This window comes from Dactylosporangium cerinum, from assembly GCF_042653625.1.
GTDB lineage: Bacteria > Actinomycetota > Actinomycetes > Mycobacteriales > Micromonosporaceae > Dactylosporangium > Dactylosporangium cerinum.
In genome coordinates this window covers 1-104,319 of the sequence record NZ_JBHSIU010000012.1, presented here as the reverse complement: position 1 = coordinate 104,319, position 104,319 = coordinate 1, and the positions used below count along the sequence as shown (strand labels likewise).

Sequence of the window (104,319 nt, the reverse complement as noted above, 5' to 3'; positions counted from 1 at the left end):
CCTTCAGCTTCGGCAGCGACGCGCCCCGAACCGGCCAAACAACCAAGATCACCAACAGCATCTATTTCGTGAAGCCAGGCCGTAGGACGCCAACGGCTACCTGAGGGCTGAGCGTCGCACTGCACGAACAGCGCCGGCCTCGACGGCGCCCGCATGGCCGCAGTGATCATTCACGGAGATTGCGCCAGAGCCGAGAACGAGCGCCACTTGTTGACCACAAGGGAGGCACAGTCCGACCTGACACAAGGACGCCACGTTACTCTCCGTAGACGCCGACCGTCATAGCGAACCCTGGCTCCCCGCACACTTCTGCCGATGAGCGCGCACAGGCTGCGGCGGAAACTGTGGTCTCGTCCGTCCGGGGTCGGCTACGATCCGTTGCGTGGCTTGGCGTGGTGATGCGGCCGTGATGCGTGACGGTGTGTGGCGTAGCTATGGATCCAAGGCGCTCGGGTTCGCATTCGAGGCGTATCTGGTGTTCGGGCCGGACGTGGCCGCGACCGTATTCGAGGCTCATCCGGCTCGACAGCCCGACCGCTGGAATGACGAGACGAAGTGCGAGGCCGCCGCGCTGGTCGATTTCGACCACAACGAGTTGTTGTTCTTCATCGACGCCGGCTACGGCTACGCGCGCCGAGAGGCGATCCTCCGAGCTGTCCAGCACAGCTGGGAGTCGTGGACCATCCGCTGGGCCTACAAAGGACTTCCCGACATCACCGAGGCACTCGGCGTGGCGCAGCCACACCGCGATCCCTGGTCTGCCGGGCCACCGCCGCAGGACTGGTGGAGCCCGCCGTCACTTATCTCTATCCGCGACATCGGCGGCGTCCGGCTGCATACGTCGGCCTCCGCCCAGCCGTGGCGACGTGGACCGCAGCTGCTGAACGATCCGATGGACGCACCGCCCAACGATATCCCCGACTGGATGCCACGGTCGGGCATGCACATCGACGTGGATGACAGGTTCGTCGGCGTGTGGTCGACCGCGCCGATCCTGGACCTGCTGGAGGGGTTCGGCCAGGCGTGGCCGGAATGGCGGCTGGAGTTCTGGCAGCACCACTACACCGAACAGGTCCGCCGCTGCGACGACGCCCCGGCGTTACCCGATTCGGCACCGCGTATACACGCTGACCGCTACGCCGTCGTACAGAGCACCATCCTGCAATGGGCCGACTGGACCGTTGAGCGGAGCGAAACCACGCTCGCCGGCCGCCGGGGCAGACGCAACCGACCGCCCCGGCTGGACCCGCACGAGCGGGGAATGCTTCAGGCGGGCGTGAGCTTCGAACGGCTCGATCAAGCCTGCCGACGGATCCTGGGACCCGAAGACCCACCCGGCACGGAGCTCGATGACCACTACGACTGGCTGCGTCCACTCGACGTGCGGAAACGGCCACCGATGCAATGGGTGCAATGGGCAACGCTGAGCTGATCACCCACACCAGCGCCCGAGCTGTAACGGGTCGAACGTCACCCTCAGCGGGGGCAATGAGTGTCGCTGACAGCAGCGGACCGACCATCCGCTCATCAGCGTAAGACGTTCTTGTCAAACGTTCGGTCGGGTGCCTCGTCCGTCGTCTGTCCCTGCATAGCCGTAATGGGGTTGGTCCCGGCAGCGTGTAATCGGGTTGGTGAGACGACGGGCGGGGCTGCCCATGATGAGCGTCGAGGTAACCGTGGTTCCTCAATGCCGCGTGGGGCTCGCCCCGACCCAGCTTGACGGGCCGCCTGCTGATGTCAGGCGGCGGTAGGCATCACCATGCGACGTTTAGCGCCGTGGGTGGCGATGGCCGGGTCCCAGGCCCGGCCGGTGGTGACGACGGCGTGCAGCTGCCGCAGGATCGCGGCGGCGATCACGGCCTGGGCCTGGGTGACGGTGAGCTTGTTCTGCTCCCGGGTGGTCAGGTGGGTGAACCGGGCGGCGTAGACCGGGTTGGCGCGTTGCGCGCCCCACACGGCTCGCCACGCTGCCAGCCGCAGTCCGGGGCGTCCCTGCCCGGTCAGTTTGGTGCGGCCCTTGAAGGTGCCGGACAGCTTCTCCCGCGGGGCCAGGCCGGCGTGCTTGACCAACGCCCGGGCACTGGCGAACCGGTTCGGGTCACCGGTCTCGGCCAGGATCGCCGCAGCACCGACCGCCGAGAGGCCGGTGATCGAGGTGACCAGTTCGGTCAGCCGCAGTTCATCCAGGACCGCGGTCATCCGCGTCTCGGTGTCCAGCAGCCGGCGGTGAGTCTCGAGCCAGTCGCTGAGCAGCAGCGCAACCCGCTCCAGGGCACCCGCACGGTGGGCGATCACCCCGGCCGGATCCGTCAGCGCCGCGAACAGCAGCCGCACGATCCGCAGGCACGGTCTCTGCCGGCCCCGCCGAACGACCTCGCGGCGCACCGCGGTCTCGAACCGCACCAACCCCAGCCGGCGCGTCCGGGCCAGGTCTGCGCCATCGCGGTCCACCACGATGGACATCGCGGCGGTCCACGTCGAGGAACGAAACGGCTGCCGCGCAGTCTGCAACGCCGCCGGCCAGACACACTCCAACAGGGCTCGGATCTGCTGCACCTGACTGCCAGCTTCCACCAGCAACTGCTCACGACGCGCGCCCAGATGCCGCAGCCGGCCCCACGTCTCATCAACCGGTTCGGGAACGTAGCAGCGCAGCTGCGCCGTCAGCCGGGCAATGATCACGGCGTCTTTCTCATCGGTCTTGTCGAAGGTCAGATCCTCACTGCGCCGCGCCCACGACGACAGCATCGGCTGGACACACACGAACGGCATCCCGCGTTCCCCGGCCAGCTGACCCAGCACCCGCCAGCGGTGACCGGTCGGCTCACACGCCACCGTCACCCCGGCGAAGCCGTTCGCCGCAGCCTGCGGACCGGCCCAGTCCAACGCCGCGCCCAGATCCCAGGCATGACACCGGAAAGTCTTGCGTGCCAACACTTTCGAGTCATGGTCGGTGACCACGACCATCTGCTTCCGGTCTGCCAGATCAATACCGACGATCGCATTCGCGGCCGGGACCAGGGCCCGCAAGCGGGCGAGCCGCGCGTTGCGGTTGCGATCGCCGCGGGACACACCGCTACCGTTACCCATGAACGTCCTCCTCCTGCGATGGGACACCAAGCCCGACAAGCGCATCAGGAGGACGTTCCTACGTCCTGCATCGACACGCAGAACGTCTTTCTATGCCGCAGATCGTGCGCAAGTTCGACGAAGCCCGTCACGCCGTGTGACGGGCATCCGCGCCGGCCGGTGCGTGACTCTGCCGATGTGCGAGCACCCGATCACGGCAACGGTGAAGAGGACCGAGAGATCACCTTGTGGATGCAGCGGCCGCCACGGGCTCGTCGATGCTGTGTAATCATGCTGCCGTGGCTGAGGAGGAGGCTGACCTACGCAGGATTGTCAACGACATCATGCGGGCCTGTCAGGCGGACGAGTACTGGTGGCCAGATCCCGATATGCGGCCTTCGCTGCACGGCCTCGCCGCTGACGACCCGCAGTCCATGACGATAGGCCTGTCGTATCTGTGGGCCTCGTTCATCGAGTATCCGAACGTATTCGAGCCGGCGGTGCCCGCTGTCCGGTACGTGCTGGCGCTGCTGGACCGCAAGGTGGGTGGCGATACGGTGATCCGGAGCCCGGACGGCAGACTCCGGCCGTTGCGAGGCCATCTGCTGACCTGGTTGTCTTTCGTTGCGGACGAAGTCGGTGACGTTCGCGTCCGTCAGTTTGTCGAGCTGGCTGGACATTCGCCGCTGGAGTATCCGGCGTGGCGCGCTGTCCGGCAGCTCCGTCCCCAGATTTACGATGCTGTCGCCGCGTTTCTGGACGACCCGGACCCGGGTGTTCGGCAGGAGGCGATAACTGCGGCGGTGGTGCTCGTACGAGTTCCGGAGCTGGCCGTCCACCGTGAGCACATCGCCGCTGCGGCACGAGCATTTCTGGACGCCTGCACGGACCCGGTGGGCAGGCGATGGGCGGAAGAAGCATCGTCCGAGTTGAGCCCGAAGCACGTCGCCGACGAGCCGGTACAGACACAGCCGCACCTCGATCAGATGAACTGAATTGCCGCAGACAACGCGCGTCGAGTCCCGGAACTCATCACGGTGCGTGAGCGGAACGCCGGTTCGGCGACAGGCCTAGCCTTTGCCGCTGTCGGTGGCGCCCGGACTCGCGAACATCGACCTCGGTGAGATCTAGCTGGTTCCGAAACTCAGCGACATCCGGTGCCCGAACTCGGCTCTGGCGCAATCTCCGTGAATGATCACTGCGACCGTGCGGCGCCGTCGAGGCCGGGGCTGTTCGTGCAGTTCGACGCTCAGCCCTCAGACTGATCACGACGGCGCGACTGTCGCCCCACCTGAACGACTTCACTCTGATCGCGCTTCTCGGCCAGCTCGAAATGCTGCCCGAGGACCTCCTTGTCCGTCAGGCAGCAGGGAGGTCATCGGCGAGTCGGGGGGTGGTCTGATGGCGGGGACGGGGTGGCGCTGGACGACGCTGGATTCGAGTTGCCGGTTGGTCGAGGTGTGGGTGGGTCGGCATCGGTGTGTTGGCGCCGGCAGACGTGTGTCGCTGTTGGGGGATGCGCCGGCCCGGTATGCGAGTCGAGACTCATGGTCCTGTTCGACGGATCGTTCACCGGGAAGGACCCGCGCCGGCAGGAGTTGGTCAAGGAGATCGAGCAGCAACGCCGGGGTGATGGCGGTTGTGGCATCCGGAACAGACCCGAGGCGAGGACCGCCGAGATTGGCCACGTCGGCCCTACACGATCGTCTGGCTCGACGAGGCTCAGCGCCATCTGCAATCGACCAATGCGCACCTGGGCGAGGTCGCCCCAGCATTGCGCGCTCTGATCCAGTACCGGCGAGCAGGCCCGTGCTGATCGGGGCCACCCTGTGGCCGCACTTCTAGTCGGAGCTGTTTCAGGCTTTGAGCCAACGGGCTTGTTTCGCTATTTGCCACTCGCACTCGCTGGGAGGACCTATGCCACGCAAGCGGTGGCCGTCGGCCATTGTGGTAGCACTACTGGTGCTGGCCTTGCCGGGCTGCAGCGTGACGGGCTGCGGTACGGGCAAGACTGACAGCCAGGCTATCGATGCCAATGGCGGCAGCATTTCGGCGCTCGGAGGCGCGGTGGGGCTGACGGTCCCGCCGAACGCCGTCACGGGCAAGACCAAGGTTGACTTCGTGCCGGCCAAGGAGCTGCCGGACGAAGCATTCCAGACCATATCGATGGCCAACGCCGCCCAGCTCACGATGCCGGTGGACATCCACACCGAGGGCGGCGCCACGCTGCCCGGTGGGCGGATCAAGGTGAGCTTCAAGCTCCCGGCCGACGTTCCGACGGACAAATATCCTTCGATCTTTGTCTACGTCTACGACGATCACCTGGGCCAGGCCTTCCCCCTGGTCGACTCGGTGGCCGATCCCAAGACACACACAGTCGCGGCCACCGCGCCGCACTTCAGCCTCTTCGGCGCGGCCACCCGGCTGGTTCGGAACGTCGGACACGGGCTGATCAAAGCCTCTCTCTACGGCCAGATGGCCGTATTCCCGTTCATGGCTCTCCCACCGGTGCGAGATTTCATCGAAGAGCTCGAAACCAAAACCTTCGACAAGCTGCTCAACATCGGCCCGGACCTGAACTGCGACCCCAAATCCACCAAGGTACGGGTGACGGTGAAAGGCTCGCTCAAGCCGCAGTTCTTCGAGGGCTGCGCCGAGCCGGTCAAGGACAAGGATGGCGTGACGCGGCTGCGGCTGAAGAACTACCTCCCATACCCCATGCTGGCCTGGACCCACTCCGGGGTGACCGTCGGCATGGACGACCTGCCTGAGGACACGGACCTCTTCGAGTTCCTTCGCTACTGGATCTGGTCGGGTACAGACAAGGTCGCTATCCCGATGGGCAACATCGGCGTGGGCAAGCTCATGCCGTCGGCACCGCTGCCGATGGAGTTCAACGCCTACATCGATCAGGGCGGCATCCTGGTCGACAGCGTTTGGGTGGCCATCACTACGCTCATCGGCCCGCTCAAGATTGCCACGACCGAGTTGCGGGCATTCTTGACGGAACTCACCAAGGTGGCTCCCGAGCTGGTGGGCGTAGTGGAAGGTCTGGACAAGGCCATCGACGGCTTCAAGGCTGCCCATCCGGAGGCAAACGAGCAGACCCTCGACCAGCTCAAGCTCACCACCGACATCCTCGGATGTGTCACGGGCGACTTGCGCAAGCCCTCGACTGAGGGGGCCAAGGCGCCTACCGAGGCGGAACGTGAGTCCATGGCGGACCGGTTCCGGACGTGCTTCACGACCGAGACCGTCAAGAAGCTGCTGGAAAAGATCGTGAAGCAGGCGGCCGGTGACCTGGCCGGCACCATCGCGGGGCTCACCAGCGACATCAAGGTGATCCCAATGGCGCTCGGAACCCAAGCCGATCGCGTCCTGACGACGCTCAGTCTGGGGCACGCGGATCTCGACGTGATCACCATTCGCGTAGAGGCTCTGGGTCCGGGTGGCCAGCCGCTGCCGGCGCCCAGCAGCGACCTCTCGGGAACGGGACAGCAATACGGCTACGTAACGAACATCGATCCAGGCAGCCGCAAGGTCCAGATCGACCTCGTGGAATACATCACCGGCACGCGCGAGCACATCCAGCAGGCATGCCGCGAGGATGGCATCCCAGAGTCCAAGTGGGTCGGCGAGGAGTGCAACGACTACCACATCCGCAACGACAACCCGAAGTTGCGGGAACTCACCGTGGCCCCGAACGCGACGGTGACCAAGTGGGACCAGCGCCCCAACAGCGACTACGGCAACGTGCCGTCGACGCTGCAGGAGCTCTCTCAGCGTTACACGCAAGGCCGCACGTTCTACCGCTTCACCGTGGAGAACAACGTCATCACCAACATTGGGGAGGAATTCAAGCCCTAGAGAGTGGCTCACGCGCGGGGCGTCCGGCCATCCCGAGCGTGGCCTGGAGGGGCCAGCGGTAGGTTGGCCGATCGGCTTTGATAGCAGCGCACTCTCGCTCCCACGGTGGGATAAGGCGATGCTCAGGTGGCCGTCGTGTTCCAGTAGCGGTACACGGTACGTTTCGACCGGCCGATTCGGGTGGCAACGTCGGCGAGACTCAGGTTCGGCTCGCGCTGCCGCCAGAATGCGACGGCCGCCGCAGTGTCGTCAGGGACGGCATCTGGTCTTTCGGGGCCGTTGCCGTCGTCGTTCAGATCGCCTTTGTCGACGTCTGCCGCCGTTTTGGGATGGCCGGTGTGCGCCGACGGTCTCGGACCGGTTGTCTGGCGGTCGGCTGGCTTGATCGCGGCCGAGGCCGCCGCCTCAGCTGCCACGTCGGTGGTAACCGTCATGGAGACATCCAGGTCGGCAACGGCATCTGTGAGGTCCAACGGCAACGCCACCTTCGGGAGGGAATCGGGCCGAACAGTTTCGTCGCCGTCTCGTCGTCGGCGCCGCTGATCGCCTACGCCGCCGTGCGGGAGCAGTTCCAGGTCCCCTGTCGAGACCGCGGACTGTGCTGACGCGGCTGTGGATTGGAGCAATGCTGCACCGTCGCCCAGGTGCTGATGCGTCGCCAACGTAGGTGAGACGACCAGCTGGCGGCTGCGTGTACCCAACGATGCCGATCCGAATGTCCGACCGGTGAAGGTGGGTGCCTGGGCGGTAGTCGGTTGGTGGGTTTGCGTCGGAGACGATGCGAGTCGGGTCGGTGCGAGGTCCTCGGCGATGAGGTCGGTCAGTTCGTCGTAGTCGGCTCGGTTCGCGAGCCGGACAGCGATCTCGTCGAGGTCGTATACGGCAACGGCGATGTCGGCGGTGGTCGGGTCGACTGCGGCTCGGATCTTGCGGTGCAGGACGGCGGCGATCGCCTTTCGTCGCCGTTCGGTGTCGAGTTCAGCGCGTGCTGCGTCGAGCGATTCGTACAGGCCCAGGTTGGGGTGCGCCTTGGCGAGGGACTTGGCTCGGTGGGTGAGCCACGGGTGGCGGATCCAGTGGCCGACCGGTTCGTATGCGGGCGTGGTAGGGGGTAGGGCTTCAAGCGCGCGGAGCCGGTCGCGGCGGGAGTTCTCGGTATGGGTCAGCCACACGAGGTATCCGAGCGCGGACATGCCAGCGAAGAACCCACCGAGCAGCGGGTCCGGGTGCGCGGTCCAGTTGAACGCGACGGCCCCGGCCGCGACGGCCGCGGACAGGAGTCGTGACCCGGTCGCGCCTTCCCCGAGCCGGCGTCGCACGTCGGCGTTGGCCATCACCACGACGCCACCGAGCTCCAGCGCACCGACTGCCGGGACCGCCGCGAGCAGCGGAATGTCCAGCGCGTGTACCGCGCCGGATACCTGCCCGGCGAGGGCGACGACGAGCACCACCGAGTAGAAGCCGCGCCGTAGCAGCGCCGCGTGCCGCACCGCCGTGTGCAGTTCGGCGTCGAGGCCGTGGCGACGCGCGGACGATTTCCGGACGTCGGTACGAGGTACCTGGACCGTGTCGACGTGTGGGCCGCTGCTGGCGAAGGTTCGTGGCCGGACGTCGGGGACTGACCCGGTGCCCGTCGAATTGCTCATGCGGCTGTGCCCTTGCCCGTGTCGGTGTCGCCGGCCAGTCGTGGGGTCGGCGGGTCGGGTGCGTGGTCGGCGGCCTGGCCGGTTCGGGATGTGGGCTGTTGATCGGCGGGCGGGATCGTCGGCGCGTCGGCCTGGTTCGGCTGCTGGTTCCGGCGGTTGTGGTGTGGTGTGGCCGGTGGGGCCGTCAGCAGTTGATCGGCGAGGGTGGTGGTCTTCTCGCTCGGTTCGGCGTCGATGTCGGCCAGCTGCCGTGCCAGGGTGTGCCGGAGTGCCCGGACCGTGTCGAGACGGCCGGCGGAGGCGTTTGCGCGCATCGCGGCCTGGTACAGCGCTTCGGTGTACGGGCTGTGCGTGATCGCGCGGTCGAGGATCGAGATCACGGTCTCGGGCTGGTCTGCGAGGGCGTCGGCGAGGGCGAGTGCCGCGTCGACGGCCTGCCGGCGGGCCGCTTCCCGGTGCGGTTCGATCCATTCGTAGTCCACGCCGTCGGCGAGGTGCCCCTGGTATGCCTGCAGTGCCTGCTGCCAGGCGGCGTTCCGGTCGGCGGGGTCGTCGGCGAGTTCGGCCTGGTGCAGTGCCGTGCGCATCCTCCACAGGTCGACGTCGAACGCGTCGCGGTTGAGCTGGTACCGCTGTCCGGTTCGGGTGATATAGGTGTCGTGGCCGCCGGTGCGGCGCAGGATCTGGCGCAGGTCGGAGATGTAGGTGTGCAGGCGGTGGACTGCTTTTCGGGCTGGGGCGTCGGGGAGCAGGTCGTCGAGGATCGATTCGTAGTGCACGGCGCCGTCGTGGACGGCCAGGTACGCCAGGAGCTCGAGCGATTTGGCCCGCAGTGTTCCTCTGCTGGTGTCGGCGTCCACGACTTGCGGTGTGCCGAGGAGCTCCACCGCCACACGGCGGATCGGACGGTCTGTTGTACCGCTGTTCGTGCGGCTGGCCGTCGCCCCGGCGGCAGCGTCGGCGTCGGCGTCCGGTTCGGTGGTGTCCGCCGCTGGCGGCGGGTCACCGGCGTCGGTGGAGCGTGGCGATTGGGCTTCCAGAGTCGTGCTGGGTTGTGAGGCGTCGGCTTCTGCTGTGGCGCCCTGGGTGTCGCCGGCGACTGGATCGCTCGTCTCGTCGGGTGCGGGGGATATGACGGCGATGGTGGAGAACTGGCCGGTCTGCGACTCGGCGAGCACGTTGAGCAGATCGACTGTTTCGCCGGCGGTCAGGACGGTCAGCCGTCCAAGGTCGACGGGGTGCCGAGTGCCGCCGTCGATCGGGGTCGCGGTCGAAGCCTCCTCGTGCTGGCTGGTCTGGCTGGTGGTGCCGTCACCGGCGACGGTGACGGTGTCGCCGGGTGGCCAGGTGCCGAGCAGGACGCCGTGGACGTCGAGCCGGTGCCCTTGCTGCAGCAGCGCGGTGACCCGACCGCGGTCCTCGTCGAGGATGTCGGTGCCGGCGAGCAGGATCGTCGGCGGCAGCGGTTCCTCGAGCGGATCGACGCGGCGTAGCTCGGCGACGGTGTCCACGGCGTGCTGGTGCAGGATGCGGCTGCGGTGCAGCGTGATGGCCTCCAGCCGGTCCAGGGCTTCCGGCAGCCCGTTCGTGATCACGATTCGGGGCGTGCCGGGCAGGGCGTGTGGCGTCCCGAACAGTTGGGCTGCGGTCGGCGTCGGGATCAGCACGACGCTGCGGTCGGCGGGGTTGTCCGGGCCGTCGGCGACAGCAGCGACCAGCAGCCCGCGGGCTGCTGCCTCCGAACCGGGACCGGTCAGGCCCAGGCCGACTGACCTGCCCCACCCCGGCACGAAACGGCTCTGCTCCGCTGCCGCCTCGCCTCGGTCCTCGTCGGTTGCAGCATCGTGGTGCAGGTCCGTGCCGGACGCTGCGTCGGAACCGACGCTGCCGCTATCGTGCTGGCCGCCGGTGGCGCGGCCGTCGGTTGTCCCGTTGACGGCGGTTGCGTCGACGGCGACGTCTGTGGTGGACGTGGCGGTGGCCCGGCGGAGCTTCCGGACGACTGCGGGCAGGTCGGTGATGTCGGTGTCGTCGGGTCGGGTCGACGCTGACGGTGTTCTCGGCGTGTAGCGGCGGCGGCGATGCGCCCAGACCAGCGCGGCTGCCGCGATGATCGCGCCGGCGAGGCCGGCGTCGACCCAGCTACCGGTGAACAGCCCGACCCCGGGAGCCCCGCCCCGACTGGTCCGATCCCCGGAATCTGCCGGTCCTGCGTGCCCGGGCTGACCTGCAGTGGGATTTACCGTCCTCGGCGTGACGGGGACGGACGCGATGCCGGACGGGGTTTGGCCGGTGATCCCGTCGTCGCGGGCCTGCTCGGTGGTCGTGGTCGTGGTCGTGGTCGTGGTCGACGGGCCCGGGCTGCTCGACTGGCCCGGTGCGGTAGCGGGTGGCGGTGTCCCGGCCCCTCCGCTGGGATCGGTGTGTCCGGTCGAGGCACGCGGTTCGGCGTCATCGGGCAGGGTCAGCACCCAGCTCGGCTCGATGTGATGACCACCGCGCATCCGGCCCGCACGGTCGTAGCGTCCGGCGTTGAGCCGGTAGATCTCCTGCCAGCGATGCGGATCACCCAGACACCGCTCGGAGATGCTCCACAACGTGTCCCCTCGCCGCACGGTCACCGTCATCGGCCGTCCCTGCGTTGCGTGCACCAGTTGTGGCGTGGCACTGCGCGGGCCGACGATCGGCGACAGCTGCAGCGTCGTATCCGCGGACACCGGCATCAGGTCCGGCACCGCGGCGACCATCTCCGTAGCGGACGCCGGCAGCGCGGCGGTCGGTGGGCCGGCGGTGTGTGTGGCCGTACCGGCCGGCGGTGTGGCGCCGGCGGCGGAAGCTGCCGCGGTGACCGAGGTGATCGCCATCAGCAACGACCCGGCGAGGGTGGTGACGGTGGTCTGCAATGGCGCGGGCAGCAGCCGGAGGGTCCGGGCAGTGCGGGTGAACACGGCGGCGGCGTCCAGGACCGTGCCGACGACGAGCCACACCCACAGCAGGCATCCCGTGCCCACCGCGGCGAGCAGCAGTACCGGCGGGCTCAGCGGTTGCGCGACCAGGGCCGCGACGTCCAGTTCGGACCACCACGCCTGGCGGGTCGGGATCAGCGCGGCCGGCAGACCGAACAGGGCGCACAGCAGCGTCAACGCGCCGCAGACCCGCCGCAGCGCCGCCGCCATCCGGCGACGCCGCCGATAGCGGGCCCATCGACGCAGCCATCGGCTGCGCGGCGCGACCGGCGGTGCGGTGCCGAGGTGGGATTCCGGGCGTCCGACAAACATCGTGACCGCGCTCCATGTACGCCGACGTCGATTGATGTCTGGGACGCTAAACCGCGATTGGCGACGATGACCCGTTCACGCGGTCACACGGGCAAACACGTGATCACATACCATCACACGAGGTAACACCGCAGCTCACAGTGGTTGCGATGCGCGCAGCCGTGATCTGCCGGCCGCCGACCTCGGGACTGCTGAAACGACCAGATCGAGAACCGGTCATTACATGACCTGCTGCGCTGCGGGCGCGGGCCACGGGTGCTGGGCACGTGTGTGCCCGCCCTGGCGGCGTCGCGGGCATGAACGCGCGTCGAATGTCCGTGCCCGGGGCCGGCCACCGCGACGCTGCGGTCAGGTCGGGGCCCAGGTCGGGGTGCCGTTGTCGGCGGTGACCCGACCGTTGACCTTGAATTCCTCGACGGCGTCCACCTCGTACCAGGTCCGGGGTTCCGCGAGGTACATCGTCCACCGGTAGTGGATCGCGGCGCGGCCCACAGTGGTGGTGGTGACGATGATCGTGCCGTCGGGGGCGGGTTCGAGCCGCACCTGCGGGTATTGCAGGACGGTCCACTGCGGCTTGTCGGTGATGGAGTATCGGGTTGAGTGCCGCATCGGGCACGTGTTGATGGTGCCCAGGGTCGGGTCGGTGTCCGGGTCGAACGTCCGCTGTGCCGCGCAGGCGTCGATCCCGGCACGGACCTGGGCGATCACCTGCTCGTCCACGCCCGCCTTGATCGTGTCAGGCAGCGTGACGGTCGTGGGCCTTTCGTCGCCGTCGGTGCCGCCGGGTCCGTTGGTGTCGCCCGCGCCGTCTGCGCCGATGGTGACGGTGACCTGGCTGGGTTCCAGCAGTGCGGTGCCTGCCTTGCTGGCGGTGTACACGCCGGGCGGCGCCCAGGCCGTGACGGGGACGTCCGCGGTGATGGGTGGAAGGTCGACACCCGCGAAGTCGATCAGAAAGTGGGTGGGGCCGGGGATGGTGATGACCGACCCGGGAGGTTCGGTGATCGACCAGGACCCACCGAAGAAGTTCTGCTTCCGGTAGGTCAGACCTACCTCGTTGGTCACCCGTCGTCCGTTGAGGTCGTAGGACACGGTGACGTTCCGCCGTTTCGTCCCCGGCAGCTTTGTGTCGGCGGGCAGCTCCCGTTCGCTGTCGATGTGGATGTTGGTGGGGGGCTGGTAGCCGGTTTTCAGTGCGACAGTCGTGCACAGGGGGTTGTCGGAACACTCCCCGGCCAGGGAGAACGCGTCGTCGTCCCGGTCGGCTATCGCGTCGAACAGCCGCTGGACGAGTTCCCGCGGCGGCGGCCCGTACGAACTGCGGACGATCATGACGGCGGTGACCACGATCAGCACGGCAAGGACACCGGCGACGATCTGCGTCGTCCGACGTCGCCGTGGCCGAGGCATCCGCGGAGCCGCAGCGATGCCTGCCGCCAGTGGACCGGCGTGCGGAGGCAGGGGTGGCAGGGGGACGCGGACCCCGATCGGGAACCGCGACGCCCGCCGGTCGGTGTATCGGGTCAGCACGGCGGGCAGCTCGGCGACGGCGCGGTTCGGGTCCGGGCCGCTCACGCGAGGACGCTCGTCATCCGCGGCACCGTCTGTGCCGGTGTTGGATGCCGTCGGCTGTCCGGTTCCAGCCGGGTCCGGCAGCGTTGACGTGGACCTGCCGGGGTGGGCAGGTTCAGACGATCCGGGTGCGGCACTCATTGATGGCTCCGTTCGACGGTGCCCCGTGCGGCGGGACTGCTACCGGTGGACATCGGTGCGGACGCCGCCGCCGAGAGATGCACGGCGTCTGGGGCGTCGGCGAGGACGGCGGCGATGACCTGGGTTGTGTCGGGTTCGGGTTCATTGCCGGCGGCGGTGAGGTGTTCGATCAGCGTCGCCGCCGCTCGGCGCAGCCCGTCGGCGTCGCCGGCGGCGGAGTGCCGCAGCAGCAGCCGACGGTGGACCGCCTCGTTGCCGGGCGCGTCCCGCAGCGCCCGTCGTAGCAGTCGCACGGCGGTGTCATGGTCCGGTTCGAGGTCGGCGAGATGGACCCGCAGATCGAGAGCGTGCCGGGCCAACCGTTCCCGTTCGACGGTCAGCCACTCCTCGGCGCTGCCTTCGGCGAGGTCGCCGTGGCACAGGTCGGCGGCGTGCCGCAGCAGCCGTAGCCGCCGAGCCGTCTCGACCGTGCTGTCGGCGGCGTCGAGCAGGTCATGCAACCGCCACAGGTCGACGTCGACGGTGTCCGGGTCGAGCCAGTACCGGGTGTCGCCCGGCCGGGCGGTGTTCGTGGACTGCAGCAGGACCGGCTGCCCGGCTGCATCGGCCAAGGCCAGGCGCAGCTCCGACATGGTGGTGAGGAACCGGCGGTGCACCGCGGTACCTGGCTCGTCCGGCCATACCGCCCGCTTGACCATCTCGGCGCTGACCGGGTCGCGATGTACGGCGAGCAGGAGCAGGACCTGCCGACCGGCGCTGCGCCGGATCACGACGGGGGCAGTGCTGCCGTCCGGGTACGGCCGCAACACGACCGGCCGGCCGAGCACCCGAACCTGCAGCCGCCTCGGCATGTGCGCGACGGCCGGTGGAGTCCGCGGCCACGCCTCGGCGATGTCGCCGACGGCACCGGTCTGGTTGACGGCGGCCGTCGGCCCGGCGGCCCGGAGCACACCAGGCGCCGTAGCCGCCGGTGGGGGAGTCGTCGGTGTGGTGATGAGCCCGAGACCGATCAGCACCGAGCGCGCTGTCGGCGAGCTGAGGACCGCCACCCGGCGCGGGCCGGACGCGGCGCCGTCCATCACGCGCACGGCCCCGTCGCCGGCGACGAACCACGTGGTGGCGGTCGGCCAGGCGCCGAGCCGGATGACTCGTGTCCCGGCCACCTGGTCGTTCCTGCCGGTCTCCGCCGCTGCCGAGGTGTGCGGCGGCCATGGCCACTGGGCTGATCCGCCGTCCGCGGGTCGCTGGTCCGGCGCTTCCGGCCTGTCGGGAGGCGCACCGACGAGCAGGACTGCGCCATCCATGCCCCGGACCGGTGCATCGTTGGTGACGTGCAATCGCGGCGAGTTCGTGCCTGCGCAATGAGGTCCGAGCAGCATCTGCAGGACGTCGGCCGGCACCGTAACTGGTGCTGCGCGGCGGCGCGGGTCAGTGCTCAACGCGACCAGCAGACCGCGGGCGGCGTCATGCGCGCCGGGTCCGATCAGTCCCACACCGGGCGCCGGCACCGCGTCGGCCAGGATCGCGCCAGATTTGGGCAGGTCCTGGAAGCCGGTGCCGTCGGTGGGCAGGTCGGCCAGTGAGTCGGTCGGAGACCCGCCGCGGCCCAGGTGTCCGGCCGTCCTCGACGCTGGAACCAGGTCGGTGTCCACGTCGGTCCGGGCAAGCGCATCGGCGGCACCGGAGACGCTGCGGGCGAGCCGAGTCATCCGCTGCAGGGTCTCAGACGGTGGGGCCAGGTCAGCGTCGGTGCGGTGCGCCCGGACCGGTGGTCGAGGCCGGTAGGTCCGGCGCCGCTGCACCCACAGCGCGCCCGCCGCAGCACCGACCGCCATGAGCACGGGCAGCGGCAGCCAACCCCCAGGTACCGCCACTCCGCCCAAGTGCGGGCCGGACGCCGCAGGCCCGACAGCGTCCGCTGGCGGGTCGGCGCGGATCGGTGGTGTACCGGCGGGGACAGCCACGGATCGGGTTCGAGGTGCGTCCGTCGCGGCAGGCGGCGTCGTGCTGCCCGGATCGCGGGCCGCGGATTCGGCGACGGTCGACGAAGCTGGCGGGTGCAGTGCTTGCGTGCCACCGCGGAGCGCGTCAACCGCCAGCATGAGTCCACTTGCGGCGGCGGTGACAGCGGTATGCACCGGTACCGGCAGCCGCGGCGCGCGTGCGGCGCGCCGAGCCACATCGACCGCGTCCAGCACTGCCGACCGCAGCAGGAGCAGCCAGAACAGCCACCCGACCCCGACCCCCGCTGCCGCCAACCCACCCGGCGACAGCGGCTGCGCCACGATCAGCGGCCAGTCCCACTCCACCGCCCGCTGGAACACCACGAGCGTGGCCGGCAGCCCCACCAGGGCCGCCAACGCGGCCACCGCCGCACCCACGGCGCGGATCAACCGACCCATCGCGACCCGTCCACGTCCCGGTGCTGCGGCACAACCGACGGCGACGACCAGCCCGGCCCGCCGCCGACCGCCGCGGCAGGCCCCGCCCCGAACGGCACCGACGCACCAGCCGGCGGGACCAGCAACAGGCGCCGCAGCAACAGCCACACCGCCTGCGCGGCCCACCACCCCGCAGCGGCGAACGCGAACCCGACCGCCACCATCCCGGTCGTATGCCAGCCCAAGGACCCGGCGATCAGCCCAGCCAACGGCACCGCCAGCAACAGCCGATGCAACGCACGCCGCACCAACAACAACCCCACGCCCACACCGACGCACAACCCGCCGAGCCGCCCGACCGGCCCGATGATGTCGGTCGGCGACTCGGCCACCCACTGCCGCAACACCGCCGCCAGCACGTTCAACGCCACCGGGCTGCCCTGCTCGTCCCAGCTGATCAGCCACGCGCCGAACCCGACCAGCGCCGCGACCAACGGAGGGAACCGCAGCGAGCCCAACCACGAACCCCGCGGCGGGTCCGGACGCCGCCACACCACCACCGCAAGCCCCACCACGGCGACCACACCCGGCAGAACCGGCAGCACCGACCACCGCAGCAGCGGCCCGGACTCCAGATCGAAGTACCCTGCCGCGACCGTCGCATAGACCGCCGCGACCACCAAGCCACCCACACCGCCACCGGCCAGCGCCACCGCCAGCAACCGATGCCGCACCCAGGCCGGCGCCGCACTCTCCTCATGCCGAAGAGACGTGACCAACACCAACCCACCAACCACCGCGATCAAGCCGAACACCGCAGCGAACGCCAGCCCGCCCCACGCCGCCAGCAACATCGCACGGTCAATGCTCTGCCGTGGCCCGTACCGCTCCGACCCCGCCATGAACTGCCAGAACAACACCACCGACCACATCGCCGGGACCGCTGCCGCCGCCACATCCCGCCACCCAGCCTCAACCACAGGCGCGTCCCGCGTACCGGATGTCGAAGACACCACCGACCCACTCACCGGCCGGGTCACCGCCCGGCTTGTCGGCCGGCTTGTCGGCCGGGGAGACCGCAACGCACCGAGCGCCACCGCGAGGTCCGCCTCCGCCACGAGAAACGGCTCAACATCGACTGCACCATGCAGCTCCGTACCGACCGACACGTCGGACGCGCCCGCACCGACGGCACAGACCAACGTCAGGTTGCTCGCAGCGGCACCCGAACCGTGCACCGCACGGCGCGCCACCTCACCGATCCAGGCCGCAGCGGGCGGGCTGTCACCGTCACGCCCGATCCGCGGCGATGCGCCATCAGCGACCTGTCCTGGACCTGGAACTGCGGCCAGTCCAGCAGGCCCTGACGGAACGTCGACCGAGCGGCCCGATGATCGGGTGGCCGCGTCGGGCGTGCCGAGGCCAGCGACGACCGTGGCGGTGTCCACACACGACAGCACGTCGAACCCGCTCACGGTGCGCCGCAGTGCCGTCGCCGTGCACGCGGTGTCGACCTCACACACCAGCAACGTCGACCCGTACGGCAACACCGCCGCACCACACAGCAGATGCCAAGCCACCGCGACCGGCGCGGTCACCACCTCTACCCCGCGAAGCCCCGCAGCCCGCGCCGCCACACGCAACGCCGTCAACCGCCGAGCAGGCCAACCGGCCGGTACCGCCACCGCCACCGACTCCGGCACCGCACCCGCCACCGCGGCCGCGCACGACCCAACCTCGCGCAGCAGCACCTCGACGAGATCGACGGCCTCGACCCGCCGACCTTCAACCAGCACCTCGCTGCCAAGCCGAGACCCAGGCTCCACCACCCACCCCGCCGACGCCACCCCGGCCGCCCGCTGCTCCGCAGCCACCCCGACCAGCAGCGAACCGTCCCCATCGACCAGCACGGCGTTGACCAACCAGCCGACTCCGTCCAACGGCAACGCCACCGCGGTTCCGTCCTGGAACCCGACCACCGCCCGCACCCGGGCCGATGCCAGGTCTATGCCCAGCCGAAGATCCACAACCATCGACATCGGTCCATTCTGCACCTTTCGATCAACCGAGGGTGAACAGCCCATCACTGGTCAATGTCATTGCGTGGACGCAGCATGGGTGGCGGGCGCCGGTCACTCGCTGGGTACTGCCGCAGGAAACCGCCGTTTTGGCTGCTTACCGGCGTCCTGCAGATGCGGGCGTCACCTCGAACCGAAGCCTCTCCCTGTACCTGAGCGCAACCGGTGGTTTGCGCCATCTGAAAATGTCTGCATCAAACACCTGCAACGAGACATTGCTCGTCACACCGTTTCCTGCATCCCTGTGCCGTCGCCGGTGCCTACTGTCGTTCCGCTATCTACTCGCCCCCGCTGTCGACATCGACAGCACCCGGGCGTGCTGCTGCCGGGGCGTCGCCAGCACTGCAGGGGCATGGCAACGTCCGCACGGCTGGGGCTTCAGTGCCCGGAGAATCCTCCCGCGATATCGGGGCGGCGACGAACAGCCGATCGGGAGGTGTGGTCCATCCGCACGATCTGGACCGGGCGACGATACTTGCTTGGGGCCGGCCGACATGTCGTTGTGCATGGCGACTCGAAGCAGGGCAAGTCCTGGTTGCGGGCCCGGCTGCCCGACGCTGACGACGTCATCGTCGTGCAGTGCCAGCTGGGCCCTGACCCAGAACAGATCATCCGTCAGGCGCTCGGCGCGCTGAACATCCGCTGCGAGATCAAGCGTAAGACGGTCGGCACATACGAGGGCACAACGGAGTTCTCGAGTTCCGGCGAACTCGGGGCCAAGATCCTGGCCAAACTCGGCATCGGCGCTAAGGTTGGCGGCAAAGCGGCCCGGTAGAACGAGGTCGAGTCGAAGCCGCTGGGCCAGACACCAGCCGTTCCCGGTTTCGGATCAGCTCGCCGGCCGCCCGGCGAGTCGCTCGAACTCCTTTACGTCGTGAGCGCAGAACACGCGCACCTCCGGATGGTTGGTCACCAGCTCGCGCAGGCGTTCCTGGGTATGGTGATGCTGTGCAGGTTCGATCGGTGTGCGCCGATTCATCGTGCGCGCGACGGCGCTTCGTTGCGGCGTGGTCGGGTCGATCTCGCTTCGGTGGTAGTAGGCATCACCGGCGTGCAGCAGCCACCCGTCCCGGGTCTCGATCGCCACGCCGACGTGGCCTCGGGTGTGCCCGAGTAGGGCTACCATGACGATCTCGGGAGGTAGGCTGACCGGCCGGGTCGCGTCGAAGCCGAACCAGTCGCCCCGAGGCGTGGACCCGTGCGGTGCCCACCGGACGTCATGGCCCCACAGCTGGTCATGGTAGCGAAACCGCTCGAGCCGGGAGTTGGGCTGGCTGGCGGCCTGCAGCTCCCGCTCGTTGACGTGCACGCGGGCCAAGGGAAAGTCGGCCAGCCCGCCCGCGTGGTCGGCATCGAGGTGTGTCAGCACGACGTGGCCCACGTCATCCGGGTGGTATCCGAGTTCACCAAGCTGGTTCACCGCCGATTCGGCTGGGTCCAGCCGGGGGCGCGAGAACCAGAGGTTGCAGCGACTGAACAGGGCTGAGGGTTCGCGCGCGAACGCCGAGCCCATGCCGGTGTCCACCAGCACCAGGTATGCCGTTCGGGCCGTTCCTGGCTGCCGGCGCCGTCCTCGCCGCACTCGTCGGATAAGCCGCGCACCGCATTCGCACTGACATCGCCGACCCGGCACCATCCCGCCGCGATGCTGCTGTACCGCCGGAAGATCCAGATGCACAGGCGCCACCCTCCAGCAGCGGCCGGGCCCGGCGGCTGACCGTCCTCGCCGAGCACGGCGAACGCGTCCGCGGCCTACGGCACCGCATCAGGTAGCAGCTCCGTTGCGGCGGTCACGCGCCGTGCGCGCCGTAGCGGTCGGCGGGGAACACTTCGACCGACCTGTCGGCGCGGGTCACCTCGAGCACAGGCACACCCGCCGCCAACTTCATCCGCCGCGCCTCCGGCGGGGTTGGCATCCGCGCCACCAGTTGCTCGGAGCCCGCGATGCCGAACATCGTCCGCGCGGGCTGCACTCGCACCTGAGCCTGGGTGCCGCGGCCGGTGACGATCAGGCCCTCGTGGACCAGTACCGCGATCGCCCGCCGCACTGACATCCTGCCGACCCCGTACAACCGGCCGATGCCGTCTTCCGGCGGCAGCGTAGTGCCTTGCGGGTAGCGGCCGGAGCTGATCTGTTCTCGTAATAGGTCGGCGAGCTGCACGTACACCGGAGTCGGCGAGCCACGATCGATAGCCACCAGCAAACTGTAGGCCGTAGGGCCACTAGGTGTCCATGAGGGAGAGGCCATAACCGCCGGTCCACGGCTCCGAGTCGCGCGCCTCGAACGCTGCCCAAAGCCAGCACCACTGCGCCCCGCCCACCCCCAGCCGGCCAGCAGCGCAGAAAGTTCGACCAGCCGTCGGTGGACAGCAGCGGCGGGGTGCCGGAGGCGACGACCGGGTAGCCGACCGCGGACAGCTGCCGGCCGCCGCCGGCGGCGCGGATGGCGTCCCACAGCTCGGCGGTGACCGCGACAGCTCGGCGGTCGAGCCCGGCGCAGATCACCGCCTCGCCGACGACCGGTCCGTCTGCCGGCGCGTTGGATGGGGCGGTGAAGTGCTGTACCCAGCCTGGCCCGTCGTCGTACACCTCGCTGCTCGGCACGCCGAGCACGGCCGCGCCGCCAGCGGCCCGGTACGCCGTCTCGAACGCCCGACGGCAGGCGGGCTGGCCCTGGCCGACCGTGAACCGACCGTCGGCGAGGGCGGCGTGAACGTCATCGAGTGTGCCGATCGCTCTGACCAGCACCTGGCCCGGCGTGACGAACTCGGCGAAGCGCCCCGCGACACCGGGGAAGGCGTCAAGGAACGCGGACAGCTTGTTGGCGTCCCACAGGTCCCAACCCTGCAGGCCGAGCCGGTCGGCGTTAAGCGCGATCACCGGCGTAGTCCGGGGCGTCGGACCGGGCGGTGTTGGCGCGGGCGCCGAGACCGATCGAGTCGTAGTCCTGGCGGCTGGTGGCCCGCAGGATCAGGGCCCAGACGATGCCGATGACCGCGACCGCGCCGTAGGCCGCCGGGAACGCCCAGACGGCGGCGTTCTCGGTGCCGGGCTGGAAGCCGAGCAGGCCGCCGAAGTTGTCGACGACGAGCCAGATGATGTAGCCGAGCGCCACCGTCGACAGGATCGGCGCGATGAGCCGGGCCCAGGCGCCTTCGCCGCGGGCGTCCTTCAGGAAGTAGAAGATCACCGACAGCGAGGTCGCGAAGACCAGGAACAGCACGCCGACGCCGCCGGAGGTGCCCAGCCAGAAGAACAGGTTGAGCATCGGGTCCCAGCCCTGGACCGCGAAGAGCACGAGCACGACGAGCGCGATCAGGGTCTGGAAGACCGAGCCCGCGGCCGGGGCGCCGGAGCGGGCCCGGGTGCGGTTGTAGAACGCCGGGAGGACCCGTTCGCGGCCGAGCGCGAACGCGTAGCGCGCGGTCGTGTTGTGGTAGCTCAGGGCCGCGGCGGCGATGCTGGTGGTGAGCAGGACGAGGCCGAGGTCGGCGGCCCAGGCACCGCCCTTCTCGGCGAGGGTCGGGAAGAACGGCCCACCGGCCTGAGCGATCTCCGGGGTCTGCGCCATCGGGACGGTGGCGTCCACGCCGATGCTGACCGCGGCGGCCCAGCTGGTGAAAGCAAAGAAGACAAGCATGGCGGTGAGGCCGAGGAACGTGGCGACCGGGACGGTCCGGTTCTTGCTTCGAGTCTCCTCGGCGTAGACCGGCGGGGCCTCGAAGCCGACGAACGCGGTGACGGCGACGGCGAATGCCGGGCCGGCCGCGTCCTTCAGCGAGCCCCAGGTCCACGGCTCGAGGCTGATGCCTCCCTCGGCGGGGTTGCTGAGGAAGATGAAGTCGAAGATCGTCACCGCGATGAGCTCGGCGCCGAGCAGGACCATGAGGACCTTGCTGTTGACGTCGACGCGCAGCAGGCCGACGACCGCGACGACGAGCCACAGCGCGAGGGCCAGGATCCACCAGTCGACCTTGAGGTTGGCCTTGGTCTCCAGGATGACCGAGGCGTAGAAGCCGAACGCGCCGTAGAGGCCGATCTGCAGCAGGTTGTAGGCGAGCAGCGCGACAAGTCCACCGGCGACGCCGAGCGGGCGGCCGAGGCCCTGGGAGATGTAGCTGTAGAAGACGCCGGCGTTGGTGATGTGCCGGGACATGGCGACGTAGCCGAAGCTGAACAGCGCCAGGACGACCGCGATGATCACGAAGGCGAGGGGGAAGCCGGTGACGCCGACCCACCCCCACGCCGAGGAGACGAGGGCGCCGACCACCATGAGGGGGGCGGCCGCCGTGAGGGCGAACATGATGACGGACGGCACGCCGAGACGGTCTCGGGCCAGTGCCTGGGATACCACGCTCGGTCGCGCAGGCGACGTTGCGGACCTGGGCCGCGAAATGCTGACGTTGGTAGGGTCTACGGCTATTCTGGCAGCTTTCACCGTCGAAGTGCCCGGATTTGCGTCGGTGCGATGCCATTCGTCTGCGTTCCCTTGCGACCAATCCCCAGCAATCGCATCAACGGCCCGACGCCAAAGGGCGGCGCTCGAGTCGCTTGCAAGTCGTGTTGTTGAAGGATGTGGCGAGTCGGACCATTTCCCGCTCAGGGCGTCGAGAAATCTGCTGCCAAAGCTTGAGCTGGACGGGTCTCTAGATGCCATCGCCGCCTCCGCCAGGGCCCGCGTATTCGCCAATGATGGCCTTTAGGCACGCTCGTCCTATTCGAGTTCCGTGCTGGATCAAACTGGGCGCGGAAATGCCAAGAACGAATAGTGCAAGGGGGCGGTCCGACCAGCCGTCAATCCCCTGCACGGCAATCACGGCGGACAGTGTGGCCGCGCATCCAATTCGCACGACGAGTGAAATGATGAATGGTAATCGTCCTTGCTTTGTTCTCCATGGCCATTTTTGAGAGGTCAGCATGACGCTCGCGATGCGTGACGCGTCGGCCACTGTGCCACCCAGTGCACCCCAAAGGAGCGCTTCTGGCCAGTTGATCATGATTGAGGGGGGACGGCGGTCATGGAGGCACGATGCCACGAGCCAGCGCTGTTGGTCGATGCGTCTGACGGCTTGGCGAAAATACCCCCAACGTGGATTGGTGGCAGCCGTTTAGGTGAGGCTATGTGCGCCCTGTGGCCGTATGCTAAGCCCGCAAGATCGTTTTACCCGGCCCGATTTGGCGCTGACCATGCAGGGGGCATTTGCCTGGAAGCGTGCGCGCACGCTGGGGAACGACGAAGCACCAGCACTCGGAGTGCGGTTACGCGGCTGAGGCAATGTTGGTGCGGGAAATCCGAGCGATCGCCGAGCATCCAGGTCGCGGAGTACCGGGGACAACCGGTCCTGCCGGCCACCGTGATGCCCCGGCCATGTCCAGCTCCGACACCATTCCCGCGGCGACCGCATGGATGTCGGGCCGGGAGCCGGGCGATGCTGGTTCCGCGCTGCGCGGGTGCAGCCCGACCGGTCAGGTACGCCTGCAGCTCCTCGACGATCGGTGCCGGCGGCGTGGCAGGAGGGCCGAAGCCGCCATGCAGTGGATCGAGCGTCGCTACGTATGTCATCGCCGACGCCAGCCGCGCCCCGACTATTCCTCGTCTTCGTCCGATTCGGACCGGACAGAAGGGAGCTTGTCCGCTGCAACCGGCGCTGGATTGGGCAGTGCCCCGAGGCCAACCTTGTCCAGCGCTTCGTGGAGACTGCCCCGAAGCTGCTGGGCGACGTCTTGCTGACCCTGCGCGTAGGCCAGTTGAGCGGCCGCGCCCCCAGCTGCGCCGGCGACCGTGTAGCCACCCCACACCTCGCTCCAACGGTAGTCGCCGTTGGACGGGTCAATGCGAACTACCCAGTACACCTTGCCGCGTTTGCGAACGGTCCAATATGTTCCATCGGCCGTATAGTCCCGGTATGCCATGCCGCATGATATTCGGCAGCGACGATGACAAGCCTCAATCGAAGCGCCATGATCGACCGTCATCCAGGCGGGAACGACCGCCGATCCGGCGACTCGGACGACGCACCCAGAGATGCGCATCATTGACAACGCGATGAGTACGTCGGCGCTGCTGTAACCGAACCGGTTGGCGTCGCCGCAGCGTTCACCGAACTCGCCGCCGCTATCTGAGCCGAGTGGGAGCACGGCCTCACCGCCCATCCGATCAAGTAATGCAACGGCCCCCGCCAGGTTGTCGCGCCGCGCGTCGGCGCAGCGCAGGCCCACGGCAGACCTCGTCAATGGGTCGGCGGGCCGGTGGTACCGCGCGGCGGCGCGTGGGCGCACCATAACGCCACCGGGACCACCCTTATGGTGTATCAGCAGGTCGATGCGGAGCGGTGGCACCTTCCTCGATGAAGGCGCCACCGCCGACCACTGCAAGGGAGGACCGGCCCGGCAGACTCCCGCCGGACCGGCCGTATCCGAGGTGGTCAGTCGTCCTTGGCCATGGCACGCGCGAAGTAGCTGTCCGGCCCAAATCCACTGTCGTCGTCGATCCCGTTGGCGTCGAAGTCGTCCTCCTCTGCTTCGTCGAGGACGGCGTCCCACATGTCCTGCCACGAATAGCCGGGGAACTCGCGTCGGTCGTAGCCGTACTCGGCTAGCTCATCGAGCAGGCGACCACGTCGCTCGGCGCGAAGCCCGGCTTCCGTGCTTGCCCACTCCTGTTGGTCGTCGCAGAGCAGCATCGGTTGGTCCGGAACGACGCGTTCCCGGTAGATCTTGTTCATTGCTTGTTGCTGCTCGTTGGAGGCCGGCGACATCCGGCTTTCGGTCTTCTTGCGATGGCAGGCGGTGCACAGAAGCTGGAGATTGGCTAGGTCGGGCGAGTCGTCTGCGATGTGGTCGATCTCTGAGCCGGGGGCGCCGCACGTCCGGCACCGGTTCTCATCGCGCCGCCAGACCTGCGCGCGTGTTTCGTCGGGCAGGTGGCGTGCTCGTCGGGCGTAGCCACCGGCAAGGAGATGCGCAATCCGGACGTTGAGCGCGACGCGGACGTCTGGGTTGTCGATGCGCCCGTCGCGGACGATGCGTCGCCAGTAGCGGACGGTGCTGGCGTACTGTCCGCACAGCTCGGAGCAGAACAGGCCTTCGATCTGCGGCGCGAGTCGCTGCATGCAGTTGGCGCATTGGTCCTCGTTGAAGCGGGCGGCCGTTGGCTGTGATGTGACGCGCCGGGACGCGACGTAGGAACCACCCGTTCGTTCTTGCAGCGCTCGCGCGTCCCGCTTGGCGCGGCTGTCTTTCGTCATGCGATGTCCCATCCGACCGGACCCCACGACCCCAGTCGAGGCATACGAGCACGACGGTGTCCTGTTAGCACGAGTCGGAGACCCTTGTCCGTCTTGCTGGCTCGTCGTGGGCGACGCCGGCTTGGAAGCGGGCAGGTGCTGCTGCCGTCGGCCAGCATAGATCGGGCGGCGAACATCTCGCCAGCCCTCGTTTGGTCCGGGCCAGCCGAGCGCCACGTCACGGCAGCCCTGTCGTCACTCGGTAGGGCTCATCACGGCGTCCCGGCACAGGCCGAGCGCTCATCCTGGTAGGACCCAGCCGGAAGGATTCCCAGACGGTGGACGAGCACAGGTTCCGGCTCCTCGCTGCCGACTGGCAGCACGTCGTTGATGCGGATCTAGGTGTGTCTGGTGTTAAGGGGGCTGCTTCGCAGCAGTTAGACCTGCTGGATCCGGTGTCCTGGTTCTGCGGCGAGACGTTGCCGGCGAACTCGATCTTCGCGTTCCTGCACGAACATCGCGACGTGATGTTCCCGGATGGCATATTCGCTGATCTGTTCGCGGCGGTGGGCCGCCGGTCGGTGCCGCCGTCGGTGGTCGCGACGGTGATGGTGCTGCAACGCCTGGAAGGCTTGTCGGATCGTGAGGCGGTGGACCGGTTCACGTTCGACGCCCGCTGGCGTTACGCCGCCGGGTTGGTGGCTGGGACGGCGCCGGGCGGGTCGGGTTCGCGCACACCGTGCTCGTCGACATGCGGGAACGGCTGCGCCGGTCGGACCGTCCGGACCGGCTTCGAAGTGGTCGATGCCGAGGCCGGTCTTCAGTTCGCGGTAGTCGTGTTCGACCCGCCACCGCAGTTTCGCGAGCCGGACCAGGGATTCCAGCGAGGTGCGGGTGTCCATGTTGGACAGCCAGTACTTGACCGGTTCAGTGGCGTCGGTGGGCCACTCAGCGATCAGCCACTCCTGCGGCAGGGAGCCGTCTCTGTTGCGGGGGATGTCGCGGTTGGCGAGACGGATCCGCAGGCGCAGGAACCGGGATCGCGTCGCCGCGGTCGGGTTGGCTTTCGTGTGTCGGCTGCCGTGTCGCCAGGTCACCTGCCGTGCGGTGTGCTGGCCGCGGCCAGGGCGAGGTCCTTGAACGTCACCGGCGGGCCGGGGTAGGCGGGCGCGGCGGGCGGCCTGTTCCGGCGTAGGGCGGGGTGACCGGGACCGCGTCTGCGGGCAGGGCGATGGCGTTCGGATCGACCTGGACCGCGTAGCGCAGGCCACGTTCAGCCAGCCCCTGCCGGAACAGGGTGCAGTCGCCGTAGCCGGAATCAGCGGCCACCGGCAGCTTCGGCAGCGGCCCCAACGCACTAGGTAGCGCGCGCTAGCTATGCGTCACCGAAGCCGAGGATCTGGAAGGATATCCGGCCGACCGTGGTGAAAGGTGTCGATGCCATGGTCGAGCACTATCAGGTCGACGCCGATCCTGCGTCTGGTCCGACAAGTGCTGGCCGTGACCACACCAACGCCGACGCGCCCCAGAGCGCGCCCAAGCGTCACACCGCCGAGCCGCCGTCACCGCCTGACCGCCCGGTGAACCCGGAATCCTCAGAGGGTGGATTAGGTTGGGTTGACTTCACATTTATGAAAGCTTTACCCTCTTTGCCAGAGGGTAAAGCGCCCTCCGGGATGGGGTGCGGCAATGTTGGACATCACCGTGAAAGTTCCCGAGGAGCGGGTGGCGGAGTTCTACGCGATGTACGGGCACTGGCTCGCCTCACCCGCCGGCGGGGTGCCTGGCCCGCCGGTGGCCGAGGCCGACCGCACGGACTGGACCAAGGACGACGCCGAGCTCGCCGCCAAGGTCTGGAAGAAGTTCAGCCCGCGGGCCAAGGCGCTGTTCTCGACGTTGATCGACAACCCAAACGAAGATTACGACGGCGACGAGCTGGCCGAGATGCACGACATCCCCAACGGCAACCGCGGAGTGGCTGGGGTGCTGGCCTGGCCCAGCCGGCATTGCTTCGCCGTCGGCCGCAACTGGTGCTGGCAGTGGCACTACCCCGACGGTGAGAACGTCAAGTACTCAATGGACGACGTACTCGCTAACCTGTTCAAGAAGGCCAGGGGATAATCCACGCGCACCAACGACATAGAGCCCGGCATCCGCCGGGGCTCTCCCTCTGGTCGTCGTGGTTCCACTTCTAAGGATGTGGAACGGTCCGCGTGTCCTGATCGGACATCGACGGCTCTGGACCTAACCTACGGCGGTGCGCGGCTTGCCCCTCCGCCGGCGCCCCGCGGTCTGGCCGAGCTGCCGGAGACTCCGCGGGCCGAAGCGCGGCGCCATGTCGATACCCACCAGCACCGCCGTGGCGGTGGGCAGGTCCGCGATCCGTTCCCTGATCGCGGTAGGAGCGGTAGCCGGCCACCACCGCGCAGACCGCCGCCGTGAGCACCACCCTTTCGATTCGCGTCGGGTATGCGGCACCTCGCAAATATCTGGCATCTGATGCAGCATTTCGTCCGGCTCGCGTGGATACGGTATAAATCGTCGAGCTCGGCTCCGACGAATCGCCGCGCGCGTGACCTGTGGCAACCTGCACTTCATGGGTCCTCGTTGACGTAAGAACCCTTATCGCACAGCACCTCGAGATCCCCGCCTTGGAACGTTCCACAGTCCAGCAGGTCACTCACCGTATCCGGCGAGTCGAGTTGGCGGCCTCGATCATGAGGTTGGTGCCACCTGGCGTCATGCGCCTACCGCTCGAGCGGACTTTGGATCGTCGCCGTCGTAGCCTATGAACCAGACCGCCGCGCGGCAGTCCGCATGCTCGGCGCCCGGTGACGCCACCGCTGCCGGTCACGGCGTTTCCGCCACGACCGCGCGGTGTCCTCTGTTCAGGCCTGTAGGCGCTCGCCGTCTCCGCAAGCGACGGCATCTTGGTGGCATCTGGCTGCATCTGCCAGGGATCTTGCGCTGGTGAATATCAGCAGCCCGCTGGCCGGTCTTGCAGGTTTTGAGGTTCACCCGGCAGGATTCGAACCTGCGACACACGGTTAGGAACGGACGAGCGGCCGTCAGATGGCCTACCACTGACCTGCGAGGTAGTTCATCGCATCGGGTCGGCTGTCAAGGTCATGACACGCATTTGCCGGCCGGGGGTATGGGTGGTGACCCACAGGAAACGTCCTAGCCAGCCGCTGGCTGCTTCGCTATGGTCCGCTGATGTCGAGTGCAACTCCTGAGAAGCGCCTTGCACTGATTTGCCCGGAGTGTGAGGCGCCGTCGTCCACTTACGTCCGCGGCACGATGTGGCAGCAGGCGGAACCGGACTCGGGATGGCCGTTTCCGACTCTTCTTTCGCTCGTTCACTGCGAGCACAACCACTGTGGCGAACCTAGCTTGGTCATGCAGCAAGATCTTGATGCCTTGGGCTTGGACGATCCATACGTCCTCTGGCCATCGAAGGAACGTTCGTTGAGTCTCGCTATTCCTGAAAAACTGCGTGCGGAGCATGCGGAGGCGAGGACATGCTTTAAGGCCAAGGCGTACACGGCCACTGCCGTGATGGTGCGTCGAACTCTTGAGGGCTTCTGTGCCGACCAGGGCTGCACGAAGAGAACTCTTCACGAGTCGCTGCGAGCGCTCCACGACTCTGGTGTGATCGACGCGCGGCTTCTTGAGTGGGCACAAGGATTGCGCAGCCTGGGTAACGCGGGCGCTCACTTCGGGACAGCGATCCAACCGCAAGATGCGCGAGACGCTCTGGAACTAGGGGAGGCCTTGCTGGACTACGTCTACGTCTTTTCGAAGAAGTACGCAGAGTTCCAGGCACGTCGCGCCAGTTCGACTGCTGCCAACTCTTCCACTCCCTAGCGTCTGAAGACGGCCTGTCGCGCCCCCTGCCGCCCGTGGCGAAGACCGCGTCTGACTCCATTTCCGGGGCCTGCGTACCGGTCCAGGTTGTATTTCCAGCGCTGCGGGCCCTCTCGGACGACGGTTGCGCTCGGTGCTTCTCCCGGGTACTGACGGAGCGTCTGCTCGCCGAGGCGCTGGCGTAGCGTGACACCGAGTGAGGTCGTTCGGGACCTAGTGGGGCGGGCCTCACGGCCTTCGAGCAGTTCCCGACGGTTCGGCTCGCTGACGTGCAGTGGGTGATTAACACGCTTGGCCCCCGGCGGCGGAGCAATTGTCAAGACCTGCGGATTGATCGTTCAGGGGACGTAGACCAGATGCACGCAGAAGCGGTATCCATGCCCGTTCTCGAAGACGTCGATGTCGAGAACCAGATCGCTCCTACCTTCCTCTTCGGTCCAGAGGTCCACCAGACAGTGCCAATGATCGCCGGACCACAATGCAACCGAGGTGTCCCACGATTCGTCCGGCAGCGAGATCAGCGTGACGTCCCCGTAGTCGTCAACCGCCTGGAGACACATCCGCGAGATTTCGGTGGGTACTGGATCCACTGACGGGAGACCCGCTCCAATGACGGTGTCTCGTCGCACCAGCGAGTCCACGACCGCCTCGAGCGTCGGCCGCCAGACCTCAGGAACGGGAACTTCGAGCGAGGCATCCTTCACTGGATCGCCCATGTCGCCTCCGTCCGAGCAGTGTCAAGACTTTGCGATGAGTGATCTTAGTGCAACGTTCCTCAAAGGTAGTACACGAACTTGCGGCGGAGTGTGCGGGTTGGTGGTGCCGGGCGTCCCTAGATCCAGGGTTTGGCGTGGGTGTTGAGCTGGGCGGTGGCCACGGCAACGGCGTGGGTGATCTCCTCGGTGTCGACAAAGGACTGTCCGGCGGACGCGGCCCGGCGCAGCAGCCGCCACCAGCCCTCCGCCATGTTCAACCAACAAGCCCGCTTCGGGATGAACACCTGCTGGATCCGCGGGTGACGGGCCAGCCACTGGCGGACCTTGCCGCTGGTGTGGCTGGAGAGGTTGTCGGTGACCACCCGGATCCGGCCACGGGGGTTGGCCCGGGCGATGCGGGTCAGCAACTGGATCCAGCCGTCGCTGTTGCGCGATGCGGCGCAGTAGGTGACCTCGCTGCCGTCGCGGATGCGCAGACCGCCGTACACCCAGGTCTTGTCACTGCCGCGAGAGTATTCCAGGGGCGCCTTGATCCGGTGGCCGCCGGGCGACCAGCCCGGTGCCGGCGCGAACGTGCGCGGAATCCCCGGCCCCAGCTCGTCGGCGCAGATCACCGTGGCCCGCTCCGGCGGATGGGTGTAGAGCTCGACGACCGCCGCCCTTTTGGGGCGAAGTCAGGATCCTCGCTGTGCACCCAGGAGCGGGTATGCCGCCAGCGCACCTTCTCCGCCAGCAGGATCCGCCGCACCTGGCTGCGGTGCACGTCGATGCCTTCGGCCTGGGCGGCCTCGGTGAGGCTGTTCAGCGTCCACTGCGGCGGGCCGTGCTCATCCGCGGCGGCCAACCCTCCGGCGTCATCACGGACCGGCCGGCCCGGAGGATCCGAACGAGCCAACGCGATGATGCGACCCCGCTCACGTTCGGTGATCCGGCGTTTGCGTCCGGCCCCGGGCAGATCACCGAGGCCATCGACACCCTCGGCGTTGAACCGGACCAGCCGTTCCCGCACCGTCTGCATATGACAACCGAGCTGGGCGGCAATGACGCTGGTCCGCTCCCCGTCCCAACTGGCCACGATCATCTTCGCCCGCATGATCCAGTCACCGGGAGCGTGCCGCGACCCAGCCAACTTCCGGATCTTCCGCTCCTCGTCCGTATCCGCGGGAGGGCGGGCAAACAGCAACTTTGGCATGACAGATCGCCTCCCCACCAGCATCCCACCAGCAGAGCCGATCTACACCTCCAAAGAGGAACGTTGCACTAGGCCGAGCCGTCCGATCGGTCGGAATATTTTCGGCAACGCGCGCGCCGAGTACCTACGCTGTGGCCTGGCGTGCCAGCGGCCAGCGGAAGGCGTGTTATGAGGGGATCGACATGGACGTAAGAGCGATCTTCGAGCTGCCGGTGCACATCTGGGTGATGCGCGACGCGCTCGATGCGACGTACCCGACCGGCTACGACAAACTCCAGTTCAACGTCGTGATGCCTGATGACCGGCCGCCCGTCGGCGGGGCCCCTCCTGTACCCGGCGTCGAGCCGCAGCCCAAGGTTGGCGAGCAGATCGTATGGGTCAAGGAGTACGGTGCCTTCATTCCGGATTCACTTCGGCCAGCCACCGCGCTTCACCGCGTGGTCGTTACCGACGTCGACGGCCCGAGCTACGACCACAGGTCGTGGTTCACCCCCGAGCATCAGCTCGCCGCATACATCAACAAGTGGTTCAACGACGTGCGTACCTGGGCTGAGATCATGACCGGCCAGGACCTCGATCCCAATCACCGCGTCTACGACGCAGAGTCGGTCGGCGCAGGGCTCACGTTTATCGAGCCGCCCCACGACGGCGCCTTGGGTTTCACGATCACGACACCCCGGGTCCTTCCACTCCGCAAGCAGGAATGGGCTGCCATTCTCCGGCTCGTCCGTGACGGCAAGGAACCGCCGCTCGAAGAGCTGCTCAGCCGCGACGCACGGGCCGCATACCGACGCGACGCTTACCGGCGCGCGATCATCGACGCAGCCACCGCCCTCGAGATCGCCCTTGGCCGGCATGTTCGCAACCACGCCGGCCAACTGCCGGAAAGTCAACGAGGACGCATCAACGAGCGGACAGCTCTTGGTGACTACATCGCCATCGCCGAGCAATCCGGCCTTCAACTCGCTGTTTCCGTCGATCAGCTGCGTCGACTGAAGAACCTTCGCAACGACGCCGCTCATCGCGGTGCGACACCAAGTCAGTTGGAAGCCAGCACCGCGGTGAAGGTGATGACCGACTTTCTCGGCGCTCACGGACTAATCCGTAGGGCAGGGGAACGCGAGCCTGACGGCGGCGAGTTGGTGCTGGCCAGCTCTGGAAGCGCCGAAGTCGACGACACTCAGCTTGGAGCAACCGGAAGCTGAAGGTGGCTTGTCGCCGGGCTGAGGGTGCGGCACGAACGACGAGACCAGACGGCTTGGCGCCGACGACAGCGGCTGGCGGCGGCGTCGTTGCTAGCGATCCGTGCGTCGGCACGAGGACGACCGTCCCGCATCTACCGAAGACAACGTTCGAGCGTGGGCCAACAACCGGCACAACCACAGAGAGTGATGGAGTGCAGCGTTCGCTCGACGCGGGTGGGGCCAACTACGAGCCCTGGTGGGGCCAACTACGAGCCCTGGTGGGGCCATCAATCATCTCCGTCACAGCCATGCCGAGCGCCCCCAGTGCTGTAGACCCCGCCCGATCCGTACGCCCATCCCGGGCACGGGGTGGATGCGCGGTCCAGCACGGCAACGCGTGCGTCGGCGAGGGCGGCTTGAGCCGCGGCGGCCGGAAGCAGGATGCACGATCGGTCGGCTGCGCGCGGCGTACCCGTCCGCGCTGTGGCCGGTGCGCCGGACGCTGCTGGTTGCGGGCTATGGTGACCCGATGGCCGTGACCACGACCGGGTCGGCGCGGATCGCGCCGGCGTTCCGCCCGCCGGTCATGCCCCAGCTGACCGAGGCGACCGTGACCGCCGCCGGGCTCCCGGCCGCGCCGTTCGCCGCGATGCACCTCGACATGGTCCGCGTCAGCCCGAAGGGCAAGTGGCACGCCCCGGGTTCCGACACCCACCGGTGCACCCACGTGACCCGGGTGTTCGGCTACCGCCCGGCCAGCCTGCCCGTGCAGCAGGTCAGTGTGCTGGGCGAGCACGACCTGTGCAGTTCTTGCGCGCACCAGCTGCGGGTCCCCGGCCCGGCCGGGGCGCTGCACGTCACGGCGGGCCTGATCGTCGCCGCCGCGCAATGGGTCGCGGAGTTGGAGCGCCTCGCCCCCGGGATGGGGTGGCTGGACGTGGCCCGCTGGTCGCGGCAGACCCCGTTCGGCCCGCCCGACCCCATCCCGGAGCTGCTCGCCGGGCTCAAGGCGCCCGGGGCTTCGCCGCGCATCGCGCCGCCGCCGTCACGGCCTGGGACCGGCTGCGCCGGTGGGCCGACGCCGCGGTGGCGGTGGCCCGGCAGGCCGCAGGTCCGCCCGGGCTGCGGGTCCTGGCCGCCCGCGCCCGGGACCTGCTGCTGCGCGACCGCACCACCCTCGACGAGGCCCACATCATCGAAGCGATCGCCGGCGGCGCCCGCCGCATGCTCTACGAACCGGAACTGTCCCGCCACGCCCTCGACGCGTGGCTGAAAGCGGTCGCCGCCGACGGTGACCTCACCGCCGGACACGCCGCCATGCTCGCCGCCGTCGAGACCCGCCTCGGCAGCGCCGAGGTCCGTGACGTGTCGCTGCTGCCCACCCAGGCGCTGACCGCGGCGACCGGACATGCCTCACCGGCGGCGTGGGCCGCCGCCGAGTTCCAGCTCGTGCGCCGCCACGTCGTCGACGCCTGGTGCACCCGGCTGGCCGCCGCCCTGCACGACGGTCACCTGCACAGCGGCGACGGCGATCAACTCCTGCTGGTCGCCGGGTGGCCGATCATCAACGAATCCGACCGGGAGGTCGCCTACCTCACCCAGTACCCGGTCCTGGCCAGCGCTGTGTTCACCACCCGATACCGCAATCCGATGCCCTCAGCGCAGACCGTGCCGTGGGCGGTCGTCCTGCGGGTACCGGCGTTCGCCCCAGGCCACGCCACCGCCCACCGCAGCAACTACCTGCACGCCGAACCCGGCACCGTCCTGCCCGCCGACACCCCGGTCGACGACCGCGAGGTGCGGGCCCTACTGCGCTCCGCCGCCGGGTACCTGCCCGAGGACAGCGCCAGTGACCCGGCCGGGCCGATACCCGCTGTCGCCGCCTGGCGCGCCGCGACCGGCCCGGCGACCGACCTACGCGACTGGGCCACCGACCACGGCGACTACCACTGGCACCTGCCCCAGCGGTGGCGATGGATCCCCGCCGAAAACCACCACACCAGCGGACCGGGCTCGGCACAGCTCCTGCAACAGCTGTGCCAGGCACTGCACCACTACACCGCCGTCCTCGTCGTCGCCGCAGGCGAACCAGACGCGCTCGACCGGATCGAACTCGTCGTCTCCCCGGACGCGGTCGACCCGGACACCGGCGCTCTGACATACCGGCCGTACGACCTGCCCGGCTGTCCCACCGTCACGGTCCCGTGGCGGCGCATCATCGCCGTACACGACGCCTGGTAACCCAGCCAGCAGCCGGGACAGCCGCCCGGTCGCCCGGTCGCCCGGTCGCCCGGTCGGTATGGACGTACGGCAGGCTGTGGAGCGCTGCAGCAGACCCACCGCCGCAGGCGCCGTTCGTGACGGCAGCGCTGCCCGCCCCTAGGGTCGTTCGTCGGCACGGGGCGCGCGGACCAGGTCTTTGTAGCGGGGCGTACTGGCACCGCAGATGCTGAAGTTGAGCCGAGCATCGGCGAGGCTCAGGTCGCCGTTGCGGCTGCCGGTCACCACATCATCGTCCACGTCGCTGCGGCCATCATCGGTCCAATAGCAGATCGGGCAGGTGGTGCATCCCGTTCGGAAACCACAACAAGCGCACCGGGGCAAAGTTGGCTGACCCACACCGGCAAGCCTTCCACATGCCCGGCAGCGCCGGGAATAGCACGAGGCCGTTCGGTGGCCGTCCGTGTCCAGTCCTGCTCGCCGACACCCCGCTGCGGTCATCAGCCGGTTTTCTCGCCGGCTGAACTCGACGCCAGCGTCGATCGACTCGACGTCCTCGCCGCGCCGCACCAGACCGCGTCAGGCGGTTGAACCGCATCCCACGCACCGATGCGCTGATCCCATTGGCCCGGACCTCCAGGTCGCGTAGCGCTGGACCAGACTCGTCGCCGTCGCGGTCGTGCCCTCAGCAGTCACCCGGTGACTATCACGGCACGTACTCGCCGATGATGTCTCGACGGCCGGCACTTCTGCTGCGGTGCGCACGTGTACCCGTCGCCGCCTCGCGGCGCGTGTACACCTCACGGTGTGCTGCCGAGCCAGGAGCGAGTGCTCCGGTCGGGGAGCACCGGTCGGTGTCATCGGTCAGTGCCCGGTCCGGTGATCGTGTCCACCGTCCCGCGGGTGGAGTTGGCACGCTGGCGGTCATGAACCGTCGGCGGGCCACCCAACTGGCTGAGCAGCTGCTGGGCGCCCTGCATGCCGGGCGTGAGGAGTGGCCGTTGTGCATCGTCTCCGAGGTCTCGGTGTTCGGGTCCACGCCCGCGGCGCCGTCGAACCGCACGACCTAGACATCGAGATCGAGCTGGACCAGACCGGCGAGCGGTGGATCGCGCACTTCACCAACTGCCTGTTCTACGGCCCCGATCCGTATCTGGTCATCCGCCGGGCATTGGTCGGTGGCTCCCGTAGTTGCCAGTTCCTGTTCGAGGCCCGCGACCGGGTCGACTTCCCGCTGACCCTGTTGTGGCGTGCCGGCGACACCCTCGATGTCGCGGTGGAGCGGCTGCACGCCATCGAGGTCGACCCCGGCGCGGGCAGGGCACCCCGGGACGCGATGCTGCCCGAGTTCGAGGGCCTGGACCGGTGGATCTCCCGCCCTGCCCGTGAACGCCTCAGCACGGCCGTCGCGGACGGCGCGATCACCTTGCACCGGCTCGAACTGCCTGGGATGCCGGTCGCTGATGCGGCCGCCCAGGAGCATCTGCACCGTCGGTGGGCGCCGACCAGCCCGCTGTTCCGGGCCGGGCATGCGGTGCTGGCCCACTTCGAGAAGCGTGGCGTCGACCTGGCCCAGGTTCACCTGCACGGCCGTGACCTCGCCGGTCCTGACACCCCGTACTTCGCCGGGTTTGCCCTGCGCTACTTCCCGCAGATCCCGGCCTGTTTGAGCCACCACCACGGCGTGGAGTGGCTCGACGTCATCCACCCCACCCGTGCCCAGCCGCTGATCGCGTTGCGGATCCGGCCGGTCAGACCGGACCTGCTCGCGGACACCATCTGGCCGTGACGTCTTGGCTGGACACCCCGGCACCGGTGAATACCGGTCCCGACGGACCGTGCTCCACTCCGGCCACGCCGGCACCGGCGGCGACTACCTCACCATGCTCGGCGAACCGGGCTGTCGTGACGGGCGCTGACACTTTCGAGGCATACCGCGCCGAACTGTACGAGCGGGCCACGCACGCCGGGGTGCTGTGCAGTCGGATCGTGCACCCTACTGGGCGTCGGCCGCTCAGGGGGTGGGGCGCACCTCGGGCGCCGAACCGGTCTGCGGGGGAAGGTCTGCTCCGACCCGTCGGCGCGTACCACCTGCAGCAGGGGCACGCCGACCTGCACTCCCAGGTGCTGGGCCTCCTGCCGGGTCGGCATCCGGGCGATCAGTTGGTCCGTGTCGGCCAGTTCGAGGAACATGCGTGGTGGCTGCAACCGCACCGAGACAGGGGTGCCGCGTTCGGTCACGATCAGGCCCTCATGCCGTAGCATCGCGAGAGCCCGCCGGACCGACATCCGGCCCACCCCCGTACCACCGGCCGATGCCGTCTTCCGGCGGCAGTGCACTACCCGGCGTGTATCGCCCTGCGCTGATCTGGTCCCGCAGGAGTTCGGCCAGCTGCACGTACACGGGAGTCGGCGATCCACGATCGATACCCATCCGTCAACATTAGGCCATACGGCCATTAGAAGTCATCATCGGCGAGGCCGCGGCACCGGCCCGTGCGGCGGCGCACTCGTCGATCTGGTCGTACCACCAAGCCGGTTGGGTGGATCTAGCCTTCGGGTGCTCCGTGCTGGCGGGCGTTGCCGGTCTGACCGCCGGCGAGGCGGTTCCGGAGCGTTTCAAGGCTGACGCCGTCGTCGGTGCAGAAGGCCGGCCAGTCCGCCGCGAGGTAGCCGGTACAGGCCGCGGCGGCGCTGTCCGGGGTGGCGCAGACGCTGCCGTCCTCGGTGATCAGGTTGCCGTCCGCGTCGACGGTGACCGTGTGCCGCTCGTCGAGTCGGGGGCGGGCCCAGGTCAGGCGTTGGCCGGGTTGCAGCAGGCCGGCGTGGACCAGCGTGCCGAGTCCGCGTTTGCCCGGCCGGTGGCGGCGCCGCCCGGACGGGTCCCGGCCGGGCAGTCGCAGGAGCTTGCGCAGGACGCCGTTGAAGGTGTCACCGGTCCGGCCCAGCTCGCGCAGCGGGGCATACACCTGATCATCAGCGTCGATCTTGTTCGCGTCCCGCTGACCGTCCTTCCGCATTCGCGCCGCGACCGCAACGTCCCGCGGTGGCAGGCCTCAGCCGGACGGCCGCGGACCGAGCTCCATCCACGCGCTGCGTGCACCACCAGTCAAGTCCGGAGGGCGAGCACATGCGTGCCCGGCCAAGCTGGTCACACGGCAGATGTCCACAACGGACGCGCCCTGCGCGCTGCTGCGGCACGCCGCGTTAGCAACACTCGCAACGGTCCCATGGTGCCGCCCGGTGCACCGCCCCGATACCGGGACCAGACGAGCCCCGACCGGGCCGTCGCCGCGCGGCGCATCGCACCGTGGCGGTAGCACGTGCGTCGCGTCCGCCGGCCGTCGTCGGCGGGCCATCGGTCCGGCATCGCTACGGCACGGCTGCCGACTGAGTCATGCGCGGCACTGCCGCTTCATTCGTCGCGACCGGCGCATACCCCGCGCCGGCACGACGGAAGGACCAGCCGTGATCGCTGCCCGACTCGACGAGAACGCTCCACCCGCGGACGACCCGTTCACCGCCCTCACCGCCGAACTGACCGAGCTCGGCTACACCGCCGACGACGCCGTCAACGGCATCACCACCTACGCCGACCCCGACGGCGGCGGCGTGCTGGCCACGATCGAAATCGTCCACCGGCACGAAGCCCGATTCAGCCGCCGCAACGACGACGGCAACCCGACCTGGATGATCCAGCTCACCGCCGACGTGCCCGACCGCATCCAGCGCATCGCGCTGTACGCGATCCTGCACGCCGATCACACCGACGAGCAGCAGATCCTGCACAACATCAGCGGCGCGATCACGACGGGAACCGACGAGTCCTAGCCACGGCCGCCGCAGGGGCGCCCGACGACCCGTCGGACGCTCCTGCCGTCGTTGCCGCAACAACGGTCACGACCCGTCTGGATCGGGGGCCTGATGCCCATGCGGGCGTGACCAGCCAGCGTGCACCGCTCGCACCAGCAACCCGCGAAGGAATCCGAACCCCCCGGCGCCGACCGGGCGCCGGACTTGGTGCCGGCCGACAGTCGAGGTTCCATGCAAGCCGATCGATGCCGATATGGCGGTCGCCCGGCCATGCGGATGTGGCCCTTGCGTGTCGCGACGCGTCCGCACGCCGCGGCTCCGGGCGAACCGGGCGGGCTTGCGAGTCGGCGGTGTGCGCGCCGAACCGGCGGGGTGGCGAAGGTGGGAGGAACGGATGGGGCTGGCACCTGCACGGTTGCCGGACGCTGGGGGATGGCAGGAGCCCGCTGTCGAGGCGGCGGCTGCCGCATTGGCCGGCGGTGGCCGGGGTCAGATCATCGCCGCGTGCGGGACCGGTAAAACGGTCGCCGCCGCGCACGTCGCGATGCGGGTGTGCCCGGCCGGCGGGGTCGCGGTGGTGGCCTGCCCGACGGTCGCGCTGGTCGCGCAAACCCTGCACGTGTGGCGCGGCGTCGCCGGCGCCGTCCTCGCGGTGTGCGGCGACGACGGCGTCACCGACCCGGCCGTCATCAGCACCGACCTGCCCGCCACGACGACCACCGACCCCGACGTGATCGCCGCCTGGCTGGTCGAACCCGTACCGGGCCGCCGGCTCATCGTCACCACCCACCTGTCGGCCGGGCAACTCGGACTGGGGCTGCGCGCCGCCGGCGTCACCGCCGACCTCCTGGTCGTCGACGAGGCCCACCACACCGCCGGCCACGACGGCAAACACTCCGCCCTGCTGCACGACGACACGACCCTGCCGGCCCACCGCCGGCTGTACCTGACCGCCACCCCACGCCTCGGCGACACCGGCGACGACGACACGCCGGTGCTGTCCATGGACGACCAGGCCGTGTTCGGGCCGGTCCTGGCCCGCTACCCGTTCGCCCAGGCCATCGCCGACCGTTGGCTCGACGACTACCGCATCGCGATCGTTGCGGTCACCCGCGCCGAACTCCTGCCACTACTTCGCACCCTCACCAGTCCTGGCCGGCCCACCGCGACCGACGTCGGCGGCGGGGACGGGCCGCTGCGCACCGCGATGGTCATCACCGCCCTGGCCCGCGCCGCCACCGAATTCGACCTGCGCCGCGCCATCGTCTACCACCCGCGCATCGCCACCTCCGAAGCGTTCATCGACGCCCTGCCCGGCACCCTCGCCACCCTGCCTGACACCGCCCGTCCGGCACGGCCGCTGACGTGCCACCACGTCGACGGCCGCCACGACAGCGCCTACCGCCGCGCGGTCCTGGCCGACCTGGCCGACCCGCCGCACGACGGGTGGACCGTGGTGTCCAACGCCCGCTGCCTCGGCGAAGGCGTCGACGTCCCCGCCGTCGACAGCGTCGTGTTCGCCCACCCCAAGACCTCACCCACCGACATCGTCCAGGCCGTCGGGCGGGCGCTGCGCCGCAATCCGGCCGGCAGCGGCGTCGCGACGATCCTCGTGCCGGTCCTTGCCGCCGACGAACCCGACGCCGCGAATCACGCCGCCGCCCAGGCCGACCTGGACGGCTACCACACCGTCTGGGAAGTCGTCCGCGCCCTGCGCGCCCACGACGAAACCCTCGCCGCTGCCCTGGACCTGCAACGCCAGGCCGGACCCGCGGACCGGTGGACCCTCCCGGACAAGATCGTGGTCCGGGTCCCGGACGGCTACGACGTCGAGCAGTACCTGCGGCACCTCACCATCCGGCTGATCACCGCCACCACCTCACCCTGGTGGGAAGGCTACGGCGCCGCCACCGCCTACCACGCCACCCACGGCCACCTCGGCATCCTCGTCGACCACGTCACCGACACCGGCTACCCCCTCGGCCGGTGGCTGCACCACCAACGCAAAGCCCGCCGCAGCGGCGTCCTGTCCAAAGCTCGCATCGCCGCCCTGGACTCCCTCGGCATGCCATGGGACCCGCGCGGCACCCGCTGGCAGGTCGGGCTGGCCCAGGCCACTGCCTACCGCCACCACGAAGGCCATCTCCGCGTCGCACCGGAGTACGTCACCGCCGACGGCTACCCGCTCGGCTCGTGGATCCGCTACCAACGCAAGCAGTACAACGCCGGCAAGCTCGGCCCCGACCGGGCCGCTACGCTTGAGGCGCTCGGCATCGAGTGGTCCCCGTACGAGGCGATGTGGCAACGTGGCATCACCGCCGCCACCGCTTACCACGCCCGCCACGGCCACCTGCAGGTCCCCGACGAACACACCGAACCCGACGGCTACCGCCTCGGCCAGTTCATCGTCGCCCAACGCATGCTGTACAAACGCGGCACCCTCACCACCGACCGCATCACGGCACTCGAAGCGGTCGGCATCATCTGGGACTCCCGCGAACACCGCTTCAATCTCGGCCTGACCGCCGCCCGCCGCTACCACCGCACTCACGGCGACCTGCACGCACCCAGCTCGTACCAGACCAGCGACGGCTTCCGCCTCGGCGTCTGGCTACAGAAGCAACGCGACAAACTGCACGCGGGCACCCTCACAACCGACCGCATCCGCGCGCTCGACGAGGTCAGCCCGACCTGGCGCCGCTGAACACGCGACACCACTGCTGACTCCCGAAGCCGCAACAGGCCCGCAGTCAAACACGTGTTCGATAGGATTGGCGGCATGGTGGGCATCCCCCAACTGCGCGAGGCCGGTTGGCTGATCACCGGGACCGACCGAGACCCAGTCCGGCACCTGTTCGTGCGACTGGAAGAAACGATGGACGGCTCCGGCCTGTGGACGGTCGAGCTCAGCGACTGCCGGCGCCCTGCCAGCGAAGGCGGCCACATCATGCACCGCTACCGCTGCGAGGCCCACGCCCGCAGCGCCGTCGCCGCGATCTACGCCCTCAGCCGACACCTGGAGCCGCTGCCTACCTGGGACCCGCAGCGATGTGAGCAGGCCCGCTGGCGGGTGAGGGCCGTCGCACCCGAACTGGCCGGCGCCTCGCGCGGGTCACCGGCGGCGAGGCAGCCGTAGACCTGCCGCGGCTCAGACGAGGTTCTCGTCGAAGCCTTCCAACTCCAGCGCCCGCTGTGCCGCCGCCCGCGCCATACCACCCAGGCGGGCGTACTCGGCGTTGTACGCCGTCTGCCAGGTCGTGTCGGCCCGCACCACTCGGTACAGCACCTGCCCACCATCGACCTCGAACGGCACGTCACCGGAGCTGAGATCCTCCAGCGATACCTGCTGCATCAGGGTGCCGCCGGGCAGCCCGGTCATCCGGCTCACCTGATCCAGGGTCGGGTCGAAGAACCAGCCGGTCCGGGCGGCGTGCAGAACCAGGTGACCGGCGCCGTTCCACCGTGCGGGGTCGAAGTTCGGTCCCCGCAACACCCGGCCGCCGTCGTCGAGCACGCACACGCCGGTCGGGCCCTGCGCGACGACCGCAACGGCAAGCGGCTCTGCCCGCACCTCGACCAGCCGGGTGACGCGATCCAGCAGTACCACGCTCTCGATGCACCGAGGTCGGCGCTCATTGAGCTCGTTCACAAGCCGGGCAGCGCGGCCGAGCACAGTGACTCGTTGATCCGCGCTGAGCACCCGGATGCCCCGCCCCTTGCTGTTCCCGCGTGATCTTCCCACAGGTCGCCCTCCCCGCCAGGTGTCCGATCGCACCGCCCCCGCACCGTACGTCGTGACGCACTCGCCGTACGGCCGGAGCGGCGCAGCTATCCCGACGGCAGCAGCGCAAGATCCGGGCCCATGCGTTCGCAACCTCGGCGCTGGTCCGCTCCCCGTCGCGGATCAGCGCGTCGGCGAGCAGCGTGTCGAACCGCATTCCACACCGATGCACTGATGCCGCGGTTCGATGCTGAGGTCGGCGTAGCGCTGGGCTAGGCGGCTGAGGCTGGCGTTGGTTACCGCGGAGCGGTCAGCCGTCACTCAGCGGCTATCGCCGCCACCAGCGACGGAGCAGGACATGCGGTGTCACTGCATGGCCTTATCGGGCGGAGGGTTGGTCTGGCGGTGGATTCCGTCTGCTGGCGCCATCACTGATGATGGTCCGGTGGCGAGTATCGACGTGGTGTGGGCTCGGATCCGGGACTGCGCCGGGCAGCAGTTCCGAACGGTGAACGATTTGCCGTTTACCTACGAGGTCCCGGGCAACTATCTGCGGGTTGACCGGACGGATAGGAACCTGTCTCGGACGAACTTCGCTAAGGCGATTGAGCTCATGCCCGCCGACGGGCCGGGCCAGCTCGCTGGTCGGCAGGGAGCGTCGTACGCATGGGGGATCCTGATGGATCCGCGGATCAGACGGGACGACTGGTGATGCAGCTCGACCACCTGAACACCCATCAGGTTCACCAGGTCGCACGGTTCTACGCGGCCGCGGCAGCAGCTTCGCACGGCCACCAGGTCGAAGTCGTGGGCGCACGTACCCGCCTCACCGTCGACGGCCGGACCGTCCAGGTGCTCTCGCGGCGCCAGCACGGCTCCCCATGGCAGGCCAATGTCAGCACCCCGACGGTTGAAGACGCACACGCGGTGATCTTCGTCGACCTAACAGGCGAGACGCCCGACTACTTCGTCGCTCCCGCCTTATGGGTGCAACAGGATGTCCGTATGCATCATGAGGCTTGGCTCGCCCGTGTGGGCGGCACCCGCCCCCGCAATCCTACGAGTGATCATACAGCCATCCCCGTCGATCGCATCCAGCAGTGGCATCGCCGGTGGGACGTCCTGGCTGCCGACCAGACCGGCTGAACAGCATTGCGTTTGCAGTGCCTCTCACCAGCTTCCCCAGGGATCGCCTTGCAAGGCTTCGGCATTCTTGCTTAGCTCGGCGGGGTCGGGGCTGCCGTCCAGATGTTGGAGTTGGATTCCGTGCCCGCGGCGACGATGGCTTCGAGGAGCTCGACGGGCATCGCCGAGCGCGTCGCCAGCGTGTCCAGATGGATACCGTCGGATGCGAGCAAGCGCATCGCCTGCCCAACGAGGGAGGGGGCTTCACGGGGACCGAGATCGCCGGGTTCTGGATATCCCCAGTCGGCGAGCAGGGTCATGCCGCGGCGGTAGGTGTGGTCGCGGTAGACGCCCATCGTGTGGCCTCGGTAGATGAGTGCCTTCAGTGACATGCCCCAGCGGCGTTTGAGTTCGTGAAGGCGGTCGAAGTTGAGCCGGCCGGGCAGTTCGTTGCGCAGTCGGCTGGTCGGGGCGAGGAATTGTGATGCGAACGTACTGGCCTGCCGCTCGAGGATTTGGCTGCCTGGTTCGGCGTCGTGGTGCAGCAGGAGGTGGCCGAGTTCGTGGGCGGCGTCCATCCGGGACCGGGCTTTGTCGTTCTTGCCGGGGCTGGCGAAGATGAACGGTCGTTGCCCGTACCAGTGGGAGAAGGCGTCTACCCGGTCGGAGGCGTCGGGCAGGGTGAGCACGATGATGCCGTGCGACTCGAGCAGCCGTGTGACGTGCGGAATCGGTTCGTCACCGAGTCCGAAAGCGGCACGGGCCTCGATCGCGGCACCTTCGACATGCGCCGTCGTCGCCGGTTCCGGCAGGTCGAGCTGCGGCAGTCGCAACTCCGGCAGGTGCAGGTACCGCTGCACCACGTCGATGACCCGCCAGGCGATCTCTCCGAAGGCGAGGGCCTGATCGCGTTCGGCCTGTGTGGTGACCCGCAGGCTCCGGAAGTGGGCATGGCCTGGCGTGGCCGGCGTCGGGAAGCCTGCGGCGAAGAACTCGACGGGCAGCGCGAGGGCGAGGGCGAGCCGGCCGAGGACACCGGCAGATGGCCGGGCCTGGCCGAGTTCGTACTGGCTGACGGCGGCGGCGGTGACTCCGGTGTGCACCGCGAGCTGCTTCTTGGATATGCGCCGCCACCGCCGGGCCAGGGTGAGTGCGTTCGGCTGGAATGCCGCTACCGCCAACGCGGGCGTGACGGCGCGACTCGATCCTCGGCTCATGCAGACATCGGAGCGCCCGCGGTCTGGGCATCGCGGCGCAGCTGCAACTCAACGCCCGGAATCGGCAGCTCATCATGGCGCGGCTGCGTACGCTCCGACGCCCGATCAGCCGGTCCTGTAGCGGTGCGGGCGGGAGTGCCGAACCACAGGGCCACCTCGAACCACGGTGAGCCGCCGTTGCGGTTATCGCGGGGCAGGCCGAGGTAGGCAATCACTTCGCCGGTGTCGATGTCACCGGCATGTGCGACCCGGATGTGCCGCTTGCGGGGAATCAGGCCGGCGAACGCGTGCGGGAACTGCTCGTCGTCGTCGAGTGCCAGCTGCCCGTCGGCGCTATTCTCCACCGCCCCGCCGAGACGGGTCTCGCTACCTTCCCACCGGATCGACTCGACACTTGAGTCGGTGCCGCCCTGCAACGAGTAAAGCCGCAGGATGTAGCCGGCCGCCAGAATCTCCAGCGAATTGTCCTCGACCCGGGCATCCATGCCAGGACGCCCGGCGAACTCGGCAGCACCAAGGTTCGTCAGGTTTCGCCACACGGTGGTGCCGAAGCTCATGGCGTCGTCGCCCAGGGCGGGTTCGTGGCGTTCGGCCGCCCGTCGATATACCTGCCGGATGAGGTCGGCCAGGGGGGTGAGGACGCCACGTTGGTCCAGCGTGGCGATCGCGTCAGTCAGCAAATCCACGACCGAAAACCTAGCAGCATCATCTGTTGATGTTGCTGAAATCAAGCGTCGGCACGCCGTGGTCCGGTGTACCGCGTCAGGACCGAGTTGCGATCGCCATTCGGCGCCTGATGTCAGCGCCAGCGACCGGACGCCCAGCCCTATGCTGCTCGGATGGTGTATTACCGACCGGGCGACAGGGTTGAGCTCGTTCGCACTACGGACGTCCTCACCGAGCTACGTCCTGGTGATCAAGGAGTCGTCACCCGGTTCGACTTTGAGCGACACATGGTCTACATCGACTGGGATGGCGGCAGCCGGCTATCCATGTGCCTCGACGCGGGTGATCAGATCCGCACCATCCGGTCGATCACCAGCGTCGACGGTGCTGTCGACGCCGAGCCCTTCGGGGCCCAGGATCAAGGGACAGGTCAAGCAGAGGACGTGGTCCGGGCGCCTCTTCACGCAGGTAGGCCCGCTCAGAATATTGGCGCGGTCTTGCGGCGCCTCGATCGGACGGGCCTCGACACAAACGACCTCGTCAGCTTGGCATGGATCATCGATCGGGTCGACCGCCGAGCGTCGCTGGAGCGCATAGAGGGCAATCTTTCCAGTGTCGGCCAGATCGCCGGAGTCGTGATTAGCAACCCAGCAACTGTGTCGGAGGTTGTCGACATCTGTACCGCCTACTTGCAGGTTCAGCTGGTGCCCAGCGGCGACAGAGTCCTCTGGTCGCTCAACGATCTCATCGCTGCGCAGCAGCAGGAGTGCCTCTTCGAGCTGGCCTGAAATCACCGGATCGTGCTGGGGTGGTCGCCGCGATCTTCAGCTGGTCGGCGCGATCAGCCCGGTGCATGACTAGTAGATCAGGTTCTATACGCTGAAGAGTGCACACGCTTATCAAGGTGCAGCCTGAATGCGACCGTTCGAGCCGTACTGGTAGTAGCTGACGGTCTTGAACGGGGCTGCGACGTATACCATCGCCGGTCCCTCGCGCTCCAGTTGGTACTGGCGGGTGACGCCGAGGGCCCACATGTGCGGGGTCCCCTCGATGTACCCGGGTGGAACGCCGCCCTCAGCTCGGACCTGGCGAGGGGATGCGCGACGGTGCGCTTGGTATGCGATGAAGGGACAGAGGGTGACGGCGGCTCGCATGCAATCGGGATGGGCGGGGGGGTCGAGGTACCGGCGCGACTCGAGATGCGCGGGAGTTCCGAGGAACGCCACCCAGTAGCCCATCTCGATGCCGCACAGCGAGCACAGCCGTCTCGCAGCCAGGTGGGCGGCTACTGGGCCGTTGACAACGGTGAAGTCGACGTAGTCACCGGCCGGGGACGAGTGCATGCTGACGGGTGGTATGGGTAGGTTTCGACGTGGTTCGTGTGGCCGTGCTGCCAGTGATGCCGGAAGTTCCGGCCGGTCTTCGGTCACGTTCATCTCCGCCGATGGATGGGTGTTGGCGGACATGAACGCTTCACTCGTTGCGACACGTCAAGTCGTGGACGGCAGATGTTGCAGCGATGTGTATGCTTGGGCCTCAACTTCAGAGGTGCCAATCAGCCGCGTCCTACCGCATGGGGGCCGCAGCGAAGCCGAGAGGAACCATCTTTGATCACTCCCGAGGTGGAGTCTGCCCTGCGCCGTGCCTACGCGCGGATCCCATACCAGCGGGCGAGCTACTACGAAACCGAGATCTCGGAACGAGTGCTGAACGAGCTCGTGTCCAACGTCCACCGGACGCAGTCGGACGACTATCAGCTGCGCAACGCCCGCCGGAACGCCATCAAAGTCCTCAAGAGTCGATCCGAGGTCGCCACCATCGGAGTGCAGCCCGCCGATGGCGAGGGGCCCGACGGGGACGACGCGATCGCGCGCCTCGAACTCATGGAGTGGCTCCGGACGACCGACGTCCTGCAGGACGAGGAACGCGCCATCCTGTGTGCCATCGCGGCAGACATGAGCGTCGAGGCACTTGCGGCACAACTCGGCTTCGCCCCGAACGCCCTTTCCGTCAAGATCAGCCGGATTCGGCGCAAAGCCCGGTCGGGTTGGTTGACTGACACGCGATGAGCAGGAACTGCATGCGACCGTGCCGAATACCGGTAGTGCCACAAGGCAAACGAGCGAGGAACTGATGACCACGAGCCCTGTCTTCCAGCCCCCGGCCAACGCAGCCGGTTCTGCTGATGCGACCGTTGCGGTCGACCTGCTACGCGCCGCCGACACGTTGTACAGCTTGCGCGATTCGGGCTACAACCTGAGTTCTGCGGTCGGCGAGGCAATCGATAACTCGATCGAAGCTGGCGCGACGTTGATCAAGGTTGCAACCGGAAAATCGAAGGATAAGAAGGCCATTGCGACGGTGGCTATCGCAGATAACGGACGAGGTATTTCGGCTGAGATACTTCCGCAAGTTCTCCAGATTGGATTCAGCACTCGATACAACTCGCGTAGCGGTCTTGGCCGTTTCGGAATGGGGCTCAAAACCGCCGGCCTCAGCTTGGCCGAGCGCATCGAGGTGTATACCCGACCACAGGGCACGAGTTCGTATTTGTCGACATATCTGGACTTGAGGAAGGTGCGTTCGGAAGAGCAGACGCACTTGTCCGCTGAGCGAATTAAAGGCTGGCCGGACGAGTTCGCCGACCTCATGGTCGACGCTAAGGGGCGGAAGTTCGACTCCGGTACATTGGTTGTGTGGGCAGACGTCGATCAATTGCGAGGCGGCGGAGCGTTCGCCACTGGACTGCAACAGCGTGAGACTGACCTACTGAAATTCATCGCCCGAGCGTATCGCCGCTTCCTGGCTCCGGAGAAGGGCATCACAATTGAGCTTAATGGGGTGCCGGTGGCGCTTCACGATCCGCTGTTCTTGTTGCCCAACCCCCGGGTCGAGGCGATGTACCCGGGCGTGCGGGGACAAATCGTCGATGAAGGCGAAATTGAGGTACAGGGTCATAAGGTGCAGGTAAAGGTCGCCCTGGCACCGAAGGAGTTTCGTCCTGCTCAGGGCACTGGTGGCGCTAAGGCTGCCGATGGTCGGGAGATCAAGAGCTTTCACATAGCTGAAAATGAGAGCCGGCTCTCGATGATCCGTAACGGACGAGAGATCTATTATGACATTGTGCCGCGAGTCCTTCCGAATGGAATGGACAAGAAGGATCGCTATATCGGTATTGAAGTATCGTTTCCCGGCGAACTCGACGACTTTTTTCGAGTGATGCACATCAAGCGCATGCCGGAGCCCGTCGACAAGCTCAAGGCCGAGCTGGCGACCTGGCTGGAACGTCCTGTGAAGCGTGCGCGGGAGCAAATCCAGAAGGACTGGGCCGCCCGCCAGGCGGGCTCGCGTGGCGCCGCGCAGGAGCACAAGACCGCTCGCGACGTCGTTTCTGAGGCGGAAAGGGAAGCCGCACGCGGCCGCGCCGGCGCCGACACGCCACCCGAGAAGGCGAAAGAGGAGATCACTCGGGTTCTCGAAACGGTCAGGCAAGCAAACCCGGACCTTGATGAGCAAGAAGAGCGTGTCGACCGTATCCGAACCTCGCTCGAAGAGGGAAGGATGAACATCGACACGTCCGCTTGGCCCGGCACGGAACTATTCGAGATTGCGCATCTGAATAGCGGGGCAACAGTGCTGCTCAACTTGCGACATGCCTTCATGGACGAGATCTACGTCAAGCTCGGCGATGTGGCGTCCGGGAAGCGGCCTTTAACTGCCGACCAGGTACGGAAGATGGCCGCCGAGGCGGAGACGGCGCTAGACCTGTTGTTTCTGGCCTACGCTAAAGCAGAAAATATGCATGCTGATCCAGAGACCTTCACCCAACTGAAGACCTACTGGGGGAGCAATCTTCAGGACTATATGAAACGGTACTCAAAGTTCCGACTTCAGTCGTAGTAGGGTCTCGGCCGAAGCGAGAATTGTGCATCAGTCAAGGCCAGGTATATGCCGGGCGTATTTGAAGACGACTGAAGATTAGCTAGGCGGGTCGGCGATCGGTGCGTGGGATGGCATTTATCTCGATGCAACGCAGTGTGCCCTGAGCGTTATGCCGCACGATTACGTGTAGCGATACAGCAAGGGTGATGAGTGGGCTAACGTTTCCGCTTCTGGCTAAGTACCTTTTGCCAGCCGGTGCGGCTCCCGATGATGTCTGGGCGGTCAAATAGCCCATCTGCGGTCTCTTCGGCGGTTAGACGACTCCATGCAGCGCGCATGGGATGGTCCTGCGCCACGAATTCTTCGCGGCGGTGCAGGATCGGTGGGTTAAGGGACCGTGCGTGGTCCGCATGGCTGACGCGTAGGAAACCGATATCGACGTCTGTTGCACTGCGTTGTTCGGGATGAGGGTCTGTGTCGAATGTCGGGTAGCTAAGGTATGAGATCGCCGGCGTGTCGTAGCGAAGCCGGATGATTGTTGTGTCGGTCGGTCTGCCGGCCAAAACCTGCGCGCACGCCTCGTAGATTCGCAGGATTGCGGGTAGGCGATGGATCGCGTCGATGTGTATATAGAGTGAGGTAGGGGTGATCTTGCCGGTTCTCGCCGATTGAACGGAGCGGCAAATATGCTCCGGTTGACCCGCCGCCTTCAGGAGCTGTTCAGCCGTGCGGTACGCCTTGGTGTAGCTCCCGAAGAACGCCCGAACATCCGCACGGACGTCCGGCGGAAGATCAGCCAGCTTGGGCCTGCCGTGGAAAGCGTCCATGGCAAGGGCCACGACAAGGTCCGCCGTCCTGCGTCGTGCCGCCACGATGGTTACGCCGGGCGTGACGATCTGTTCCGCCGCCCGTCGTGCGCGCGGCAGGGTCCCGTATTCGGTGGTGAGGTCAGCGATCAGTTGTGGTCGTTCATCCATCGCCGGCATGCGGCCGTGGCGCTCAAGGTGTGCGACGAGCTGCCGGAGCGGGTGCTGCTGCGCGCCGTGGTCTCCGTCGTCGGTGTCGGTGAATGCGCGGTGGACGAACGCCAGCCGTGCGGCTGACGAGTTGAAGACGTACGCCGTTTCGGGTCCGCCGCTTAACGGTCGAATCCCAGTAATGAGTCCAACCCAGAGTCGGAACTCGCGCGGCCGGTGCAGCGCCTGGAAGGTACTTCTGCTGGTGACAACGCCGTCCACGTGATCGTCACCGCGGACGTCGTCCCACCTCAGTCGCGTGGAGACTACGAGGCATTGCCGTGCGAGCCGTTTGGCGTGCTGCAGGGTTTGCTCGCGTTCTCGGAGATCGTCGATGACGTTGAGGACGTAGGTGAGCAGGACGACGTCCGCCGGTGACGGCGGAGGCTCTGGGCTGTAGTGCGGATCCCACCCGGCGGCTGTGATTCCAGCCGCTTGGAAGCGGTGGACGTCGTCACCCCGGCCGCAGCCGTAGTCCAACACTGTGGTGTTGCTGGTGATGACGCCTTGATCGAGGGCGCGGCGGGCGGGTACTGAGAGCCGATCGCGGCTGATTGCAGTGCGCTCCCGGGAGATGGCTCTTGAGGTGGTCACAGCGGCAGTAGGTCTTGGAGGCGTGCGACTGCCTCCGGCCAGTCGGCTGGTTCGGTCATGTGGCTCCAGGACAGGCGAAGCGCCCCGCGGATGGAGTCGTCGGGCAGGGCCATCGCAATGAGGACGTGACTCGGGTCGTATGAGGCTGATGTGCAGGCCGAGCCGTTGGAGACCGCGAGCAGTCCACGCCAGGCGACCATGACTGCTTCGGAGTCCAGGCCGGGCAGGGACAGATTCACGACGTGAGGCATGGTGCGGGCGGGATCGCCATGGATCTGCGGGTTCAGTGGTGCCAGCCCGTCCAGGACGTTGGCTTTGTAGGCGAGGCAGGCCGCGTGACGCTCAGCGTGTTCCCGGACCGCGAGCTCGCTGGCGAGACCGAGGCCGGCGATGAGTGGTACCGGGAGCGTGCCTGGCCGCAGCCCGCGCTCCTGGCCACCACCGACGAGCAGGGGCGTGAGCGGTGGGCGACGGTAGCCCCTTTTGCGGGCGATCAGTGCACCGACGCCTTTGGGGGCGAAGACCTTATGGCCTGAGACCGCCGCGAGGTCGATGCGGGAGTGGCGGAGCTCCGGCAGCAGTTTGCCGAAGGCCTGTGCGGCGTCGACATGCAGGTAGGCCGGGTGCTCGCCGAGAAGTTCGCAGAGTTCTAGCACTGGCTGGACGACACCGGTTTCGTTGTTGGCCGCCATCATCGATATCAGCAGAGTGTCCTCGCGTACTGCCCCGGCGATCGCTGACGCTGACACTTGGCCGGACGCATTGGGCGCAATGAGCTCAACCTCGAAGCCCTCGCCTGCCAAGCGCTCAAGGGGCTCCAGCACGGCTTTGTGCTCGATCGCGGTGGAGACGATGTGCATGCGTCTCGTTCGACGGCCTTCCGGTGCGAGACCCAGCAGGGCGATGTTGTTCGCCTCGGTGGCGCCGGAGGTGAAGATCACTTCGTCCGTGTCGCAACGGGCGACCTGGGCCACCTGGCGACGGGCGTCGCTGACCGCCGTCTTGGCGGTTTGGCCCAGCTCGTGGGTTCGGCTGCCGGCGTTGCCGTACTCCTCCGTGAAGTACGACAGAACGATGTCGGCGACGCGCTTGTCCACCGGCGTGGTGGCGTTGGCGTCCAGGTAAACGGTCAACTGCTCTGCCTCCTTGTATCTGCATCGTCGTACACTTGTTCGAGCGGACTCGCGGACTATGATCGATGATGGCGCGACGTGTCGCGTTTGACGTAGAGACGTTAAAAACTTAACGTAAGGCGTGCGCGATCATGTGGAACGGCGGGGTGTGGCGGTAGTCGTCGACGATCAGCTTGAGGTCTCGTCGAGCCCCGCGCTGTCCGGCGTGTACGAGTACGCGTTTCCGGCAATCCGGGGTGTTCAGGCAGGCCGGGTCTATTTTGTGTCGATGTGTCCGTTGAAGTTACTGTCGAAGATGTTCGTCTGGGACGACGACGAGCTGCCGGCCGAGCTGCGGGCGCAGCGCACGCTGAACCGGGGCCGGATCCCTGAGATCGTGCGCTACATCGAGGAGAACACCGCGTCGTACACGTTCTCCGCGATCACAGCTTCCGTCGACGCGTCGGTCCGGTTCGCGCCGGCGCAGGCGGCAGAGGCGAATTCCGGCCTCGGCACACTCCGCATCCCGATGGACGGTCGGTTCATCATCAACGACGGACAGCACCGCCGGGCGGCCATCGAGCAGGCCCTGCGGACCAATCCGGAACTCGGCGACGAGACGATCGCGGTGGTGTTCTTCCTCGACAAGGGGTTGGAACGCTGCCAGCAGATGTTCGCCGATCTCAACCGGCACGCAGTCCGGCCGTCGCCGTCGATCGGCGTCCTCTACGACCATCGTGACCCCCTCGCGGCGGTCTCCCGGACCGTTGCGGCGCAGTCACCGGTCTTGCGCGGTTTCGTTGAGCAGGCGTCGACGTCGTTGGCCAAGGCGTCCCGCAAGATGTTCACGCTGTCCGCCGTGAACGGTTCACACAAGGCGCTGTTCGCACGTGTCACCACGTTGGAGCACCCGGAGATGGTCGACGTCGCGACGGGCATGTGGACGGCACTGGACCGCCAGTTCCCCGAGTGGGAGATGATCCGGGCTAAGCAGGTTCACGCCCGGGAGATCCGGCGCGACTTCATCCACACCCACGGCATCGTGCTGACCGCGCTCGGTCGTGTCTGCAATACGCTGCTCATCGACGGTGTGAGCGTCAAGCGATGGCCGCAACGCCTCGCCCCGCTGTCCAAACTGGACTGGGCCCGCACGAACGCGGACCTGTGGGAGGGCCGGGCCATGGTCGGCGGCGCCGTGACGAAGGCGAGCAACAACGTCGTCCTGACGACTGCGGCGCTGCGCCTGCACCTGGGCATGCCGCTGTCGCCGGAGGAGCAGAAGGCCGAAGACAACCGGAAGGCACATGTATGACCAAGGTCTCGGTACCTACCCCGCGGCGCCGACCCTTCGGCGATCTCGGGCTTGCGAAGGCCGTGCAGGTCGCCGTGGAGGAGATTGTCGAGCTGTACCAGTCCGACGGCATACCGTGGGTCGTCGGCTACTCCGGCGGCAAGGACTCCACAGCGACCCTGCAGCTGGTGTGGCTGGCGTTGCAGACCCTTCCTCCCTCCGAGCTGACGAAACCGGTTCATGTAATCAGCACCGACACGCTGGTGGAGAACCCCGTGGTGTCGGCGTGGGTCAACCGCAGCCTCGAGGTGATGGGTGCCAAGGCCACCGAACTTGGTCTTCCGCTCACCCCGCACAAGTTGACCCCGGAGCTTGCCGACACGTTCTGGGTGAACTTGATCGGCAAGGGGTATCCGGCGCCACGACCGCGGTTCCGCTGGTGCACCGAGCGTCTGAAGATCAAGCCGTCGAACTCGTTCATCCGCTCGATGGTCCGGGCGCACGGCGAGGCGATCCTGGTCCTCGGCATGCGCAAGCAGGAGTCGTCCACCCGGGCGAGAGTCATGGCCGTACACGAAGTCAACCGCGTCCGTGAGCGGCTAGCACCCAACGGCAACCTCCCGAACTCGCTGGTCTACACCCCCATCGAGTCATGGAGCTCCGATGAGGTGTGGATGTTCCTCATGCAGGTGGCGAACCCGTGGGGGTACTCGAACAAAGACCTGCTGACGATGTACCAGGGCGCCTCCTCGGACAACGAATGCCCCCTCGTCGTGGACTCCTCGACCCCGAGCTGCGGTGACAGCCGTTTCGGCTGCTGGACGTGCACGCTCGTGGACCAGGACAAGTCCATGACCGCCATGGTGCTCAACGACGCCGAAAAGGCATGGATGGAGCCACTGCTCGCGCTGCGCAACGAACTCGATCTTCCCGATGACCGGGAATATCGCGACTTCCGCCGCATGAACGGCACAGTCCAGCTCTTCCACGACGAGCCGATCCCCGGCCCCTACACCCAGCCATCACGTCAACGCTGGCTACGCCGGCTGCTGGAAGCGCAGGAGGAGGTCCGGCGTAACGGTCCAGCCGAGGTAGTCGGCATCGAACTCATCACCCTGGCCGAGCTGGAGGAGATCCGCCGCATCTGGATCGTCGAGAAGCACGAGTTCGAAGACGCCCTGCCGCGCATCTACGCGGACGCAACCGGACGGCCCTACCCCGGCAAACCGCTCGATGAGGCGCTCCCGCTCGGCGCCGTCGAGGTCGAGCTGCTCGCCGAGATCTGCGGAGATGACCGGCTGCTGTTCGAGACCGTCCGCGAACTCCTCGACATCGAACGTCGTCACCGCAACCAGCTCCGTCGGGCCGGCCTCTTCCCGGCCTTGGAGAAGGCACTGACCAAGGGCTTCTACCTGGACCGGCATGACGCCGTGAACTATGCACGTCGACAGAAGGCCAGCCGTGACGCGGCGGACACCGCCGTCCTTGCGGACGGCATCCTCCAAGAGGTGCTCGACGTGAGCAGCGCCGACGGCCCCGTATTCGACGACTTCCGCTAGGCGCCTGATGATCTTTCAAGAGCTCGTCCTCACCAACGTCGGTCCGTTCGCGGGCCGACAGTCCATGCGGTTAGCCCCCAAGGAGCCGGATCGCCCGATCGTGCTGTTCGGCGGGCTTAACGGCGCAGGCAAGACCACGGTGCTTGAAGCGCTCCTTCTCGTGCTGTACGGGACCCTCACCCCAGGGAGTTCGCGCCGAGCCACCAGCTACGAGAAGTACCTCACCCAGCTCATTCACGACGCGGCCGATCCCGCCGGCGGTGCGTCGGTCGAACTCCTCTTCCGCGCAGTCCACGACGGGGCCTGGCAGGAGTTCCAACTCATCCGCCAGTGGGCAGTCGTCGCTGGCCGGCTCCGGGAACGCGTCGAGGTCAACCGTGATGGCTACCCCGACCAGATCCTCTCCGAAGGCTGGTCCGATCACGTCGAGACGCTCGTCCCACGAGGGGTGGCGAACCTCTTCTTCTTCGACGGCGAGCAGATCGAAGCCTTCGCGGAGTCCGACGTCTCCCAGGAACTGGTCCGCAGTGCCATCAGTGGCCTGCTCGGCCTCGACCTCGTCGACCGGCTCGAAGACGACCTGACCGTTCTCGAACGACGCCACCGTCAGGAGGCCGCTCAAGACGACGACCGCGCCGCCATGGTCGCCCGGCAGCACGAACTGCAGCGGCTCCGCACCAACGAACTCGACGTCATGCAGGCGCTGGAGAACGCCGAGCGGGACCTGCAACTCGCCACCGGGGATGCAGCAGCCGCCCGGTCCCGACTGCAGCGCGAGGGCATGCAGCAGTACGAGGACCGTGACCGCCTCACCGAACGACTCCACACGGCACGCACCGCCGCGAAGGCCGCACGCCAAGCACTCATCGACGCGGTCGCCGGATTCGGCCCCCTGCTGCTCGTTCCAGACCTGTTGACCGGCGCGATCGCACAGGCGTCAGCCGAACAAGACCAGGCCAACAACCAGACGCTGGTACGGCTGCTGTCGGCGCGTGACAACGCCCTGCTGGACCATCTGCGTTCCCAACGGGCCAGCCCCAAACTGCAAGCCGCGACAGCCGAGTTCCTCACCCAGGATCTGGCCGCCCGCGGAGCCAGTAGCCAGATCGATCCCTACCTCGGTCCCGACGAGGCGACCCTGACCCTTGCCCGTCAGCTGGCAGACACGGAACTTTCCGGCGTCCGGCGCGAACTGCGGCAACGGGTCGTCGCCCTGGAAAAGGCCCGAGCAGCGCTCGAAACTGCCGAGCGAGCGGCAGCCGCCGTGCCCGACGCGGACATCGGCGAAGCGATGGTCGCTGAGTACGAAAAGGCCAACGAGGCCGTCGTGAGCCTGCGCGCTCGAATCGACACGCTGCAGAAGGAACTCACTGCGATCCGATCCGCCGCGCAGACTGCGAAACAGTCGCTCAAGCGAGAACTGCAGACCGTCACCGAAGAGCGACTCAAGACGGAACGGGTTCGTCGCCTCGTCGAGCATGCCGGTCGGGCGCGCGCGACCCTTGCGACGCTGCGCGCCAAAGCGACCGAGCGGCACGTCAAGCGCATCCAGTCCATGGTGCTGGAGTCCCTGCAGCTGCTCTTGCGCAAGGACAACCTCGTGCACGAAGTGGTGATCGACCCCGATACCTGCCTGATGGAGCTGCTCACCCACGACGGCCGTCCGGTGCGACCGCGGACGCTGTCGGCTGGCGAGCGTCAGCTGCTGGCTGTGGCGCTGCTTGCCGGCCTGGCCCGCGCCTCGGGCCGCATGTTGCCGGTCGTGATCGACACCCCGCTCGGCCGACTCGACAGCGATCACCGGCTGCGCTTCGTACAGAGCTACCTACCCAACGCCAGCCACCAGGTGATCGTCCTATCAACCGATACCGAGATCACCCCGGACATCCTCGACACGCTCGACGGAGCGGTCAGCCACACGATCCGCCTCGAACATGATGTTGATACCCGTGGGACCCGGGTTGTCGAGGGGTACTTCAGCCGCGCCGTGAGCAGTAGCAAGGAGACAGCACGATGACCGCCCGGACGAAGAAGGCAGGCTCGCCCGGGGACCCGATCGTGGTACCACCGGAGTCGGTGCGGATCGGCTCCGACGTTCGGGAGCAGCTCATCACCATGAAACGCCGCACCGGCGTCATGAACTGGAACGTCCTGTGCCGATGGGCACTGTGCCGATCGCTGGCGGAGTCGACCCCTCCGCTCACCACAGCACTGAGCGGCGACGCCGCGGTTGAGATGACCTGGAAGACGTTCGCCGGCGCCGCTGGCGACATCTACTGGTGGGTCCTCAAGCAGCGCACCAAGGAATTCGGGCTCCCACTGGACGAGCAGTCACTCAACCTTCAACTTCGTGCGCACATCGCGCGTGGCACGCAGTACATGGTGGGCGACGCCAGCATGCGCGATACGCCCGACCTGGTGGCCCTGCTCGACTGATTCCACAACCCGTACCGGCTGCCTGGGGTGGACCGCAGAGGCCCACCCCAGGCGGATCGTCACAGGTCGGCGAGTCCCTCATTGAGCATGCCGGCGGTGATGACTCCCCAGTACGAGCGCAGCTCGCCGTACGCGCCATCCGGATCCTGATGCATGTTCTCGGCCTTCGCGTAGGCCGTGAACAGCACGTCGAATGCCACATCCACCTTCATCAGCAACCGCCTGACCTCGTCCAGATCGAACTCGGTCGGCTGCTTCGCCGCCATCTGCTTCACCACGTCGTACACGTCACGGATGAACGGATGCCGATGGTTGATCTTCAGCACGAACTTGCCTGACAGGTGCTCGATGTCGAACATGTCCTTGCCCGGCCACCCGCTGTCGGTGATCATGATGGCGCGTTCATGGAACCGCTGCCGCAGCGTGTCCATGACCTCGGCGTTGGCGTCGTCCTTGGGGTCGATCCCATGGTCCTCAGCGAGGTCGAACAGGACCTGCTGTTCGCGCTCCGGCGACGCGTCGGGCTTCGGTGCACTCACCGGCATCTTGCGGGCGGACCGCTCGATCACGTCGAGGGCGTGCTCGTGGCCGCGGTCCGCCGGCCCGGTGTGCCGCTCGTGCACCGCGCGCTCCCAGTCCTCCCGGATCTGCTTGCGAGCCTCGATGATCGGATTGCGGATGAAGTCGCGGATCTTGGCGCGCAGCTCTGCAACCGGTTCGGCCCCGCGCTTCACGTTGCGCACCCGGAAGTACTCGTCCAGCGTTGCTGGGAAGCTGACCTCGACGCCGATGAAGCGGTCCAGGTCGGCGCTCCCCGACTTGTCCGGCGGGTACATCTGGGGCACCAGCGCGTAGTAGATCTCGCGGCCTTCGCGCAGCATCGAGATCGCCTGGTTGTGATCGTCGAGGCGGCTGTCCTGGGTGGTCAGGAACAGATGCTCGAAGGCCCGGGCGCCCTGGCCCCGCTCCGCACGGGTAGCCAGAGGCGCGAGCGCCACGCGGATGTGGACCGGGTGACCGTCGATGACCACGGTTTTCTCGTCGGTCTCCTGGATGATCTTGCCGCGGAGATCCTCGCCGAACTGGCGGACCATTCGGGGCGTGTGCAGCTGGAATGTCGGGTCGTAGAGGTCGATCATGAGCCCGTCGAGCTCGATCGCGATGCCCTTGGCGAGATAGGCCCGGTAGGTCCGCGCCAGGTACTTCTCCAGCTGCGCCTTGCGCACCTCACGCTTGTCCGCGAACACGTCACGCGCTGACCGGGCGCGCCCATTGCCTCCCCCGATCGGCAGCCGGTCGATGTCGGCCCAGACCACCAGGGTGCCGGATGCGAACGTCGTCCCGGCCGGGTCGGCCATGAGTCCCGCGAACTCTTCCGGGAAACCGGTCACCTCGCGCACCGTCAGCTCGGTCTGCTCGCCACTGCGCACCGCGTCGAGATCGAGCGCGGTGCAGTACACGGCGGCTCCGTCACGGGTCTTGGTGTAGACCTCCACGCAGCGGCTCAGTGCCAGACTGGCCAGCTTCAGGCCCACCCCGAAGCGACCCATCCCCGTCCGCGAGTTGTAACGGCTGGAGTAGCCGAGGGAGAGCACCGACGCCAGGTAGTCGAGGGGGATGCCATCACCGTTGTCGGCGAAGGCCATCTTGACGATCGCCGAGCCGTCCTCTGCCTCGACCGTCTTGATCCTGATGCGGGTGGCGTTCGCCTGGATGGAGTTGTCGACGATCTCGCCGACCGACGACGCCAGGTCGAAGCCGGAGTCACGGGCGCTTTCCAGGGCGGGGAACGTCTGCGTGAGCGGAGCCTTCAACCCCTTGACGGGCTTGCTGTCAGACATGGCGGAACTCCTTAACGGTGGTCACGGTGAATCGGCTGCTGAACGAAATCCGGAAGATCGAGGTCCGCGAACAGGCGCGGGCGCCAGCCGGGCCGGCAGAAGGGGCACCGCATGCCGCTCTGGTCCGGGGCGCCCGGATGGATGATGTTGTCCACATGGCCGCGGAGAGCGTGGAAGTAGGCACACTCGGCAAGCCATGCGTTGGCAACGCACGTGTGCACGTCGAACTGGAAGTAGGCCGCCTGGCGGCGATAGGAGTGCTGCAACAGGCGACGCCGAACCGACGTATCGGACCGACCGACGTATACAGGCCTGCGCCGAGCGAACAAGATGTAGTGGCCGGGCCGGTCAGGGGGAACCAGGGCGCGAACCATACCCGGGTAGAGAGCGTAGCTCCGCCGAGTCACACGACGAACGAGGTCGTCGGCGGCTACGCCATCCTCAGATCCAGCACCAGGCGTAACGTAGCTCTCGCGCTGGGTGTCCTCATGAGGGCAGTGCTGATCCAATTGTGTTCCTTTCGCCTTGCCAACGAACGCCATGCGGTCGATCGCTGGAGCTGCAGGGAAACTTGCCTTCACTGATGTATGGGGTCTGGGACTGAGCCTTCTTTCGGCGTTGAATAAACTTCCCGAATGATGAGACGCCTAGGTGCTGACCAGCACGCTAGGTTCGATAGGGTCGACCGGCGCGCCGGCTACATCCGCCGGTCTGGCCGGTTCATCCCGAGGCTCGACGGGACGCGACCGGAGCGGAGTCGCACGACGACGTGAAGCAGTAGTACAGGGTTCCGACCGTGTCCCGAGCCGGCCTTTCAGCCGTGGCAGGCGAGCGAACGGGCCCGGCAGACCGCGGGGCCGCAGCCGATGACGCTCTCGCTGCCCGGATCGCCGTGGTGAACCGAATTCCCGGCGACACTTACGGAATGCCGCGCGTGACCAGTGAGTTGCGTGGCACGGAGCGAGGGTCGACCGCGAACGGGCCAAGCGGATCATGCATCAGCGTGGCATCGTCGGCAAACACCAGCGTCGTCAAGCCCGCACCACCACCCCGGGCGACGCGTACCTGCACGTTGAAGCCGCTCAAGGCATCGGCAAGGAGATCGACTGCCGACGCGCTACGCCATCCTCGGACCGACCTGACGAGCGTCTCGGCCACAAGATCGTCGCACCGAGAGGTGTCGGCGCGCGCATCGCACGTCGACGACGTTTCGCCCAGGGGACCGCCGCTGGCCCCTCGTGTACGGCGGCGGCTAGGAACGGAGGCTAGGAACCGCGGTCGGCCCCCCGGCGAGGCCCTCGGTCGCGTTGATCGCTGGCCTCGGGACCGCTGCGCAGCTCGCGTTCAAGGAACACGGCAGCGGGCGGCGATGACCCCGAGGCGGACTGGCAAGCACGCTCAACCTTTCGCTTCCCCCGACGACTGAGGTGGCCACCTCGACCCGAAGCTGTCATGGCTGCTGTGGGCATCAAGGCCCCGCAAGCCGTAGTGGAGGGCTCACAGCCCCAGGTCGTCTGCGAACTGACTCAGATCGATCTTGGCGTCGGGGTCGCGTTTGTCGATGTACCGCCCGACGATCGCCATCAACACGTCATCGTCCCCCAGCAGCCGGCCGGCGTCGAGGTTCTCCTGGATGATCTCGAGGCCGCCGTTGACGTACTCTTCGAAGACCGCGATGCGATCGCCGACACGGTCCTCGTGCAAGACCTCGGCGTCGCCTGGGAACGCGAGGATGGCCAGGGTCTGGATCAAGAACTCATGCCCTGAGTCGCTGCGGAACAGGTCCAACCGAATCGGGTCTTTACCCGATCGACTCGACAGCGGCACCCGCCGTTCCTCCGTCTTGCCCAGCGCCGCGGCGAAGACGAACAGATCTCGCATGGAGTCGAACACCGCGGAGTCGGCATCGCCTGCCAGCCGGGTGATGAGTTCTTCCTTGTCGGCAGGTCGGCGCACACGTGGGTCGATCATGTCAGCGAACCCTTTCCATCTTCGCGCAGTCGGCGTCGGCGACGGGAACGACGTAGTCGAAGTTGCGCCCACCGAGTTCGATCCGGTCGTGCACAGCGTCGTCCTTGGTGGTGTTGATGCAGATGACGTACTCGGCGCCGATGTTGCCTTCCAGCCGGTTCGCAACGACCCCCTCCGCCTGCGCAACGCTGGTGAACACCACGACCTGGGAAGCCATGCCGGGCAATGCCCGAGCGATCTCTTCTCGGTAGGTGTTGTCGAGGTTGCCGAAGGGCGCGTCCATGACGATCGGATACAGCCCGCCCAGGTGTCCGAGGATCTGTGCTCCCTTCTCGCCTGTTGCGCGTTCCTTGCACAGTGCTACCAGCGCGCCCACGAACGACAGGCTCAGCAGTTGGTTCTCCCCGGTGGACTTGGAGACCGGTACACGGCTGTCTCCGTCGCCGCGCCACAGCTGAAGTTCGAAGTTGCTGTTCAACTCTGGAGTGAACGGCTTGATGGAGATCTTCGAGAACACCTCGCGGATCTTCACATCGAGCCGGTCGCGCACAAACTCGCTGGCCGTGTTGTACATGCTGGAGATCGCCGCGTGCGCTTGACTCGCCACCGCCATCTGCTGACGTACCAGGGCGCCCTTCTGGTCAGTGATCTCCACTTTCGCCAGCTGTTTACCCAGGTCATCGCCGCGACGGGAAAGTTCCTTAAGCTCTCGTTCGATGTCATGCAGTCGATAGTTGTTCTTATCGACCATCCGGGTAAGGTCCACCCGGCGCCGCTCCAGCTCCTGACCGTCCTCGCTGGGGAGCTTCTTGAGCTGCCCCTCCACCTCACTGATGATCTCCGAGGCTTGGCGGGCTTCTTCCGCGGCCGTGGCTATGTCGGCGTTGGCCTGGCGCAGCAATGGGGACAGTTCCTGCGACGACTCAGCGAGCTCAGTGGCACGACCTTGCATCTGCTGCCACGCGCCCTCGACTTCGGCGAGGCCAGCTTTGGCCCGCCAGGTCTTGACGTGATCGTGAGGGCTCTCGCCGTCGTTCAGCTTCGTTCCGCAGATACAGGAGCCTTGCTGCAGCAGCTCTTCGACGAACTGGCGCTTCAACGGCGCCGGGAGCTGGCCAGTCTCGCGCAGACCGGCCGCTGCGCTCTGCACCTGAGGCACCAGCTCGGCGAGCCAGACACGATAGGCCCGCTTCGTCAGCAGACTCGTGCGGGACTGCGCGGCCCGCGTACGGCGTTCCTCCGCCGACCGGTAAGCGCGGGTCTGCTCGTCGCGGCGCAGCTGCAGTTGCGCGGTCGGCGCATGCGCACGCAGCTTGGTCTCTACGACGTCCCGCTCGTCGGTCAGGTGCCCGACTTCTTCACGCAGGCGGCGCTGCTCGTCCTGCAGCCGTTCCGTGTCCTCACGGATCTGGTCCTGCTGATTCACAATATCCCCGGCCTGAGACTTTCCGAGCTTGCGCAGCTCGTTGCCCAGCCCGCGAACGACTTCCGGCAGGTGCTTGAGCGCGAGCTCGTACTGTTCCAGCCCCAGGAGCGTCTTGATTGCCTTTTGGATGTCCTGGTAGGCGCCACGTTTGACGAGGCGTTCAATGCGTTCCCCGTTGAAGAAGAAGAACTGGGACAGTTCCTCGGGAAGTATCTGCTCGATACGGTCGGAGTATGTCTTCTCCTCCTTCCACGCTCCACTTTCGTCCAAGTTGTCGAGGGTGACGTCATAGCTCTGCGGTTGCTGGCGAGTCCCATCCTTGGGCGTCTTGATCCGCCGACGCAGCCGATACTGCATGCCGTCATGTTCGAAATGCAACGTTACGCTGGTTTCAATCATGGCTCCCGGTAGGGCGTCATCCCACACCGAGTCGGTGATGAGCATTTCCTTCTGCTCGAAGTCCGGGCTGGTCGTCCCGTACAATGCCCACGTGAAGGCATTAAGGATCGTGGTCTTACCGCCGCCGTTGGCGCCATAGATGAGGGTCACGTTACGGTCGTCGCTACCGGCAAATTCAATCTTCTGCTGCCCGACGAACTGACGAAAGTTGTGCATCTCCAAAGAGATAAGTTTCACGACTTCACCAGCTTCTTGAGCGCGTTGCTGTAGAGGTCCAGGAGTCCTTTAGCGTGGTGGCGTTGATGCATCCGCTGACGGGAGATGGCCAAAACCTCCTTGATGTAGTCCTGCACGATCGGCTCCTGCTGAGCGAAAATTTGTGCCACAGCCTCGCGCTCGGTTGTAGGTTCTTTACTCACCAGGGCTCCTTATACGTCCATCAATCCGTATGCTTCGCGCATCGGCCGCATCACTGAGAGTGCCTCGCCGGCGTTGCGCGCAGTCGAGGCGAAGTCGGCGAACCGTGTGATCTCTCGACGGAGAAGGCGTCGCTCCACGGCTATATCGACGTGACCGCCGGGCACCGCGATGAAGTCGACGATCTGGGCGAAGTCTTTACCCTTCGACTTACGCAGGATGCGGCCCCGCCGTTGGATGAACTGCCGCGGGTTGGTGCTGCTCGCCAGCATGTAGGCGATACGGGCATCTGGTATGTCGACCCCCTCGTCGAGGCAGCGCATGGAGACCAGAGCTCGAAGATCTCCACTTCGGAACCGCTCCAAGATTCTGCGCCGTTCCGTCGGGGTCTCAGCAGCGGTGTACTGATGACTTGGAATTCCGAGGTTGCTGCCGACGAGTCGTAGAGCGCTGTCCACCTGCCGTTCGGCGCCGTCCTGCGGAGCAACTCCCTCAGCGCAGTACAGCAATTGCCATGACTGGTCCGCCCGCAGGGCGACCTGAGCCTGGAGGGCCGCCAGCTTCCCACGGGCGTGCGCGAGCAGCTGCGACCGTCGGCGAAGCAACATCGATAGCTGATCATTTCCGTCATCGACCGGACTACTACTGTCTGCGCGACTGTCACCGAACAGCCGCCCGATACGTTGCGTGAGCTGCGCGTACAGTGCGCTCTCCTCCTCGTCCAACGCGACCGGTATCGGATAGTAGTCGTACTCGCATAACGCACCGATGCTGATCGCTTCGCGCAACCCCAACTCGATTACTGGGTCGCCGAAATAGTCCGCCAACGCACGGGTGCCATCCGGGTCGAACCAACGCTCCGGCGTAGCCGTTAACGCCATTCGATGCGGCGCAAACGAGGGCAGCGCGGCGAGCGCCGATCGCGCACCGAGATTGTGGGCCTCATCGGCAACAAGGACGAACGGGCCTTGGTAGGCCGCCAAGAGGTCTTGAAATCCCGGTCGGCCGAAAGTGGCGTTGGTAGTAATAAGCATGCCAAAGCCGCTCGGCCTTGCCGACAAGCCGATCGTCAGGGCGTTGGCTGCCTCAACCCACGACTTCGCATCGTCGTAACAGCAGAGGGCATGAAGGCCAAACCTCTTCGCTTCATCCGCCCACTGATCTACCAAATGGATCTGCGGTGCGACGACCACTGCAAGCAACGGTTTCTGTTGCCGATCGTAAATTTCTGCCATCTTGCTGACGGCCGCTAATGCCGCTACCGTCTTTCCAGTCCCGGTTGCCATCTGGAACACCCCGCGACCATCGGCGGAGAACCACTTCCTGATCGCGTCTTTCTGATAACCGTGAAGCGTGATTTCCGCCGGTAGCCGTGGCGTGGGATACGAGCCGGCACGTGTCCCGATCAAAACCCCGGAATCCGACTGCCAGCCCTCAGGCTGAAGACCTTGTTTGCTCGCAACCCGCGAAAGCTGAAGCAGTCGTTCCTTGCCGAGATCTGGAAATGGCAGCACTTCGACGTTGTGCGTTGTCCCTGACCAGAGGTTATCGAAATCCGTGGCGATGCGGTTGACCCGGGCAGCCTCACCGTCTACCCACCCTTGGAAGACTTCGACTGACTCGAAGTTGTATAGGAGAGCGCTCGCCGTCTCGTTGGAGGACCCGCTGAACGCGACCATATCGTCATGCTCGTCCACGAAGACCCCGATCTTCTCGTGGTAGAGCGCCAAGCGGTCATTACGGCGAACCACAGCGATCCGGAGGTCGAGCACGCCGTCACCGACCAACCTGCCCAGGAGACCGAGCTTCGCGAGAAGTGTGGGTGATCGCTCCACGTGCTCGCCGAGCTCACGCTGCACTGCGGCGGCGATAACGGCGCGGTACTCGTAGCCGAGCTCGATCTGGTCGATGTCTTCGGCGCTGAGGTGAGGGCTGGCGATGAGACGAATCCGACCGTCACGTGCCGTCAGGTGCTGCAGACCGTTCGCTGCCAGGGCAAGGCTCGTGCTGGTGAAGTAGCCCACCGCACGGTCATAGCGAACGGCAGCGCTCAGGCACGGGCCATAGAAATCACGCACCATATCGTCGGTGTCGCTGCGGAAGTGATCACGTAGTCCGATGCCGCGTAGGCTGCCACCGCTCAAGACTTCAGATCACCGCTTCCGGACGGTCCACACCGGCGTCGGGCCGGAGGCCCTCAGCGTTGAGGACGTCTCGCGCCGCCTCTAACGCGACGGGTTGAAACATTGTCGCCTCCCTAACGCCGTAGCCCGCGGCGGGCACCCAAACCCGGCGTCTCATCTAACCGTAGGTCTTCGGCTACTGCGGCAGCCCCTCGTGCGATGGCTCCGAAGGCCCTGGCCTTCTATGGTCAGGCCGTGATCGACCACGAAGGCCCGACTCCGCTATATGTACAGGTGGCGGGCGCCGTCGCGGCGAGGATCGACGCGGGTGACCTTCGCCCAACCGGCCGATCCCCTCGGAGAACCAGCTGGTTCAGGAGTACGGCATAGCCCGGGGCACCGCCCGCAAGGCCATCCAACTGCTGCGGGAACGCGGGCCGGTGATAACCGTCGTCGGTCGCGGCACGTACGTCGCCGCCGCGAACGATGGCCCAGCCTTGGCGCGCTAATCAGTCGTCGCGCCAAGATCGAGAACTCGCCGATGCCGGTGATACGAAGCCAACTTCACCATCGCGATTCCCGGTCAGCGGTTGAACCTGCCAGCCGTCGCCGAATGCATCCAAGCCAAGCGGCGAAGCGCCGCCTGAGCCGACACTGGCTGCGGGTTAGCCATCCGGCGGTTCCGGTCGTCAGCGCCATATCGCAGACTAGGCCCGATCGACCCGGAGACGGGGCCCTGCACGCCAGCTGACTGGCTCACGACGTGGCGCCGGGCAGCTGGAACAGCAGTCGCAGGCTGCGCCCGGCCACCTGATAGTGGGTGAGGCCGCCCGGCGCCAGCGGGTTCGGCAGGACGTGGACCCGGTGCCGGTCGGGTTCGAGGGCGTGGGTGACGAAGAGAATCCAGTAATCCTCGTGCGGTTCGAGGCTCTGGGCGGTGCGTACCTCTGATTCACCGAGAGTGATCTGGGCGGCCGCTTCCTTGGTGGCCTTGACCTCGATCAGCAGCCGGCGGTCGCCGAGCGGGATCTCGAAGTCGTAGCCGAGTGTGTCGTCGGCCCGGCCGTCCGGGAATCGGCTGCGGCGGTTGGCGGAGACCCAGGTGACCTCGGGCGGCAACTGAAAGTGGTGCTCGATCCACCCGCCGGCGATCAGCTCGCCGGCGAGCCCGATCCGGGCGGTCACCTCGGGTGGTGCCGAGGTGACCTGCCAGCCGGAGCCGCCGCGGTTGCGGCCGGAGGATGATGCGGGCAGCGGCATGGGCGGCAGGGCCGCGGGCTGCGGCGGGGTGTTCATGGCCTCGAGGGTTATGGACGCCCGCACCGCGTCGATGAAGGCCTGCGTCTCCTCGGCCTCCTGGCCGTACTTGCGGCCGCCGTAGATCGTGGTCACCGAGTTGCGGTGGCGCACCGCCGAGGCCTGCTGCAACCGCTCTCCAGCGAGGGTCAGGTCCTGTTCGGAGAGTCCGAGCCGGGCGGGCGCCGTGGTACGCGGCATCGCCGCCGGCCACTGCCCGTGCTCGGCGAGCCAGGTGATCACGTCGTCCTGGCCGATCCGCTTGAAGTCCAGTGCACCGGCCTCGGCCATCTCTGACGCGACCGTCTCCGGGTTGTCTGGGCGGCCGGTGACCGGCTCTGCCGACCGGTGTGACCACGCTTCTACCACCAGTCGGGCGCTGGTCACCGCTCGGACAGCGACCCGGCGGCCATGCTCGCGCAGCGTGTCGACCGGTGGCAGCCCGCTCTCCTCCGCCGGCGCGGGTGGCGCGCCCTCGTCGAGCCAGGCTTCGACCCGCCCCTGCATCACCTCCTCGGGCAGCTCCCAGTAGCGGTCGAGCCACTCCTCGTCGCTGGTCAGGCTTCGCAGATCGCGCATGCTCAGATAGCCGGTCAGCGGTTCGCTCCGCTCGGCCATCGGAAGGAAGCGGTCTCGGAGCCGGTCCAGGATGGCCGCCCGGTGCTGCTGCCGGAACGCCTCGAACTGCCGGGCGTGCCCGCCCTGGCGGTGCAGCAGTGGCAGCCCGCAGAGCCGGAAGGCCAGGTTGGCCTTCTCCAACGAGACGCCGAGCTCGGTGATCGCGGCGAGTGGGTCGTTACGGTCGGCGAGGGCGAGCACCCGGTCGGCGTCCACTCCGGTAGCGGAGAGCCAGGCGCGCAGCTCGTCGCGCCCGCCGAAGCCGTCACTGTGTTCCCGCAGTTCCTGGGCTACATCCAGATCGACGCAGGCGAGCACGGCAACGACGGCGGAGTGGTCGGCGTACCGGGTGACGGCTCCGGCGATGGCCGCTTCCAGATCACGTAGCGGCACCCGAAGGACGGCCGCAATGTCGGCGACCACCGGGGTTGTCTCGCCGCAGCGTTGGCGCAGGTCGACGAGCGCGAGCCGCAGCGACGGCTCCAACTGCGGGTCGCCGGCCAGCTCGGCGAGGGCACCGCTCGCCGCCTGGAGAACCGTCCACCGGTCGGATTCGGGTGCGAGTACCACCATGCGCGGGTGGTCGCCGGTGTCGAGCAGGAACGACAGGGCGCCGGAGTCACCGGCGGCGATCCGGTGCGGGCCGATGTGCGCGACGACCGAGGTGGCGGTGGCGAGCCGGCAGCGGGACAGCGCCCGGTCGACGTTCACCAGGCGTTGGGCGGTGACGGCCCGAAACGAACTCTGCTGAACCTCCAGGCAGCCGAGCACGAGAGTGGGCAGCCAGCCGCCGCCGAAGGCGCCGAGATCATGGAATGGCAGGTCCGCAGCGGGAACACCGTCCCCGATGACATCAACGGCGACCTCGGAGGTGGGCACGAGCCGGTTCGGGCCGGTGCCCAGGAGACGGCGGCGGACCCGTTCGGCGAGCGGCCGGGACCGGATCGCCAGCATCGCGACCGGAGTCTGCTGCAGCAGGCGTTCCTTGGCGGCACCCTTCTCGTCGCAGACGTAGACCGGTTCGCCCTCGGCCCGGAGGTCCGCGACCTCCAGCCGGGATTGCCGGGTGACCAGCACGCTCCCGGGCGGCTCGGCGCCCTCGGCGATCTCGTTCCAGGCCTCCTCGTAGGCCTTGCGCACGGCCGGGTTCACCGCCGTGTGTCCGTTGACGAGGCCGGTCAGCTCGTCCAGGCGGCTGCGGGCGCTCGCCGGGTCGTCCCAGAAGCGGACTCCGGCCCTCCGCAGCCGCTCCAGCACGCGCGGAGTGGCCAGGCTCCGCAGCGCATGCGGCTGGGCGCGCAGATAGTCAGGGGTCGCCTCGTCCCGGACCCACCACGCATCCGCCGGGGCGGCCAGGGTGACCTGGCTGCGCTGGCCGGGTGTGGTCTGCGGGATCCACTCGGTGGTGGCCAGGAACGAGGAGACGAAGGTCGGCCAGGCCGCCCGGGTACTGTCGGTGTCCCGTACGAAAAAGATCTCCAGGATGAAGTCGGACCAGACCTCGAGTCCGCGCAGGATTAATTCGGCGTAGATCCGCCGGGCCTCGGGGCTGAAGGACGGCCAGTCGCCCTGTCCTGGCAGGACCGCGACATCGGTGGCGGGCCGGTAGTGGACCGTCCGTGACGGCGGCCCCTGCCGTTTCCACCCGGCGGCGACCTCACGCCAGGTGTATTTGTCGGCGACCGCAAGATTGATGTCTGGCAGGGGTGCCGCAGCCGGGTTTGCTACGTGCTCGCCGCGCAGGTCGAAGACCCGTTTCGGGTAGTACAGGGGTGTGAGCCCGTGGCGTACCCCGGCCGCCTCCAGGAATTCGCGCCATGGTTCCGGATCGCCGACCTCCAGGTGGGCCGGAGTCGTGCACGCCTCCGCGACCCGGGTGAGGTCGCCGGAGACCTCGGCGACCGCGTCGAGCAGCCGGGCGAGCTGGGCATCGGTGTCGGCCATGGAGCCTCCCCAGCCCGCGCCGAAGGTAGCGGTCTGGGCCTTCCGCCACCCGGACGTGGTCGGGACCAGCAGGTTCGCGTCGCGCACCACGCTCGGGCTGACCTCCCGGGTGGCCCGGCGCCAGACGTCGAAGGCGAAGTCCAGGCACTCCCGCAAGGCTCCGTGGTCGTCCGGCTCGAGGGCCCGCATGGCGGCGCCGACCAGGTCGAGGACCGTCTCGGTGTGGTAGTCGCGAACCAGTTTCTGGTTCTCTAGCCACTCCCGGCCCGGGCGGCGTGGCCGTTCCGCCACGCGCCAGATCCCGGGCAGCAGGAAGGCCAGGCGGGCATGGACGGCTGCGGGTGGTGCGGCGGCCTCGCCGTTCGGGCGTACGAAAACCCGCTGCTCGTCGGTGACCGGCAGCAACCGTCCCCGCTCACCGATTAGGACCCGCCGCCCTCGCAGTTGTTCCGGGAAGTCGCGCAGTTCGGCGGCCAGGTCGTCGTAGAAGCCCGCCCACACCGCCGGGTCCGCGCCGTCCCGGGCCAGGTCGGCGGCCACCGCCTCGGCCCACGCGGCGAGCTCCGCCGGGGTGGCCATGAGCCGCAAGCCGAGGTGCCGGGCAAGCGTTTCGACGCGCTTGGTCCGTACCGGGCCCAGGGCGCTGTCGGCGAGCGTGACACCGGTGGCGGCCACCGCCTCCGCGCTGATCGTGGTGCCCTTTGCGCGCCACAGCTTGACCCCGTCGAGCGGCACCCGCTGATCCTCACTGCCCAGAGCCGGGACCAGCGGCACGCCGGTGAGCGGTACCTCGTCCTCGCCGAAGGCCGCCACCAGCCGGGGCAGCGCCGCTTGCTGCCAGCAGGCCAGGTCGAGCAGGACCCCACCGGGCAGCGCGGAACCGTTGCGAACGGCGTCCGCGCACAGGGCCGCGATCTGGCTCAGCAGCATGTCGTTCAGCGGCACCGCCGCGTTCATGCTCTTGCGGTCGAGTTGGGCGAAGAACGGCGCGTTGACGAAGGCCGGCAGCGGTGCCGCCTCCTCCATCGGCAGGAAGGTGTAGAACCGGCCCTGGGCCAGGGGTTCGCCGAGCGGGACGGCGACGCAGACCGCGGCGTCGCCCTTCCAACGAGCCCAGCGGGAGTTAAGGCGGCTGCTCTCGATCGCGGTCAGCATGGCGGCCTCGGGAACCGGGCGGCGCAGCAGCAGGAAGGTGCTGCCGTCCTGGAGCCGGATCTCCTCGGTTGTGTCGTTGAGCGACCGAGACGTCCTGGTCAGCGCCTGGACCGTCTCGTCGCCGTCAGCGGCTCGCGTTCGTACCGTGATCCGCTCGACCCGTTCTAGGAAGAGGTTGAACGGAACCGCAGTCGACCAGACCTGCGCAAGCTGCTCGCGGGTCTGCTCCAGCGCGACGGCCGAGCGCAGGACCAGGCGGACCACGGTCGCGTAGCCGGCCGCCTCGAACTCGCCGACCCGCTCCGGAAGGCCGTCCAGCGGTACGGTCACCGTCATCTGCGACACGTTGGCCCGCAGCTCTTCGGCCAAGCCAGCACGTTCCGGGGCCACCCGGTCGGCGAGCTCGCCGAAATCGGACGGCTGGGCGAAGCGAAAGCAGAAGCCGTCGAAGGAGGGCGATCCGGCGGTGGCCCGGCTGTAGACCTCCGGGCTCTCCGACAGCTGGAGGACGCTCTTGAACCCGACGCCCTTATTGCCGATGCCCTGGTCGGGCCGCTTGGGACTCATCGCGATCCGGCACATACCCCGGAAGTCCTCCGGCGCGACCGGGCCGCCGCCGTTGGCGACGTAGAGCACCCCGTGCTCGGCCTCATCCTCGGCCAGCAGGAACTCCAGCCGCCCGGTCCGGAGCTCGCGGGGATGGGCGTCGTGGCCGTTCTGGAGCAGCTCGATGATCGTCCGGCCGTCGTAGTCGGCCGCGATGATGCCCTCGATGAACTCCTTCTGCTGCCGGGTCATCGGCTGATCCGCCCGTTCGCCGTCCAGATACATCTGGGCGACGCCGTCCGCCTGGCGTCCGATCTGCTGCCGGAAGTCGTTCACCGGCTCAGAGTGCCATGCGCTCAAATGTCGGCGTAGCGCCCGGGCGCGGTAGGACCGGGCCGAGCAGCTGGCCGCTGGCTGTGCCGGTAAGCGGATGTACTTCGCGAGCTGGTCCGTACTGCGCGCCACCGATGGCGTAGTGCAGAAGTGCCTCCAGGCGACGGGAGCCGTGCTCGTCTGTGGTTACTCCGCACAGTGGACTGGGTGAATCAGCGGCTTTCGGGACCGCCCTGCTCGAACCTCGGCGCCAAGAAGGAGCGCGTCATCGCGAAACTAACCGAATACTTCGATCGCTTCTTCAAGTTGGCTTGAAAGGCACCACTGTCGTGGGTCAACCGGCCTTTCCGGTTCGACTGGAATCCGCCAATTTATTGATCCTGGCTTTGTTGCATGGTCCGAGGACCGGTGCGGCTGGATGACCACGGCATCACCACCCTGCTCGTCCAGCCGCAGCCGGGCCACGGCAGAGCGCTTGCCATTCCACTCGACCTGCGCCCCGTCCGCCGCCTGGATGGGTGGCACGACGTGACGATCGCGCCGATCACCCGCAACTACAACCGCTACCTGCGCCTGGGCAGCGAGATCCGCCCGGCTTATACTGCGCGGTGAGGGCGCGACGGCTGGAGTGACTGGTGTATGCAAGCCGCGACGGAGCTGGTCCCGGTGTTGCGCGCTCTGGGCACATGTCCCCGTGCAGCAGTGAATATCGCCGGTTTCGTCGTCGGTCGTTAGGTCAAGTATGGACTGCTGGCCGCGTGATCCGCGGTGTCGGTTGACCGAGGGACGTCGTGCCCTATTCCTTCATAGGGTGGTGCGGGCTCCATCCGTTCAGATGAGGGCGTAGGTCTTCCGGGCCCGGTTCGATGGTGAAGTCAATAGTTGTGAGCGTGGGCGTACCGGCGGTGGGGTCGATTGTGTCGGCGCGGGCGCGTGCCCAGGCTAACCAGGCTGGGAGTTCGCCCTCCCTGGCCGGCTGACCAGCGGAGGCATGTTCGAGCGCGTCGCAGAACGCCCGCATGTCCACGGCCTTTTGCCACTGCTTCATCGCGGTGTTGAACGTCGTCCTTCGGTGCTCCTCGATGGCGAGGCGGCGGGCCTTCGCGATGGCGTGCTCCCACCTTGCCTTACGTTCAATGTCGCGCCGGCGGCGCTCCTCGGCTGCCTGCTGTTCGGCGAGTCTTGCCGCGGTCTGCCGTTCCTTCTCTCGCTGTCGGAAGGCGGCAGAGATCCGTTCCTGCTCTTCGATGGCCTTGATGATGTCGGCGACGATGCGACTGGCCTGCTGTTCCAGGCTTCTGATCGGCGTGTCGCGCCAGGTGAGGCGCTGATCGGACTGGAATTGGCTGACTTCGAGGCGGAGGCGGCCGGTGGCTACGCTGTCGAACTCCGGGATGTGTGCCCAGGGGCGGAGTCGTTTCGTTCGCCGTTCGTCGGCGGTGAGCACGTGAGGCACCTGGTCGTACTCTTCGAAGATGTCGAGCGATCGCCGTGCACCGCTGAACTTGAGGAACGGTTTCGGGTGCTTCGTGGCGAGGTTGACGCCGATGCGGCACTTCCGTACGGTTCCGGCATTGTCGAGCGCGTGGAGCAGGCCGATCACCCGGGGGATAGATTCCGGTGCTACATGCAGGTTGGTGGGGTCCTGTTCGAGGGCGCCGTAGTCGGCCGCCACGGTGGCGCGAGTGTCGCCCTGGTCGAGCCGTAGCCGATTCCAATCGGTGTCATAGGGCTGCGCCGCCGAGTACAGGCGAATGACGAGGTCACCGGTGTTGCGGCCGGTGTGCCGGAGGTCGTAGCCGTCCGGCACGAGTTTGTGCTGCTTGGCAGCGTGGATGGCGCGCCGATAGCTTGCGCGGGTGTCGGCGTCCGGATCCGACACGACCACGGTGCCGCCGCCGCTCTGGAGCCGCTTGATCAGCACGGTCCCTTCCTGGATCACGGACGGTTGCGCCGTCGGCTGCCGGCCCTTTCCGCCCGAGGCCGCCGACGTGGGCGAGCTCTCCGAAAGGTCACCGGTCGCCGTGCCGGTCGGCCCTGGGTACCGGCCGTTGTCGAGGTAGTAGCGGCCACGCTCGGTCAAGGCCGCGGACCACCGGCCGTCACGACGCGACACCGTGACCAGACGCCGGCCTTGCAACGCCCTCGCAGTCTGTTTCGCGCCATCACCCGGCATACCCGCGTCAGGACATCCGGCCTCTATCCAACGCAGCACCTCGACTTGGTACGGCTTCAGCGGCGCGGCGGTGTCGACCATCGGCCAGTTATACCGACCAGTTCGCTCCCCGGCATAGACCCTCATCATCCGGTAGGCGTACACCATCGGGCGATGTCAGAGTGGTCCTGCACACCGGGTCACACTGCCTCACGGCAGGCCGGCTTCCGAAGGGCGGTTCAGGTGACGTTCGACGCATCGCAGTACGTCGTCGGCGACGAATGGGCATACCGGCTTCGAGACACGGCGCCCTCGGAACGCGTACGCATCAAGGCCGTCACACCGAAGAAGACCACTGCGAGCATCGAGGTGGAGTTCCCCGACGACGGCCACCGTGTGCAAACCGTGCCGTCATTGCGGCTAAAAACCCGGTGGGCGGATGTTGAAGCCTACGACGCCCAGCAAGCATCCTGGCAGCGCATCGCCGACTTCGAGCTCGACTCCGTCGAACAGAGCGCAGTTGGCACCGTCTACTCCGCTCTCATCCCGGAGGAGGTGGCAGAACTGGACTGGCGTCCGGTCGAGAACGCAACGATCATCAAAGACCGCGCGGCGCTGGCCGAAATCCTTCAGGCGCCCGCCGAGGAGATTCTCGCGAAGGTCCAGTGGTTCACCACCGACGAAGGCGCGATCGTTTCGCCCGCCGGCACGGTCGTGATCGCGGAGGCCGCCTGCCGCGCACATTCGCATACCATCCTGGAGCACGTGATCGAGGAGGAGGCTGAGGCCCGACACAAATGCAAACACGGCGGCCCGCACCCCTTCCGCAAGGGCGAAAATTCCAGTCCGGAATGGGAGTACCACTGGTACCGCAAGCACGTCCGGCCCGAGCACGAGCTTCTGCGGCAATGGTGCGGCCATCGCGCCGTCGCCGCCCACGAACGCCTTACGGCCGCTGAAGCGGAGAACCACCGCCTCGACCTTCTCATCGTCCAACTCGTCAAAGCGCTCGACCTTGCCGGCGAAACCGTGCAAGCTGAACAGTTCGCCGAGGAACACGAACGCGACCGGATCACCCCCTACCTCGCCCGCCCTGTCATCGACCGCCCATTGCACTGGTCCGAGATGCCCGTACGCGAAGTCCAGGTCTACCGGCGTCGCCACTGGTAGACGCCCGTCTGACACAATCGCTCGGCCCGGCGTTCGTGCTTCTGGAGAGCACGATGACGCCGCTGCTCGGCTGGGCGGCGGCGACAGGGGCAGTGGACCTGTCCGACGTGTATCCGGATCCGTCGGCGCTAGACCTCGAGGCAAGCGAGCCCTCGACCGGGCGGTGTTCTACGACGGCACCAACAACTGGACCCGCAAGGACGAACGTGACCACGTCGGTAGGGCCTTGGATGTCGTGGTGCGGGGCGGGCTGATCAACGTCGACACCGCCGTGGGGTACGCCCTTGGCCACGCCGGAGTGACCGAACTCGGTACGAAGAACTCCATAAGCTGCTGGAACGTAAGTCCCGGTAGCAAGGAGCCTACGGCCGGCTCGCTCTGCCGACTGGCACCAGCACGTCGGCCGTACGGCGCCGCACCACGGCAATCTTGTCGGCCCCAGCCTCTATCCTCGGTCGGGTGGACCCCGTCGTGAAAGATTTCTTCGTCTCCTACACCGCCGCCGACAAGGCATGGGCCACCTGGATCGCGTACATCCTCGAAGACGACGGCTACACCGTCACCATCCAGGAGTGGGATTTCCGCCCAGGAAGCAACTTCGCCATCGAGATGGATAAGGCACTCAAACAGAGCCCCAGGATGATTGCTGTGCTGTCCCCGGCATACCTGAAGGCGAAGTTCCCGGCCCCGGAGTGGGCCGCCGCCTTCGCCAGCGATCCCGAAGGCGCGAAGAACGCCCTCGTACCGATCATGGTCGAGGAATGCAGCCCTGAGGGCCTGCTCAGCCAAGTCGTCCAGATCCGGATCCAGGGCAAGGACGAGGTGACCGCGCGCGAGATGATCCTCGAGGGCGTCCGCCGCGAACGCAGCAAACCCACCGCGCCACCACCATTTCCCGGTCCGTCAGCGAGTCCGGCCCCCGGCTCGCCGCCCGCCGTCTCCTTCCCAGCCGGCACGGCAGCGTCCGGTCCGCCGGTCGCTGGCAGACTGCGATGGCAGAGCCCAGCGCCGCCGGTCACCGTCTCGTGGCATCGGGACCTCGACAACTCTGCACGCGGCATGCAGCAGCGGGCAGCGGCGGTCGAGGTGCATCTCGCCTTCTCGGATGATGACGCCCGCCTGCAGGTCAGCGAGCTCGGCGAACTCAGGAACCTGTTACCCGACCACGGCCGCAAGACCGGCATCTTCACCCGGCTGGAAGCCCTCGAGTCACACGCTGACTCGGCCGTCGTCCGCGTGACCAGCAGCGGCTGGGGCAACGAGAAAGGGCTGGCCGTGACCCGGTCCGGTCAACGATCGACGTGGGCGCCACTTCCGAAAGGCCAGGTCGGCTTCCTTCTTGACATCGAGCACCTCGTCGGCCAAGTCACCGGGATGCTCGATGCTCTGACCGCTCTCAACCTGCCGCAGGGTCCGCTGGTAGTGCCGGCGATCGGCCTCGACCCGGCGACCATGATCTCTTACGGCAGCGTTGCCCGCCCCAGCAACACCGCCGCGATCGGCATCACCCAACCCGACCACATTCACGTGGCACCGGATGAAGCCATCGAGTACAACGCGGTCGTCACTCGATCCGCCGCCGTCGCAGCGGAACTCGTGGCCCGCCTCGTCGCCGATCATCGGGGAGTGACCGGCCTGCGCTGAACCGCCTGAGGATCAGATGCCTCTACCACTGCCTCACCGCCGAGACATGGACGAGACACCGACGAGTTGAACAGGAACGAACCCCGCTCAACCTTGCCGCGTCGACCGTTCTGCGGATCGTGGGTAGCGCAAAACTCAATCAGTAGCTGCGCTTGTAGCGCCGGGGTCCACAGTTGCGGAGGTGACTAGTCCACGCCTCCAGGGCCTGAGCTGCGGCGACTCTTGGTTACGTGGTGGTAGGGTGTGTCAGTAGGGCGGAGCATCTGCCCAGGTCAACCCGCCTGCTACGCGTTCACACACGGCGTTGAGGCCGAAATTCGATTCGCGGGCAGTTTGCCATACAGGACTGGGCGCGACTCGCCCACCCATCGACAACTAACGCTCGACGGGTCGTTAGGATCGACGCCGCTGCACCTCTTGTCTCACGAGCCAGGGAGCGCAACCGAGGCCGTTGACCATCAGTTCAGAACGGATGTCGGCTGGTCGGCGTGCTTATCGCCTCCGCCGGGCGGCCATGCCCGGCTCCTCGGGCAACCGGTCGATGACTTGGCCGACGGGGTCGGCGATGAACTGCTCGCGGACCGCGGCGGATAGGAGCGCATCGTCACAAACCGCGGCGACATCGAAGAGCGGGCCGAGGATGATCAGGTCCCGAAAGGCGCGACGTAGGTAACCGTGTAACTGCTTCGGCAAAGTCTGGAGGTGTGTCTCAGGCGGCACATCGCCGTGAGCCACCTTGGAACGGATGCCGTACGCCTGGGTGATGGCACGACGGATCTCAAGTCGCTCGTTGTCGTCGGTGCCGATGAGGACCGCCGTGCGCTGGGACACTCGGCGGCTGAGTTCGCCGTCCGAACTGTCGGTGATCATGAGATTCTCTAGGGCCGATACGTACCAGAAGATGATCTCGGCACGGTCACGTGCGTACAGCACGTCGCCGTCGCTGCCGAGGCGTGAGCCGAGGCCGAGGAACCGGTGCGCGCTGCGGCGAAGCCGCTCGCTGGCCTTCTTCAACGCCTTCGGCTGGGGGTTGTTGGCGAGGTTCTCTCCGGTCAGCCACTGCTGCAGCAGTGGCGACATGATGCCAGTGAACGTCAGCACATCGGCCAGTTCCTCCTCGTCGAGACGACAGGGACCCCAGCCCGGCTCTTCCCATTCGTCGATCCCGTCGGATGTGGCGGGCATCAGGTCCAGGCCGGTGCCTCGGACTCGTTCCACCATGCGGCCCGGCTCGATTTCGTATTCGGCGGCGATGATCACGCGCTCGGACTGCGCAAGGTTGAGCAGCAGCAGTGGCTGCCACGCCGGGATCACGAGCTCTGGTTCGAACAGGCTCTGTAGGGCGGTGCCCCACATCGACGGATTGCGCGCCTCGAGGTCGTCGCTACCCTGTCGCAGGACGCAGCAGCCACCGAGGCGCAGGGCCGGATCCCACGGGTCGGCGGCGAATAGGCTGCTCGACGGCAGGGGGACCATCGCGTCCAGATCGGCGGCAGTCGGCTCCGTCAGTTGCCAGCCGCAGATCTCGTGTGATCCCTGCATGGGCATGCGGGCGTCGATGACCACCAGACGCTCCGACTGAATCGGCGGGCCAGTCAGGTAGGCGGCTAGATCGGCTGGAAACTGGGCGGGTACCTCCGGCCGGCGCAGCATAGCCAGCACGCCCAAAGCGCGGAGTGTGCTGCGGGTAAGCCGACGACCCCAGTGGTCATCGACGGCGTCATCGTCGTAATGCAGGTATCGGTTTGTGCGGGCAGCGACGCCAGCGGCGGCGTTCACTGCCTGGGTCTCCGGCCAGCCAGCGATCTGCTTGGCCGCCACGACGTCGTCGGCGGCGAGTTGGTCACGCATGCTTCCAGCGCGGTCGATGAGAGAGGCGATCGACGACATGAGGTCCAGTTCGGCTGAAGAGTCCGTCACCGTTACATCGTGCATCAGTACTCCCATGTCGAAGTGGTGCGCAGGCTACACCACCTCCTGGTGGAACTGCTGCTCGGCGGCGTTGAACAACCTTTGTCTGCACCACGGTCCAGGGCGACGCTCAATGCCGCCCGCCTTCTAAGCCCTGATCCACCGATGAGGTTTCGACGTTCGGCTGGTCCGAGTTCATGATCTTGGGTGTTGGTCGGGGCGTGCGGGGGTGACCGGCCGGGTTGTCGGTGTGCTCAATGGCTCGATGGGGTCTGGCGTTGTGGGTGGCCGGCGTCGGCTGCGTGTGACTGTCCTGTGTGGATGGTCAGGCGGGTGGGGCCGTGTGCGGTGGTGAACAGGCGTAGCCAGTTGTGTTGCCAGGGCCAGTGTTGCGGCAGGTGGATGGTGACGGTGCGGGCGTGTCGGCTGATCCGCCCGGCGACGTTGATCAGGTGCCGGCGGATGGTGGCGGCGCGGGCGGTGGCGTGGGGTCGTCCGGCCAGGGTGGCGGCGGTGCGGGTGAGGTTGTGCGCGATGGCGATGCAGGCCAGCCAGGCGTTGTTGGCGTTGAACCGGCCGGAGGGCAGGTGGGCGAGGGGCCCGTCGATGAGTTCGGCGAAGACCTGTTCGATGATGGCGTGGCCGCGGTGCTGGGCTTCGGCCTGGACGAGGACGTACGGGCTGTCGGTGAACGCGGCGTGGTAACGCCACACGGTGAACAGCGCACCCTGTTCGTCCACGCCGGTCTTGTTCAGGTCGGGGACGCGACGCGCGATGAGCCGGGCGGTGACCTCGTGGCGGGTGTCTTCGAACGCGGTGTAGGTGGTCTCGGCGATCTGCGCGCGGGAGATGAACCGCTGCTGGTCTTCGTCCCAGACCGGTTGTGGGTAGCGGATTTCGGTCCAGGCGTCCTCGCCGATCGCGGTGATCGCCCTGCGGACCTTGGCGTCGATGCGGACGGTGACCGAGAACCGTACCCTGGCCCGGCGGCAGGCGGTGATCACCGTGCGGGAGTAGAACGCCGAGTCCGCCCGGACCATGATCTCAGCCGCCACCGTGGCGGCTGTCGTTGCAGCGGTGACGGATTGGGCTGCTTGGGCTGCGAGGACCGCTTTGGTGGTGGCGACGGCTTCGGCGATCAGTGCCGCCGCGCCGCGGGCTGAACCGGCGTTGCCTGCGCGGAGCTGGGTCGCGGCGATCACCGGGGCCGCGTCCGGGGTGCTGATCGTGGCGACGAGGGGGTTCAGGCCGCGCAGCAGGACCTGGTAGCCGCCGACCTTGGCGTGACCGAACCCTGCGCCCTGTTTCTGCTTGCCGTAGACCCGCCGCAGCAGCGAGTCGACGTCGACGAACGTGACCGCGCCGGCGCTGGGCAGCAACGGCACCTGTCCGGCCAGCCGGACCAGGAACTGCCGTGCGGCGGCCTGCAACTGCCGGACGTGGCCGTGGGTGAACGCCCGCAGGAACGAGCCCAGCGTTGAGGGCGCATACACGCTGCTGAACAGGATCGGCATCCCACCGTGGCGCAGCACGTCCAGGTCGTCGATCGAGTCGGCGCCGGTCAGCATGCCCGCCACGATCGCGACGACCTTCCCCGAAGCGTTGGACCCCTTGTCTGTTGGCAGACGCAGCCGAGCAGCCACGATGCCGTGCAGGTCACACCGCTGGGCGAGGGCCATCACCGGCTCCAGCCCGGCACACGACACCAGATTCGGATCATCAAACGATGCGCGCACCCGCGTCGCGCCGTGCGATATTCTCACCCCGACGGTGCCCTCTCGAACCGGACGATAGAAGCCTCAAGAACCTCTATCTTTCCAGCCCGCGGGGGCATCGTCGCGCCCGGCCCGTCACAGCCACATCAATTTCATCGGTGGATCAGGGCTAAGACATCGCTGGACATCCCCGCAGTAGGTGGCTTGTGCTCCTTGCCGACCGCGCCTGGGTCCTTGGCACAGCCGATCCAAGACCGTCAAACATGGTGGAGTCTGTCAGCGCGTCGACGAGCGAGTTGCCGGCCCGCGCCGATCGAGTTCCGATCACGCTCAGCCGGCCGCCACGCACACCGATCGCGTATGGCCGACGATGCCGCGCTGCTTCGCTTCGACCCGTGCCGCATGATCATGCATCGATCGCGGACCGCCCCGCGCGCCAAGGGCCCGAGGGTGGGCGCATCGCGGTGAGAATGTCGCGAGGCACGTCCACCCCGAACACCACCTCGGCGATTCGCTGGCGCTCACAAGGATCATCTCCGCGCTGCAGGCCAGTTCGGTGGCGCGACGCACAACAGGCAGGACGGACCGCGTCGCGCATGACCCACATGCCGCAACGCCGAGAATCGACGGCAAGGGGTGCAGTAGCCTCGGCTAGGGCACTCGTCCTGATCCATGGGTCGCCGCTGCTGCTCAAATGGGTGTTCACCCTCGTTTGGGATGAAGGATGGAGGAACGGCTGTGCTCCACGGAGCGGCCTCGGTTGAGGCGAAGAGTCTCACGGTCGGATCGGTGCTCGAGGAACGGTACCCGTTTGCCGTTCCCCGATACCAGCGCGCATACGCGTGGGAGGACGAAGCGGTAGGACACTTCGTCCGAGATATCGAGGCAGTGCTGAGCAAGCCCAGCGGATCGGTCAGCCATTTCTTCGGCGGAGTCGTTTGTATTGAGCTAACCGATAATCAAAAAGTGCGTCCGCATAGCTATGAAGTGGTGGATGGCCAGCAGCGCTTGGCGACATTCATGCTTGCGCTTTCATGCGTTGTTGAAATGGCGGCAGAGCTTGCGACAGATAGCAACCCGCCGAGTTTGCCTGACGCCAAAAGGGCGGACACTTTACGCGCGGACACCGCCGAAAAGTACGTGACTTGGAAGGAAGCCGATATTGCGGCCGGGGTGACTGAGGTTCGACCACGACTGATGCTTTCTCTCGCCGACGACGCCGTTTTCCAAGGTCTAATCATGCCAGGGTTGGCGGTCCCGAAGCCGTCGCGAGAGAGCCACCAGCTTTTGATAGACGCACGTACAGCCCTCTTGGATATGACTAGGCGGTTCATTGGGATCAAAGGTGCAGCGGGCGGGAGAGTGGATCGCCTACTGCGGCTTCGCCAAGCTCTCGTTCAGGATGCACACATAATCCACATCGTCTCGAAGGATCGTTCGCAGGCGTATCGCTTGTTCTCGGTCCTAAATCATCGAGGTGAGTCGCTCTCTGACGCCGACCTTCTCCGTAGTCGAAGCCTTGAGCTTCTGGACTCCTACGCCTCGCGCCGCGAGCAAGTGGCAAGGCTTTGGGACGAAATGCTTGCTTCGTCGGCGAAGAATGTCGAGGCGTTTTTCAAGGCGCTCTATCCTTCCTGGACTGGCGTACGCGCCAAGGGAGATCTGTTCGAGGCCATCGAGGAACAGTTCTTTCCCAAGATGCCGCCCAAGACGGCTGCGGAGGCCCAAAGTCTAGTTAAGACGATCGAGCTGTTCCGAGATGAACTGTCGATCTTTCTTAAGCTCGTTGCCGGCGACTGGCCTTACGATCGCCCGCCTGGAGTGCCTAATCAGGTACGAGCCTGGCAGGTTGATCGCCTGCGTCGCCTGATTCTTACCTTGAAGCATGAACTTGCACTACCAGTGCTTCTCGCGGGTGCGGTGTCGCTATCTGAGGGTGATTTTGCTGAACTAGTCTACATGCTGGAAGTGTTCGCCTTTCGCTACAAGAATGTTTGCAACGGACATGCGACTCGGCCAGCGAATCTTTACTACTCGGAAGCCTGCAAGATGCACACCGCGAGCCACGCTTCTTATACCCTAAACGCCTTCCGCATCGGCCTTCGAAAGTTGATAAACGATCATGCCGCCGATGCCCTGTTCGTGCAACTCTTAGGCGAGAACCTGCGATTCAACAACTCGAGCCAGCGGGCTAACATCAGGGAGTTTCTTACCACTATTGAGGATCATCGGCAGTGGTGGACCAAGACCGGTTCGACCAATCCAAAGGCCCGCCCTAAGCCAACGATGATTAAAGTCATAGATATAGCGGACGCAACCCTCGAGCACATTTATCCGCAAAGGGCCGAGCCGGCCGACAAGGACTCGGCATTGGAACCACTGAAGCATAACCTGGGTAATATTACGTTCTTTGGCCAGGCCGACAATGTCGCTGCAGCGAACAAGTCCTTCGCGGCGAAGCAAGCGGCCTATTATGCCATCAGCAGCATCGGCATGACATCGGATTTGGCCACCAAGGCAGCCTGGACCGAAGCGGACCTTAGTCAACGCGAGCAAGAGCTAGTAGCGATGGCTGTGCGGGTTTTCGTGGTTTAGTTGTCGTAGAGAATCACGGCTACATGTAGCAGCCCTTATCGTCTCTGACGCCTGTTCTAGGGCGAGCCGTTCGGCCCAGCTTGTCCTCGCCGGTAGCGACGAGGGCCTTGATGACTTCGGTTACGAGGATGACCAGGCGCCGAATCTCGGCTTCGGCTGCCAGGAATCGCTTGTGAGGAGGCGACGGCACGGTGTCCGCACCATTGGCGTAGTGGCTCGTCGTGGAGACGGTCGTAGCGGCGGCGCATCGCCACCAATACGCAGTAGGCTACTGGCTTCGATCGCTATCTTGGACCGCTCAGGGCGTTGAGCGAGTCGCTCGTCGGCCTTCCTCACGCACGCCGCACCGGACCGGCTCGAACCGATGCGGCATGAGGGGTTTTCGCGTCGCTGTCAGATCGTGGCGCTCACCGCCATGGGCCGAAGGCGAAAGCCCGGGTAGCGCGAGGAAGTTGGTACGGCATCGGACGTGCGATCGACGGATACCGTTGTCTGGTGCTGGATGAGACCCGTCGTGCGTTGAAGAATTATGACTGGCTGATGCGCAACCGCGCCCACACCGAGCTGGACTGGGATTCCGGCACGCTGCTCTGGGGTGACGGTGGGGTCAGCATCGACTTGGTGTCGGACCCTGGCCTCACCTCGGCTACAGCTGATGAGGTGGCGCCATCGAGACCGCGTACTTTGCCCACGGTCCAACCGGGACGTACCTCTGCGGAGCAGATTGTCGCCGAGGCGATGTGGGACAGCAACCTGCGCAGCGAGCGTGGTCGGCATGTCTGAGGTGAGTTCGGGGCTGCGGTCCCGTACGCGTACGCCGCGATCAGGGCATTGCAGGAGCACCACGTGCTGCCGACGCCGGCGCCCCGCAATGTTGTCCGGTACAACCGGCGTCTGCCGATGCCGCGCTTCGCCAACGAGGCCGAACTCGCCGAACGCGTCCTGGGCATCCTCAGCCCACACTTCGAGATCGAGACAGAGGTCGACGGCCGTCACTGCTCGGGACGCCAGCTGCGGATCGACGCCGTGCTGCGCCCTCGAGACCCCAGCGATTGGAAGGACGACAGGCCAGCGTTCGGGGTCGAGTTCAAACTGGCGAGCCAAGGCCCTTCCAGCACCGCCAAGTTCACCCAATGGGCGCGGCAGGCCGTCGACTACACGCACACCGACTGAAACGGATACGGCCCCCTGTACGTCTTCGCCTGCCCGTCACCGATCCCCACGGCTGGCGCCAGCGACGGCTGGCTGATGACGCACCTCCTCGGTCAGTTCGGCGTCGGCGAGCTCGTGCCACGCCACAACCAGGGCTGGACTCTCTCCATCCACGATCACCACCTGTGGAGCGAGCGTCAAGGCGTAGCAGCAGCGAAACGCTGGTCACTGCGACCCAAGGTCGGCGGAGGCCATCGGTAGGTCGGCCAGCGCCGCGCACCGACGGCAACAGGCCCATCCCTTCCTCGACGCAGGAGCAAGCATGACCACAGCGTCCGACCTTCTCGTTGTCGGCTACGACCTGGACACCGGCAGGGAAGTCCACATCGACGACGAGCCACTGCCGGTATGGCATGCCAAGAGCCACCGACGCGGTGACAGCACCCTGATCTGCCACCACTGCTACCTCGGCGACCAGACCCCGACCGGCACCATCGTCCCGCTCGTCGTCCGCGGACGCCACGAAGGCGCCCGCCGCGCGCACTTCGCCCATCCACCTGGCATGGCACCGACCCACGGGCACAGCCCCGAGACCATCTGGCACAGCGCCGGCAAACACCTCATCGCCCACTGGGCGGCCACCATGCCCGATGTCCAGACCGTCGACATCGAGGAATGGCTCCTCGACGGCCGCCGCCGCGCCGACGTCATGGTGACCTTCGCCGGCGATACTCAACTCGCCGTCGAGCTCCAAAGCCAACTGCTCCCCGACCCGGACTGGCTGACCCGCCATCAAACCTATGCCGACGGCGGCATTACCGACGTGTGGCTGTGGCGTCCGGGACTTCGGCAACTCCCACGGATCATGCTCAGCAACGGGCTGCCGATTTGGAAACTTGACGTCGAGCCGGCGCACCTGGCAATCGGGTACGGAGCACCCCACGAGGTGGGCCACGACTGGTACCTCGCCGAGAACCCCGCCGTCTACGACTGGCACCATCCACCCTGCCCACGCGACCGTATCGAATTCGCATCCCGGCCACTCACCCACTTCCGCCTCACCGCGGCCGGCATCCAACTCCCGCCGGACGTTACGGAACTCCTCGACAACGAACGCGACCAACGCCGCGCCGCCGCGGCGGAGGAAGCCGCACAGCGAAACACGCCCAGTTCAAGCCCATAACCCCGACAGACGCCAGAGACCCCAGCCGCTGTGGTTTCTCGCTGGTTGCTCGGATGTTCACCAAGCTGGACGGACGCACGCGGACAGAAAAGGAAAAGCCCCCGAGGTGCCACCTCGGGGGCTTGCTACGCAGCGTCAACAGCGCCAGGACCAGTACGGATGCACCGGGACGGTCATCGACTCGACACGGATGATACTCCGTTACCGTCTGAACTATTTAAATATGTAAAATTCGGACTTTTAATCCGCAGGTTCAGAGTCTGAGTCCTGGCGGCCCGACGACTGCAAGCGCGGCGATTTTCAGCTGGCGGGTGCGTTGCTGCTGGCCTACGTGCTCCGGATTTGATCGGCGTAGCGCGATCTGGCAGCGGCAGGGCCTGTGCCGTTCAGCACGGCGACAATTCAGGGGTCGGGTGCAAGCGCGGGTGGGCCACCCATTGGCAGTCAGCGCTCGTCGGCCTTGGTCGTCGTATCCGCCGGTTGGCTGTGGTCATTTGGACGGCGATGGCCGTTGCTCGCCGTGGTGGATTTGGATACACCGACGCGGCCGAGCACCCGCTGGGAACGCAAATGGCCAGGGCCATAGACGAAAGAACTCCGACTGGATGTAATCCCAGCTCGGCACCATCCTTCCCGTCGCGGCACCCGCCCTGGCCGCATTGGCCGCGCCGGTGGGCGGCGGCGAGCTCGTGTTCCAGGCCGAGGCAGCCGCGGGCGACCTGACCCAGAACGACCTGTACGTGATCCGGCCGGACGGCTCGCACCTGCGCCGGCTGACGACGACACCGGACCGGCACGAGTTCGGTCCGACGTGGAACGCCGCCGGGACGCAGGTCGCGTTCTGGCACACCCCGGCACCGTTCGGTCCGGGCGCCGTCTGGACGATGCGCGCTGACGGCACCGACCAGCGGCAACTCACCCACGGCGTCGACGCCCGCGACCAGGTCTGGGACCCCACCGGCACCCGGATCGCGTTCACCCTCGTCGGCCCGGACGGGTTCCACCTGGCGACGATGCGCGCCGCGGACGGCGGGGACCTGCGGGTGCTCACGTCCGGCCCAGACCTGGACTTCGAGCCGGCGTGGTCACCGGACGGGACCCGGTTGGCGTTCACCCGTGGGTCGGAGCAGGGCGACGTCGGCGACGTGTACCTGCTGGACCTGCGTACCGGCGCGGTGCGGCAGGTGACGGCCTCCCCCGACTACGACCACCAGGCGGCGTGGTCACCGGACGGTCGCCGGCTCGTCTTCGAACGGGACGTGTTTACCGCGTCGTCGGTGTGGACGGGTGACCCGGACGGCACACACCTACGGCAGGTGACGTCCGGACCGTACTTCGACACCGGCCCGACGTTCTCCCCCGACGGCCGGCGGATCGCGTTCGGCAGCAACCGCACCGGCACGTTCCTCGACGACCTCTGGGTCGTCAACGCCGACAGCACCGGCCTGCGGCTGATCCGGCACCTGCCGGACAGCGAGAGCTTCCCCGACTGGACCTGACCGCCGCGCCCCATCCTGCACGACACGCAGGTCCCCCGCAATGAAGGTCGGTCAGCGAGGCACTGTGACCGCGAAGCCCCAAGAGAGTCCGTTCAGGCGAGCGCATGACTGGATCTTCGGTGGTATCGTCCGCGCAGCGGTGACTGAAGGCCTTTCCCTTTCTGTGCTCTCTTGCTGACACCTGAGAAACACCGCCGAGGTCCCCGGTTCGCCGGGGGCCTCCTCATTCGTGCCCATGGTCGGATGAAGAGCACCGGGACATGGTCGGGCGCGATACCGGCCTCCGGCGCGGGCTGCCCTGTTCCACCGGACCGGTGCCGACGACCCCGACCAGGAATCGGCGGCGGACCCGCTGCCCATCGCCGTCACGCTCCAGCGGGACGCGCACGCCAGAGCGTCGTCGCACGAACTCGCCGCCCGGTTCGTGATCGCACCCTCCGCCGCACTCGATGAGACCGACAAAACACCATCATCCGGGTGCTGCTCAAGTAGCACGGCGCACGCATCGGCTCGCTGAAGCCGTCGCTCCACACCGAACGGTGGGCGCGCGGCCACCGACCCTCGTGCTCCGAATGTGTTCCGAATGTGATCGGAGGTAGCGCGATCTAGCAGTACAGCCCTGTGGCGAGATGGGCGGGCGCGTCGTCTCGACGGCCCGCCGGTCACTGGCTGCGATCGAGTTTTGTGGCCGGCAAGGAGCGGGGCCGGGCCGGCTCCGCGGTCAGCGCCGTCGTCCTCGCTGCTTGTAGCCACCGGTCGCCTGTTGGTCCCCTAGACGGCGGGGGCCGTAGCTCATCGTGGTGGATTTGGACGCACGGACGCGGACGAGCACCCACCGAGCACCCATCCGGGCGGGGCTGGACACGGAAAAGGCTCCGGCTGGGCATAAGCCCAGCTCAGAGCCTTGATCGTTGGTACGCCGCGTAGGACTTGAACCTACAACCCGCAGATTAAGAGTCTGCTGCTCTGCCAGTTGAGCTAGCGGCGCCTGGCTGAACGGAGGAAACTCTAGCATGCCCTTGCCGGGCCCCAAAAACGAGATACCCCCCGTCCGGCCTGTGCGGTGCGTTACTCCTCGTCGTCCTCCCAGAAGAAGTCCGTCGGTGTGGGTTGCTCCGGCTCCTGGTCCATCAGGTCCGTGTCGGGGCCGATCAGGTCCTCGAGTTCGTCGTCCGGCTGTTCCCAGGTCACCGGCATCTCGGTCATGGCACTAACCCCCTGAAGTGCTACCGAAGGGAATCCAACGGGCCGCGAGCTACCCGGTGCTGGCGGTCCTAACCGCGACGGGCCAGGTCGAGGCACGCAGGACGAGGGTGGTGGGCATGAGGAGCTCTTCGGGGGTCCAGTCACTGACGGTCATGGCGCGGCGGAGCATGCCGGCGGCGAGGACGCCCTGTTCGAAGACGCGCTGGCGGACGGTGGTGAGGTCGAGCAGGGCGCTGAGCTCGTGGTCGTCGAAGCCGATGACGGAGACGTGCCGGCCGGTGCGGCGAAGGGCGGAAAGGGCGCCGAAGGCGAGTTCGTCGGATTCGGCGAAGACGGCGGTGGGTGGGTCGGGGAGGGTGAGGAGGCGGCGCATGGCCTGTTCGCCGCCGTCGAGGCCGTGCGGGACCGACATGACCAGTTCGTCGCAGACGGGCAGGCCGGCGGAGGTGAGGGTGTCGAGGTAGGCGCGCCGGCGTTCGTGCGCGACGGGTAGGAACATCGCCTGGTCGGCGTACGTGGAGATCATCCCGATCCGGCGGTGGCCGAGGCCGAGGAGGTGCTGGATGGCAGAGGTGGCCGCTGCCACGTCGTCGATGCGGACGCAGCCGGCGCCGGGGACGTCGTGGCCGACGGCGACGATCGGGACGCCGAGGCTGCGCAGGTCGGCGGTCTCGGGGTCGGTGAACTGCATGGCGACGACGAGGACGGCGTCGACGCGGCGGCGCAGGGGGAGCTGGCCGAAGAAGCGTTGCCGGGCGGCGACGTCACCGATGTTGTACAGCAGCAGGTCCAGGCCGTGTTCGCGCAGCACGGACTCGGCGCCGGCGACGATCTGGCCGAAGAACCAGCGGGCGGCGTACGGGACGATCACCCCGACGGTGTGGGTGCGGCCGCTGGCGAGGCGGGAGGCGATCGGAGACACGACGTACGACAGCGACGCCGCGGCCTGCAGCACGCGGTCGCGCGTCTCGTCGGAGACGTTGGGCAGCCCTCGGAGGGTGCGTGACACGGTGGCGGTGGAGACCCCCGCCAGCCGGGCCACGTCTTCCATGCTCACGGGCACGGGAACGTCGGCCACACGGGGAGGCTAGCAACACTCTGCGCAACAGCAATATGTCCACCGTGTTGCTAACTCGTTATCGATCAATCCTGCCGAAGGGCTCGACAAACCGACCTTGCAAACGCTTACATCCGAGGGACACAGCACACCGGTACGTGGGCGGAGCTGTTCGCCCGGACCGGGTCTAGCCAAAGGAGGCTAACCATGGCTGTCCTCTCGAGGCGGCGTCGGGCGTTCGCGCTCGCCGGTGTGGCCGCGCTGGCACTCGCCGCCGCCGCTTGCGGTGACAGTGGCAGTGACACCGGCTCAACCAGCGCCGACAAACCCGAGTGCGCGCCTTACGCGCAATACAAGGTCGACAAGAAGAAGACCGTCTCGATCTACGCGACGATCCGTGATGCTGAAGCTGACAAGCTGACCTCCTCGTGGAAGCAGTTCGAGGAGTGCACCAACATCAAGATCGAATACGAGGGGTCCGGCGAGTTCGAGACCCAGATCAAGGTGCGTGCCGACGGAGGTCAGCCGCCGGACATCGCGGTCTTCCCGCAGCCCGGCCTGCTCGCCTCGTTCGCCACGAAGGGCCAGCTCAAGGAGCTGCCCGCGCCGGTGAAGGCCAACCTCGACAAGAACTGGTCGAAGGACTGGGCCAAGTACGCCACCGTCAACGGCAAGATCTACGGCGTGCCGCTGGGCGCGAACGTGAAGTCGCTGGTGTGGTACTCGCCGCAGCTGTTCAAGGAGAAGGGCTACAAGGTCCCCACCACCTGGGACGAGATGATCAAGCTCTCCGACGACATCGCGGCGACGGGCATCAAGGCGTGGTGCGCGGGCATCGAGTCCGGTGACGCGACCGGCTGGCCGGCCACCGACTGGATCGAGGACATCGTCCTGCGCGACCAGGGTCCGGACGTGTACGACCAGTGGGTCAACCACACGATCCCGTTCAACGACCCCCGCATCGTGTCGGCCGCCGAGCGGACCGCGTCGATCCTGAAGAACCCCAAGTACGTCGGTAACCCGAAGACGATCGTGACCACCTCCTTCCAGGAGGGTGGCCTGCCGGTCAAGGACAAGAAGTGCGGTCTGCACCGCCAGGCCAACTTCTACTCCAACCAGTGGGCGAAGGGCACGAACGTGGCCGAGGACGGCGACGTGTTCGCGTTCTACTTCCCGGCCGTGGACCCCGCCAAGGGCAAGCCGGTCCTGGTCGCCGGCGAGTTCGTCTCCGCGTTCTCGGACCGCGACGAGGTCGTCAAGGTGCAGACCTACCTCGCCTCCGCCGAGTGGGCCAACAGCAAGGCCAAGCTCGGTGACTGGATCTCGGCGAACAAGAACCTGGACGTCAGCCTGGTCACCGGCTCCATCGACAAGCTCTCGGTGAAGATCCTGCAGGACCCGGCCACCGTGGCCCGGTTCGACGGCTCCGACCTGATGCCCGCGGCCGTCGGCTCGAAGTCCTTCTGGACCGGTATGACCGACTGGATCAACGGCACCAAGGACACCAAGGCGACGCTGGACTACATCGAAAGCACCTGGCCCAAGTAAGCAGCTGAAGGTCCGGCTCCGGCGCCAGAGCACCACGGCGTCGGAGCCGGCCGGTCGGAGGACACCCCCATGGACTATGACTTCTCCGAAGACGTCGCGAAGATCTGGCCGGCTCTGCTGTTCATCGGCGGTTTCGTCGCCGTGGTCGGCGGCCTTCTGTTCGTGCTCGACATCCTGCCCCGGTGGGGGAAGGGCAAGGAACGCCTGCATATGTTCGGCTTCCTCGGCCCGGCGCTCATCCTGCTCGCGATCGGCCTGGTCTACCCGCTGGTCCGCACGGTGACGCTGTCGTTCTACAACAACACCCGCGGCAAGTTCGTGGGGTTGGACAACTACACCTGGATCGTCACCAACGACGACACGCTCATCATGCTGCGCAACACCCTGTTCTGGGTGGTGTGCGTGCCGTTGCTGGCCACGGCGTTCGGCCTGATCTACGCGGTGCTGGTCGACAAGGCCCGCGGCGAGGGCATCGCCAAGTCGCTCATCTTCATGCCGATGGCGATCTCGCTGGTCGGCGCCACCATCATCTGGAAGTTCATCTACGCGTTCCGTGAGGCGGACCAGGAGCAGATCGGTCTGCTGAACCAGATCCTGGTCTGGCTGGGCATGGAACCGCAGCAGTTCCTCACCAGCTCGCCGAGCAACACGTTCTACATGATCGTCATGATGATCTGGATCCAGGCCGGCTTCGCGATGGTCATCCTGTCCGCCGCGATCAAGGCGATCCCCGCCGAGATCGTCGAGGCCGCCCGGCTCGACGGCGCCACCCCGTGGCAGATGTTCTGGCGGGTCACGATGCCGAGCATCCGGCCGGCGGTCGTGGTGGTCACCATCACCATCACCATCGCCACGCTGAAGGTCTTCGACATCGTCCGGACGTCGACCAACGGCAACTTCAAGAGCAGCGTGCTCGCCTTCGAGATGTACAACCAGGCGTTCCGGCTGAGTGACGACCCCAACGGTGAGGGCCGCGGCGCCGCGCTCGCCGTCGTGCTGTTCCTGCTCGTCGTGCCGGTCGTCGTGTACCAGGCCCGGCAGCTGCGGAAGCGAGCGGAGATCCGATGAGCAACGTTTCCCTCGAAAAGGGCCAAGACGACAACGCACCCGCGGCCGGCCCGCGCTACAAGAGCGGCGAGGTCCCCGCGAACACGATGGCCGGCCGGGTCCGGCGCAAGCTCACCTCGCGCACGGCCAGCGTCGTGTCGATCATCATCGCGATCCTCTGGACGATCCCGACGTTCGGCCTGTTCGTCTCGTCGCTGCGCCCCGAGAACGACATCAAGACCACGGGCTGGTGGAAGTTCTTCACCAATCCCAGCCTTACCCTGGACAACTACAACGAGGTCGTGTTCGGCACCTCGGCGACCTCGGGCCGGCTGGCGAGCTACTTCGTCAACTCGCTGACCATCACCGTGCCGGCCGTGGTGTTCTCGGTCACCCTGGCGGCGATGGCCGCGTACGCGCTGTCCTGGCTCAACTTCCGTGGCCGGGACTGGATCTTCATCGGCGTGTTCACGCTGCAGATCGTGCCGCTGCAGATGGCGCTCATCCCGCTGCTGCAGATCCTGGGTGACTACACCGAGTGGGGCGGCGGTTTCTTCGCCGTGTGGTTCGCACACACCTGCTTCGGCCTGCCGCTCGGCGTGTTCCTGCTGCACAACTTCATGTCCGAGCTGCCGAAGGACCTGTTCGAGGCGGCCCGGGTCGACGGCGCGGGACCGGCGATGACGTTCCGGCGGATCGTCCTGCCGCTCATCACGCCGGCCCTCGCATCCCTGACGATCTTCCAGTTCCTGTGGATCTGGAATGATCTTCTGGTGGCGCTGGTGTTCACCTCCGGTCCGGACACCCGCCCGCTGACGGTCCGGCTGGCCGAACTGGCCGGCACCCGGGGCAACGACTGGCAGCGGCTGACCTCCGGGGCGTTCGTCTCGATGGTCATCCCGATCATCGTGTTCCTGTCACTGCAGAGATATTTCGTTCGCGGCCTGCTGGCCGGTGGAGTCAAGGGGTGAGTTCGCTGGTCTGGTGGCGTGATGCCGTGATCTATCAGGTGTACCCACGCTCGTTCGCGGACGCGGACGGTGACGGTATGGGGGACCTGCGCGGCATCACGTCGCGCCTTGACCACCTCGCCGAGCTGGGCGTCGACGCGCTGTGGATGTCGCCGTTCTACCCCTCGCCGCAGCACGACGCGGGGTACGACGTCGCCGACTACCGTGACGTCGACCCCCGGTTCGGCACCCTGGACGACTTCGACGCGCTGGTCACCGCGGCGAAGGCCCGCAACCTGCGGGTCGTCGTCGACCTGGTGCCCAACCACACCTCCAGCGACCACGCCTGGTTCCTCGAAGCGATCAAGGCGGGACCGGGCAGCAGCGAACGGGAGCGGTACCACTTCCGCAAGGGCCTGGGTCCCGACGGCGAACTGCCGCCCAACGGCTGGCAGAGCGTCTTCGGCGGCCCCGCCTGGACCCGCGTCCCGGACGGCGAGTGGTATCTGCACCTGTTCGACAGCAGCCAGCCCGACCTCAACTGGGACCTGCCCGAGGTCCGGCAGATGTTCATCGACGTGCTGCGGTTCTGGTTGGACCGGGGCGTCGACGGCTTCCGGGTCGACGTCGCGCACGGCCTCATCAAGGAGAGCGGCCTGCCCGACTGGACCGAGGCGCAGGTGCCGATCACCAGCCCGGGCGCGGAGCACCGAACCCCGCCGATGTGGGACCAGGACGGCGTCCACGACATCTACCGCGAGTGGCGGCGGGTCCTGGACTCCTACGAGGGCGACCGGATGATGGTCGGCGAGGCGTGGGTGTCGCCGGCCGAGCGGATGGCCCGCTACATCCGCCCCGACGAGATGCACCAGGCGTTCAACTTCAGCTACCTGATGGCCCCGTGGACCGCCACCGACCAGCGTGCGGCGATCATCGAGTCGATCGAGGGCGTCGCGCCGGTCGGTGCCGTGTGCACGTGGGTGCTGTCCAACCACGACGTCGTGCGGCACGCGTCCCGCCTCGGCTACGAACCCGGCTACAGCACCCAGGGCGGCATCGGCGTCGACGACCCGCAGCCGGACGAGGCGCTCGGCCTGCGCCGGGCCCGGGCCGCCACGATGCTGATGCTGTCGCTGCCCGGCTCCGCCTACCTCTACCAGGGGGAGGAGCTCGGCCTGCCGGAGCACACCACGCTGCCCGACGACGAGCGGCAGGATCCGACCTGGTTCCGGTCCAAGCATGAGGTACGGGGCCGCGACGGCTGCCGCGTGCCGGTGCCGTGGGAGGCCGCCGCACCGTCGTTCGGCTTCGGGCCGAGTCAGCCGGGCGTGTCCGCGTCGTGGCTCCCGCAGCCCGCCGACTGGGGACGCTTCGCCGCCGACGCCGAGCGCGGCGTGCCCGGCTCGACCCTGTCGCTCTACACCGAGGCGCTGCGCCTGCGCCGGACCCACCAGCTGGGCCGCGGCGTCCTGCAGTGGGGGACCGGCGAAGGTGAGGAGCTGGTCGACTTCCGCAACGGCGGGATCCGGGTGATCACCAACTTCGGTCGGGTGCCCGCGCCGCTGCCGCCGGGGGAGGTGCTGCTCGCCAGCGGAGACCTCGCCGCCGACGGCAGTCTGCCGCCCGACACGACCGCCTGGATCAGAGCATGACGGGCGTGACAGCACCCGTTACCTTGACGGAATGACCGCCCTTTTCGCATACGTCGTCAGCTACCTCAACCCCTCGGTGCTCGAGTTCAGCGGCGAGGTGGCGAAGAAGAAGCCGAAGGTGGGCGGCAGCAGCGGCCTTATCGGCGGCTGCTGCTGCGCCATCGTGGTGATCGTGGCCGTCGTGATCGCGGTCATCGTCATCCGCCGGCGGCGACCGAGCGCATAACGCGCAAGTGTTCACGTGGTGGGGTTCCCCGGCCGATGAGACGGTTGCGATCCGTCGGGAAGGGAACCCTGCTGCCATGGCCCGAGTGCTGCTCGTCGACGACGACGCGGACATCCGCGAGACCACTGCGATCAGGCTGCAGATCGGCGGCCACCACGTGATCACGGCCGCGACGCCGCAGGAGGCGCTCGACGTCGCCGCCGGTCAGCCGCACTTCGACGTGGCCGTGCTGGACCTGCACCTGCCCAGGGTCGACGGCGACGAGCTGCTCGACCTCTTCCGCGGCCACCAGGCGACCGCGGACGTGCCCGTGGTGTTCTACAGCGCGAACGCGCCGCACGCCACCTCCGTGCACGGGCTGTCCCTGGCCGACACGAAACTCACCTGCGGCCGTCCCCTCAACAGCCTCCTCGCCACCATCAACTGCCTCTCGCACTGAGGGGAGCGCGCAACCGCACGGCAACCCGCGGTGAACCGGGGACGCACCACCGGCTCCCGAACATTGGTGACACACGACGTCACCACTTCGGGAGGCCAGCCAGATGCGAAGCACCCTGCGCGCCACGTTCGTCGCCGCCGCGGCGGCCGCCGGACTGGTGGCCGCCGGCTCTCCGGCTCTGGCCGCTCCCGCGGAAGGGCAGATCCGTGACGCGGGCAAGCCCGGCGCGATCCGCGACCGGTACATCGTCGTGCTCAAGGACACGGTGTCGGCGAGCGACACCGCCAGCAGCGCGAGTCGGCTCGCCGACCGCTTCGGCGGGCAGGTGCGGCGCTCGTTCGGCAGCACGCTGAAGGGCTTCTCGGCGCAGCTGACCGAGCGCGGCGCCAAGCGGCTCGCCGCGAACCCGCTCGTCGACTACGTCCAGCAGGACCGCACCGTCGCGCTCGCCGCCAGTCAGGCCGGCGCGCCGTGGGGCCTGGACCGCATCGACCAGGCCGGCCGCCCCTCGACGGCACCTACACCTACCAGGGCACCGGCGCCAACGTCACCGCGTACGTGGTGGACACCGGGGTACGCCTGACGCACAGCGAGTTCGGCGGCCGGGCCCGGTCCGGCTACGACTTCGTGGACAACGACGCCGACGCCAGCGACTGCCACGGCCACGGCACCCACGTCGCCGGCACCGTCGGCGGCAGCACCTACGGCGTCGCGAAGTCCGTGAACATCGTCAGCGTCCGGGTCCTGGACTGCGAGGGCTCCGGCTCCTACTCCGGCATCATCGCCGGGATCGACTGGGTGACCGCGAACGCGCAGAAGCCGGCGGTCGTCAACATGAGCCTCGGCGGCGCCGCCAGCCCGGCGCTGGACCAGGCGGTCCGCAACTCGATCGCCTCCGGTGTCACCTACGCCCTCGCGGCCGGCAACGAGAACGTCGACGCCTGCACCATCTCCCCGGCCCGCACGCCGGAGGCCATCACCGTCGGTGCGACCGACGTGAACGACAACCGGGCGTCGTTCTCCAACTACGGCAACTGCGTCGACGTGTTCGCCCCCGGCGTCGCGATCACCTCGGCCAGCAACAGCCGCGATGCCGGTTCCGCGATCATGAGTGGTACGTCCATGGCCTCCCCGCACGTCGCCGGCGTCGCGGCGCTGTACCTGTCGGCGTACCCGTTGGCGACCCCGGCGCAGGTGCAGAGCGCGCTGCTGTCCACGGCGGTGCCGAACGTCGTCGGCAACCCCGGCGCCGGCTCGCCGAACCGGCTGCTGTCGACCGCCGCGACGACCGGGACGGTGCCGGCCAGCCAGCCCGTCAGCCAGCCGGTCGCGGTCGTCGCCACGCCCGCCCCGGCGGCGACGCCGTGCAACGTGCGCACCAACGCCGCCGACGCCGCGATCCGCGACCGCGGCACCGTCACCACCAGCGTCGTGGTCAGCGGCTGCGCCGGGAAGGCGTCGTCGAAGGCCCGCGTCGAGGTCCACGTGGTGCACGCCAAGAAGGGCGACCTGGTGGTCGAGCTGATCGCGCCGAACGGCTCGGTCAAGCGGCTCAAGGCCGCGAGCACCAAGGACAAGGCGAAGAACCTCAACGCCGCCTACACGGTGAACCTGAGCAGCCGCCTGAAGAACGGCACCTGGAAGCTGCGGGTGCGCGACTCGTACAAGGGCAACACCGGCTACCTGGACAGCTGGACCCTGACGGTCTGACGCCCGCCCCACGACCCGGCCGCACCGGTTTCGCCAAGGATGGCGGGCCGGTGCGGCCGCATGTCCGGGTCGCTGAGGGCCTAGACCACGGTTGCGCGGCGCTCGACCGTCTCGACGAGGCGCTGCGCGACCGTGGACAGCGGCAGTCCGAGCCGGTTCGCGGTGCTGCGGAGGACCTCGAGCGCCGTGTCCGAGGAGCAGGCCCGCTGCACCATCATGATGCCGATGGCGCGGTTGACCGTCTCGCCGTCGGCCAGGGCCTCGGTGAGTTCCGCGTGCAGATCCGCCTGCCGGCCCCGGTCGAGCACCGCGGCGAGCAGCAGCCCGGCGTGCTCGGCGATGAGCATCGCCGTCAGGCCCGCGTCGGGGGTGAAGCGTCCGGGCTGCGCCGCGTAGACCGTCAACGCGCCGATGACCTGCTCGTCGATGTCGACGGGGACGGTGAGCACGCCGTGCACGCCGGCCAGGATGGCGTGCTCGCGCCAGCCCGGCCAGCGGTCGTCCGACGACAGGTCGTCGCTGACGATGAGGTCCCTGGTGCGGATCGCCTCCATCGACGGGCCGGTGCCGCTGTGGTACTGGCTGTCGTGCAGCGTCGCCGGCAGTTCGGGTGATGCGGCGGCGGTCGACGGTCCGCCCGCCCGCACCAGGGTTACCGCGCACCACGACGCGCCGTCCACCAGGTCGGCAGCGGTCTCGACGAGGTCCTCCAGGGCCTCGTCGAGGTCGTCGCTGGCGATCAGGCGGGCGGTGAGCTGGCGTAGCACAGCGGCGATCTCCACCGTGTGGAGGTCCGTCACAATTCCCCCTTCAGGCACGCCGGCATCGGCGCCGGCGGTGCACCGGGGGCCTCCTACCCGGCGGCCCTCGATCTCAACCGTCGAGTTCAACCATCGAGTAGTGCCCTTCGCAGCCCCTCGAGGGTCCGCGACAGCAACCGTGACACGTGCATCTGCGAGATGCCCAGGTCGGCGGCGATCTGCGCCTGGGTGCGGTTGCCGTAGAACCGCAGGGACAGGATCCGCCGCTCCCGCTCCGGCAGCCGCGCGATCAGCGGCTTGACCGCCTGGCGGAACTCGACGCCGTCGATGTCCCGGTCGTCGTCGCCGAGCACGTCGGCGAGGGTGCCCGCGTCGTCGTCCCCGCCGAGCGGCGCGAACAGCGACACCGGCCGGTACGCCGAGGACGCCACGAGGGCCTCCAGGATCTGGTCCTCGGCGACGCCCAGGTGATCGGCGACGTCGCGCGGCGTGGGGGAGCGCCCCAGCCGCTGCCCGAGCGTGTCCCGCACCCGGTTGATCTCGATCCGCAGCTCCTGGAGCCGCCGGGGCACGTGCACCCCCCAGCCCTTGTCCCGGAAGTACCGCTTGAGCTCCCCGACGATCGTCGGCGTCGCGTACCCGCCGAAATCGGTGCCGTAGTCGGGGTCGAAGCCGTCGATGGCCTTCATCAACCCCAGCGCGGCGACCTGGCTGAGGTCGGCGGGAGACTCGCCCATCCCGTGGAACCGGCGGGCCAGCCGGTCCGCCAGGGGCAGGCTGTGTTCGATCGCCCGCTGCCGCAACGCACCCCGCCGGGCGTCCTTGACGTCCATCGTGGCGGCCTGGCGTAGCAGCTCGTTGACGGTCGTCCATTGGCTCGGCGGTTCGGATTCGTCCGGCACCGGCGGCGGAGCGCCGACTGGCGGATCGTCGTAGGCGCGCAGGCGTTTCGCCGCCCCGATGATCTCCAGGACGTCCAGCACCAGGTCGGACGCGCCTGGGGTGCGCAGCCCGCCACCTCGCTCCTGGGCCTCCAGCTGAGCCCGGAGCAGCGTGTCGGCGGCGGCGCAGTCGAGCAGCCGCAGCCGCGACAGGTCGACGGTCAGGTTGACCTGTCCGGCGTCGAGTCGCTGGTTGAGCTCGAGTCGCAGGTCGAGGCTCGCCGCATGGTCGAGCACTCCGGAAGGGCGCAGGATCTCCTCGTCCCCTTGGCGCCAGGATTCCAGTGAAAGTGCCGAATCGAATCGGTCTTTGTATATGGGCATTGTCTCCATGGTGGAGACTCCCCCCTATCCCATCGCGTTGCGCAGCAAGCGATTCGCGGTTGAGCGTGCGGTCGTGGAACCGGGCGGAATTGCTTTCCCGGTCACTGTACGCACGGGGGAATTGCCAATGAATATGTGAAAGGGTGAGGTCGTGGGTGACCTTTACCCAGTGCGCAGGGTCGCCCAGACGACTTTTCCGTCGGGCACCGGTGTGCAACCCCACCGATGTGTGAGTGCCTCGATGACGAGCAGCCCGCGGCCGCTCTCGGCGAGGGTGTCACCGGACGCGCCGCGGACGGGGAGCGCCGGGCTGCCGTCGCGCACCGACAGGTGCAGCTGCCGGCGGCGCAGCCCGACCCGGACCTCCAGTTCGGTCCGCGCGTGCCGCACCCCGTTGCTGACGAGTTCGGTGACGATGAGCTCGGCGAGGTCGGCGACCTGGGCGACGCCCCACGACCGGCAGGCCCGGTCCACCAGGTGCCGCGCCGCCGCGGTCGCGTCGACCATCGGCTGCAGCCGCGCGCGCAGGCCCGGCGGTTCGCCGCCAGGCGTGTCGGCGCCACCGTGCGCGATCGCCGCGTCGGTGGTGGCGAAGAGGGGGATCTGCCGGGCGACCGCCATCCGGTCCAGCGCGGAACGCAGCGGCGCGGGGGCGGCCGCCATGCTCACCGCGCTGCCGGGCCAGGCCGCGGCGTGCTGGGCGAGGGAGGGGAGCACGGTCAGCGCCACGTCGTCGTGGGCCCGCAGCTCCGCGACGTCGAGCACGATGTGTGCCGGCTCGGTGGCGAGACATTCCAGGACGGTCGTGCGCAGCACCGGCGCGGTGCTCACGCCGAGACTCCCGGCGACGTGCACCACGGTCGCATCTCCGCGGACCTCGACGGTCGCGGCAAGACTCGCCCTCATGGGGTGACGCTCTACCCGCCCCCGGTGGGTTAAACCCTGGAGGCGGGCAGTGCGTCCAACGTGCCGGTCAGACCGGCGTGGGCACCTTCACGGCGCCCCAGGCCGCGGCGCAGATGTCGGTGACGTCCGCGTCGGTGACCGGGGTGAAATCGCTGTAGTACAGGCCGAGGGCGTGAAACTCCCGGGGGGAATGGATGTCGATGACCGCGTTGACGTCTCTGGCGAGCAGGTCCACCGACTCCGCCGCGCACACCGGCGCCGCGAACACGATGTGGGCCGGCTTGCCGGTCTGCAACGCCCTGATTACCGCGCGCGCGGTGACGCCGGTCGCGAGCCCGTCGTCGACGATGACGACCACCCGTCCGGTCACCTCCGCCGCCGGCCGCGACCCGCGGTAGCGCTCCTGCCGCCGCCGCAGCTCGACCCGCTCCCGCTGGACCGCGGGCGCGAGGTCGCTGATGGTCAACCCGACGCACGCGAGCGCGCTGCGGTCGAACACCGGTGGACCGTTCTCGGCGATCGCGCCGACACCCTGGTCGGACTGCCACGGCAGCCCGATCTTCCGGGCGATCATGAGGTCGAAGTCGGCTCGGATGGCCTCGGCCACCGCGAACCCGACGGGGACCCCACCCCTGGGCAGCGCGAGGACCAGCGGCGCGTGGGTCATGTCGAGCTGCCGCAGGTGTGCCGCGACCGCGGTGCCGAGCATGCGTCCCGCGGCCGTCCGGTCCGCGAACCGCTCCTCCTCAGGCGGCCACATGGCCGTAGGCTTCCACTCGGGCGACGCCTTCAGTACTGCAAGGGCCGGCCAACATGATCCGCATCAAGCGGACACCCCCTTCGATCGGCACGGTAGGGCCACCGCCACGTCGGGCCTTGTCCCCTGCTGGGTCGCTCTGCCGCGACCGCCGTGCCCGGTGCGAAGACTACGCCTGTTGAGCTGCGAAAACGTCCGCTTGGCGTACTTCTCCGGGGGTGAACGCCGACAGGTCGGAAATCCTGGCACCGGCTGATTCTGCAGTGACGCGCGGATACCCGACGGGCATGATGACCCCGTGGAGACGCCAGCGCAGCGGGACGCGGCCCTCGCCGTGTTCGACATCGACGGGGTGGTCGCCGACGTCCGGCACCGCCTCAAGTATCTCGACAAGCGCCCCAAGGACTGGGCCCGGTTCTTCGCCGCCGCCGACCGTGACCCCGTCCTGCCGGAGGGCGTCGAGCTGGCGCTGCGCAACGCCGCCGAGCACGTCCTGGTCTGGGTCACCGGCCGCCCCGAGCACCTGCGCCCGGCCACCGACGCGTGGCTGCGTCGCGCCGGACTGCCGGCGGAGCTGCTGTTCATGCGCCCGTCGACGGACCGCCGCCCCGCGAAGGACTACAAGGCGGGCCTGCTGTCCCGGCTCGCCCGCGAGTCGTCGATCGCGATCGTCGTCGACGACGACCCCGAGGTGGTGACGAAGCTGCGCAAGCTCGGCCACCCCGTCCAGCTGGCCGACTGGGTCCCGCACTCCTCGACCCTGCAGGCCGCCCAGGAGCGCGAGGGCCGCACCTAACCGGCAGCGGCGGCGGCGAGCTGGTCGCTGAGCAGGGCCTGCAACGCGTCGGCGGGCATCGGGCGGGCGAACAGGAAGCCCTGGGCGTAGCCGCAGTCCAGCTCGCGCAGGGCGGCGGCCTGCTCGTCGGTCTCGACGCCCTCGGCGACCGGCTGCAGGTACATGCTGCGGGCCAGCTCGACCACGGCGCGGAAGAGCGCCTTCTCCTGCCGGTCCGCGACCCGCGACACGAACGCCCGGTCGATCTTCAGCACGTCGATGGGGAGGGTGCGCAGGTACGCCAGCGACGAGTACCCGGTGCCGAAGTCGTCGATGGCGATCCGGATGCCGTGCGCGCGGAGCCGGGCCAGCCGGCGGCTGACCGCCTCGGTCTCCTCGACGGTCGCCGTCACCAGGACCGTCTCGGTGATCTCCAGGACGAGCGCGGCGCCGGGCAGGCCGGTGCGCCGGAGGGTGGCGAGGACGTCGTCGGCGAACTGCGGGTTGCGCAGCTGCCGGCCGGAGACGTTGACGGTGACGGAGATGCCGTGCGCGGCGTGCCAGGCACGCGCGTCGGTGCAGGCCCGTTCCAGGACCCAGGCGCCGAGCCGGCCGATCAGCCCGGTCTCCTCGGCGACGGGCACGAAGCGCACCGGCGACACCGGGGCACCCTCGGGTGTGGTGAAGCGCAGCAGCGCCTCCACCGCCTTGACGGCACCGGTGTGGACGTCGACGACCGGCTGGTAGTGCACGGCGAACCCGGACCCGCCGTCGACCGCGGCCCGCAACTGGTCGGCGAGGACGGCGTGCGCGACGTGGGCCGCGCGCAGCTGCGGGTCGTAGCGTTCGGCGCGGTTCCGGCCCGCTTCCTTGGCCGCGTACAGGGCCAGGTCGGCGCTCTGCAACGCCTCGCCGGTCGTCGCGGGCGCGCCGGAGTAGACCCCGACGCTGGCGGTGAGGCGCAGCTCGCGGCCGTCGACCAGGTAGGGCTCGGCGAGCGCGGCGACACACTGCGCGGCCAGGCCGTCCAGGCCGTCCAGGTCCGCGCAGACCACCGCGAACTCGTCGCCGCCGAGCCGGGCGAGCAGGTCGCCGGGCCCGGCGATGGTGCGCAGCCGGGCGGTCGCCTGCAGCAGCAGCGCGTCGCCGGCCGGGTGTCCGAGGGTGTCGTTGACGTCCTTGAACCCGTCGAGGTCCACGATGAGCAGCCCCACCCCGGGGCTCGCACCGGACGCCGTCCCGGCGATGTCGGCCTGCAGCCTGGTCCGGAACTCCTCCCGGTTGGCCAGCCCGGTCAGCCCGTCGTGCTGGGCCCGGAACGCGAGCTCCCGCTGCAGCGACGTCCGCTCCCGCAGCGCCCGGCCGAGGCGCAGCACCATCGCCACCATGAGCGCCGCGGTGAGGACGGTCGGCACGATGGCCCGCAACGGCGCGGCGACGCTGTGGTGCAGGCAGATGTCGGCGATGAGGACGGCCGGGCCGAGCAGGGCCAGGCCGATGAACCCGGCCACCGGGGTGGCGCTCTCGTCGGCGGTGCGGGGCCGCTCGCCGACGTCCCGGATGCCCGGGTGCAGGCAGGCCGCGGCGAGCAGGAAGCTCCAGGCGAGCCAGCCGATCGAGGTCACCGGGCTGGCGGCGGTGTCGTTGCTGCTCCAGACGTACATGATCACGTAGCCGGCGTCGGTGAGGACCATCGCCGCGACCGAGCCGAGCAGCAGCCCGGCGGCCACGCCGGGCCGGACCGCGAACGCGACGCGCAGCAGGATCGCCACGACCAGCAGGTCACAGCCGGCGAGGACGGTGATGCCGCCGGCCTCCATCCGGTCGAGCCCGGCCCGGGAGAGCATCGGCATCAGCACGAACGCCCACGCCAGCTGCGCCAGGCCGATCAGGGCGATGGCGGCGTCGAGCAGGCGCGCCGAGGACCACGGCCGCAGGTGCCTGGCCAGCAGCCACAGCGCGGCGCCGGTCAGCGGGTAGCAGACCAGGTAGGCGGCCTGCGCGTTCCTCGTCAGCCCGGGCGCGGCCACCTCGACCGCGGTCGACGCCGCCGAGACGCCGACGCCGACGACCAGCAGCCAGTAGGCGGCCGCGGGGCCCGGCCGATGCATGCGCAACCCGGCCACCGCCGCGCCGAGGCAGGCCAGTTGCACCACGACCCAGAACACGCCGAAGCTGTCCGGGGTCAGGGCGGCGGCCGCGACGGACGCCACGGCGGCGCACGACAGGAACCAGAGCCAGATCCTCACTTCCTCCATGAGGCGGGACCCGGGGTGCGGGCCGGTTGCGCTTCATGGTGCGAACCGGATCGACACCTGTCCGCCGTCCGGTTGAATGGCGGCCGAAGTTCGTTCTGCCCAAATTTTGGAGCCTATAGTCCATTTTGTGGGTACCGGCAGAGGCGGCGACCGCACGACCCGGCTGCTCCTGCTGGCCGCCGTGCTGCTGCTCGCGTCCGGGGTGACCGCGGGCGGCGTGACGGCCTGGGGCTGGTGGAGCCGGGTCCGCGCGGTCCACGCCGCGCAGGACCGGCTCGCCGCCGAGTGGGCAGGGGAGACCCCACGCTCCGGCGCCGGCGCGACCTCGGCGGCCGAAGCGGCGGGACGCCGGCCCGCGGCGCCGATGCGCCTTCCCGGCGCCGCCGAGGAGGCCGCCGGCACGGGTGCGCCCCCGGGCGGGCCGATCGCGCTGCTGCACGTACCGACGCTGCACTTGAAGCTCTTCGTCGTTGAGGGATCCGACCCGGCGGCGCTGATGCTCGGCCCCGGACGCATCCCCGGGACCGCGGCCCTCGGTGAGACCGGCAACACCGGCATCGCCGGACACCGCTATCCCGGCGTCTTCTGGGACCTCGACGGGCTCGAGGTCAGCGCGCCGGTCGTGGTGGAGACCCGGGACACCTGGCTGGTCTACCGGGTCGTCGACGCGAGCGTGGTCCAGCCGGAGCGCAACGAGGTCCTCGCCCCGCCGCCGCCCGGCGCCGGGCCGCTGCTCACGCTGGTCACCTGCGACCCGAAACTCAGCACCGAACGCCGGCTGATCCGGCAGGCCACCCTGGTCCGCCACGACCCCATCGACGGCCCGCGGCCGGTCGAACTCGGCTGACAGGTTCCGGCGGCAACCCTGCGTGACGGTTCGCTTACCGTAACACAACGAATCTCCTTGACCCGCCCCGCATCGTGCCGATTGTCCAGTGGTCGGTGCGCAGACCCGACGCGTGGTTTGTCCCGGTGAGGGCTGAAGGGAGCCTGGCCGTGAGCGACTTGGGTGACATCGTTCAGGAATTTCTCGTGGAGTCGCACGAGAACCTGGATCAGCTGGACCGGGACCTGGTGGCATTGGAGGCAGCGCCGGGGTCGCGGGAGCTGCTGTCGTCGATCTTCCGGACCATCCACACCATCAAGGGCACGTCGGGGTTCCTGGCGTTCAATCGCCTGGAGAAGGTGACGCACGTCGGTGAGTCGCTGTTGTCGCGGTTGCGCGACGGCGCGCAGGGGATGACGCCCTCGACGACGGACGCGTTGCTGCGGATGGTCGACACGGTCCGGGGGCTGCTGTCGGAGATCGAGGAGCACGGCCAGGAACTCGAGGGCGACGACACGGGCGTGATCGCGGCGGTCAACGCCTGCATCACCGAGGGGTCCGCGCCGGCCGCCGCGCGTGCGCCTGCTGCTCCCGTGCCCGCTGCTCCCGTGCCCGCTGCTCCCGTGCCCGCTGCTCCCGCGCCCGCCGCTCCCGCGCCTGCGCCCGCCGCGACGCCGGTCGTCGTCGAGGCCGCGGTGATCGATCCGACGCCGGTGGTCGAGGTCGTCGTGGTCGAGCCCGTCGTCGTCCAGGCCGCTCCCGACGCTCCCGCTCCCGCTCCCGCTCCCGCCCCCGCTCCTGCCGCGTCTGTTCCTGCTGCGCCGGCTGCCGCCGCGCCGCCGCCCCCTCCGCCGCCGGCCGCCGAGCCGCCCGCCGCAGCCGGCGAGGGTGGCGGAGGTGGCGAGGACATCGTCTCGAAGCGCAGCGTGGCGGATCAGTCGATCCGGGTGGATGTGGATCTGCTGGACAAGTT

80 protein-coding genes, 1 tRNA gene and 1 pseudogene are annotated in these 104,319 nt (G+C 67.6%); 41 read left to right on the top strand and 41 right to left on the bottom strand.

The genetic code is table 11. The features are described 5' to 3' along the window. The first annotated feature begins 382 nt into the window (after positions 1-382). A complete protein-coding gene (locus ACFPIJ_RS12180; protein ID WP_380114844.1) occupies positions 383-1,432 on the top strand; it encodes a hypothetical protein in 1,050 nt (349 codons plus the stop codon). A gap of 305 nt (positions 1,433-1,737) precedes the next feature. Here ACFPIJ_RS12180 and ACFPIJ_RS12175 read toward each other — a convergent pair whose 3' ends face one another. Then, positions 1,738-3,090, bottom strand: a complete 1,353-nt coding sequence (locus ACFPIJ_RS12175; RefSeq protein WP_380114843.1) for an IS110 family RNA-guided transposase — start codon at positions 3,088-3,090, stop codon at positions 1,738-1,740. A 278-nt stretch (positions 3,091-3,368) separates the two neighbouring features. On the opposite strand from ACFPIJ_RS12175, the gene ACFPIJ_RS12170 reads away from it, so the two are divergent. Continuing rightward, entirely contained in the window at positions 3,369-4,064 is a 696-nt protein-coding gene (locus tag ACFPIJ_RS12170; RefSeq protein ID WP_380114842.1) for a hypothetical protein, read from the top strand. Between the two features lie 922 nt (positions 4,065-4,986). Further along, positions 4,987-6,936 carry a hypothetical protein gene (locus ACFPIJ_RS12165; RefSeq protein ID WP_380114841.1) on the top strand — a complete coding sequence of 650 codons (1,950 nt, stop codon included), beginning with the start codon at positions 4,987-4,989 and terminating at the stop codon, positions 6,934-6,936. Positions 6,937-7,058: 122 nt separating this feature from the next. Here ACFPIJ_RS12165 and ACFPIJ_RS12160 read toward each other — a convergent pair whose 3' ends face one another. The 5 genes from ACFPIJ_RS12160 to ACFPIJ_RS12140 all read right to left on the bottom strand — a co-directional run bounded on the left by ACFPIJ_RS12160 (position 7,059) and on the right by ACFPIJ_RS12140 (position 17,993). Beyond that, on the bottom strand, positions 7,059-8,426 hold the full coding sequence (locus tag ACFPIJ_RS12160) for a hypothetical protein (protein ID WP_380114840.1): 1,368 nt from the start codon (positions 8,424-8,426) through the stop codon (positions 7,059-7,061). 152 nt (positions 8,427-8,578) lie between these two features. After that, positions 8,579-11,860, bottom strand: a complete 3,282-nt coding sequence (locus ACFPIJ_RS12155) for a BTAD domain-containing putative transcriptional regulator (protein ID WP_380114839.1) — start codon at positions 11,858-11,860, stop codon at positions 8,579-8,581. Positions 11,861-12,208: 348 nt separating this feature from the next. Then, entirely contained in the window at positions 12,209-13,435 is a 1,227-nt protein-coding gene (locus tag ACFPIJ_RS12150) for a hypothetical protein (protein ID WP_380114838.1), read from the bottom strand. Positions 13,436-13,569: 134 nt separating this feature from the next. Then, on the bottom strand, positions 13,570-15,975 hold the full coding sequence (locus tag ACFPIJ_RS12145; protein ID WP_380114837.1) for a hypothetical protein: 2,406 nt from the start codon (positions 15,973-15,975) through the stop codon (positions 13,570-13,572). Next, on the bottom strand, positions 15,963-17,993 hold the full coding sequence (locus ACFPIJ_RS12140; protein ID WP_380114836.1) for an Hsp70 family protein: 2,031 nt from the start codon (positions 17,991-17,993) through the stop codon (positions 15,963-15,965). Before ACFPIJ_RS12140 ends, ACFPIJ_RS12145 begins: the two co-directional genes overlap by 13 nt. Before the next feature lie 541 nt (positions 17,994-18,534). Here ACFPIJ_RS12140 and ACFPIJ_RS12135 point away from each other — a divergent pair. Then, positions 18,535-18,807 carry a hypothetical protein gene (locus ACFPIJ_RS12135; RefSeq protein WP_380114835.1) on the top strand — a complete coding sequence of 91 codons (273 nt, stop codon included), beginning with the start codon at positions 18,535-18,537 and terminating at the stop codon, positions 18,805-18,807. Between the two features lie 54 nt (positions 18,808-18,861). On the opposite strand, the gene ACFPIJ_RS12130 is transcribed toward ACFPIJ_RS12135, so the two are convergent. The 5 genes from ACFPIJ_RS12130 to ACFPIJ_RS12110 form a co-directional block, all read right to left on the bottom strand. Continuing rightward, complete coding sequence (locus ACFPIJ_RS12130; protein ID WP_380114834.1) at positions 18,862-19,563, bottom strand: MBL fold metallo-hydrolase; 702 nt, start codon at positions 19,561-19,563, stop codon at positions 18,862-18,864. A gap of 259 nt (positions 19,564-19,822) precedes the next feature. Next, positions 19,823-20,230, bottom strand: a complete 408-nt coding sequence (locus ACFPIJ_RS12125; protein WP_380114848.1) for a GntR family transcriptional regulator — start codon at positions 20,228-20,230, stop codon at positions 19,823-19,825. Positions 20,231-20,899: 669 nt separating this feature from the next. Then, positions 20,900-22,351: an APC family permease gene (locus tag ACFPIJ_RS12120; RefSeq protein ID WP_380114833.1), complete on the bottom strand. Its 1,452-nt coding sequence runs from the start codon at positions 22,349-22,351 to the stop codon at positions 20,900-20,902. Between the two features lie 1,268 nt (positions 22,352-23,619). Then, positions 23,620-24,252, bottom strand: a complete 633-nt coding sequence (locus ACFPIJ_RS12115) for a hypothetical protein (RefSeq protein WP_380114832.1) — start codon at positions 24,250-24,252, stop codon at positions 23,620-23,622. A gap of 206 nt (positions 24,253-24,458) precedes the next feature. Further along, positions 24,459-25,280: an HNH endonuclease gene (locus tag ACFPIJ_RS12110; protein WP_380114831.1), complete on the bottom strand. Its 822-nt coding sequence runs from the start codon at positions 25,278-25,280 to the stop codon at positions 24,459-24,461. Between the two features lie 317 nt (positions 25,281-25,597). On the opposite strand from ACFPIJ_RS12110, the gene ACFPIJ_RS12105 reads away from it, so the two are divergent. Then, positions 25,598-26,422 carry a transposase gene (locus tag ACFPIJ_RS12105; protein ID WP_380114830.1) on the top strand — a complete coding sequence of 275 codons (825 nt, stop codon included), beginning with the start codon at positions 25,598-25,600 and terminating at the stop codon, positions 26,420-26,422. On the opposite strand, the gene ACFPIJ_RS12100 is transcribed toward ACFPIJ_RS12105, so the two are convergent. After that, complete coding sequence (locus ACFPIJ_RS12100; RefSeq protein ID WP_380114829.1) at positions 26,403-26,588, bottom strand: transposase; 186 nt, start codon at positions 26,586-26,588, stop codon at positions 26,403-26,405. The two genes, ACFPIJ_RS12105 and ACFPIJ_RS12100, sit on opposite strands and share 20 nt — an antisense overlap. A 360-nt stretch (positions 26,589-26,948) precedes the next feature. Here ACFPIJ_RS12100 and ACFPIJ_RS12095 point away from each other — a divergent pair, with 360 nt between their 5' ends. Next, a complete protein-coding gene (locus ACFPIJ_RS12095; protein WP_380114828.1) occupies positions 26,949-27,380 on the top strand; it encodes a DUF6416 domain-containing protein in 432 nt (143 codons plus the stop codon). A gap of 1,095 nt (positions 27,381-28,475) precedes the next feature. Then, positions 28,476-29,126 (top strand): DUF4145 domain-containing protein, encoded by a 651-nt coding sequence (locus tag ACFPIJ_RS12090; protein WP_380114827.1) that lies wholly within the window; start codon positions 28,476-28,478, stop codon positions 29,124-29,126. Positions 29,127-29,464: 338 nt separating this feature from the next. Here the strand turns inward: ACFPIJ_RS12090 and ACFPIJ_RS12085 are convergent, their stop codons facing one another. The 3 genes from ACFPIJ_RS12085 to ACFPIJ_RS12075 all read right to left on the bottom strand — a co-directional run bounded on the left by ACFPIJ_RS12085 (position 29,465) and on the right by ACFPIJ_RS12075 (position 31,058). Further along, positions 29,465-29,842, bottom strand: a complete 378-nt coding sequence (locus ACFPIJ_RS12085) for a DUF7668 domain-containing protein (RefSeq protein WP_380114826.1) — start codon at positions 29,840-29,842, stop codon at positions 29,465-29,467. 116 nt (positions 29,843-29,958) lie between these two features. Beyond that, on the bottom strand, positions 29,959-30,456 hold the full coding sequence (locus ACFPIJ_RS12080; protein ID WP_380114825.1) for an IS630 family transposase: 498 nt from the start codon (positions 30,454-30,456) through the stop codon (positions 29,959-29,961). After that, positions 30,453-31,058: a helix-turn-helix domain-containing protein gene (locus ACFPIJ_RS12075; protein WP_380114824.1), complete on the bottom strand. Its 606-nt coding sequence runs from the start codon at positions 31,056-31,058 to the stop codon at positions 30,453-30,455. Before ACFPIJ_RS12075 ends, ACFPIJ_RS12080 begins: the two co-directional genes overlap by 4 nt. 158 nt (positions 31,059-31,216) lie before the next feature. On the opposite strand from ACFPIJ_RS12075, the gene ACFPIJ_RS12070 reads away from it, so the two are divergent. After that, positions 31,217-32,239 (top strand): 5-oxoprolinase subunit C family protein, encoded by a 1,023-nt coding sequence (locus ACFPIJ_RS12070; RefSeq protein ID WP_380114823.1) that lies wholly within the window; start codon positions 31,217-31,219, stop codon positions 32,237-32,239. A 1,065-nt stretch (positions 32,240-33,304) separates the two neighbouring features. Next, positions 33,305-34,459, top strand: coding sequence for a hypothetical protein (locus ACFPIJ_RS12065; protein WP_380114822.1), 1,155 nt, complete (start codon positions 33,305-33,307; stop codon positions 34,457-34,459). A gap of 138 nt (positions 34,460-34,597) precedes the next feature. Here ACFPIJ_RS12065 and ACFPIJ_RS12060 read toward each other — a convergent pair whose 3' ends face one another. Further along, positions 34,598-34,939 (bottom strand): CPCC family cysteine-rich protein, encoded by a 342-nt coding sequence (locus ACFPIJ_RS12060; protein ID WP_380114847.1) that lies wholly within the window; start codon positions 34,937-34,939, stop codon positions 34,598-34,600. A 425-nt stretch (positions 34,940-35,364) separates the two neighbouring features. Between ACFPIJ_RS12060 and ACFPIJ_RS12055 the strand changes: the two genes are divergently transcribed. Further along, complete coding sequence (locus tag ACFPIJ_RS12055) at positions 35,365-35,508, top strand: hypothetical protein (protein ID WP_380114821.1); 144 nt, start codon at positions 35,365-35,367, stop codon at positions 35,506-35,508. Then, the gene (locus ACFPIJ_RS12050) at positions 35,442-36,227 is read left to right on the top strand and encodes a hypothetical protein (RefSeq protein WP_380114820.1); all 786 of its coding nucleotides are present in this window, start codon (positions 35,442-35,444) and stop codon (positions 36,225-36,227) included. The genes ACFPIJ_RS12055 and ACFPIJ_RS12050 overlap by 67 nt, the downstream gene beginning before the upstream one ends. A 760-nt stretch (positions 36,228-36,987) precedes the next feature. Here the strand turns inward: ACFPIJ_RS12050 and ACFPIJ_RS12045 are convergent. Continuing rightward, positions 36,988-37,458: a restriction system modified-DNA reader domain-containing protein gene (locus ACFPIJ_RS12045; RefSeq protein ID WP_380114819.1), complete on the bottom strand. Its 471-nt coding sequence runs from the start codon at positions 37,456-37,458 to the stop codon at positions 36,988-36,990. Between the two features lie 448 nt (positions 37,459-37,906). Between ACFPIJ_RS12045 and ACFPIJ_RS12040 the strand changes: the two genes are divergently transcribed. From ACFPIJ_RS12040 to ACFPIJ_RS12030, 3 genes are all read left to right on the top strand, one after another. Continuing rightward, positions 37,907-38,269 carry a hypothetical protein gene (locus ACFPIJ_RS12040; RefSeq protein WP_380114818.1) on the top strand — a complete coding sequence of 121 codons (363 nt, stop codon included), beginning with the start codon at positions 37,907-37,909 and terminating at the stop codon, positions 38,267-38,269. Between the two features lie 376 nt (positions 38,270-38,645). Continuing rightward, entirely contained in the window at positions 38,646-40,955 is a 2,310-nt protein-coding gene (locus ACFPIJ_RS12035; RefSeq protein ID WP_380114817.1) for a DEAD/DEAH box helicase, read from the top strand. Positions 40,956-41,030: 75 nt separating this feature from the next. Continuing rightward, positions 41,031-41,387, top strand: a complete 357-nt coding sequence (locus ACFPIJ_RS12030) for a hypothetical protein (RefSeq protein ID WP_380114816.1) — start codon at positions 41,031-41,033, stop codon at positions 41,385-41,387. Positions 41,388-41,399: 12 nt separating this feature from the next. Here ACFPIJ_RS12030 and ACFPIJ_RS12025 read toward each other — a convergent pair whose 3' ends face one another. Beyond that, the gene (locus ACFPIJ_RS12025; RefSeq protein WP_380114815.1) at positions 41,400-41,858 is read right to left on the bottom strand and encodes a hypothetical protein; all 459 of its coding nucleotides are present in this window, start codon (positions 41,856-41,858) and stop codon (positions 41,400-41,402) included. Positions 41,859-42,680: 822 nt separating this feature from the next. On the opposite strand from ACFPIJ_RS12025, the gene ACFPIJ_RS12020 reads away from it, so the two are divergent. Further along, a complete protein-coding gene (locus ACFPIJ_RS12020) occupies positions 42,681-43,118 on the top strand; it encodes a hypothetical protein (RefSeq protein ID WP_380114814.1) in 438 nt (145 codons plus the stop codon). 71 nt (positions 43,119-43,189) lie between these two features. On the opposite strand, the gene ACFPIJ_RS12015 is transcribed toward ACFPIJ_RS12020, so the two are convergent. Beyond that, entirely contained in the window at positions 43,190-44,314 is a 1,125-nt protein-coding gene (locus ACFPIJ_RS12015) for an XRE family transcriptional regulator (protein WP_380114813.1), read from the bottom strand. After that, complete coding sequence (locus tag ACFPIJ_RS12010; protein WP_380114812.1) at positions 44,311-45,000, bottom strand: hypothetical protein; 690 nt, start codon at positions 44,998-45,000, stop codon at positions 44,311-44,313. The genes ACFPIJ_RS12015 and ACFPIJ_RS12010 overlap by 4 nt, the downstream gene beginning before the upstream one ends. A 153-nt stretch (positions 45,001-45,153) precedes the next feature. Here ACFPIJ_RS12010 and ACFPIJ_RS12005 point away from each other — a divergent pair, with 153 nt between their 5' ends. The 3 genes from ACFPIJ_RS12005 (at position 45,154) to ACFPIJ_RS11995 (ending at position 48,880) form a co-directional block, all read left to right on the top strand. Continuing rightward, a complete protein-coding gene (locus tag ACFPIJ_RS12005) occupies positions 45,154-45,768 on the top strand; it encodes a DUF4314 domain-containing protein (RefSeq protein ID WP_380114811.1) in 615 nt (204 codons plus the stop codon). 819 nt (positions 45,769-46,587) lie between these two features. After that, complete coding sequence (locus ACFPIJ_RS12000; RefSeq protein WP_380114810.1) at positions 46,588-47,049, top strand: hypothetical protein; 462 nt, start codon at positions 46,588-46,590, stop codon at positions 47,047-47,049. A 64-nt stretch (positions 47,050-47,113) separates the two neighbouring features. Further along, on the top strand, positions 47,114-48,880 hold the full coding sequence (locus ACFPIJ_RS11995; RefSeq protein ID WP_380114809.1) for an ATP-binding protein: 1,767 nt from the start codon (positions 47,114-47,116) through the stop codon (positions 48,878-48,880). 197 nt (positions 48,881-49,077) lie between these two features. Here the strand turns inward: ACFPIJ_RS11995 and ACFPIJ_RS11990 are convergent, their stop codons facing one another. Together ACFPIJ_RS11990 and ACFPIJ_RS11985 are read right to left on the bottom strand one after the other, a co-directional pair. Beyond that, the gene (locus ACFPIJ_RS11990) at positions 49,078-50,472 is read right to left on the bottom strand and encodes a DNA phosphorothioation-associated putative methyltransferase (RefSeq protein WP_380114808.1); all 1,395 of its coding nucleotides are present in this window, start codon (positions 50,470-50,472) and stop codon (positions 49,078-49,080) included. Next, positions 50,469-51,605: an aminotransferase class V-fold PLP-dependent enzyme gene (locus tag ACFPIJ_RS11985; protein WP_380114807.1), complete on the bottom strand. Its 1,137-nt coding sequence runs from the start codon at positions 51,603-51,605 to the stop codon at positions 50,469-50,471. The genes ACFPIJ_RS11990 and ACFPIJ_RS11985 overlap by 4 nt, the downstream gene beginning before the upstream one ends. 121 nt (positions 51,606-51,726) lie before the next feature. On the opposite strand from ACFPIJ_RS11985, the gene dndB reads away from it, so the two are divergent. From dndB to dndE, 4 genes are read left to right on the top strand one after another with little or no spacing between them, the layout of a single operon-like run. Continuing rightward, positions 51,727-52,896 carry a DNA sulfur modification protein DndB gene (dndB, locus tag ACFPIJ_RS11980; protein ID WP_380114806.1) on the top strand — a complete coding sequence of 390 codons (1,170 nt, stop codon included), beginning with the start codon at positions 51,727-51,729 and terminating at the stop codon, positions 52,894-52,896. Beyond that, positions 52,893-54,434: a DNA phosphorothioation system sulfurtransferase DndC gene (dndC, locus tag ACFPIJ_RS11975; RefSeq protein ID WP_380114846.1), complete on the top strand. Its 1,542-nt coding sequence runs from the start codon at positions 52,893-52,895 to the stop codon at positions 54,432-54,434. Before dndB ends, dndC begins: the two co-directional genes overlap by 4 nt. Before the next feature lie 7 nt (positions 54,435-54,441). Beyond that, positions 54,442-56,451 (top strand): DNA sulfur modification protein DndD, encoded by a 2,010-nt coding sequence (dndD, locus tag ACFPIJ_RS11970; RefSeq protein ID WP_380114805.1) that lies wholly within the window; start codon positions 54,442-54,444, stop codon positions 56,449-56,451. Then, entirely contained in the window at positions 56,448-56,870 is a 423-nt protein-coding gene (dndE, locus tag ACFPIJ_RS11965) for a DNA sulfur modification protein DndE (RefSeq protein WP_380114804.1), read from the top strand. Before dndD ends, dndE begins: the two co-directional genes overlap by 4 nt. A 59-nt stretch (positions 56,871-56,929) precedes the next feature. Here dndE and ACFPIJ_RS11960 read toward each other — a convergent pair whose 3' ends face one another. The 7 genes from ACFPIJ_RS11960 to ACFPIJ_RS11930 all read right to left on the bottom strand — a co-directional run bounded on the left by ACFPIJ_RS11960 (position 56,930) and on the right by ACFPIJ_RS11930 (position 65,068). Then, positions 56,930-58,711: an ATP-binding protein gene (locus ACFPIJ_RS11960; RefSeq protein WP_380114803.1), complete on the bottom strand. Its 1,782-nt coding sequence runs from the start codon at positions 58,709-58,711 to the stop codon at positions 56,930-56,932. 11 nt (positions 58,712-58,722) lie between these two features. Beyond that, the gene (locus ACFPIJ_RS11955; RefSeq protein WP_380114802.1) at positions 58,723-58,977 is read right to left on the bottom strand and encodes a hypothetical protein; all 255 of its coding nucleotides are present in this window, start codon (positions 58,975-58,977) and stop codon (positions 58,723-58,725) included. 652 nt (positions 58,978-59,629) lie between these two features. Continuing rightward, the gene (locus tag ACFPIJ_RS11950) at positions 59,630-59,869 is read right to left on the bottom strand and encodes a hypothetical protein (RefSeq protein WP_380114801.1); all 240 of its coding nucleotides are present in this window, start codon (positions 59,867-59,869) and stop codon (positions 59,630-59,632) included. Between the two features lie 339 nt (positions 59,870-60,208). After that, positions 60,209-60,682: a DNA phosphorothioation-associated protein 4 gene (locus ACFPIJ_RS11945; RefSeq protein ID WP_380114800.1), complete on the bottom strand. Its 474-nt coding sequence runs from the start codon at positions 60,680-60,682 to the stop codon at positions 60,209-60,211. 1 nt (position 60,683) lies between these two features. Continuing rightward, positions 60,684-62,744 carry an AAA family ATPase gene (locus ACFPIJ_RS11940; RefSeq protein ID WP_380114799.1) on the bottom strand — a complete coding sequence of 687 codons (2,061 nt, stop codon included), beginning with the start codon at positions 62,742-62,744 and terminating at the stop codon, positions 60,684-60,686. Continuing rightward, positions 62,741-62,926 (bottom strand): hypothetical protein, encoded by a 186-nt coding sequence (locus ACFPIJ_RS11935; protein WP_380114798.1) that lies wholly within the window; start codon positions 62,924-62,926, stop codon positions 62,741-62,743. Before ACFPIJ_RS11935 ends, ACFPIJ_RS11940 begins: the two co-directional genes overlap by 4 nt. 9 nt (positions 62,927-62,935) lie before the next feature. Further along, positions 62,936-65,068, bottom strand: coding sequence for a DEAD/DEAH box helicase family protein (locus tag ACFPIJ_RS11930; protein ID WP_380114797.1), 2,133 nt, complete (start codon positions 65,066-65,068; stop codon positions 62,936-62,938). Between the two features lie 329 nt (positions 65,069-65,397). On the opposite strand from ACFPIJ_RS11930, the gene ACFPIJ_RS11925 reads away from it, so the two are divergent. Next, entirely contained in the window at positions 65,398-65,556 is a 159-nt protein-coding gene (locus tag ACFPIJ_RS11925) for a GntR family transcriptional regulator (protein ID WP_380114845.1), read from the top strand. 247 nt (positions 65,557-65,803) lie between these two features. Here ACFPIJ_RS11925 and ACFPIJ_RS11920 read toward each other — a convergent pair whose 3' ends face one another. Beyond that, a complete protein-coding gene (locus ACFPIJ_RS11920) occupies positions 65,804-70,942 on the bottom strand; it encodes a sacsin N-terminal ATP-binding-like domain-containing protein (protein ID WP_380114796.1) in 5,139 nt (1,712 codons plus the stop codon). 405 nt (positions 70,943-71,347) lie between these two features. Here ACFPIJ_RS11920 and ACFPIJ_RS11915 point away from each other — a divergent pair, with 405 nt between their 5' ends. After that, positions 71,348-71,551 (top strand): hypothetical protein, encoded by a 204-nt coding sequence (locus tag ACFPIJ_RS11915; RefSeq protein ID WP_380114795.1) that lies wholly within the window; start codon positions 71,348-71,350, stop codon positions 71,549-71,551. A 184-nt stretch (positions 71,552-71,735) separates the two neighbouring features. On the opposite strand, the gene ACFPIJ_RS11910 is transcribed toward ACFPIJ_RS11915, so the two are convergent. Continuing rightward, positions 71,736-73,262 carry a hypothetical protein gene (locus ACFPIJ_RS11910; protein ID WP_380114794.1) on the bottom strand — a complete coding sequence of 509 codons (1,527 nt, stop codon included), beginning with the start codon at positions 73,260-73,262 and terminating at the stop codon, positions 71,736-71,738. Positions 73,263-73,337: 75 nt separating this feature from the next. Here ACFPIJ_RS11910 and ACFPIJ_RS11905 point away from each other — a divergent pair, with 75 nt between their 5' ends. Then, positions 73,338-74,264 (top strand): hypothetical protein, encoded by a 927-nt coding sequence (locus ACFPIJ_RS11905; protein WP_380114793.1) that lies wholly within the window; start codon positions 73,338-73,340, stop codon positions 74,262-74,264. Between the two features lie 459 nt (positions 74,265-74,723). Then, positions 74,724-75,908 (top strand): toll/interleukin-1 receptor domain-containing protein, encoded by a 1,185-nt coding sequence (locus tag ACFPIJ_RS11900; protein ID WP_380114792.1) that lies wholly within the window; start codon positions 74,724-74,726, stop codon positions 75,906-75,908. Between the two features lie 492 nt (positions 75,909-76,400). Here ACFPIJ_RS11900 and ACFPIJ_RS11895 read toward each other — a convergent pair whose 3' ends face one another. Together ACFPIJ_RS11895 and ACFPIJ_RS11890 are read right to left on the bottom strand one after the other, a co-directional pair. Further along, positions 76,401-77,828 carry a hypothetical protein gene (locus ACFPIJ_RS11895; RefSeq protein WP_380114791.1) on the bottom strand — a complete coding sequence of 476 codons (1,428 nt, stop codon included), beginning with the start codon at positions 77,826-77,828 and terminating at the stop codon, positions 76,401-76,403. Between the two features lie 245 nt (positions 77,829-78,073). After that, positions 78,074-79,582, bottom strand: a complete 1,509-nt coding sequence (locus ACFPIJ_RS11890) for an IS1380 family transposase (RefSeq protein WP_380114790.1) — start codon at positions 79,580-79,582, stop codon at positions 78,074-78,076. Positions 79,583-80,323: 741 nt separating this feature from the next. Here ACFPIJ_RS11890 and ACFPIJ_RS11885 point away from each other — a divergent pair. From ACFPIJ_RS11885 to ACFPIJ_RS11865, 5 genes are all read left to right on the top strand, one after another. Continuing rightward, positions 80,324-82,129 carry a DUF262 domain-containing protein gene (locus ACFPIJ_RS11885; RefSeq protein WP_380114789.1) on the top strand — a complete coding sequence of 602 codons (1,806 nt, stop codon included), beginning with the start codon at positions 80,324-80,326 and terminating at the stop codon, positions 82,127-82,129. A 495-nt stretch (positions 82,130-82,624) separates the two neighbouring features. Then, complete coding sequence (locus tag ACFPIJ_RS11880) at positions 82,625-82,912, top strand: hypothetical protein (protein WP_380114788.1); 288 nt, start codon at positions 82,625-82,627, stop codon at positions 82,910-82,912. 63 nt (positions 82,913-82,975) lie between these two features. Then, positions 82,976-83,302, top strand: coding sequence for a hypothetical protein (locus ACFPIJ_RS11875; protein WP_380114787.1), 327 nt, complete (start codon positions 82,976-82,978; stop codon positions 83,300-83,302). Positions 83,303-83,603: 301 nt separating this feature from the next. Then, on the top strand, positions 83,604-84,464 hold the full coding sequence (locus ACFPIJ_RS11870) for a competence protein CoiA family protein (RefSeq protein WP_380114786.1): 861 nt from the start codon (positions 83,604-83,606) through the stop codon (positions 84,462-84,464). A 659-nt stretch (positions 84,465-85,123) separates the two neighbouring features. Continuing rightward, complete coding sequence (locus ACFPIJ_RS11865) at positions 85,124-85,963, top strand: TolB family protein (protein ID WP_380114785.1); 840 nt, start codon at positions 85,124-85,126, stop codon at positions 85,961-85,963. A gap of 912 nt (positions 85,964-86,875) precedes the next feature. On the opposite strand, the gene ACFPIJ_RS11860 is transcribed toward ACFPIJ_RS11865, so the two are convergent. The 3 genes from ACFPIJ_RS11860 to ACFPIJ_RS11850 form a co-directional block, all read right to left on the bottom strand. Beyond that, positions 86,876-86,951: transfer RNA gene (locus ACFPIJ_RS11860), tRNA-Lys, on the bottom strand. 80 nt (positions 86,952-87,031) lie between these two features. Beyond that, the gene (locus ACFPIJ_RS11855) at positions 87,032-87,169 is read right to left on the bottom strand and encodes a hypothetical protein (protein WP_203853294.1); all 138 of its coding nucleotides are present in this window, start codon (positions 87,167-87,169) and stop codon (positions 87,032-87,034) included. 49 nt (positions 87,170-87,218) lie between these two features. Next, the gene (locus tag ACFPIJ_RS11850) at positions 87,219-88,247 is read right to left on the bottom strand and encodes a LacI family DNA-binding transcriptional regulator (protein WP_380114784.1); all 1,029 of its coding nucleotides are present in this window, start codon (positions 88,245-88,247) and stop codon (positions 87,219-87,221) included. A gap of 186 nt (positions 88,248-88,433) precedes the next feature. Between ACFPIJ_RS11850 and ACFPIJ_RS11845 the strand changes: the two genes are divergently transcribed. The 7 genes and pseudogenes from ACFPIJ_RS11845 (at position 88,434) to ACFPIJ_RS11815 (ending at position 95,798) form a co-directional block, all read left to right on the top strand. Next, complete coding sequence (locus ACFPIJ_RS11845) at positions 88,434-89,774, top strand: ABC transporter substrate-binding protein (protein WP_380114783.1); 1,341 nt, start codon at positions 88,434-88,436, stop codon at positions 89,772-89,774. A 69-nt stretch (positions 89,775-89,843) separates the two neighbouring features. Beyond that, complete coding sequence (locus ACFPIJ_RS11840; protein WP_380114782.1) at positions 89,844-90,842, top strand: carbohydrate ABC transporter permease; 999 nt, start codon at positions 89,844-89,846, stop codon at positions 90,840-90,842. An 86-nt stretch (positions 90,843-90,928) separates the two neighbouring features. After that, positions 90,929-91,792, top strand: coding sequence for a carbohydrate ABC transporter permease (locus tag ACFPIJ_RS11835; RefSeq protein WP_239136891.1), 864 nt, complete (start codon positions 90,929-90,931; stop codon positions 91,790-91,792). After that, positions 91,789-93,423: a glycoside hydrolase family 13 protein gene (locus ACFPIJ_RS11830; RefSeq protein ID WP_380114781.1), complete on the top strand. Its 1,635-nt coding sequence runs from the start codon at positions 91,789-91,791 to the stop codon at positions 93,421-93,423. The genes ACFPIJ_RS11835 and ACFPIJ_RS11830 overlap by 4 nt, the downstream gene beginning before the upstream one ends. A gap of 31 nt (positions 93,424-93,454) precedes the next feature. Beyond that, positions 93,455-93,649, top strand: coding sequence for a hypothetical protein (locus tag ACFPIJ_RS11825; RefSeq protein ID WP_380114780.1), 195 nt, complete (start codon positions 93,455-93,457; stop codon positions 93,647-93,649). Between the two features lie 76 nt (positions 93,650-93,725). Further along, positions 93,726-94,088, top strand: coding sequence for a response regulator (locus ACFPIJ_RS11820; RefSeq protein WP_380114779.1), 363 nt, complete (start codon positions 93,726-93,728; stop codon positions 94,086-94,088). A gap of 103 nt (positions 94,089-94,191) precedes the next feature. Beyond that, positions 94,192-95,798 (top strand): annotated as a pseudogene (locus ACFPIJ_RS11815) (S8 family peptidase). An 80-nt stretch (positions 95,799-95,878) separates the two neighbouring features. Here the strand turns inward: ACFPIJ_RS11815 and ACFPIJ_RS11810 are convergent. The 4 genes from ACFPIJ_RS11810 to ACFPIJ_RS11795 form a co-directional block, all read right to left on the bottom strand. Further along, positions 95,879-96,598: a GAF and ANTAR domain-containing protein gene (locus tag ACFPIJ_RS11810; RefSeq protein WP_380114778.1), complete on the bottom strand. Its 720-nt coding sequence runs from the start codon at positions 96,596-96,598 to the stop codon at positions 95,879-95,881. Between the two features lie 86 nt (positions 96,599-96,684). Continuing rightward, on the bottom strand, positions 96,685-97,737 hold the full coding sequence (locus ACFPIJ_RS11805) for a SigB/SigF/SigG family RNA polymerase sigma factor (RefSeq protein ID WP_380114777.1): 1,053 nt from the start codon (positions 97,735-97,737) through the stop codon (positions 96,685-96,687). Between the two features lie 249 nt (positions 97,738-97,986). Beyond that, entirely contained in the window at positions 97,987-98,730 is a 744-nt protein-coding gene (locus ACFPIJ_RS11800) for an ATP-binding protein (protein WP_380114776.1), read from the bottom strand. Positions 98,731-98,797: 67 nt separating this feature from the next. Then, positions 98,798-99,490, bottom strand: a complete 693-nt coding sequence (locus ACFPIJ_RS11795; protein WP_380114775.1) for a phosphoribosyltransferase — start codon at positions 99,488-99,490, stop codon at positions 98,798-98,800. A gap of 295 nt (positions 99,491-99,785) precedes the next feature. Here ACFPIJ_RS11795 and ACFPIJ_RS11790 point away from each other — a divergent pair, with 295 nt between their 5' ends. Further along, the gene (locus ACFPIJ_RS11790) at positions 99,786-100,283 is read left to right on the top strand and encodes a phosphatase domain-containing protein (protein WP_380114774.1); all 498 of its coding nucleotides are present in this window, start codon (positions 99,786-99,788) and stop codon (positions 100,281-100,283) included. Here ACFPIJ_RS11790 and ACFPIJ_RS11785 read toward each other — a convergent pair. Continuing rightward, positions 100,280-102,520 (bottom strand): putative bifunctional diguanylate cyclase/phosphodiesterase, encoded by a 2,241-nt coding sequence (locus ACFPIJ_RS11785; protein WP_380114773.1) that lies wholly within the window; start codon positions 102,518-102,520, stop codon positions 100,280-100,282. The two genes, ACFPIJ_RS11790 and ACFPIJ_RS11785, sit on opposite strands and share 4 nt — an antisense overlap. A gap of 127 nt (positions 102,521-102,647) precedes the next feature. Here ACFPIJ_RS11785 and ACFPIJ_RS11780 point away from each other — a divergent pair, with 127 nt between their 5' ends. Both ACFPIJ_RS11780 and ACFPIJ_RS11775 read left to right on the top strand, forming a co-directional pair. After that, a complete protein-coding gene (locus ACFPIJ_RS11780; protein WP_380114772.1) occupies positions 102,648-103,367 on the top strand; it encodes a class E sortase in 720 nt (239 codons plus the stop codon). A 149-nt stretch (positions 103,368-103,516) separates the two neighbouring features. After that, on the top strand, positions 103,517-104,319 hold an 803-nt coding region (locus ACFPIJ_RS11775; protein ID WP_380114771.1), incomplete at its 3' end, for an Hpt domain-containing protein.

What these genes read in the sequence shown, in the direction of transcription:
- ACFPIJ_RS12175 (WP_380114843.1), bottom strand. Translation starts at nt 3,090, where the DNA reads ATGGGTAACGGTAGCGGTGTGTCCCGCGGCGATCGCAACCGCAACGCG.
- ACFPIJ_RS12030 (WP_380114816.1), top strand. Translation starts at nt 41,031, where the DNA reads ATGGTGGGCATCCCCCAACTGCGCGAGGCCGGTTGGCTGATCACCGGG.
- ACFPIJ_RS12045 (WP_380114819.1), bottom strand. Translation starts at nt 37,458, where the DNA reads ATGCGGAAGGACGGTCAGCGGGACGCGAACAAGATCGACGCTGATGAT.
- ACFPIJ_RS12095 (WP_380114828.1), top strand. Translation starts at nt 26,949, where the DNA reads ATGTTGGACATCACCGTGAAAGTTCCCGAGGAGCGGGTGGCGGAGTTC.
- ACFPIJ_RS11825 (WP_380114780.1), top strand. Translation starts at nt 93,455, where the DNA reads ATGACCGCCCTTTTCGCATACGTCGTCAGCTACCTCAACCCCTCGGTG.
- ACFPIJ_RS12005 (WP_380114811.1), top strand. Translation starts at nt 45,154, where the DNA reads ATGGTGTATTACCGACCGGGCGACAGGGTTGAGCTCGTTCGCACTACG.
- ACFPIJ_RS12110 (WP_380114831.1), bottom strand. Translation starts at nt 25,280, where the DNA reads ATGACGAAAGACAGCCGCGCCAAGCGGGACGCGCGAGCGCTGCAAGAA.
- ACFPIJ_RS11785 (WP_380114773.1), bottom strand. Translation starts at nt 102,520, where the DNA reads ATGGAGGAAGTGAGGATCTGGCTCTGGTTCCTGTCGTGCGCCGCCGTG.
- ACFPIJ_RS12015 (WP_380114813.1), bottom strand. Translation starts at nt 44,314, where the DNA reads ATGAGCCGAGGATCGAGTCGCGCCGTCACGCCCGCGTTGGCGGTAGCG.
- ACFPIJ_RS12060 (WP_380114847.1), bottom strand. Translation starts at nt 34,939, where the DNA reads ATGACCGCAGCGGGGTGTCGGCGAGCAGGACTGGACACGGACGGCCAC.
- ACFPIJ_RS12090 (WP_380114827.1), top strand. Translation starts at nt 28,476, where the DNA reads ATGTCGAGTGCAACTCCTGAGAAGCGCCTTGCACTGATTTGCCCGGAG.
- ACFPIJ_RS11800 (WP_380114776.1), bottom strand. Translation starts at nt 98,730, where the DNA reads ATGAGGGCGAGTCTTGCCGCGACCGTCGAGGTCCGCGGAGATGCGACC.
- ACFPIJ_RS11960 (WP_380114803.1), bottom strand. Translation starts at nt 58,711, where the DNA reads ATGTCTGACAGCAAGCCCGTCAAGGGGTTGAAGGCTCCGCTCACGCAG.
- ACFPIJ_RS11910 (WP_380114794.1), bottom strand. Translation starts at nt 73,262, where the DNA reads ATGGTGTACGCCTACCGGATGATGAGGGTCTATGCCGGGGAGCGAACT.
- ACFPIJ_RS11870 (WP_380114786.1), top strand. Translation starts at nt 83,604, where the DNA reads ATGACCACAGCGTCCGACCTTCTCGTTGTCGGCTACGACCTGGACACC.
- ACFPIJ_RS12075 (WP_380114824.1), bottom strand. Translation starts at nt 31,058, where the DNA reads ATGCTGGTGGGGAGGCGATCTGTCATGCCAAAGTTGCTGTTTGCCCGC.
- ACFPIJ_RS11945 (WP_380114800.1), bottom strand. Translation starts at nt 60,682, where the DNA reads ATGATCGACCCACGTGTGCGCCGACCTGCCGACAAGGAAGAACTCATC.
- dndE (WP_380114804.1), top strand. Translation starts at nt 56,448, where the DNA reads ATGACCGCCCGGACGAAGAAGGCAGGCTCGCCCGGGGACCCGATCGTG.
- dndD (WP_380114805.1), top strand. Translation starts at nt 54,442, where the DNA reads ATGATCTTTCAAGAGCTCGTCCTCACCAACGTCGGTCCGTTCGCGGGC.
- ACFPIJ_RS12140 (WP_380114836.1), bottom strand. Translation starts at nt 17,993, where the DNA reads ATGTCGATGGTTGTGGATCTTCGGCTGGGCATAGACCTGGCATCGGCC.
- ACFPIJ_RS11795 (WP_380114775.1), bottom strand. Translation starts at nt 99,490, where the DNA reads ATGTGGCCGCCTGAGGAGGAGCGGTTCGCGGACCGGACGGCCGCGGGA.
- ACFPIJ_RS12070 (WP_380114823.1), top strand. Translation starts at nt 31,217, where the DNA reads ATGGACGTAAGAGCGATCTTCGAGCTGCCGGTGCACATCTGGGTGATG.
- ACFPIJ_RS11845 (WP_380114783.1), top strand. Translation starts at nt 88,434, where the DNA reads ATGGCTGTCCTCTCGAGGCGGCGTCGGGCGTTCGCGCTCGCCGGTGTG.
- ACFPIJ_RS11840 (WP_380114782.1), top strand. Translation starts at nt 89,844, where the DNA reads ATGGACTATGACTTCTCCGAAGACGTCGCGAAGATCTGGCCGGCTCTG.
- ACFPIJ_RS11820 (WP_380114779.1), top strand. Translation starts at nt 93,726, where the DNA reads ATGGCCCGAGTGCTGCTCGTCGACGACGACGCGGACATCCGCGAGACC.
- ACFPIJ_RS12035 (WP_380114817.1), top strand. Translation starts at nt 38,646, where the DNA reads ATGGGGCTGGCACCTGCACGGTTGCCGGACGCTGGGGGATGGCAGGAG.
- ACFPIJ_RS12165 (WP_380114841.1), top strand. Translation starts at nt 4,987, where the DNA reads ATGCCACGCAAGCGGTGGCCGTCGGCCATTGTGGTAGCACTACTGGTG.
- ACFPIJ_RS12085 (WP_380114826.1), bottom strand. Translation starts at nt 29,842, where the DNA reads ATGGGCGATCCAGTGAAGGATGCCTCGCTCGAAGTTCCCGTTCCTGAG.
- ACFPIJ_RS11855 (WP_203853294.1), bottom strand. Translation starts at nt 87,169, where the DNA reads ATGACCGAGATGCCGGTGACCTGGGAACAGCCGGACGACGAACTCGAG.
- dndC (WP_380114846.1), top strand. Translation starts at nt 52,893, where the DNA reads ATGACCAAGGTCTCGGTACCTACCCCGCGGCGCCGACCCTTCGGCGAT.
- ACFPIJ_RS12145 (WP_380114837.1), bottom strand. Translation starts at nt 15,975, where the DNA reads ATGGGTCGGTTGATCCGCGCCGTGGGTGCGGCGGTGGCCGCGTTGGCG.
- ACFPIJ_RS11835 (WP_239136891.1), top strand. Translation starts at nt 90,929, where the DNA reads ATGGCCGGCCGGGTCCGGCGCAAGCTCACCTCGCGCACGGCCAGCGTC.
- ACFPIJ_RS11995 (WP_380114809.1), top strand. Translation starts at nt 47,114, where the DNA reads ATGACCACGAGCCCTGTCTTCCAGCCCCCGGCCAACGCAGCCGGTTCT.
- ACFPIJ_RS12055 (WP_380114821.1), top strand. Translation starts at nt 35,365, where the DNA reads ATGAACCGTCGGCGGGCCACCCAACTGGCTGAGCAGCTGCTGGGCGCC.
- ACFPIJ_RS12155 (WP_380114839.1), bottom strand. Translation starts at nt 11,860, where the DNA reads ATGTTTGTCGGACGCCCGGAATCCCACCTCGGCACCGCACCGCCGGTC.